Raw genomic sequence first — 115343 nt, forward strand, 5'->3', positions numbered from 1 at the left:
CTGATGAAGGAGGACGGTACCCCCCTGCGCCTGAAGGACGTGGAGGGAGCCGCGCAGGAAATCATGGAGCAGACCTTTTCCCGGGAGGATATGATCGTGAGCGCGCTTTTGTCGGCGGCTCCGGAGTTTGTGGTGCTGCATACCCGACAGCGCGAGGAGACGATCATTCGAACGGTGCGCAAAATTTTCGAGGGCCGGATCGTTCTCTGCGAGGGCTGTCCCCTCTGCCGCTCGGAGAAGGTGGGTCGCGAAACCCTTGACTGACGGGAAACAAACCGGTTATAATACATAACAAATTTTTCGGGAAATGCGATGAAGAGGACACGGACCGACCCACACGGTTGCCAGAGAGAGGGGTCATCGGCTGAAAGCCCCTTAACCCCCTGTGGATCGGTTCACCCCCTCGAAGCTGCGGCGGGGAACGCCCGTCAGGGTAAGTATCCGCCGCCGGGAACGCGCCGTTACCGCGAAGAGGATCCCGTCCGCCCCTGAGCCGGCGGGGTCGAAGAAGGGTGGAACCACGACGTCTGCGCTCGTCCCTTGGGTGCGGGCGTTTTTATTTTACAACAAATGGCAGGGGTGAGGAACATGGGCGTGGCGGTCAAGCTTCCGGACGGATCCGTCCGGGAATACGATCAGCCCGTATCGGTGGCGGAGGTGGCGGCCTCCATCAGCCGCGGGCTCTTGAAAAAGGCGATAGCGGGAAAAGTGAACGGCAAGGTGGTCGACCTGTCGGCGACGGTGCCGGATCAGGCGGAGGTCAGGGTGCTGACCCTGGACGATCCGGAAGGGCTGGAGGTGTACCGGCACAGCACGGCGCACCTGATGGCCCAGGCCCTCAAACGGCTCTATCCCGGCGTGAAGCTGGGGATCGGTCCGGTCATCGAGGACGGTTTTTATTACGACATCGACTGTCCGGAAAAGATCACTCCGGAGGATTTTCCGAAGATCGAAGCGGAAATGCAGAAGATCGTGAAAGAGGATTTTCCCATCCGCCGGAAGGTGGTCTCCCGGGAGGAAGCGATCCGGATCTACGAGGAGGTGGGGGATCCCCTCAAGTTGGAGCTCATCCGGGATCTGCCGGAGGATGAAGTGATCACCATCTATGAGCAAGGGGAGTTTTTCGACCTCTGCCGTGGCCCTCACGTCCCCTCGACGGGCCGGTTAAAGGCCTTCAAGCTGCTCAGCGTCGCCGGAGCTTACTGGCGGGGGGACAGCAACAACCAGATGCTGCAGCGGATCTACGGCACCGCCTGGCCGAAGCAGTCGCAACTGGAGGAGCACCTGAAGCGGCTGGAGGAAGCGAAGGAGAGGGACCACCGGAAACTGGGCAAGGAGTTGAAAATTTTCACCCTGACTCCCGAAGTGGGGCAGGGGCTTCCGCTCTGGCTGCCGAAAGGGGCGACCATCCGCCGCGTGATCGAACGATACATCGTCGATCTGGAGGAGAGTCTGGGGTACCAGCACGTCTACACGCCCCATCTGGCCAACGTGGAGCTGTACAAGATTTCCGGCCACTGGGATCACTATCACGAGGACATGTATCCGCCCATGAAGATGGACAACGAGGAACTGGTGCTCCGACCGATGAACTGTCCCCACCACATGATGATCTACAAGAGCGAATTGCGCAGCTACCGCAATTTGCCCGTCCGCATCGCCGAACTGGGCACCATGCACCGGTACGAGATGTCGGGGGCGCTGGCGGGTTTGCAGAGGGTCCGGTCGATGACGCTGAACGACGCTCACATCTTCTGCCGTCCCGACCAGATCAAATCGGAATTCACCCGGGTGGTCCAACTGATCCAGCGGGTGTATGAGGACTTCGGCATCCGGGATTTCTGGTACCGCCTCTCCTACCGCGATCCCGAGGACAAGGAGAAATACGTCCAGAATGACGAGATGTGGGAGTTGGCCCAGCGGATGCTGAAGGAGACGATGGAGGATCTGGATCTGGAATATGTGGAAGCGGAGGGAGAAGCCGCCTTCTACGGCCCCAAACTGGACGTGCAGGTGCGCACCGCCCTCGGCAAGGACGAGACCCTGTCCACCGTCCAGCTGGACTTTCATCTTCCGAACCGGTTTGATCTGGAGTACATCGGCGAAGACGGCAAGCCTCACCGGCCGGTGGTGATCCACCGGGGAGTGGTGAGCACGATGGAGCGGTTTGTCGCCTTCCTGTTGGAATACTACAAGGGCGCCCTGCCTCTCTGGCTTTCCCCGGTGCAGGCCCGGGTGCTCACGATTACCGATGCGCACGTCGATTACGCCCGCAAGGTCCTGGAGGAGCTGAAGGAGGCGGGCATCCGCGCCGAACTGGACGACCGCAGCGAAAAGATCGGCTACAAGATTCGCGAGGCCCAGCTGCAGAAGATTCCCTACATGCTGGTCGTCGGGGAGAAGGAGCGGGATAGCGGCACCGTCGCCGTCCGGAAGCGCTCCGGAGGGGACCAGGGAGTGAAATCCGTAGGCGAAGTGATCGCCATGATGAAAGCGGAGATCGAAGCGAAAAAGTAAGGAACACCGGCGGTGATGGGGAACTTGGATCGGGCTGCGCCTTCGGGTCGCATGGTACTGCGCAAAACGGAGGAAAGGGATTTGGATGCCGTGCTGAAAATGGAAGCCGATGCCCGCCCGTGGGTGATCGGATGGTCTGAGAAGCAGCATCGGAATGCCATGAGGGATCCCGATGCTGAACACTGGGTGATGGAGGACCCCGACACCGGACAACCCGTGGGGTATGTGATTCTGCAGGGCATCCAAAATCCCCACGGCTCCATCGAACTAACGCGGATCGTGGTGTCCCGGCCGGGACGGGGGTTGGGAAAGGAAGCCCTTCGGTTTTTCATCCGTCGATGCTTTGGCGAGTTGGGGGCCCACCGCCTGTGGCTCGATGTGATGGAGCACAATGAAAGGGCCCGCCGCGCATACGAATCGGTGGGTTTCGTCCGGGAGGGGACGCTTCGGGAATGCCTGAAGATCGGGGAAAGATACGTCTCCCTTCACATCATGTCCATCCTGAGACATGAGGCGAAGTTGATTTGAATCGTTCCCGGCGCCTGCGCGGGGCGCCGGGAAAAATACACGTCACCCTTTCTTGACAAGATCAGAGGGGCATGGTACAATTGCGACGGTATCCAAGAAGAAGCGCCCCGCTTCTCACCTGATCGACGCACGGGCTGTTGACAGGTTTCATCGCGGATGATTTCGATGTTGAGTGTGGGCGTGGTGTCCGCACTTTTTTGTTTTCAATTCCCCCACGGAGGTGGCAGGTTATCAGCAGGGAACATCAAGTCAATGAAGCGATTCGTGCTCGCGAGGTTCGCGTGATTGGCCCCGATGGGTCGCAGTTGGGTATCAAGCACATCAAGGAGGCGCTTCGGCTGGCCCAGGAGCACGACCTCGACCTGGTCAATGTCGCTCCTCAGGCGAAGCCCCCGGTGTGCCGGATCATGGATTACGGAAAGTACCGCTATGAACAGAGCAAGCGGGAAAAAGAGGCCCGTAAGCGGCAGAAGATCATCCAGGTGAAAGAAATTCGCTTCAGCCCGTCGATCGAAGAGCACGATCTGCAGACCAAACTGCGCAATGTGAAGCGGTTTTTGCAGAGCGGAGACAAGGTGAAGCTGACCATCCGCTTCCGCGGACGGGAAATCACCCACCAGGCGCTGGGAAGAGCGATTTTGAACCGGATGGCCGAGGAAGTGAAGGACCTCGGCGAGGTGGAGCGCCAGCCCCGCCTGGAAGGGCGGCAGATGATCATGATTTTGACCCCGAAACAGCAGTCTTGAGGAGGAAACACGATGCCGAAGATGAAGACGCGTCGAGCGGCAGCCAAGCGGTTCGACAAGACGGGTACGGGCAAGATCAAGCGCAACCGCGCCTTTAAAAGCCATCTGCTCGAAGGAAAATCGTCGAAGCGGAAGCGCCGACTCCGCAAAGGCGCTTTGATGAGCAAGGGTGACGTCAAGCGGACGCGCCAATTGATCGCCTATAAATAAGGATTGAGTATCGGTCGAGTTGGGAGGGATATCTGGTGGCACGAGTGAAAGGCGGATACGTGACACGGCGGCGGCGCAAAAAGGTGCTGAAGTTGGCTCGTGGCTACTTCGGCTCCAAACATGCGCTGTTCCGCACGGCGAAGCAGCAAGTGATGAAGTCCTGGATGTACGCCTACCGCGACCGGCGTCAGCGCAAGCGCGATTTCCGCAAACTGTGGATCGCCCGCATCAACGCGGCGGCGCGGATGAACGGCCTTTCCTACAGCCGGTTGATGCACGGATTGAAGCAGGCCGGTGTGGAGGTCAACCGGAAAATGCTGGCCGAGTTGGCCGTCAACGATTCGAAGGCCTTCTCCGAACTGGCGGAACTGGCCAAGCAACAAATCAAGGCGTGATGAACGAAGCCGGGAGAGTTCTCTCCCGGCTTTTGTCATGAGGGCGTGCCTTTTCACAGCGGGCCTGCCGGCATTCAGGCCAAGTCCATCAACATGAATTCGGCGCCTTCGCCGGTGGAGACGGTCAGCTCGAACAAACCGGTGATCCGCGCGGAATCCCCTGCCTTCATCGGGTGCTCTCCATCGACGGAAACCGCGCCGTCGATGACGAAGAGATACATTCGCCGCCCCGCTTCCTGGCGGTGATGAATTTGGCGACCTGCCTCCAGTCGGGAGAGATAGACGGTTACGTCCTGGTGGATGTAGAGAGCCCCTTCGGCCGGGCGTCCGGAAACGACGGGCAGGAGACGATTTCGCTTCTGTTCGGAGGGAAATTTTTTCTGTTCCCAGGAAGGGGTCAATCCCCTTCTCTCGGGCAAAAACCAGATTTGCAGAAAGTGGACGGGCTTTTCCTCCGAAGGGTTGTATTCCGAGTGAATGATGCCCGTTCCCGCTGTCATCCGCTGGACCTCTCCGGCATGGAGCAGCCCCCGGTTGCCCAGGCTGTCCCGATGTTCCAGGGTGCCGTCGATCACATAGGTCATGATCTCCATGTCGGCGTGGGGATGTTCGCCGAATCCCCGCCCCGGCTGAACGGTGTCGTCGTTGAAAACCCGCAGGGCGCCGAATCGAATGTTGTTCGGATCATAGTATTCGGCGAAGGAAAAACTGTGGTAGGTGATCAGCCAGCCGTGGTCCGCCTTGTATCGCTTTTCGGAAGGTATGATCCGGATCATGGGCAAATGTTCCCCCCTTTCAACCCAGTATATCACGGGGGGATTGGTGTGACCCGGAGGAGGGACGAAGGAGGTTCCTCCGTCCTGCCAGGGCTCAGCCGGGAACCTGGGAGGGGTGGATCTTTTTTTCGGGCTTTTTGCCCCAATAAGAGGCCAAAAGGGAACCGGAGATATTGTGCCAGACGCTGAAGATGGCGCCGGGCAGGGCGGCGATCGGATTGAAATGGGCGGTGGCCAGGGCGACGGCCAAACCGGAATTCTGCATTCCCACTTCCACCGAGATGGCCCGGCAGCGCGCCTCGTCCTGCCTGAGGAGGCGGGCGGCGAGGTACCCCAGGGCCAGGCCGGCCAGGTTGTGCAGCATCACCGCCAGGAAGATGATCGGGACGGCAAACAGCTGATCGGCGCCGTTTGCGATGATGCCGGCGACGATGATGATGATGGCGAGGACGGAGACAGCCGGCAGGGCGGGTGTCGCCTTCTTCACGGCGACCGGGAAAAAGCGTTTGACCAGTATCCCCAGGACGATGGGGACAATCACCACCTGCACGATGGACAGAAACAGCGACCAGGGTTCAACGGGCAACCACTGGTTGGCCAAGAGCAGCATCAACAGCGGAGTGAAAATGGGAGCCAACAGCGTGGAGACGGTCGTCATGGTGACCGAAAGGGGCACGTCTCCCTTGGACAGGTAAACGATGACGTTGGAGGCGGTTCCGCCGGGGCTGGCTCCCACCAGAATCATTCCCGCGGCCAAATCCGGGGGCAACCGGAAGAGCAAGGCGATCAGAAAGGCCGTTCCGGGCATGATGATGTATTGGGCGGCGATGCCGATCAGAACCGGAACGGGCTGCTTCAGGATGAGGCGGAAATCGCCGGCCGAAAGGGTGGTTCCCATACCGAACATGACGACTCCCAACAGGAGCGGGATCCACGGACTGATCCCGGTGAAGGGGGACGGAAAGAAATAGGCGATGCATGAGACGATCAGCAACCAGAGGATGAAGTAACGGTCGATCAAACGGAGTACGGAGAAGAAGGGCGACAAAACCGGATCCTCCTCTCTTGTCTTCGGGATGGGGTCAGTGATAGACGCGTCAGAACAATATTTCGAATGATTGAACAGATTATAACACACAACTGCGCAGAATCGCACGATTTGAATCCGGATTTATCCGCAACCCTCTATCTTCGCTTCACGATGGCCAGCACCGCCGACAGGGTGAACAAACCGAACAGGCAATAAACAGCAATATATTCCACAGGGATCTGTTGTCCGGGAGATGTCGCCAAGGCAAGCACCAGCGCGCCGACGCCGGTCAGGACGAGCAGGGTGTAGAGGGCTGCCTGCCTCGCATTTTGCCGGATCCGCTCATCGGTTTCCGGGGTGCCGTCTTTTTTGCGGAGGAGGTGTCTTGCGAAAAAATAGAGCAACATGCCCGTCGTTGCGCCGAAGGCGGAAGACCATCGCACCTCTCCCTTCACCGCCATGATGATGGCCATGCCCGCGAACATGCCCAGAATGGTGTACAACCACTCGCGCTTCATCACGTCTTCCTCCTCTTGACCTCCCGGGGCTCTTTAGATGCTCTTTAGATTTTGTCAATCTATCTTCGCTTCACGATGGCCAGCACCGCCGACAGGGTGAACAAACCGAACAGGCAATAAACAGCAATATATTCCACAGGGATCTGTTGTCCGGGAGATGTCGTCAAGGCGAGCACCAGCACGCCGATGCCGATCAGGACGAGAAGGGTGTAGAGGGCTGCCCGCTGCGCATTTTGCCGGATCCGCTCGTCGGTATCGGGGGTTCCGGTTTTTTTTCTGCGCAAATGTTTCAGGAAGAAATAAATCAATACCAGGATTGCCAAGCTGACGAAGGAGATCCATTCGAATCGGTTTGTGATCAACATGCCGATGGCGGTTCCCGCACCAAGCCCCAATAGGGCGTATAACCACTCGCGCCTCATTCTCCGTTCTCCTCCCACAGAAAGACTTCATCCACCCGCTTCCCGAAATAGCGGGCGATCCTGAAGGCCAGTTCCAGACTCGGATGGTATTTGTGCCTTTCGATGGCGATCAGGGTTTGCCGGGTGATCTGCAGATCCCGCGCCATTTGGATCTGGGTCACGTTCTTCTGCTGTCTGAGCTCCCTGACGCGATTCTTGATCACTGGAAATCCCTGCCCGGAAATGGAATGTAAAACATCTTTTACATTATGATATCCCGGGGGAGTAAAACCTGTAAAGGGTACCGTAGCCGTTGAAGACACGGTATCGCATGATGCAATCAGCAGCGGTTTTTGCCCGACCGAATCCCGTCATCAAGCACCGGTGGTTGCTTTAGGCGCAGGGAGTTTGACCGCCGGTTTCCGGAGGAGTGTTCGTCCTGTCGCTGTGTTTCCCGGTATCAGTCCATTCTGGAGATTAAGTCATATAAAAGCCCAACGGTTCATAAGGCTGGGACAACCGGGGGTCTTCAAGTCCACGGTTCCCGCCGAGAATTTTCCCGGTAGTGACAGATGCGAATTTTTGTTATACACTGGTGGGCAATATCTCATGAATTTGCGGAGGGAGGATCGACATGCGCAGCGACCAGATCAAGAAGGGGATCGATCGCGCCCCACATCGCAGCCTCCTCAAGGCGACGGGCCTCAAGGACGAGGACTTTGACAAGCCCTTTATCGGCATCTGCAATTCCTTCGTGGAGATCATACCCGGCCACATCCATCTGCAGGAATTCGGGAAGCTGGTGAAGGAGGCCGTCCGCGAAGCGGGGGGCGTCCCCTTTGAGTTCAACACGATCGGAGTGGATGACGGGATCGCGATGGGCCACATCGGCATGCGCTATTCGCTGCCCAGCCGCGAGCTGATCGCCGACTCCCTGGAGACGGTGGCGCTGGCCCACTGGTTTGACGGTCTGATCTGCATTCCCAATTGCGATAAGATCACGCCGGGGATGATGATGGGGGCGATGCGGGTCAATATCCCGACGATCTTCATCAGCGGCGGTCCGATGGCCGCCGGACGGACGCCGGACGGCCGGACCGTCGATCTGTCCTCGGTGTTCGAAGGGGTGGGGGCCTACCATTCCGGAAAGATCGATGAGCGGGAGCTGAAGATGCTGGAGGACTTCGGCTGCCCCAGCTGCGGCTCCTGCTCGGGGATGTTCACCGCCAACTCCATGAACTGCCTGGCGGAAGCGCTGGGACTGGCCCTCCCCGGAAACGGCAGCATCCTGGCCGGCACGAAGGAACGGGAGGAGCTGGCCCGTCAGGCGGCGCGTCAGATCATGGCCCTGGTGGAGGCGGATCTGAAGCCCAGGGACATCGTCACCCGGGAGGCCCTGGACAACGCCTTCATCCTGGATATGGCGATGGGCGGATCCACCAACACGGTGCTGCACACCATCGCCGTCGCCCACGAGGCGGGGGTGGAATATCCCCTGTCCCGACTGAATGAGCTTTCCGAACGGGTTCCCCACCTGTGCAAAGTGAGCCCCGCCGGCCAGTGGCACATGGAGGATGTGCACCGGGCGGGAGGAATCAGCGCCATTCTGAAGGAGCTGAGCCGCGTCGACGGCCTTCTCCATCTGGATGCGAAAACGGTCACCCTGAAAACCCTGGGGGAAAATATCGCGGACGCGACGATCAAGGACGAAGAGGTGATCCGCCCCCTGGAGCGGGCCCACAGCCGGAGCGGGGGGCTTTCCATCCTGTTCGGAAACTTGGCGCCGGACGGGGCGGTCATCAAGACGGGAGCGGTGGATCCTTCGATCCGGGTGTTCCGGGGGCCCGCCGTGGTCTTCGATTCCCAGGATTCGGCCATCGCCGCCATCGCCCTGGGGAAAATCAAACCGGGAGATGTGGTGGTGATCCGTTACGAAGGGCCCAAAGGGGGGCCGGGCATGCCGGAAATGCTCTCGCCGACCTCCGCCATCGCCGGAATGGGGCTGGACAAAGAGGTGGCGCTGATCACGGACGGCCGCTTCTCCGGGGCGACGCGGGGGATCTGCATCGGCCACGTGTCCCCGGAGGCGGCGGAGGGGGGACCGATCGCCCTCATTCAGCCGGGGGATATGATCGAGATCGATTTGCCGAACCGTCGCATCCACCTGGACGTCCCCGAGGAGGAATTAAAGCGGAGGCGGGCGGCCTGGGTGGAACCGGAACCGAAGGTGAAGGGCGGATATCTCAGGAGGTACACCCGGTTGGTCACCTCCGCCAGCACCGGTGCGGTTTTCCGGGAGGTCTAGGGCCGCGAAGGCGGGGAGATAAAAATTTACGGTTCTAAGAAGGGCTTCCGGCTCATATACAATGAACCAAATCGGTGCGTGAAAGAGACCGCCGCCTCCACACTCGCGCATCGCGGAAAAAAATTTTTCGAAAGACGGTTGACAACGGTGAAATTACCTGATTATAATAACACCTAAATAATCAAACAGGTAATGCAAATCAAATAACGGGGAATGGTTGGAAGGGTGCCTAGGGTTCCGCCCGCTTGCGGGGTCTGCGACCGAGCGGCACCAGCATTCCGGCGGGAGGCCGGGATGTACACCGTGAGGATAAAAGCCTCTGCGGCAGGTTCTGACCTGAAGCTTTACGGGACAGGTTGGCGCTTGCAGGCAGGGGTTTGTTGTTATTTAAAAACTGAATCGATTTAAAGCGATGAAGAGGACAACAAGCGATCCGTCACCGTGTCACAGAGAGTTCCGGATGGGTGAGACCGGAATCGCGGCCGGACCGCTTTCTCCCCTCGGAGCTGGGCGCCGAAAGGCGGCGCGATGCCGCGCGAGTAGGCCGTCTCCGGTTGTCGCCGTTATCCGACGGGGTGCGACTCCTCGCACCCGCAGAGGCCGACTCCCGCGAGGGAGCGGCGAAGTTGGGTGGTACCGCGAACCTTTCGCCCCAATCGAGGCAACATTAGTGGACTCGTGTGGGGGTGGAAGGTTTTCTTTTTTCACTATCACTGAAGGAGGTTCGATCAAGGTGCCTCACCCGGCGATCGCGACGGAGGATCGACAGGAGAAAGGGACGGAACAGAGGGAGCTGACCGGATCGGAGATCCTGCTCCGCTGCCTCATCAGGGAAGGGGTGGACACTATTTTCGGGTATCCCGGCGGAGCGGTGTTGCCGATCTACGATTCCCTGTATCACGAAGAAATCCGCCATGTATTGGCCCGTCATGAGCAGGGGGCGATCCACATGGCCGAGGGATATGCCCGGGTCACGGGGAAACCCGGTGTCGTGATCGCCACCTCCGGGCCGGGAGCGACCAACCTGGTGACCGGAATCGCCAATGCGCAGATGGATTCCATTCCCCTCGTCTGCATCACGGGCAATGTTCCGCAAAACCTGATCGGCACCGATGCGTTTCAGGAGGCGGACATCACCGGGATCACCATGCCGATCACGAAGCACAACTATTTCGTGACCGATGTGAGGGATCTGGCCCGGGTGGTGAGGGAGGCCTTCGTCATCGCGTCCACGGGCCGCCCGGGGCCGGTGCTGATCGACATTCCCAAGGACGTGTCCAACGCGAAGACTTCCCTGGAGTTTCCCGACAAGGTTTTCATCCGGGGATATCAGCCGACCACCGATCCCCATCCCCTCCAGGTTCAGAAGCTGCACGCGGCCATTTCCGAAGCGGAGAGGCCGGTCATCCTCGCCGGGGGCGGCGTGGTCACGTCGGGGGCCGATCAGGAGCTGAAAGCCTTCGCCGAGCAGGCGCAGATCCCCGTGGCCACGACCCTGATGGGCATCGGCGGTTTTTCCGGCCAGCATCCGCTTTGGATGGGCATGCCGGGGATGCACGGGACGTATGCCGCCAACCACGCCCTGCTGGAATGCGATCTGTTGATCGGCATCGGCGCCCGTTTCGATGATCGGGTGACCATGGGTCGCCTCGACAAGTTCGCGAAGGGGGCGAAGATTGCCCACATCGACATCGATCCGGCGGAGATCGGCAAAAACGTGGACGCCTATATCCCCATCGTCGGCGATGTGAAAAAGGTGCTCCAGGCGGCATTGGATGGTCTCCCCCGGAGCCGTTCCGCGGATTGGCTCAGAAGGATCGAAGAGTGGAAACGGCAATATCCCGTCACCTTCCGCCCGTCGGAGAAAACCTTGAAACCCCAGTGGGTGATCCGCCATCTTTACGAAACCACCGGCGGCGATGCCATCGTCACCACGGATGTAGGTCAGCACCAGATGTGGGTGGCCCAATATTTCCGCTTCGCAAGGCCCCGTTCCTTCATCACCTCCGGCGGCCTCGGAACGATGGGATTCGGCTTTCCGGCGGCTTTGGGGGCGCAGATCGCGAATCCCGACCGGGTGGTGATCTGCGTGACCGGGGACGGGGGATTTCAAATGACCGCCCAGGAACTGGCGATCGCCGCCCTGGAAAATATTCCTGTCAAGGTGGCCGTCATCAACAACCGGTGCCTCGGCATGGTGCGGCAGTGGCAGGAGGTGTTCTACCAGGAGCGGTACAGCGAAGTCGATCTCTCCGGCAGCCCCGACTTCGTCAAGCTGGCTGAGGCCTACGGGGTGAAGGGGCTCCGGGCGCGGACGGAGGAAGAGGCGAAACGGGCGTGGCAGGAGGCACTCGCCCATCCCGGACCCGTCGTAGTCGATTTTGAGATCGATCCCGCGGAAAACGTCTATCCGATGGTGGCGCCGGGATCGGGACTGGATGAGATGATCATGGGGGATGAAGAGGCATGAGGCACATTCTGTCCGTACTGGTCAACGATCAACCGCGCGTTCTCGCCCGGGTGGCCAATCTCCTCGGACGCCGCAATTTCAACATCGAGAGCATCAGCGTCGGAGAGTCCGAGGAGCCCGGCTTGTCCCGGATGGTGATCGTCACCCACGGGGATGAGCGGACGATGGAGCAGGTGTCCAAACAATTGCACAAGCTGGTCGACGTGATCAAGGTGCAGGACCTGAGCTCCCACCCGGTGGTGGCCCGGGAACTGATGCTGGTGAAGGTAGGTGCGAATCCCTCGACGCGGACAGAGATCGCGGGCATTGTTGAACCCTTCCGGGCGTCGGTGGTGGACGTGGGGAGCAACACCATCATGGTGCAGGTCACCGGAGACCGGGAGAAGCTGGACGCCCTGCTGGATCTGCTTCGCCCCTACGGGATCAAGGAGATCGCCCGGACCGGGGTGACGGCCCTGCCCCGGGGGCCGATCAAAGTCCCCTCGTGATCGGGGACTTTCAAGGGGAAGCTTCCGCCCTTCGCGGCGGCTCTGATACAACACACCACATTTTATCTGGAGGGATTTGGGATGGCGAAAATGTATTACGAGAAGGATGCCGATCTGAAAGCGCTGGAGGGAAAAACGGTTGCCGTGATCGGATACGGGAGCCAGGGACACGCCCAGGCGTTGAACCTGAGGGACAGCGGAGTCGACGTGGTGGTCGGCCTTCGCCCGGGAAAATCCTGGGAGCAGGCGGAAAGGGACGGCTTCGCGGTTTACCCGGTCGATGAAGCGGTGAAGCGGGCCGATGTGGTGCAGATTCTCCTCCCGGACGAAGTGCAGACCAAGGTGTACAAAGAGCAGATCGCGCCCCATCTGAAACCCGGTTCCGCCCTGTTTTTCTCCCACGGCTTTAACATCCATTTCGGTCAGATCGTCCCCGACCAATCCGTCGACGTGGTGCTGATCGCCCCCAAGGGGCCGGGCCATCTGGTGCGGCGGGTTTATACCGAAGGCTTCGGCGTCCCGGCGCTGATCGCCGTCCATCAGGACGCCACCGGAGAGGCGATGCGGATCGGATTGGCCTACGCCAAGGGAATCGGAGCCACCCGGGCAGGGGTCATCGAGACGACCTTCAAGGAAGAGACGGAGACGGACCTGTTCGGTGAACAGGCGGTGCTGTGCGGCGGTGTGACCCAATTGATCAAGGCGGGCTTCGAAACCCTCACCGAAGCGGGTTACCAGCCGGAGATCGCCTATTTCGAATGTCTCCACGAATTGAAGCTGATCGTCGATCTGATGTATGAGGGCGGTCTGTCCGGCATGCGCTACTCCGTCAGCGACACCGCGGAATATGGCGATTACGTGAGCGGCAAACGGGTGATCGACGAAGGAGTCCGGGAGCGGATGAAACAGTTGCTCAAGGAGGTCCAGGACGGTTCCTTCGCCAAGCGCTGGATCGGGGAAAACGAGCGGGGACGTCAGGAATTCAACCGGATGAGGGAAGAGGAGAAGAACCATCCCATCGAGCAGGTGGGTTCCAAGTTGCGCGAGATGATGGTTTGGGTCGATGGGAAGAAAAAAGAAACCGTCAAATCATAACCTGGGAGGGTGTCGCCCCATGCGGACCGTAGAGATCTTTGATACCACGCTTCGGGACGGAGAGCAGTCGCCGGGAGTCAATCTGAGCACGTCGGAAAAGGTGGAGATCGCTCTCCAGCTGGAGAAGCTGGGGGTGAATTCCATCGAAGCCGGCTTTGCCGCCTCTTCGCCGGGAGATTTCCAATCGGTCCGGGCGGTGGCGAAGGAAGTGAAGCAGGCGACGGTGGTCAGCTTGTCCCGGTCCGTGGAAAAGGACATCGATGCGGCCTGGGAGGCGCTGAAGGAAGCGGAATCCCCGTGCGTCCACGTCTTTTTGGCCACTTCTCCGATCCATCGAAAACACAAGCTCCGCATGAGCAAGGAAGAGGTCCTGGAGAATCTCGATCAGGCCATCCGGTACGCCAAGCGGTTTTTCCCCAAGGTGGAGTTTTCCGCCGAGGACGCGGGGCGGACGGAGATCGATTACCTCTGCCAGGTGGCGGAGCGGGCCATCAAGGCCGGGGCGGATGTGCTGAACTTCCCTGACACGGTGGGTTATCTTACTCCGGAGGAGTACGCCGACATCTTCATCCAACTGCGCCGGCGGGTTCCCGGCATTGAAAAGGTCCACCTCAGCGCCCACTGTCACAACGATCTCGGCATGGCCGTGGCCAACACCCTCGCCGCCATCCAGGCGGGGGTGGATCAGGTGGAGGGAACGATCAACGGGATCGGCGAAAGGGCCGGAAACGCCGCCATTGAAGAAGTGGCCATGGCGCTGAAGACCCGGGAGTCCTACTATCAGGCCGCCACCACCCTCAACCATCGGGAGATCGCCCGTACCAGCCGCCTGGTGAGCAAGCTGACCGGGATGTTCGTCCCCGGGAACAAGGCGATCGTCGGGGCAAACGCCTTCGCCCACGAATCGGGAATTCACCAGGACGGCATCCTCAAGCATCAGTCCACCTACGAGATCATCCGGCCGGAGACGGTCGGCTTTGAGAAAAGCCGGCTGGTGCTGGGTAAACATTCGGGACGACACGCCTTCCGGGATCATCTGAGCGCTTTGGGTTACCGTCTCACCGACGAGCAGGTCAACCAGCTGTTCGCCCGCTTCAAGGAGATGGCGGACCGCAAGAAGGAGATCACGGATCAGGACCTGATCGCCCTCGTGGAGGAGAAGTGGGGGGAACCGAAGGCGGAAGCGTATGCGCTGGAGTGGGTGCAGCTCTCCTACGGAAATCAGTCGGTTCCCACCGCATCGATCCGGCTGCGTCATGCGGAGACGGGGGAGCTCCTGGAAGAGGCGGCCTGCGGCAACGGTTCCCTTGACGCAATTTTCAAGGCGATCGATCGCATCACCGAAGAAGAGGTGGAATTGGTCGATTGCAAGATCGTGTCCGTCACGCGCGGCAAGGATGCCCTCGGGGAGGTGTATGTGCAGCTCAATCAGAACGGGCTCACCGTTCAGGGGCGGGGAGTGAGCACGGATATCCTCGAGGCGGGCGCGCGGGCCTATATCGACGGAATCAACCGGCTGATCCAGCGTCGTGGAGAGAAGCCTTCCGCAGAGAAGGAGAAGATGGGAGTTTCGTTGGGATAGGAGAGAGGGAAACCGAGAACGTGTTCGGCGGGAGGAACAGACGGAGGAGAGCGTGTGGCCGGGGAAAGGCCCGGCACGCGCTTCCTCCTCATCCCACAAGAGATCAAAAGGAGAGGAAACCATGGCGAAGAAAATTGCCGTTCTCCCGGGGGACGGGATCGGGCCGGAAATCGTGGATGAAGGTGTCAAAGTCCTCCGGGCGGTGGCGGAGAGCTTCGGTTATCGCTTTGCGTTCCGGTTTGGAATGGTGGGGGGCGGGGCGATCGACCGGGTGGGAACCCCCCTCCCGCAGGAAACCTTGGATTTATGCCGCGATTCGGATGCGGTGCTCCTGGGGGCGGTGGGCGGCCCCCGGTGGGACGACAATCCGCCCGAGTTGCGCCCGGAGAAGGCGCTGCTGAGTCTTCGGAAGGAGCTGGGGCTGTTCGCCAACCTGCGTCCTGCCATGTTGTTTGAGGGCATGGAGCAAAGTTCGACCCTCCGTCCGGAGGTGCTCAAGGGCGTGGATCTGATCGTCGTCCGGGAGCTGACCGGCGGCATCTATTTCGGGGAAAAGAGCCGGGAACGGCTGGAGGAGGGCGAGCGGGCGACGGACACCCTGGTTTATCACGAGTGGGAGATCGAGCGGATCGTCCGGCGCGCCTTTGACATCGCCCGCGGACGGCGGAAGCGGGTCACCTCCGTCGACAAGGCCAACGTTTTGGAGAGTTCCCGCCTGTGGCGTTCCGTCGTCAACCGGGTGGCTGAAGATTACCCCGACGTCGAGCTGGAACACATGCTCGTGGACAATTGCGCGATGCAGGTGGTCCGAAAACCCTCCCACTTTGACGTCATCGTCACCGAGAACATGTTCGGGGACATTCTGAGCGATGAAACGGCCATTTTGACCGGATCGATCGGGATGCTTCCCTCCGCCAGCCTCGGCGACGGTTCCTTCGGCCTGTACGAGCCGGTTCACGGTTCCGCCCCGGATATCGCCGGTCAAGGCGTGGCCAATCCCGTTGCCACCATCCTGTCTGTGGCGATGATGCTTCGTCACTCCTTCGGATACGAAGAGGCCGCGCGGGCCGTCGAACAAGCGGTCCGCTCCGTTCTTGCCGCCGGTTACCGGACGGCGGATTTGGCTCCATCGGGCGATTTGGCCATCGGCACCGAGGAATTCGGTGACCGGGTGGCGGAGGCGGTCCGGCGTCACGTACCGTCTTCCTCGACGACGGTGCCGCTGGAGATTGTGTTGTAATTTCCCGACTAGTCAACCCCTTGCCTTCGGGGCCCTGCTGAAAAAGGGCCCTCTTTTTTATGGAGGGGGGTCCCTATATATAATGAAGAAATTCATCCGGAAACCCAATCCGTCCGCGTCGTGTCCATGATCGCCGTCACACCGGACGCGGCAAATTTTCACGGTTTTGTGACCGCGATGCAGTTGGAGGATCCGCCATGATATACTATGTTTGATAGAAATCCATCCCACAAGGTGAAACAATCCATGGAAAAGACCAATCATCAGACGGGAAACGCCAGGCAGCGAAACTACACCCCCTGGGTCGTCACCCTGTCGATTGCCATCAACCTGATCGTGGCCGTTCTGTTTTTCATGCCGAAGGCGGATCGCTTCGATCACTGGGACCTCACCTTTCTGCCCATGTTGAACGCGATTTTCAACAGCTTTACCACGGTTTTTCTGCTGGTGGCTTTGTACTTCATCCGCCGGAAAAACGTGAAGATGCACCGCCGGTTCATCCTGGCCGCCTTCACCACGACGGCGCTGTTTTTGGTCACATACCTGATCTACCATTCCCTGGCGGAATCGACGTCTTACGGCGGCGAAGGAGTGCTGAAGGCCGTCTATTATTTCATTTTGATCACCCACATCGTCCTGGCGGCGGTGATTGTTCCCCTGGCCCTCTTCACCCTCGCCTGGGGGCTCAATATGCAGTTGGAGAAACACCGAAAAATCGCACGCTGGACGATGCCCCTGTGGCTATACGTCAGCATCACCGGCGTCCTGGTGTATCTGATGATCTCTCCCTATTACTGACGCAAAAAGAAACCTTCCTGGCTCCGTCGGGGGAGCGCCTGACGAGGCGCTCCCCTTTGTCCGGAGAGGAAGCGCCGGTGAAGTTTCATCCTCGGCTCCAGCAAAGCCTTTCGCCCAGCGGGAAATCTTTTCCGATCTCCCGAAAAAACCTGATGTTCTTGCATCGGGACAAATCTCCAATTGTTATTGCATTAAATTTTCTAATTAAATATAATGTTTTGATAGAACCATATTTTTCTGCCGGACAAAAAGGCGTAAAGGGGCTATACCTTTCGAGGATTATCGGGAAAGGGGAGTCGAACGGGTGAATCGGAACCTGTGGGGACAGTGCCTGTCCGAATTTGTCGGTACGTTTATCCTGATCTTCATCGGGTGCGGTGCGGTGGCCGGTTGGGTGCTGAACGAACTGTCCCTGGATCTGTGGGGGATTTCCTTCATCTGGGGACTGGCCGTCGCCATGGCGATCTACATTACCGGACCGGTGTCGGGGACGCACATCAATCCGGCGGTGACCGTCACCATGGCGGTTTTTCGCGGTTTTCCATGGAAAAACGTGATTCCCTACATCGTCGCCCAGATGGCGGGAGCCTTCGCGGGCGCGGCCGTCGTCTACTTCTTTTACCGGCATGCTTTCGCTCAGTTTGAAGCCGGTCAAAACATTGTCCGGGGTTCGGCGGACAGTTTGGTTACCGCAAAGGTATTTTCCACCTATCCGGCTCCTTACCTGTCCAATTGGGAGGCCTTCTTCGTCGAATTTGCCATCACGGCCCTCCTGCTGATGGTGATCCTGGCCGTGGTCGATGAACGGCACCCGCTGTTGTCGGCGCTGAAAAACCTCGGACCCCTGGTGATCGGGCTGACCATCGCGATGATCGGAGGATCCTTCGGCAGCCTGACGGGATTCGCCCTCAACCCCGCGCGGGATTTCGGGCCCAAACTGTTCGCGGCGTTGGCGGGTTGGGACAGCATTGCCCTGCCCGGCCCGGGAGCTTATTTCTGGGTGCCTTTGATCGCTCCCGTCCTCGGGGGCTTGTTCGGCGCGCTGGTGTATGACGGCGTCATCCGCCCGTTCCTTCAGCGAGAGGAGGAAGTGCCGGCCCAGGCGGATCAACAACAGCGTCCGCTGGACGCGTCCCGGTGAACGGCTGAAGTCGACGGAAGGGAAGGCGGCGCGGGAGGAAGAAATCCTTTGTAGCGGGATAAGGGGGGTTGATCGTGAAGGACCAGATGTACATGTTGGCCATCGACCAGGGGACCACCAGCTCCCGGGCCATTCTGTTCGATCGGCAGGGAGAGGTTCGGGGAGTTGCGCAAAAGGAGTTTCGCCAGCTCTATCCGAAACCGGGCTGGGTGGAACACGATGCGGAGGAGATTTGGGAAGTCACCCGGTGGGTGGTGGACCATCTGTTTGAATCCACCGGCGTTCGCCGGGATCAGGTGGCGGGCATCGGGATCACCAATCAGCGGGAGACGACGGTGGTTTGGGACAAGAACACCGGCAGCCCCGTTCACCACGCCATCGTGTGGCAGAGCCGACAAACCGCCGACATCTGCGAGGATCTGAAGCGACGGGGGCTGGAAAAAACCATCCGTGACAAGACCGGTTTGGTGGTGGACGCGTACTTTTCCGGAACCAAGGTGAAATGGATCCTGGATCACGTGGAAGGGGCCAGGGAAAAGGCGAAGCGGGGGGAATTGCTCTTCGGAACCATCGACACCTGGCTCCTCTGGAAGCTGACCGGAGGCAAGGTTCATGCCACCGATTTCAGCAACGCTTCCCGCACTCTGTTATTTAACATCCACACCCTGGATTGGGATGACGAACTGTTGGAAATGATGGATGTTCCCCGGGCCATGTTGCCGGAGGTGCGCCCGTCGAGTGAAGTGTACGGATATACGGACGAATCCGCCTTCGGCGGGGCGAGGGTGCCCGTCGCCGGGATGGCGGGGGACCAGCAGGCGGCCCTGTTCGGCCAAGCCTGCTTCACGCCGGGGATGGCGAAGAATACCTACGGCACCGGGTGTTTCCTGCTGATGCATACCGGCGACCGGGCGGTTCATTCCAACCACGGCCTTTTGACCACCGTCGCCTGGGGAATTGAGGGACGGGTGGAATACGCCCTGGAAGGCAGCATCTTCGTGGCGGGGGCGGCGATCCAGTGGCTGCGGGACGGGCTGGAAATCCTGAAAACGGCCAGGGAGTCGGAGGATCGCGCGCGCCGGCTGAATTCCAATGACGGGGTTTATCTCGTCCCCGCTTTCGTGGGGCTCGGAGCCCCCTATTGGGACATGGAGGCCCGCGGGGCGATCTTCGGCTTGACCCGCGGCACCACCCGGGATCATCTGGCCCGGGCCGCCCTGGAATCCCTGGCCTATCAGACGCGGGATGTGGTGGCGGCCATGGAGCAGGATGCCGGCATCCGCCTGCAGCAGTTGAACGTGGACGGAGGCGCCTCCCTGAATAATTTTCTGATGCAGTTCCAGTCCGACATTTTGAACGTGACGGTGAAACGTCCGGTGGTGAGCGAAACCACCGCCCTGGGGGCGGCCTATCTCGCCGGATTGGCCGTCGGTTATTGGAACGACCGGAAAACGATCCAGGATAACTGGGCAGTGGATGCGGAATACCGTCCCCAAATGGCGGAAGAGGAGCGGGAAGCCCTCTATCGAGGATGGCGGGATGCCGTGAGCCGGACCCTCTCCCGCAGAGAGGTGAAGGTTTGAATCCTTCATCCGGAAAAGAAGAAGCGGGTTCCGATAGAACCCGGAGGAAAAGTTGGGAAGCATGCCCCTTAAAGACGCATTGCGGCTTTAAGGGGTTTTTTCATCTCCGAAGGGGACGCGCGACGGAGGATTTTGTCTCGGGAAATTAAATGGGGCCCCTGTGAATTTCGGAACAGCACGAACCGACGGGTTCGATCCTGGCAATCGGAACGATCGGACTTGTCTGTTTCCGGTACAAGATTCCGAATGGTCGATTGATGATCTCATTTTCCTGTGAGATGATTGAATAGGGGCCCGGTTTGAACGGACCGGCTTCTTTTCTTCATGATTATTTGCACGTCGAATGAATCGGGAATTCATGCGGGGGTGATACATCCGGTGGAACTGCGCTACAATCCCCTTTTGGACGATTGGACGATGGTGGCCTCCAATCGAAAGAACCGGCCCAACCTTCCGAAGACGGATTGTCCTTTTTGTCCGGGTTCGGGCAAGGTTCCGGATGACTACGACGTTTATGCGTACGACAACGATTTTCCGGCGCTGATGCCGGATCCGCCGGATCCCGATCCGGTGGGTTCCTCCCTCTACCGGACCCGCAAGGCGGTGGGCAAATGCGAAGTGATCCTCTATTCACCCAGTCACACGGCCACCCTTCCGGAGCTTTCCGTGGATCACATCGAGAAGCTGGTCGATTTGTGGACGGAACGTTTCGTCGAATTGGGCAAGGATCCGAGGCATCAATACGTGCTCATCTTTGAAAACCGGGGGAGGGAATGCGGGGTGACGATGTTCCATCCCCACGGTCAAATCTACGCCTATTCTCACATGCCCCTGAAGATTCGCACCGAGCTGGAGAATTGCCGCAAACATTACGAGCGGAAAGGATCCTGCCTGATCTGCGACATGAACCGGGAGGAAAGGGCCTTCGGGGGGAGGGTGATCGCCGAAAACGACCATTTTGTCGCCTATCTTCCCTTTTTCACCGATTATCCCTACGGTGTGTTCATCGTCAGCAACAGACACAAAACCGCCCTCAGCGACTTTGACCGGGCGGAGAGGCGCAGCCTGGCGGATATGTTGCAAAAGGTGACCGGGGCGATGGACAACCTGTTTCACAAGCTGTTTCCCTACATGATGGTCCTGCACCAGCGGCCCGTCAACGGGGAGGATGTGGAGGACTACTATCATTTTCACATCGAGTTTTATCCTCCCCTTCGAGAGGCGGACAAAATCAAATATTACGCTTCTTCGGAGATGGGGGCCTGGGCGGCGTGCAATCCCCATTCCGTCGAGGAGTGCGCGGAGCAGTTGCGCGAAGCTTATCACCGCTTTATGCGGGAAGGGAGGCGGGTGTTCCGATGAAAAGCGTCGAGGGGCTGGAACGGGAATTTGTCCGCCTTTACGGCGCCGAGCCCGAACGGGTGTTTTTCGCCCCGGGGAGGGTGAATCTCATCGGGGAACACACCGACTACAACGGCGGGCACGTGTTTCCCGCCGCCCTCACCTTCGGAACCCTTGTGGCGGTTCGAACCCGGAAGGACGGCCGTTTCCGCCTGGCCTCTCTCCAATTTGCGAACCGGGTGGAGGTAGGGGAAGGGGACGTGGTTTATCGAAAGGAGGACGGATGGGCCAATTTCCCCAAAGGGGTGCTGCACCAGTTTCTTGAACGGGGAGTTCAGCTTCCCGGTTGCGACATGCTGTTCGACGGGGATGTCCCCCTGGGAGCGGGCCTCTCCTCTTCCGCCTCCATCGAGCTGGCTGCGGCGACGGCCGTTTCCGCCGTGAGCGGCCTCTCCTGGCCGATGACCCGTCTGGTTCGGCTGGCCCAGCAGGCGGAAAACGAATTTGTCGGAGTCAAGTGCGGGATCATGGACCAGTTCGCCTCCGGCATGGGGAAGGAGGACCACGCCATTCTTCTTCATTGCGACACGCTCAAGTACCGACATGTCCCCCTCCGCTGGGGGGATTATCGCCTTGTCATCGTTCACACCAACAAGTCTCGGGGGTTGGCCGGATCGAAATACAACGAGCGCCGGCAGGAGTGTGAAGCCGGACTGCGGGAACTGAGGCGGGAGTTTCCCGGTTTGACGTCCCTGGGAGATGTGCGTCCGGAAGAATGGGAACGGGTGCAGGGCCGGGTCTCGTCCGAGCGGTTGCGGCGGCGGATCCGGCACGTGGTGACGGAAAACAACCGGGTGCTCCGCTCCGCGGAAGCCCTCGAGTCGGGGGATCTGCTGGCTTTTGGTCGGTTGATGAGGGAGTCCCATCTCTCCCTCCAGAGGGATTACGAGGTGACCGGCCCGGAGCTGGACGCCCTTTTTGAAGAGGCAAACCGGGTGGAGGGATGCATCGGGGCGCGGATGACAGGAGCCGGGTTTGGCGGCTGCACGGTGAACCTGGTGCACCGGGATGCGCTGGAGAATTTCCGGTCACGCGTGGAGGAAGGATATCGCCGGCGAACCGGATTGACGCCTCTCTTCTATCATCCGGGAATCGGCGACGGAGCGAGAGAGATTCACAGGGGGGGAGAGTCATGGCGGTCCTCGTGACCGGCGGGGCGGGATATATCGGCAGCCATACGGTGTTGGAACTGATGGAGCAGGGAGAAGAGGTGGTGGTCCTGGACAACCTCCGAACCGGGCACGCGGGTGCGGTACGGGCCCCCGCCTTTTACCGGGGGGAGATCGGGGATGAAGCCTTGCTGGACCGGGTTTTTCGGGAACGGGAGATCGAAGCGGTAATCCATTTTGCCGCCTGCTCCCTGGTGGGGGAGAGCGGCAAAAATCCTCTTCTCTACTATGAGAACAACGTGGGTGGAACCCTTCGCCTGTTAAAAAAGATGGTTGAACACGGTGTGAAGCATCTCGTCTTTTCCTCGACGGCGGCGGTGTACGGCGAGCCGGAGAGGACTCCCATTTCGGAGACGGATCCGACCCATCCCACCAATCCTTACGGGGAGACCAAACTGGCCATCGAGAGGATGCTGAAGTGGTGCGATCGCGCCTACGGAGTGAAGGCCGTTTCCCTTCGCTATTTCAACGCCGCCGGCGCCCATCCCTCGGGAGAACTGGGCGAGGATCACGATCCGGAGACCCACCTGATTCCCATCGTGTTGCAAACGGCGTTGGGAAAGCGGGAATGCGTCCATGTGTACGGGAATGATTATCCCACAAAGGACGGGACCTGCATCCGGGATTTCATTCATGTGATGGATCTGGCCCGGGCCCACTGGTTATCCCTCGAGAAGTTGCGCCGGGACGGAGAGGGTGGGGTTTACAATCTGGGCAACGGGTCGGGATTTTCCGTCCGCGAAGTGATCGGGATGGCCCGTGAGGTGACCGGCCGCCCCATTCCTGAGAAATGGGCCCCCCGACGTCCGGGGGATCCGGCGATTCTGGTGGCTTCCGCCGAGAAGGCACGGCGGGAGCTGGGCTGGGAGCCCCGATATTCCCGGCTGGAGGAGATTCTGGAGACGGCCTGGAATTGGCACCGCCGCCACCCCGATGGATTCCGGACGGAGTCGGCGAATGTATAAAGTCCCGTGGAAAAAGCGCCCCTGCCTCAGCAGGGGCGCTTTCCGGGAACTAAGACAGCATGATGATTGCGGTTTTCAGGAATTCTCCTCTTCTTCGGCGGGTTTCACTTCTTTCACGTCCAGGACGCGGAAGCCCTTCTTCTCCAGCTCTTTCCGGATGTTTTCGGTGTGGGGCGTCGGCTCGATTTTCAGCAGGATCCGCCGACCCACCGCATCTCCGGCGTCGAAGGTGACGACGGTGATGATGTTGACGTCGAAGGGCTTGACGCATTCCATGATCTGCTCCATTTCGTGGGGGACGTCGATCAGGACGCCCAGGAGAAAGCGGACACCGGGAATTCCGTGACCGTAGGTGGTGGTCAGGACGGCTTCGATGTCGCTGATCTTGACGATTCCCAAAAAGGTGAAGCCGTCTTCGTCCACAACGGGCACAAAGGGATGATAGACGATGACGGGAAAGGTGTCCTCAAAATCGCTGTCGACGGAAATCGGGTCGATCAGGTAGAGGGCATCGGAGACCTTGTAGTCCTTGAGGGTTTCCAGGTTCTGCACGCCTTCTTCCAACAACGCCTTGAAGATATAGCGGTACCCGGTGATGCCGAGGAACAGGCCCTTGTCGTCCACCACCGGTACGGAGTCCAGGCCGTTTTTCTGAAGAATGTCAAGGGTTTCCTGCAGGCTGATGTCGGGGGTGACGGTCACGATCTCTTCCCGGGGCGTCAAGCAGTTGCGGATGAACATGACAGTTCCTCCCTTGTTGTCGCGATCAATCAAACTTTTTCAGGACGATAATCTATTCTCTCCGTCCTGAGGAAAATCCTTCAGCATTCCTTTGTAGTGAAGGGGATGGGGTGCCCCAAGAGGAGTCTCCTTTAAAAATTCCTCCTCCGATCCGTGATGAGAAATTCACCGTCCAGGAGTTTTACCTTTATGCTATTCCACCCTTTTTTGAAAGGATCGGTACAGCCTCCACACGATGCCGAGGTGAATCATCAATCCGAGGGCAAACCAGGTTGGTGTTTCCTTCGCAAAGAGCACTTTAGAGGGCCAGAAGGTGGGAAAAACCAGAATCAAGACGTCCCAGGGCCGTGGAAGAAATTGAACCGCGAGGGGAGTGAACACCAGGATCCCCGCTCCTTTGGTCAAAGCCAAACCTTCCACTTTGTTGGCGGCGAATGCCGCCAGCAGCAAAGCCAACATCGCCGCTTCCATCGTCCACAGCAGCGAGGCGGCCAGGCCTTTTGCTTCATCGACAGGACTCGGGCTGGCGAAGTGCACGATACAAATCGAATAGATAAAAGACAACAGAACCGGGGTGAACATCCGTGTCAACAAATAGCCCGATTTCATGAGAGGTGTTACGGCAAACAACGGGATCAATCCTTCGTCCCGCTCCTCCAGCATCAAAAAACCGGCAACCATTCCCGTGACGAAGGGAACCAGTTGAAGGACCACGGCCTGGATCAGTCCGTAATAGGGTGTAAGGTCAAAGGCGAACATCCTTTCAAGCCACCCTGCGGCAACAGGGGTTCCAAGACGAAAGAGAACCGCCAATAGCAAGGGACCGGCCGCAGCCAAAAACAGCAATGGATCGCGAAGGATATTTTTCAGGTCAGCATGAAGCAGGAAGAAGATCCTTTTCATCCGTCTTCCTTCTTTCCCGCTATCTTTTTATGAACGGACCGTTTTGCCCAGAGGTAAGCCAGCACCGACCATCCCGTCAGAATGCCCAGCTGAACAAGTCCTTCATCAAATTCCAACGGGCGGAAGGGAGTTTCGATCAGACGCAGTGATGCACCGGTGGGAAACAGGAAATCGAGCGGCATGTCGTGAATATTCAAATGCTCCAGAACGGGAGGCAAAAAGATCATGGCTGCCGGGCTCGATACCAGAAAATATCCGCCCATTGTCCGACAGCGGATCGCCACGCCGAGACCGAAGAGAGTGAAAAAGACGGAAGTCCACCATATTCCAAGAAGAAACCATGCGGACAACCGGAGGAGCCCAAAGACAGCCGTATAGATCGCCAGGACGGTCATCACGGAAAGAAAGGGAAGAGAGAACGCCTTGGCCAAGAGGTAGTCCCTCAGCCGGAGGGGGGTTACCATCAAACTTTCAATGATGCCTTGTTCTTTTTCCAGCAGGATGATGCCACCGATGAAGAAATATCCCAGAAAGCTCGGGTCGGAGAGAATCACCATTGTCGCCATCGTCGGTTTCGACGAATCCGGCAGAAAGGAAAGCAAAACCACATAAAAGAGGGTGACAAACAGGTAAGCCAGGTAAAAACCGTGTCGGTATTGAAAACGAACATCCTGTTTCAGAGCAAGCCACACCCTTTTCATGACGGAACGCTCCCGGTTATCTCCAGGAAGATCTGCTCGAGGGACACATCCCGTGTATGGATGGCTTCGATTTCCCTTTCCCTCAGCAATCGCAGAAAGGCGGCGTTTGCACCGATTCCGTTCAAATCGAAATCAATCGCCCTCAATTTCTCTCCCTCCCGATATTCCACCCGGATCTTTCTCCTTCCCTTGATCCGTTTCAGCCGATTCGGGGAGTCAATGAGCCGGATCCGACCGTTTACGATAAATGCGACCCGATCGCAGAGTTCTTCGGCTACGTGCATGTTGTGCGTGGTGATGAGGATGGTCGTCCCCTCCGCCTTTTTCTCCCGGATCCACTCCTTCACGATACGGGTGTTTACCGGATCCAGTCCGGAGGTGGGTTCATCCAGAAACAGCAGCAGCGGACGGTTGAGCAGGGCGCGGCACAGGTTCAGCCGGGTTTTCATCCCCTTGGAAAAGCGGGAGATCCTCGTATGGCTGTGGGATTCAAGACCCACTTTGGTTAAGAGGTTTCTCGGATCTTCCGTTTCTACCGTATAGAGGGAGGAGAAAAAGGAGAGGTTTTCCAACGCCGTAAACCGGCTGTAGAAATTGGGGAATTCAAAGGCGACTCCGATCCGCTCGTAAAAGTCCGGACCCGCTTCCTTCGCCTCCACTCCGTTTACCCTCGCCGTGCCGGCATAATCGGGAAGAAGGCCGATCAAGATCCTCTGAAGGGTGCTTTTTCCGGCTCCAGAGGGGCCGAGGAAGCCGAAGATTTCCCCTTTTTTTATGTGGAAACTGACTCCGCGGAGGGCGGCTTCCCGACTTCCCGGATATCGGTAATGCAAGTCGTGCACTTCAATCATGCTTGTCTTCCCCCGCATTCATCAATCCTTTGGCCACGAATCGAATCATGAGATGCATGGTCTTTTCGTAGAGTTCTTCACCGATCAGTTTTTTCTGGAGCGACAGGAGAATCAGGGAACGAATGACACTGATGATCAATTCAGGCTCCAGATCGGGCATTCCCCCTTGTTTCTGCCACCGACGGATCAGGGGCAAAAACACCTCCACATCCGCTCCGCGGTGTTTTTCCAGCCGCTCGGGAGGAAGCTTCCGCACCAATTGTTCCCGCACTTCTTCGTCAAACATTTGACTGAAGATCGGATGGGTTTCGATGATTGACAAGGATTTCTCCAGAAACCGCCGGAGACCGGTCTCGGTCATCGCTCCCTCGGTATCCGCGAACAAGTTTCTCCTCACGTCTTCTTCTTCATGCTCCAGTATTTCGAAGAAAAGCGCTTCTTTGGACGGGAAAAAATGATAGAACGTGCCCTGGGCGATTCCCACGGCTTTCGTCAGGTCCCGAATGTTCGTCTTCTTCAAACCGAAAACGGAAAACATCTCCTTTCCCGTTTTCAGCAGTTGCTTTCGGATCCGTTCCTTCTCGCGATCGGAAAATCGGCCGCCCATCATTTCCTCCTTTGATCCTATGAACGAATTTGTTTTTTGTTCATAAACAGTGTATCCCGCGCCGACACGGCTGTCAAGTTTGACCGAATTCTTGATCCGGTGAAGAGCCCCTTTTTCACGTTCATTGCGCCCGAAGTGATTTAGAAAAGGGCGGGGAGAAGGCCCCGCCCCGGTTCGGGAGGAATCGGCATGCAAGGGTATCGCGCACTAGTCGATGAGAAGCCAAAGGGCGACGATGAACACGGCAACCTGGAATAAAATCTCCAGCCAGTCCTGTCTGGCCGCTTGAAACATGCGAATCACCCGGTACGCGCAGCGGACGAGGATAAGGATCAGAGCGATCTGAACCAGGAGAATCGGCATGATTTTCACCTCCCATTGAAAGGGATATTCCGGAGGAGGTTATCTCATCACCGGCGGGAGCCGACGGGAAATTCGGAAAATCGTTTGGGCGGGCTCTGCGGGGGGTATAAGTTCTCGAACCATCCAGTATCGGTGATCGGGAGGCGATTACATATGGCTGTCCAACACATTGCAGATGCGGCGGTGCTGGCCAACGGCGTCCATATGCCGTGGCTGGGGCTTGGCGTATACAAGGCGAAGGAAGGGGAAGAGGTGGAACAGGCGGTGAAGGCGGCGCTTCGGATCGGTTACCGGAGCATCGATACGGCCGCCTTCTACGGCAATGAGGAAGGAGTCGGTCGGGCGGTCCGGGAATCCGGCATTCCTCGCGAAGAAATCTTCGTCACGACCAAGGTCTGGAATTCCGATCAGGGATACGAGTCGACGTTGGCCGCCTTTGAGGCCAGTCTCCGCCGGCTGGGGATGGAGTATGTGGATTTGTATCTGATCCACTGGCCGGTCAAGGGGAAATACAAGGAGACTTGGCGGGCGCTGGAGGCCCTTTACATGGAGGGGAAGGTGAGGGCGATCGGGGTGAGCAACTTCCAGGTCCATCATCTGGAAGACCTGATGGCCGATGCCGAAATCAAGCCGATGGTGAACCAGGTGGAGTTTCATCCGTTCCTGACCCAGGAGAGGCTGCGGGATTTCTGCCGGAAGGAGGGCATTCAGCTGGAGGCCTGGAGTCCGCTGATGCGGGGGGAGGTGATGAACGTGCCGGAGATCGTTGAATTATCGGAGAAATACGGGAAGACGCCGGCCCAGATCGTGCTGCGCTGGGATCTCCAGCACGGCGTCGTCACCATTCCCAAGTCGGTCCGGGAAGCCAGGATTCGGGAAAACGCCGACCTGTTCGACTTCGAGTTGTCGGCGGAGGACATGGCGAAGCTGGACGCTTTGAACCGGAACCACCGCTTCGGCCCGGATCCGGACAATTTCAATTTCTGAAACGGCACCGCCCGCAAACGCAAAAACGGCCGCCGGTCCCATCGGACCGGTGGCCGCTTCCGACAGACTTTATAAACTTGAAGCCGGGAGGCGATTTTCGTCTCGGCTCCACTTTGGTTTCGAGCCGCTCGACGAAATTCGCCTCCCTCTTGATATTCTGCCAAAATCCCGAGGCCATCCGGTTGGACCGGGTGGCCTCCGTGTTAGGAGATCCGATTATTTCAGGGGAGACAACAGATCGATTCCCCAAACCGGCGGCAGGTAGAAATAGATGGCGACAAAAATCACCGCGATGGAGATCAGGTTCAGCCAGAAACCGGCCCGCGCCATGTCCTCGATCCGAATATATCCGGAGCCGAACACGACCGCGTTGGGCGGCGTTGCCACCGGCAGCATATAGGCGCAGGAGGCGGCCACCCCGGCGGCGATCATCAATCCGTAGGGGTGAACGCTGAGGGCCGCGGCGAAGGAGGCCATGATCGGATACATCATCGTGGCGGTGGCGGTATTGGAAGTGATCTCCGTCAGGAAAATGACCAGGGTGATCGTCAGCACCAAGGTGAGGGCAAAGCCGACGCCCTCCAACAGGGTGAGCTGTTTCCCGATCCACTGATCCAATCCCGTGCTGGTAAAGCCTTCCGCGATCGCCAGGCCGCCGCCGAAGAGCAGGAGAATGCCCCAGGGCAGGTTTTTCGCGGTCTCCCAGTTGAGGATCCGTTCTCCCGGCTTGTTGGTGGAGGGGATGACAAAGAGAACGAGGGCAGCCCCGATGGCGATGAGGGTGTCGTTGATCCCGGGAATCACCTTTTCCAGCGGGACACGGAAAATCCAAGCGACCGCCGCCAAAAAAAACACGATTCCGACCCATCTTTCTTCCCCGGTGAGGGGGCCGAGCGCCTGTTTCTCCGCCTGGATCACTTCGCGTCCTCCGGGAATGTTCTTCAGATTCATCGGAAAGGCCACTTTCACCAGATAAAACCAAGTCAGTGCCAGCAGGAGGACGACCATCGGCACGGCAAACAGCATCCACTGGGCAAAGGAGATTTCAACGCCGAACATTTTCCGGACGGTTGCCGCCAAAATGGCGTTGGGAGGAGTTCCGATCAGGGTGCCGATGCCTCCGATGGATGCCGAGTAGGCGATCCCCAGCATCAGGGATTTCCCGAAATTGAACTTACCCGGCGAGGTGTCCACGGAGGGATCTTCCTTCAGCGACTCCGCGATCTGATAGATGATGGCCAGTCCGATCGGCATCATCATCATCGCTGTAGCGGAGTTGGAGATCCACATGGAAAGAAATCCGGTGGCCACCATCGTCCCCAGAATGATCCGTTCCGTGCTGGTTCCGACCAGGGAGATGATGTTCAGCGCGATCCGCTTGTGCAGATTCCACCGCTCCATGGCCAGCGCGAGCATGAAGCCGCCCATGAAGAGAAAGATCGTGGGGTCGCCGTAGGCAGCCGTCGTGTCTCCGGATGCCAAGGCTCCGGTCAAGGGGAACAACACGATCGGCAGGAGGGAGGTCGCCGGGATCGGAATCGCTTCCGTGATCCACCAGGTGGCGATCCACAGCGTCGAGGCCAATACGGCTTGCGCCTCGTAGGACATGCCCTGGGGCGAAAGAATAAACAAGGTCACGATGAACAGCAACGGTCCGAGAATCAGTCCCACCTGCTGACGGCGGGTGTAGAACGGAGGGGAACCGTTTGAGCGGGATGCTTCCCCTTCGCCACCTTCCTTTTTCTCGTTCCGGGCATCCATTCCGACGGAGAAGCGGAGCAGGTCAATGGCCTGATGGTGCCATTTCCACAGGTGAGACCAAGTCGTTCTTACCATTCCGTACATGTTCTTAACCTCCGTGTAATCGTTTACATATTTCGATAATACCCTGAATCAGGGTATTTTCGTCAAGAAGAAAAATATGTTTTTTAAAAAGAGTTGGGAATATAAAATTATAAACGTGATTCGCATCACATTCCCGTAAGATTGTCAAATTTCCACCAAAAGATTGAATCGGATATCGGGGGATGTTTCCCGGAATGGGAGACGAAAGAAGGCGATTGCCCGCTGGGGGCAACCGCCTTCTTGCAAGGTCGGGTTTTACTTGGCGACGGGGGTGGGTTTCACTTTGCTGTTGGAGAAGGGCTGTTTCAACTTCTCCGCCAGTTCGCTTGTCCACAGCTCTTCGATTCGGCGCATTTCTTCCTCCGACAAGGGAGTCTTGTCCGGCGCCTGGGCGAATTCCCGGAGGTTTTCTTCGCTGGTGATGTTGGGAAGCACCGATTTGATCGCCGGGGTGGCCAGGTTGAAGAGGATGGCCGCCTGCCCGATGGTCCGGTCGGTTCCCTCGTACAGGAAGCGAAGCTTGCGGACCGCTTCGATCCCCGCCTGCATCCATTTGATCGGACGATGGTTCCGGTGGTCCGTCTTATCGAAATGTTTGTCCGGATCGTAGGTTCCGTCCAACAGGCCGGAAGCGTGGGGGACGCGGGCGACCAGGGAGACGTCCTTCTCCTCGGCGGCACGGATCAGATCCCGGGCCGGATCCTGCTCCAGCAGGTTGTTGATGATCTGGACCATGTCCATCTTCCGGTCGATGGCCGCAAGGCCCTCATCGCGCCAGCCGATATCCGGACCGAGGGCGACGCCGTAGGTGCGGATTTTCCCTTCTTCCTTCAGCCGTTCCAGGGTTTCCAGGACGACGTCGCTCTGGATGACTTCCATCCGGGCGTTGTGCATCTGGTAAAGGTCGATGGTGTCCGTCTTCAGGCGTCTGAGGCTTTCTTCACACGCCTTCCGGATGAAATCCGGATCCCAGTACTGGGGCAGTTCGGAGTGGCCGCCGTGACGGTCGCCCCGCTTGGCATAGATGTCGTAGCCGAATTTGGTGGCGATGACCACCTTGTCCCGAAGGCCTTCCAGCGCATCGGCCAGCAGGGTTTCCCCTTTCCCTTGACCGTACACATCACCGGTGTCGAAGAAGGTGATCCCGTACTCTTCGTAGGCGGTGCGCAGCAGGCGTTTACCCAATGCGTCGTCCCGGACGCCCCACCAGGGGGTGGCGACGGACCAAACTCCGAAGCCCACTTCGGAGATGGGGATGTCAATTCCGGGAATGTTTCGGTATTTCATGGGTTGAATCCTCCCTCTCTATGTCGGCGGGCGAAGCTGGTCCCGCCCGGCTTGACCCGTTTTCTACATATTTTATCACGGGTAGGGACAGAAAACCGAATCAGGCCTTGACAGTTTTGTGGAGAAGGTTCCGTCCATTCCGTTCGGCGGCGATGTTTCATTCATCCGCCGGATGGTTGGAGGTAAGTTTAAGCCGCACCGGTTGACAGGGGCGGTTGCGGCGTCGAAGGAGTCGACGGTCCGGAGGGTCATGGAAACTTTTTTACCGACGAGGTTCACCTTGACTCCCGGCCGGCCGCGGAATCGGTCGCCCGCTCCACGGCCTGCAGCAGGTCCTTCGCGGCTTGCCGCGGGTCCGGTTTTCCGGCGATGGCCGAGACGACGGCAACGCCGTCGGCGCCGGCTTGAATCACTTCGGGGACCCCCGGGACATCGATTCCGCCGATACCCACGATGGGCACCGGGGACGAGAGGCGCTTCCGCATCTCCGCGATGGCGCGGGTGCCGATCGGCTTGCCCGCATCGGGCTTGGTGGCGGTGGCGTAAATCGGCCCCACTCCCAAATAGTCGGCACCATCCCGAAGGGCCTGTTCCGCCTCCTCCACCGTTTCCGCAGAAACTCCCAGCAGGCGGTGAGGACCGATCAACCGGCGGGCCTCCCACACCGGCAGGTCGTCCTGCCCGACGTGGAGGCCGTCCGCATCCAATAGCAGGGCCAGATCGGCGCGGTCGTTGACGATGAAGGGAATGTTTCGCTCCCGGCAGAGGTGGCGCAGTCGCTCGCCCAGGGAGACGGTTTCGCGAAGGGTGAGGCCGGAATTCTTTTCCCGGAATTGAAACAGGGTGATCCCTCCGTCGATGGCCAGATCCAAGACCCGAACCGGATCGCGGCCGCGGCAGTCCTGGCTTCCCATGACCAGGTAGAGGGAATAGCGGAGAGCCTCCTTCATCCCTTCTCCTCCTCCCGGCGGTGGGCCCAATGATTGACGGGTCCGTGACCTCCGCCCAATTCCAAGGGGTGGCGGATGGCGGCGGTGATGTATTCCTTCGCCGTCCGCACCGCTTCGGGAAGCGGTCGGCCCTTGGCCAGTTCTGCGGTCAGAGCGGCGGAGAAGGTGCAGCCCGTGCCGTGGGTGTGTCGGGTTTTGATGCGCGGAGCGGTGAGATATTCAAAGGTTTCCCCGTCAAAGAACAGATCGACGGCCTTTTCGCCGCGGAGGTGCCCCCCCTTGATGACGACGGAGCGGGCTCCCATCTCCACAATCCGGCGGGCGGCTTCCTTGCGCTTTTCTTCGGTGTCGGGGGTGATGCCCGTCAACACTTCGGTTTCGGGTAGGTTGGGGGTCACCACCTCCGCGAGCGGAATCAGCAACCGCTTGAGGGCATGGCGGGCTTCTTCCTTCAATAGGGCAGCTCCGCTCTTGGAAATCATCACCGGATCGATTACCAGATGATGAATGCGGTGTTCCTTCACCTTGGCGGCGATGATTTCCAGGATGGGGATGCTGGAGATCATCCCGGTCTTGGCCGCATCCACACCGATGTCCGTCACCACCGCGTCGATCTGTTTGGCGACGGCCTCCGGCGGCAGTTCGTAAATTCCGGTGACTTCCTTCGTGTTTTGAGCGGTGATGGCCGTCAGGGCGCTCATGCCGAACACGTCCAACTCCTGAAACGTTTTCAGATCGGCCTGAATCCCTGCGCCTCCACCGCTGTCGGACCCTGCGATGGTCAGCGCCCTGGCAATTTTCACGGGAGACCCTCCTTTTGCGCGGGATTATCCCTTGTCCTCTTCCTTCCCAATCTTATCGGTTGGTTTTCAAAAGCGTCAAGGGAGGGAAAAATGGGCCCGCACGGGGTCAGCTGTCCATGACCGCCCATGAATTCCTTTCATAAAGTGTAAGGAACGATTATCGGTGAGAGGAGAGGTATCGGTGAGTCAATTGCGCACCAGCTTTTTTGGACAATTCGGCTGGAAATGGGTTGTGGCCGTGATCATCCTTTTGATCGTGCTGGGCATCTTCTGGTGGTTCGGCGCTTGGGGATGGTGGGGTGGATACGGTTTCGGGTTCGACGGGTTTGACTATTTCTATTGAACCTCCGTCCGCGGCGGGGGTGTTTTTTTGATGAAAAGGCCGATGCCGGCGAAGAAGGAGGTGCCCCCTTGAAGGAGCATCCCGTTTTTTGGCCGTTTGACCGGTTTTGGACCGAGGTGGAACAGCTGATCCGGAGAAGCAGGATGCCGTTGCAGGGGCCGATGATCGGTGTCCGGGTGACGGAAACCGATCGGGAAGTGATCGCGGTGGTGGAAATTCCCGGTTTGTACAGGCGTCATGATTTGGATGTTCGCGTGGCGGAAAACCGGTTGATGGTCCGCGGGGGGACAGGATCCGAAACGAGGAAGGGCGGAGAAAGCCGTCCCTCCTTGCTCCAGCGGTCGGAGACGTACTTCTTCGTGGCTCATCCCCTTCCGGCACCCGTCGATGCTTCCCGGATGAAGACGGAGTTGAAGGAAAACACGTTGATCGTTCGCATTCCGAAGCGGAAAAACGCATATTGAGGAAACCCGTGCTGTTCTGAAGACCAATCCGGCCGGTTTCCCCGGGGCTGTTGACCTAAGGGGGTCACGGCCTTTTTTTGTGGAAGGGGACGATCGATGCGGAGGCATAACCTGTGCCGGGGACGAATCGACCGGGAGCAGTAGCGGCGTTCCGGTGCAGCGGGTTTGGGACGCAATCCCGGCAGGCGGACGTTCGATGCCGGACTCATCCGCGTTGAACGGATCTTTCCTCCTGCTTCCGGAAGGGGCGGCTGAATGGGATCCGTTCGTCCCGGGGTTATCACAATATTGCAAATTCGTTTATGATGATAAGTAGATCGAGCAAGGGGGGGAGCGCTGATGGCAGTGGTAAAGATCCAGATTCGGGACAAGGGGCCCTATCTGATTACTGGTGATGTGGAGCTTCTGGATGCGGAGGGAAACCGGTTCGAACATAAAAAATCCTTCGCCCTGTGCCGATGCGGGTTGTCCCAAAGGAAACCCTTCTGCGACGGATCGCACAAGGGAAACTTCGATGACTGCACCCGGGCGAAGGAAACGTGATGAGCCTCCGTATTTGAACGGCCGGCTTCCGGGATTGTGAAAGGGCGCAGGGCGGATCCGGCCGCGCCTGACGAGTGCGACCGGCCACAGCGCCGGGTTGGTTCGGGGGAGCTTCCAGCTCCCTCTTCTTTTCGGAAAATCTCCGCCGGGGAGCGCATCAAGACGGTGATACGGGGGGAACCGCCTTTTCCCGGGGAAGATTTTCATGGAGGGTGGAGATCATCTCCTTGCGGGAAGAAGAATCGCTGTTTTCCCAGATGATCTCAAACAGCACGCCGAGACCGGGGAGCAATTTTTCTTCCTGTTGCTTGAGGGTGTCGTTCACCATGTCGGTCAATTCCTGCTCCGACATGTTTTGGATGTTGTGAATGACGGCACCGCGCACATCGATGTTCATCAGGCGTCCCTCCTTTCGCTTACTATTTTGTCCCCTCCCGTGTTCCTTATCCGTTTGTCCCTCCCTCGGCCTGTGATATAATGAATCCGATTGATACAGGGAGGAACGGTGGAATATGAGACAGTTTGCCGTGATCGGTCTGGGGCGCTTCGGGGGCAGCCTCGCCAAGACCCTGATCGAAATGGGAAACGAGGTGTTGGCCGTCGATCGGGATCCCGAACGGGTGCAGGCCTTCGCCTCGCTGGTGACCCATGCGGTGGAGGCGGACTCGACCGATGAAAGGGCCTTGAAGGCCCTGGGCATCCGCAACTTCGACGTGGTGGTCGTTTCCATCGGCGATGACATCCAGTCCAGCATTTTGACCACCCTGATCCTGAAGGATATGGGCGTCAACAAGATCGTGGTGAAGGCCCGAAACGACCTTCACGGCAAGGTGCTGTACAAAATCGGAGCCGACAAGGTGATTTACCCGGAGCGGGACATGGGCGTCCGCGTCGCCCATTCCCTGATCTCCCCCAACATCCTGGATTTTATCGAGCTGTCCGCAGACTACAGCATCGTGGAAATCAGCGCGGGGGAGAAGTTCAGCGGAAAGTCCCTCAAGGACCTGAATTTTCGCGCCCGCTTCGGCTGCAACGTGATCGCGATCAGGAGCGGGGAACGGATGAATGTATCCCCGGCGGCCCATGACGTGATCCGTTCGGGAGACATCCTGATCGTGTTGGGACACAACCGGGATCTGAAAAAGCTGGAAGAAGAGGCATGAGGTCGTGGATATCCGTTACATCAGCTCAAACCAAAACGAACAATACAAGCGCTGGCGAAAGCTTCACCGCCGGAAGGGCAGGGAACAGTACGGATCCCTTCTGGTGGAGGGTCCCCATCTGGTGGCCGAGGCGATGGATGCCGGATGGAAGGTGCGCTCCTGCCTGGTGGAGGAGGGGAAAGAGCGGCTGCTCTCGGAAATCCCCGGGATTCGGGAGGGGGCCTTCCCGGTGTATCGCCTTCCTGTGTCCCTGTTTCAAAGCCTGATGGACACGGAGACCCCCCAAGGCATTGCGGTGGAGTTGGAGCTTCCCCGGGTTGAAGATGAAGAAGCGCTTCCGATCGGGGAGACGCTGATACTCCTGGATGCGGTGCAGGATCCGGGCAACCTGGGAACCATCCTGCGAACGGCGGAGGCTTCCGGCGCGACAGCCGTCATTTTGGGTAGGGGAACGGCTGACCCCTACAACAGCAAAACCGTCCGGGCGGCGATGGGATCTCTTTTCCGCCTGCCGGTTCGAAAGGTGGATCTCTCAAGCGCCATTTTGGAACTCCGTCGGCGGGGAGTTGCCGTGATCGGCACTCATCCGCGGGCGGAGACGGTCCATTTTCGTTACGAGTATCCGCCCCGGACGGCCTTTTTGCTGGGTAACGAAGGGCGGGGGGTGGATCCCGCCCTCGAACAGCTCGTCGACGGGGTGGTTCGCATTCCGATGCCCGGCGGCGTCGAATCCCTCAATGTATCGGTGACTGCGGCGGTGTTGCTCTACGAGCGGCTGCGGCAAAAGTGGGGGAATGCCTAGCCGAGCCGGGTTGCCGCTTCCGAAAAATTCCGCTATACTAGATATCAAATTTTACGGTCAAGGCGATGAAGGAGAAGAGTAGGCCGCACGCCCCCACAGGGAGGAGATGTCGCGACTGAGAGCATTTCCGGGGAAACGGCGGTTCGAAGTTCGCTCCGGAGCTGTCTCCTGAAAGGATTTCCGAGTAGGGAGCACCGGGTTCGCCCGTTAACGCGATCAGAGGGGGACGGCGCCGCATGCCTGCGGCTGTCGTTCAAAAAGGGTGGTACCGCGATCTCTCGTCCCTTTGGGCGGGAGATTTTTTATATCGAGGGAAGGGAGTGTCTGGGAATGATTTCGCGCTTGAACGCGTTGCGCGAGGAAGCGCAGAGGTCGATTGCCGCGGCGGAAGGTTCCGATCAACTGAAGGAGCTGCGCGTCAAATATTTGGGCAAAAAGGGAGAGATCACCGCGATTCTCCGGGGAATGAAGGATGTTCCCCCGCAGGATCGTCCGAAGGTGGGCGGCTTGGCCAACGAAATCCGCGGGGAGCTGGAGCGCCTGATCGCGGAGAAGGAAGAGGAGCTGGCCGAGCGTGCACTGGAGGAGCGGCTCAAGCGAGAGGCGCTGGACGTGACGCTGCCCGGCGATCCCCGGCCCTTGGGATCCGTTCATCCCCTGTCGGCGGTGATTGAACAGATCGAGGACATCTTCATCGGAATGGGCTTTGAAGTGGCGGAGGGGCCGGAGGTGGAATGGGACGAGATCAACTTTGAAGCGCTGAATATCGCCAAGGATCATCCGGCTCGGGATATGCAGGATTCCTTCTACATCACCCCTCATATTCTGCTTCGGACCCATACCTCCGGTGTTCAGGTGCGGACCCTGCGCTCCCGGGAAGGTCAGGTCCCGGTCCGGGTGATCGGTCCCGGAAAGGTGTACCGCAGGGATGAGGATGACGCCACCCATTCCCACCAGTTCATGCAAATCGAAGGGCTGGTGGTGGACAGCGGGGTGTCGATGAGCGAATTGAACGGGGTGCTCCTGGCCTTCGCCCGCAAGATGTTCGGGGAGAATCAACAGATTCGCCTCAGACCCAGTTATTTTCCCTTCACCGAACCCAGTGCCGAGGTGGACATCTCCTGCATCATCTGCGGCGGCCGGGGTTGCCGGACCTGCAAGGGAACCGGATGGATCGAAATCTTGGGTTCCGGAATGGTTCACCCCCGGGTGTTGGAGATGGCCGGTTACGATTCGGAAAAGTACACCGGTTTCGCCTTCGGGATGGGTGTGGAACGGATTGCCATGCTGAAGTACGGCGTGGATGACATCCGTCACTTTTACACCAACGATCTTCGGTTCCTGCGTCAGTACCAATCGGTTTGAGGGGGATGGATCATGCGCGTGTCCTATGAGTGGTTGAAGGAGATGGTGGATCTCTCGGGAATTGATGCCGACGAGCTGGCGGAGAGCTTGACCCGGACCGGCGTGGCCGTGGATGCGGTGGAGGATCGGAACCCGGGAGTCCAGCGGGTGGTGGTCGGTCGTGTGAAATCGGTGGAGCCCCATCCCGGAGCGGAGCGGTTGCGCGTGTGCCGGGTGGATGTGGGACAGGAGGATCTCCTCCAAATCGTGTGCGGCGCCCCCAACGTGGCGGAGGGGCAGTTGGTTCCCGTGGCTCTGGAAGGTGCGGAACTGCCGGGGGATGTCCGCATCAAACGGGCGAAGCTCCGCGGCGTGGAATCCCAGGGAATGATCTGTTCGGCGGGGGAACTGGGGCTTCCGGAAAAGTTGCTTCCCAAGGAGCTGACGGAAGGGATCCTCGTCCTGACCGAGGAAGCGAAGGTGGGGCAGGATATCCGTTCCCTGCTGGGGATGGACGACAAGGTGTTGGAACTGGACCTGACGCCGAACCGTTCCGACTGTTTAAGCATGATCGGCATGGCATATGAAGCCGGAGCGGTGTTCGACCGGTCCCTTCGCCTGCCGGAGCCGAAGGAACTGCCCGTGACCGGTGCAGAGCTGCCCGTGAGCGTTGCCGTCGAATCGGAGGCGGACTGTCCCGTCTATGCCGCCCAAGTCGTCGACGGTCTCCGCTTGGGACCGTCTCCCCAGTGGATGCAAAACCGGTTGATCGCGGCGGGGGTTCGCCCCATCAACAATATCGTCGACGTCACCAACTACGTCATGTTGGAATACGGTCAACCCCTGCACGCCTTTGATTACGACCAGGTTTCGGGGGGAAGGATCCTCGTCCGCAGGGCCCGGCAGGGCGAGCGGCTCGAAACGCTGGACGGGGTGACCCGGGAGTGCGATCAGGATACCATTCTGATCACCGACGGGGACAAACCCCTGGGTCTTGCCGGTGTCATGGGCGGGGCCAACTCGGAGGTGAAGGATGGAACCACCCGGGTTTTGATCGAATCGGCCTGCTTTGATCCGGTGTTGATCCGCCGAACTTCGCGCCGGCTGGGACTCCGTTCCGAGGCCAGCAATCGCTTCGAAAAGGGAGTGGACCGAAGCCGGATCGTTCCGGCGCTGAAGCGGGCCGTTCAGCTGCTGGTGGAAGTGGCCGGGGGACGCGTGGCCTCCCCCATCGTCCTGGAAAAAAGCGGAGACGTGGATGAGAAGATCATCCCGGTGCGTCACGGGCGGATTGTCTCCCTTATGGGTGCGGATATCGGCGAAGAGGACGTCATGGACATATTCCGCCGGCTCCGTTTTCCCGTGAAAAAGGAGGAAAACGTCTACCACGTGCAGGTGCCATCGCGGCGCAATGATCTGAACATCGAGGTGGACATCATCGAAGAGGTGGCGCGCCTCTACGGATACAACCGGATTCCGGCGGTTTTCCTCCAGGGTTCCCAGGGCCGCGGAGGCCTGACCCGCGAGCAGCGGCTGCGCCGAACCATCCGCCACACCCTTCGTTACCTGGGAATGAACGAGGCGGTCACTTACAGCCTGACCTCGCCGCAATGGGAAAAGGGATTGTCCCTGCATCCCGATGCCCGTCCGATTCCGCTCAGCATGCCCATCAGTGACGAACGAAGCGTGCTCCGGACCAGTTTGTTGCCCCATTTGCTCCAGTCCGCCGCCTACAATGTGCATCGCCGTCAGGAGCATGTGGCTCTTTTTGAGATCGGTCGAACCTATCTGGCGGAAAAGCAGCCCCTGACCGACCTTCCCGAAGAGCGTTGGGAATTGGCCGGGCTGTGGACGGGTCCGATGGGACCGGTTCACTGGCGGGAACAAACCGCATCCGATTTTTATCGGGTGAAGGGAATTTTGGAATCCCTCTTTGCGCGTCTGGGAATTGAGGGCGTGGAGTTCCTCCCCGACCGGCCGGAGGGATTCCACCCGGGTCGGACGGCGGAGATTCGGATCGGCGGGCGGTTTGCGGGGATTTTGGGACAGATCCACCCCCGCCTCTCGGATGAGTTGGATCTCAAGGAAACCTTTGCCTTCCAGCTGGATATGGAAGTATTGCTGGACGCGGCAAAAACGGATCTCCTGTTCCGACCGATCCCGCGCTATCCGGCATCCACCCGCGATCTGGCGATCGTGGTGGATGCGGGGGTACCCGCCGCCGAAGTGGAGAAGGTGATCCGCAGAGCCGCCGGTGAACATTTGGAATCGGTCACCCTGTTTGACGTGTATACCGGTGAGCAAGTGGGTAATGAAAAGAAGAGCCTCGCCTATTCCCTCGTTTACCGGGCGGAGGATCGAACGCTGACCGACGAGGAAGTGGCGAAGTTCCATCAGGCCGTCGTCGACGAACTGGAGAGAGTCTTCGGGGCCCGGCTGCGCACTTAAGACAATCAGCTGGATGTGCAGGAAGTACCCCTTCACAGGGCGAAAGAAACATGATACACACCTTCACGCTGTGGAGGAGGCGTTCCGATGACAAAAAACAAATTGAGCGTTGAAATCTACGGCCAGCAATACCAGATTGTCGGAAAGGCGAGTCCCGGCTATATGCGGGAAGTGGCCGCCCATGTGGACGACAAGATGCGGCAGATTGCCAAGAGCAACCCCCGGCTCGATACGACGCGTCTTGCGGTTTTGTCCGCGGTTAACATTGCCGATGCGTATCTCAAGTTGAAAAGGGAGTATGATGAGATCATCCATTTGATCGAGGATGACCAGCCCTAGGAGTGAAGGGGATGAACGGCTTGGATTGGTTCCTCCTCCTGCTGCTTGCCGGAGGGGTGATCCGAGGCTATCAAAAGGGGTTGATCCTTCAAGCGTTTTCCTTGGTGGGGTCGATATTCGCCCTCCTGGCGGCGTATCGGCTTTCCGGAGATTTTTCCCAGGTCCTGATGGAGCGCTTTCCTCTTCCGGAGGAGGTGGGGGGAGGATGGATCGGACTCCTTCCGATTGAAGGGATCCTGTACAGGATGCTTGCCTTCATCCTCCTTTTTGCGGGGGTCAAAATCCTTATCTCGATCATCGCCCGGCTTTTGACCGGGCTGTTCGACATCCCCGTCCTCTCACAGATCAATCGCCTCGGAGGCGTTCTCCTCAACCTGGTTCAAGTGTTTCTGATCCTGTTCATCGGCGTTCACGTGATGAACTTTCTTCCCTGGGAAACGGGGCGCGAAGCGATTCAGGAATCCTTCGTCTGCCAAGGCGTGTTGAAACTGACTCCCGATCTGAGCGAACAGATCGGGGACTGGCTCAAGAAAGAAACGGGATAGATCCTCTCTCCGATGGAAGGGGTGCCCGCGAAACGGCGGCATCCCTTTTTCTTTTGAATTGGGTCGTGGCAATCTCGGCATAATAACGGATGAATTCCAGCGTTGAGAGAGGGTTGAGCCTATGAGGAGACGAATGTGGCTGCTCTGTTGCACCCTGATGGTGTTGGCAGGGGCGATTCTGGGCGGCGTCTCCCTGGATGCGGACCGTTTGGCGGATGCCAAGGCGGAAGCTTCCTTCGGAAAGGGAACACTCAAGAAGGGAGCCCGCGGAGGGGACGTTTACGAGCTTCAGGGTCGTCTGAAATATTTGGGGTTTTATACCGGAAAGATCGACGGAAACTTCGGGGAGCGCACCTATCGCGCCGTTCGCCTGTTTCAATATGAATTCGGGATGAAAGTGGACGGAGTGGTGGGGCCGAAGACCAAGCGGAAGCTGTGGGAGGCGTCCAAGGATTGGACGCCCGGTGCGGACAACCGCATTTATAGGGTAGGGGATCGCGGCGGTTATGTCTGGGAGCTGCAGCGGCGTCTCCGATTCCTTGGATTTTATACCGGGAAAGTGGACGGGGTATTCCTGTGGCGTACGTACCGCGCCGTTCGCCTGTTCCAATATGAATTCGGGATGAAAGTGGACGGAGTGGTGGGCCCGAAGACCAAGCGCATGCTGTGGAAAGCGACCCGCAATTGGCGCCCCGGGAAGGAGGCCACGCCGCAGGCCCGGAAAGCTCCGGCGGCAAAACCGGTCCGCTCGGCGCCGGGTGTATCCAAGCAGGATTTCGACCTGTTGGCCCGGGCCATCTATTCCGAGGCGCGGGGAGAGCCGTACGTCGGACAGGTGGCGGTGGGCGCGGTGATTCTCAACCGCATCGACAGCGAAAAATTCCCCGACACCTTGTCGGGTGTGATTTTCCAACCGCAAGCCTTTGAAGCCGTCGCCGACGGTCAGATCTGGCTGGAACCCGACGAGACGGCCAAAAAGGCGGCGATGGATGCCCTGAACGGTTGGGATCCCTCCGGAGGAGCGCTGTACTACTTCAACCCCGACCGCGCCATTTCCAAATGGATCTGGTCCCGCCCGCAGATCAAACGAATCGGGAAGCACATCTTCTGTAAGTGACAGGGATATGCTTAAAAACCCGCCGGGATTTCGGCGGGTTTTTCACATGGTTGGATCGGCGAAGGGAGAAGAAGCCGCTCCACCTCTTTGCCCAAAAAAAATCTCCCGTTTCCGGGAGATGGTGAAATCGATTTGCTTCATTGTTTTTCGGGGCGACTGGTGATGCGCGCCTTGGTGGGAACCAGCAGGTCGATCAGCCCGATGACCAGCGCACCGAGGAGCGCGCCGAGAACGGTGACCCGCAGCCCCGGCACGAAGAATTGGGTGAGGTAAATGACTACGGCGCTGACGACGAATCCGACGATGCCGCGGCCGTATGGGGATATTTCCCTTCCCATGATCGATTCGATGATCCAGCCCAGGATGGCGATGACAACAGCCGCCAACAGGGCGCTCCAGAACCCGGAGATTTGAAACCCGGGAACGATGGCGCTGGTGATCATCAGGACGATGGCCGCCACCACAAAGCGGATAATATGTCGAAGAACGGTCATGTTCATCCCTCCTTTGGGTTTAGTGTGCCTGTTCCGAGGAGGGTTTATAACGGAGAAGCCGCATGGGATCGCAGGTAGGCGTTCAACCGAAAAATGACAAAAAAAGTCACGAGCGGACCGGCGAAAGGACACTTGCGGGAGAGGCGGTCCCGGGAAAGGAGCAGATCTTAGGGTTCACTTGCCAATCGCCGGAAGAGCCATTACACTAAAAGAGTCGCCGGATTGCGGGAATATTGCTCGCGGCTTTGTCGGGCGTTTACGGATACACTTTGAAAGTGCGGCTGGTGAAGGGGGGAGAGGAATAGGTGCCGAAAAAGGATGATCACCACTATTTTCGCATATTGGAATACGACGCGATAATCCGAACGGTGTCCGATCATGCCGCTTCCACGCCCGGAAAAGAGAGGATTGCTTCTCTTCGCCCCAGTTATGACCTGGAAGAGGTGCGGCGCCGGTTGGCCGCCACCCTGGAAGGGTTGGAACTGTTGCGGTGGAAGGGGAGCGTCTCACTTTCGGGGGTTCGCGACATCCGTCCTTCCCTGCGCCGTGCCCGCATCGGAGGCATCCTGGAGGGAGGGGAACTGATCGAAATTGCGGATACCCTTGCCGCCGGGAGAAAGATTTGCGGCCAGATCGCGGATATCGACGCGGATAAGGCTCCCCTGCCCCACCTGCGCTCCCTCGCGGCCCGGTTTGAGGGACTGAAGTCCCTCGAAGAAGAGATTCGGAAATGCGTGGACGACCAAGGTGTGGTGAAGGATCGGGCAAGTTCCGCCCTCGCCCGCGTCCGCCGGACGATCGAACGGGTTCAGGAGCAGGTGCGCAATGTTTCGGAGCAGATCCTCCGAAATCCCCATTATCAAAAGATGATCCAGGAGCCGATCATCACGGTGCGAAATGATCGGTATGTGATTCCGGTGAAGCAGGAATACCGTGGCGCCTTCGGCGGGATCATCCACGATCAATCGGCATCGGGGGCCACCTTGTTCATCGAACCGGAGGCGGTGGTTCAACTGAACAACCGGCTCCGGGAACTTCAGTTGGAAGAGGAGCGGGAAGTGGAGAGAATACTCAAGGAACTTTCCGCCCAGGTGGGAGCCGTCGTCGACGCCCTTGCCGCCAACGTCGAAGTGCTGGCCGAGATGGATCTGATCTTGGCCAAGGCCCGATTCGGCCGGTCGATCCGCGGAGCGGTGCCCACCATCGACCGGGATGTTCCCATCCGTCTGAAAAAGGCGCGCCACCCGCTGATTTCCTCGGACGAGGTGGTGCCGATCGACGTGGAGCTGGGAGAGCCGCATCGGGTGATGGTGATCACCGGTCCCAACACCGGGGGGAAAACGGTCTCCCTGAAGACCGTCGGCCTTCTGGCCTTGATGGCCCATGCCGGGTTGCCGATCCCTGCGGAGGAAGGGAGCGGATTCCCCCTTTTGAGCGGGGTGTTCGCCGACATCGGCGACGAGCAGAGCATTGAGCAGAGCTTGAGCACCTTTTCCAGCCATTTGAACCACATTATTCAGATCCTGGGGAAGGTGGACGGAAGGAGTTTGGTTTTGCTGGACGAGTTGGGAGCGGGAACGGATCCCGCTGAAGGGGCTGCCCTGGCCGTCGGCATTTTGGACCATCTCCTGGAACGCGGATGTCTGGTGGTTGCCACTACCCATTACAGCGAATTGAAGGTGTTTGCCCACGCCCGCCCCGGGGTGATCAATGCCAGCGTGGAGTTTGACGTGGAAACCTTGCGACCCACCTATCGCCTGCTGATCGGGATCCCCGGAAAGAGCAACGCTTTCGCTATCGCAGACCGGCTGGGATTGCCCCGGGAGATCATCGACCGGGCAAAGGCGCAACTCTCCTCCGAAGAAAACCGTCTGGAGGAGATGATCGCCGCCCTGAGCGCCGACCGGAGGGCGGCGGAGGAGGAGAGAAGGCAGGCGGAGCGGCTGAGGAGAGAAGCCGATTCCCTCCACGCGGAGCTGAAGAAAAAGATGGGGGCCTGGGAAGAGACCAAGGGGCGCCTTCTTGAGTCGGCCCGCCGCGAAGCGCGGTCGGTGGTTGCACGGGCCGAGCGGGAAGCGGAAGAAATCCTTCGGCAACTGCGCGAGTGGGCGCGCAGGCGCCCGGATCAGCTGAAGGAACACCAGTTGATCGAAGCGAAAAAGCGGTTGGAGGATGCGGTTCCCGAGATGAAACTGCCCGCCCGGCCATCGGAGGACACCGGCGATCCGAACCGGCCGCTGAAACCCGGGGACCATGTGCTGGTCCGGACGCTGAATCAGAAGGGGGAAATTCTGGAGGATCTCGGAGGGGAAGAATTCCAGGTGCAGGTCGGCAGCCTGAAAATGAAGGTTCTCCGGAAAGATTTGGCGTGGATCGGGTCCGGAAAACCGGTACAGGGCGATTCCCGAAAAAAAACCACCTCCGTTCGGCGCACTTCGGAAGCGGTCCGGCCGGAACTGGATCTGCGGGGAAAAATGGTGGAGGAAGCCGTTTTCGCGATCGACCGGTATCTGGATCAGGCGATTTTGGCCGGATACCGGGAAGTGTATCTGATCCACGGCAAAGGGACCGGTGCCCTCCGGTCGGGGGTTCAGCAGTTTTTGCGGAACCATCCGAACGTCAAGAATTACCGGCTGGGCGGCCACGGGGAAGGCGGTTCCGGTGTCACCGTGGTCGAGCTTCGGTAAACTGCAGTGCCTCGAGGTGGACTGGAAATGAATCATTTGCCCAAGATTCTCGGATCGATTGCCCTGATGTTTTTTCTGATCGGCCTCGTCTGGTTTTTCCTGAATGCGATGTAAGGCGTGTCGAAAAAAACGTTCGGGCGGAGCTGTTTTTTCCGTGAAGTTTTTGTCCTGGGGACGAAACGGGATAAACGGCTCCGTTTTATTTTTTTCACCGCTATTTTTGGAATAGACAAACTTAATACAATAATAAAATAATTATATGTATACTTGCAACCGTGAGGTAATACCTCTTACCCTGCGCATCCGTATGTATCTTTCATGAGAGAAGGGATGTAACGTGCGCGGAATCCATCGGACATGGATCGGGATTCTCACGGCCGGATTATTGGCGTTGACCGCCTGCGCTTCTCCGTTAGCGGGAGGAGGGGAAAGTTATCCCAACCGGTCCATCACTTACATGATTCCCTTCGACCCCGGTGGGCAATCGGACATTGAGGCCCGGAGGCAGCAGCCGATTTTGGAAAAAGAGTTGGGGCAAAAAATCGTTGTCACCTACAAACCGGGAGCCGGCGGAGCGGTCGGATGGGCGGAGCTGGTCCGCCAAAAACCGGACGGTTACTACATCGCAGGAATCAATATTCCTCACATCATTCTCCAGCCACTCGCCAACAAGGATACGGGGTATCGAACGGAGCAGATCGAGCCGATCATGATCTTCCAGTCCACCCCGATCGGTCTGGCGGTCCGAAAAGAGAGTGGAATCCATTCCTTAGAGGACTTTATTGAGAAGGCGAAAAAGAATCCAGGAAAAATCACCGTTGCCGGATCGGGTTCCTTTTCGGGACATCATCTCGCTTTTGAACAACTGCAGAAACTCGCCGGGATCCAAATGAAATACGTTCCCTTCACCGGCGGGGCTTCTCAGATGCAGGGATTTCTCGGGGGAAATACCGAAGCCATTCTGGCCAACTCCAATGATCTGGTCGGTTACAAGGATCAAATCCAAATCCTGGCCATCGGTTCGAAACAGCGCTTCGAAGCTCTGCCCGATGTTCCCACCTTCAAGGAGTTGGGATACGACATGACTGCCAGCATCGATCGCGGTGTGGCCGTTCCGCCGGGTACTCCCCAAGCGGTCAAGGAGAAGTTGGAAAAAGCCTTCAAGATAATCGTCGACGACCCGAAAATAAGGAAACAGATGATCAAGGAAGGTTTTGAGCCGAAAGCGATGGGAATCGAAGAGAGCCAAGCATATATCAAAAAGAAGAGCGACGAGTTAAAACCATTTATGGATTGATGAAATAAGAAAACGAGCGGCGCGGAAGGGATTCCGCCCCGATGGAAGGTGATGGATTTTGCTCGCTGAAATCGCATCTTCTCTGTTTGATCCGGTTAATCTGTTGTTCATGGTTCTCGGGGTAGCGGGCGGAATCATCGTTGGTGCCCTTCCGGGTTTGACGGCCACAATGGCTCTAGCCCTGATGCTTCCGTTCACCTTTTCCATGAATCCGGAAGCGGCGCTGATCATGCTCGGGGGCATCTATATCGGGGCTATTTACGGCGGGTCCATTTCCGCCATCCTGATCAACACACCAGGTACCCCTTCGTCGATCGCCACCACCTTTGACGGTTATCCCTTGACCTGCAAGGGAAAGGCCGAACACGCGCTGGTTACGGCGGCCTTCAGTTCGGGGGTGGGGGGCGTGTTAGGTGGATTCGCCTTGCTCTTTCTTTCGCCCCTCCTGGCGGATTTCGCGCTCAAATTTGGTCCGCCGGAGTATTTCTGGGTCGCCATTTTTGGACTCACGATCATCGCAACGCTTTCCACTGGTTCCATGTTGAAAGGATTTATCGGCGGGGCATTCGGACTGTTGCTCAGCACGATTGGGATCGCCCCGATAGGAGGGGAATCCCGGTTCACCTTCGGTTTTGCCCCTCTACAGGGGGGACTCGACTTGACCGTGGTCCTGATCGGATTGTTCTGCATTCCCGAAGTGATCGCGATGGTCGAAAAAAGCGGATCCGCCGGTCACAAGCCTTTCTATCGCAGGGTCAAGGGGGTTGCCCGCAGCGTGATCGCCCAGCTGGTCAAAAAACCGTTGCTGTACCTTCGCTCGTCGGTGATCGGAATCATCACGGGGATCATACCGGGTGCCGGCGGCAATGTCGCCAGTCTGCTCTCCTACGACATGACGGTTCGATTTTCTAAAGAGAAGCGCTCCTTTGGCAAAGGAAACCTGGAAGGCGTCGCCGCCTCGGAATCGGGCAATAATGCGGAGGTCGGCGGTTCTTTGGTGCCCCTCCTTTCCTTAGGGATTCCCGGAGCGCCTCCCGCGGCTGTTCTCCTGGGTGCACTGATGATCCAGGGAATCACGCCGGGGCCCGATCTATACACCAATTACCCGGAATTGGTTTACACCTTTATCTGGGCGTTCATCTTGGCCAATGTGCTGATGTTTGTGTTGGCCTTTTTCGGCTCGCGGTACGTGGCCCACATCATCAATTTGCCTTCTTACTATCTGGCGCCCCTCATCGTTTTTCTCGCGGTGGTCGGCTCGTACGCCATTCGCAACAGCCTGCTTGACGTATTCATGATGGTCGGATTTGGGATCCTCGGGTATCTGGCCAAACGGGTGGGATTTGATCCGGGACCCATCGTGCTGGGACTGATTCTGGGACCGATCGCCGAAACCGGGCTATCCCAAACGATGTTGATGGGCCAAGCCCAGGGGAACATTTGGAGCCTGTTTTTCACCCGGCCGATCTCCCTCGTGTTGATTCTGCTGTGTGCTGCATCCCTCTTGTGGCCGATTGTCAGCCGGTTCGCAGGATTTACGAAAAAAGAAGGGAGTGGCAGTGACGTTGTTAAGGGTCGGTAAGGAACCGTTCCTTGCCCTTCTCGTGTTGGCGCTGGGCTTGTTGGCCTTGTGGGAGACGAGGGAGTTGAACGAAATGAGCGCCGTGTTTCCGCAAACCGTGGGAGGGATTCTCACCGGGCTGGGCCTCTTCTATCTGCTGTACAGTTTGTTTCGCCCCGTTTCAAGAAAGGGAGGGACGGCTGTCGACCGAAGACGCGTCCTTCTCATGACTACGGCGATGGTGGGTTATGTGTTGCTCATCGGGGTGATCGGTTTTCTGCCTGCTACGTTGGTTTTTACCGGATTTTCTGCATGGGTTTTGCAAGGGCGGGAGAGCGCATCGCTCAGCCGGGCCATGCTGTTTGCGGTCGTGGTCAGCGTCGGATTCTTTCTCCTCTTCCGCTATGTCTTTTTGGTCCCGTTTCCTACGGGGATCTTTGGGAATTGATTGGGGTTTTTCCGAATAATTGTTTATTGTGGTAATACCACATACCTATCTAAAGATCCAATGGGGGGATAGAGATGCCGGGAGACCGGAGCAGCGGGTTGACGGAATTGAAACCGGAGCGGCGTTCCTCTGCTACACACAAGTTTCTGATTCACAAACGGGGAGACCACGTCGGCGTGGCTACGTCGGATATCGAAGCGGGTGAAGAGGTGATAGGCGTTTACATGGATGACGACACCACCATCCTTGTGAAGGCCCGCGATTTCATTCCCCTTGGGCATAAAATCGCCATCGTGGCCCGCGATCCCGGCGATCCGGTGTTGGAATACGGTATTCGCATCGGTATTGCGTCCGAAGGATGGAAGGTCGGCGATTATGTGCACACCCACAATTTGAAGAGTGCGAGGTGGTAAGGGTGGAAAACTGTTTGACGGGGTACCGGCGGGAGGACGGTCGGGCCGGGATTCGCAATCATGTGGTGATCCTTCCGGTGGACGACATTTCCAATGCCGCCTGTGAAGCGGTGGCCAGGCAAGTGGTCGGAACCCTGGCTTTGCCCCACGCATACGGGCGCCTGCAGTACGGGGAGGATCTGGATCTCCACTTCCGGACGATTATCGGAACGGGGAGGAATCCCAACGTGGCCGCCGCGGTGGTGATCGGGATCGAAGAAAATTGGACACGAAAGGTGGCCGAAGGAATCGCGGAAACCGGTAAACCGGTCGCGTCCTTCTCCATCGAGGGTTATGGGGATCTGGAGACGATCCGCCGGGCTTCCTGGAAGGCCAAGGAATTCATGCAATGGGCTTCCGAGCTGAAACGAGAACCGGTGGAATGGAGAGACTTGACGGTGTCAATCAAGTGCGGGGAGTCAGACACCACCACCGGGTTGGCTTCCTGTCCCACGGTGGGGCGGGTGGTTGATTTTTTGGTAGATCAGGGGGCGACCGTATTTTTCGGCGAAACATCGGAGCTGACGGGCGGGGAGCATCTGATCGCCGACCGGATGGCGACGCCGGAACTGCGGGAACGGTTTTTGCAGGTTTATCACAAATATGTCTCCTTCATCGAATCCCAGGGTGTCGACTTGTTGGGCTCGCAACCGACCCAGGGAAATATTGCCGGTGGTCTGTCCACCATTGAGGAAAAAGCGTTGGGCAACATTGAAAAGACCGGAACCAAGCCGGTGATCGGCGTGTTGAAACCGGCCGAGGAGCCGACGAACGGCCCGGGTCTTTACTTCATGGATACCTCTTCCGCGGCGGCGGAATGTATTACGCTGATGGCGGCCGGAGGAGCGGTTCTCCATTTGTTCCCCACCGGTCAGGGTAACATTGTGGGACACCCGGTCGAGCCGGTGATCAAAATTTCCGCCAATCCCAAAACGGTGAGGTCGATGCGGGAGCATATCGATTTGGATGTGAGCGGATTGCTTTCGCGGGAAATCACCCTTCAGGAAGCGGGGGATCGCCTGTTGGACTTGATGGTCCGGACGTGTAACGGAAGGATGACGGCTGCTGAGGTGTTGGGCCATCGCGAATTTGTCATGACCCGGCTTTATCCCAGCGCATAAGTTTTCGCAAACACTTGGTTGGGTGTCTCAGGATCCAACCTTCTTTTTTTGAGGAGGACGGAAAATGTTCCAGCCGATTTCGGATAATAAAGCGTTAAGTGAAAAGATCATCTCGCAGATCACAGATGCGGTTGCCCGGGGAGACCTGAAGCCTGGCGACCGTTTGCCGACGGAGCGGGACTTGGCCTCCCAATTTCATGTGAGTCGTACGGTGATCCGCGATGCGGTAAAAACCTTGTCGGGAAGGGGGATCTTGAATGTTAGACACGGGGTGGGCATTTTTGTCGCCCACCCGAGTGAATCAGAACTGGATGTGGCCAGTCGGATCCTTCAGCAGGCCGCGCTGCAGGATTTGTTCGACATCCGGAAGCTGCTGGAATCCGAGGGGGCGGCGTGGGCGGCTCAAAGGAGACAACCGCACCATTTGGAACGGCTGCAAAGTATCGTGGCAGATGCCCGACGGCACACCGATCGACCGGAGGCGCTCAGCCAACGGGACGCCCAGTTTCACATGGCGATTGCCGAGGCTTCCCGAAACCTGGTATTGGTGAAGGTAATGATTGCCCTCTTGGACCTGTTGGAAAAAAGCCGGCGGGACAGCCTCCGGATTCCCGGTCGGGCGGTCGCTTCCCTGGACCAACACGAGGAAATCGCAGACGCCATCGAAAAACAGGATCCCGAACGGGCTAAACGGGCGATGTTGGAACATTTGGATGCCGTCGAACAGTCGATTCGCCGTCTCTACCAAAAGCCTTAGAAAGGGGGTGGGGAATTTGCAAATCATTGTTTCGGAAGTGATCTGGCCGGAGGGGCTGAAGCGGCTGAGGGAATACGCCGATGTGTTTTACGATCCCCATTTGTGGCGGCGAAAAAAGGAGTTGGCTGAACGTCTCCAGCGTGCAGATGCCCTGGTTGTGCGCAACCAGACCCGGGTGGACGTGGCGTTATTGGATGAGGCAAAACACCTTAAGGTCATCGGTCGCCTGGGTGTGGGAGTTGATAACATCGATCTCCGGGCCGCCCGCAGCCGGGGGATTGCCGTCGTTTACGGAAGAAACGCCAATGCCACATCGGTGGCAGAGTACGTAATGGCGGCCATTCTCCACTGTTCGCGCCGACTGTTTGCAGCGGACCGGGATGTCCGGGCGGGCGGCTGGGATCGGAGCCGGTTCGGCGGAAACGAAATCTTCGGCAAGGTGTTGGGGCTGGTCGGACTGGGCGAGATAGCCCATCGGGTGGCCAAACGGGCGATGGCCTTCGGCATGCGTGTCATCGGCTACGACCCCTACGTTACCCCCTTTGACTTTCCGGTTGCGGAAACGGGGGTGAAGCGGGTCGACTTTTCCGAGCTGTTGCAATCCGCTGATTTCGTCAGTCTACACGTTCCTCTAAACGATGAAACCCGCCATCTCTTTTCTTGGTCCGAATTTCGGCAGATGAAGCCCACCGCCTGGATCATCAACTCTTCCCGGGGTGGGGTGATCCATGAGGGTGATTTGGCTGCTGCCCTGGAACATGGAATGATTGGAGGAGCGGTGTTGGACGTATTGGAAAAAGAACCTGTCTCCCCTGAACATCCGCTCCTCGGTCACGATCGCGTGGTGTTTACTCCGCACATCGCAGGATTGACGCAAGAGGCACAAGTCCGCACGTCCCATCTGGTGGCGGAAGAAGTGATTCGGGTTCTTTCCGGTCAACCTTCCCTTTATTCCATTTGACCTCAAAATCTATTAAAAGGTTCAGAGGAGTGTCCGCATGCGTGAAAACCGATACCGGTCCGAGGATTTGGAACGTTTTGCGAGGGCGGTGTTGGTCTCCTTGAGAGTGCCCGAACGGGATGCGGAGCTGGTGAGCGATTCCCTGATCCGGTCCAATCTGGCGGGCATCGACAGCCACGGGATCAGCAGGCTGACGATTTACGCGAAGCGCGTCCGCGAGGGGCGGATTGCCGCCAAACCGGAAATCCGCATCACGCGGTCGGGGGCTGTTCTCCGGGTGGACGGGGGCAACGGCCTGGGGCAGGTGGTGGCCATGAGGGCGCTGGAGGCGGCGATTCCCGTGGCAGAGCAGTCGGGGCTTGCCGGGATCGCGATCCGCAGAAGCAATCATTATGGTGCCGCTTCCTATTTTTGTGAATGGGCCTGTCGAAAAAACCGGGCGTTGATGGCACTGACCAATTCGCCGCCGGGCATTCCCCCGCACGGAGGCAAAAAGGCGTTTTTGGGAACCAATCCCATCGCCTTCGGGTTTCCTACGCGGCAGGGTCCTCCCCTGATCGTCGATATGTCCTCCAGCGTCGTCGCCCGGGGCAAAATCATCCTTGCCGCCCGTGAGGGGAAGGCGATCCCGCCCGGATGGGCCATCGACCGGGAGGGACGGGAAACCACCGATCCGGTGGAGGCGCTTCAGGGTGCGGTGCTTCCCTTCGGAGGGGTGAAAGGGTACGCCCTCGCCGCGGCGGTGGAGGTGCTTTCCGGGGTGTTGAGCGGCGCCGCCTTCGGGCCCCATGTGCGAAACCTTTACGAGGAGGGGCATGCAGCCGCCGATGTGGGACACTTTTTTATCCTGATGGATCTTTCCCGGTGGATGCCCATCGATGTGTACTTTCGACGGATCGAGCAATTTTTGCGGGAGCTGAAGTCGGTTCCCCGGGCCGAAGGGGCGGAGGAGATCCTGTATCCCGGTGAGGGACGGGAGCGAAGAATCCGCAGGAGGTTAAAGGAAGGGATTCCCCTTTCAAGGGAAGTGGTGTCGGATTTGGAAGAGCTGGGCCGAAGCTGCGACGTCTCCTTTCCCGCCCCGATCGGCGGGGAGGCGGAAGGGAATCAAGGATGAGGCAGGGACGGGAATGGCAGCCTTCCATGCCGGAAAATCGGGTCGGTTTTTTCGAAGGGCATCTTGAGTTCTGCGATTCCCCTTTTTCTGATAATCTGGTAACATAGGGCCATGAAGCCGATGAAAATGTAATGACATTTCCCCTTTTGCGGGAAGGAGGATTCCATTTGGACGTACAGAGCTTTCTGCGGGAGGAGAACGAGGCGATCGCCCGTTTGTCCGAACGGGTGGCCCACGCCGTGTGGATGGTGAACACCACCGGGGAGAAGAAGTGGCAGGAGGCGGAAGTGGAGGCGGAGAGGGAGTACCGGCGGCACTTTGCCGACCGGAAGCGGTTTGAGCGGATTGCCGAGCTGAGGGAGAAAGTCCCGGAGGGCTCCCTGGAGCGGCGGCAACTGGATCGCCTGTATCAGGAAGCGCTGGAAAACCAGGTTCCCGAGGAATTGCTGGATGAAATGGTCCGCCTTTCATCGGAGCTGAGCAATATCTTCAACACCTTTCGCGGAACCGTCGACGGGCGGAAGGTGACGGAAAACGAGGTGCGAAACGTCTTGGCGACGAGCACCGATTCCGAAGAGCGGGAAAAGGTGTGGCGGGCGAGCAAGCAGATCGGGCGGGAATTGGAGAAGGGATTGATCCGGCTGGTCAAACTCCGAAACGAGGCGGCGCGCCGCTTGGGGTTTGAGGATCACCATCAAATGATGTTCCAGCTCAGCGAGTTGGATCGGGACGAAGTGTTCTCCCTGTTTGGACGACTTAAAACATTGACCGACGAGCCCTTCCGCCGGATCAAGGGGGAAATCGATGCGGAGCTGGGGGAAAAATTCGGGTTGGAGCCTCAAGAGCTGAGGCCGTGGCATTATTCGGATCCCTTTTTTCAGGAAGCCCCGCCGGTACCCGGCCTGGATATGGACGTTCATTACCGGGGGAAAAACATCGAGAAACTGACCGCCGACACCTATTCCGCCCTCGGGCTGGAGATCCGGGACATGCTCGCCAAAAGCGACCTGTACGAGCGGGAAGGGAAAAACCAGCACGCCTTCTGTCTGGATATGAATCGCCGGGGAGATGTCCGGGTTCTGTGCAACATCCGGGACAATGAATACTGGATGTCCACCATGCTGCACGAGTTCGGTCACGCCGTATACGATAAGTACGCGGATCGGAATCTGCCCTTCATCCTGCGCACTCCCGCTCATATCTTCACGACCGAGGCCGTCGCGATGTTTTTCGGTCGCCTGACGCGGAACCGGGAGTGGTTGGAGCGCTTTCCCCGGGTGGACCGAGCGGAGCTCTCCCGGATCATGCCCCAGGTGGAGAAGATGCTCCAGCGGCAGATGCTGATCGTCGCCCGCTGGATCATCACCTTCGTCACCTTTGAGAGGGAGCTTTACCGCGATCCCGATCAGGACCTGAACCGCCTGTGGTGGAAGCTGGTCCGGGAGATTCAGTATGTGAATCCGCCGGAGGAAACGGATGAACCCCATTGGGCCTCCAAGATCCACTTCACCATCGCACCGGTGTATTACCAAAATTACCTGCTGGGGGAACTGACGGCCTCCCAGTTTGACGCCGCCCTTCGCCGAAACGGGGCGACCTCGCTTTTCACCGAGGAGACCGGCCGCTTTTTCCTGGAAAAGGTGTTTCAGCCCGGAGACCGGAGCGGCTGGAGAGTCCTGATCGAGGAGGCGACGGGGGAAGGGCTCAACCCGGAACACTTCGTGAATCAGTTTGTCCGTTAACCGGTGAGAAGCCCGGACGAAAACCTGCACATCCGAAACGAAAAAGGCGACCGGTATCGGTTCGCCTTTTTCGCGGGACATCCTCCTCAGGGGGCCGCCGGATCCCGTCTGGCTCGGAAGTTGATCCGTATCTCTCTGTTTTCTTTCCCGGCGTCCCCCGGCGGAGGATGTTCTTCTCCTTCTTCCGGCTCTTCCAAGAAGTAATGGTACATATACAGCCATTCCGGTTGAATCAGTCCCAGGGTCAGAGGGCCGTAGGGCACAAGGCGAGTCCGTTCCCCGATCCTGCTCACCGCGCTCATCCCCCTGTCGCTCTGTTAATGTAAGTATATGGGCGCCGGCGGATGGTCATGCGGAGAACGGGAACCGGAAGCGCAGAAAGGGGTGGAGAGATGAGAGAGCGTTTGTGGACCAAGGATTTCATCCTGATTTGCGCGGTCAATTTTTTTATGTTTGCCGGTTTTTTCATGTTGCTGCCCACCCTTCCGATTTTCGTGGTGGATGAGCTGGGGGAATCGGAGAGTCAGGCGGGGCTGGTCGTCGGCGTGTTTACGGTGGCGGCGGTTCTGACCCGGCCCGCCTCCGGCATCTGGTTGGATCGGTGGGGAAGGCGGCACATCATGATCCTGTCGCTGGCCTTGTTCGCCGTGGCCTCGTCGTCTTACCTGGCGGCCTTCAGCATGGTTTTCCTCCTTCTTTTGCGGCTGTTTCACGGCGCCGTCTTCGGGATGTCCACCACTGCCGCGGCGACGGCGGCGGCGGATCAGGTTCCGTCATCCCGTCGGGGCGAAGGCCTGGGGATCTTCGGCATCTCCTCGATGTTGGCCATGATTCTCAGTCCGGCCCTCGGCATGGCGCTGTTGCAACACGGGTCTTATTCGCTGGTCTTTCTGGTCGGAGCGGGGCTGGCGACACTGGCTTTGCTGTTCGCTCTCCCGATCCGGCACCCCGAAGCCCAGGCGCGTTCCGGGGAGGAGGGGCGCGGCCTCAAGCGATGGATTGAGATGCGGGCGGTTCCGTATTCCGTTTCCCTGGTGGGGCCGGCGATCGTTTTCGGCGGTGTCGTCTCCTTCATCTCCCTTTACGCCATCGAGCTGGGGAATCCCGGGATGGCCGGAGGTTATTTTGTCGTTTACGCCCTGGCCCTGGTCCTGTCCCGGATGGTGTCGGGAAAAATCTATGACCGCAAGGGACCCGATAGCGCGGTCATTCCCGGCTTTCTGCTTTATTTGGCGGGTATGGTCGCCCTCGGCCTCGCCGATGGGCCGGTGCTGTTTTATGCGGGGGCGGGATTGATCGGTTTCGGCTACGGTGCGATTCAGCCCTCCGTTCAGGCTTTGGTCATCGCGGGGGTGCCTGCGGAGCGACGGGGAGCGGCCACCGCCACCTATTTGACCGCCATGGACGCGGGAATCGGACTCGGCTCCTTCGTGCTGGGGCTGTTTGTCGGATGGTGGGGCTACCGGAGCATGTTCCTGATCGGCGGCCTGTTCGTGTTGGCATCGATGTTTGTTTACCGGTGGGCAAGGACGCTCTCCCGGGAAAGGGAGGGGGAGAGGAAGACCGCGTAAAGGATCTTCTCTCCCGGGGGATCAATCCCACCGCAGCCACTTGGGAAAGTGATTTTTCAACATTCCTCCGGAGATTTTCCCCCAGCCGAGGGGAAAGCGGTCGACGGTCACAAGAACCCATCCCTTCTCCCCGGAATGGGGCAGCGTCTCCCCGCGGAGGTAGCGGTGGAGTTCGGGGCTGTCCTCGGCGAAGGAGACGGCACGCTTGACGCGGTCCGGCGTCAGGGTCATCGACCAGGAGTGGGAGGGGACAAACCGCCCCTTTTTCACCTGCCCCAGATAGCATCCCGGGCGTTCCACCTTGAGCCCCTTCAGAGTGGGGAGAGGACCCGGCAGAAGGTACAGGTGCTCTCCGTACAGGGTGAAGGGGCCGTCGGGGGGGCCTTCCGCCAGCGTTTCCCGGGCAAACTGCTTCAATTTGTTTTTGGCGTCGGCGGAGACGGGCGGAAAGGCGCCCGGACGCGGGGCCGTCCCTTCCGGACCGCCGGTCTTTTCCATGACGGCGACGAAATGTCCCTCGCCCCGGAGGTGATGGGGCCAAAGCCGGGCGGAACGGGCGAGCTGCGACGGACCGTCAACCCAGTCGGGACGCCCCTCCCGGTAATGTTCCGCCTGGGGGACGGGCTTCAGTTCGAATTCCGGATGTTGTTCCAAGAAGCGGAGGATCACTTCCTCGTTTTCCACCGGATTGAAGGTGCAGGTGGAATAGGTGAGCCGCCCGCCGGGGCGGAGCATTGCGGCGGCCGCTTCCAGAATCTCCAGCTGCACGTCGGCGCAGCGTCGAGTGGCCCGCGGACTCCACCGTCCGCACACGTCGGGATCCTTGCGGAACATGCCTTCGCCGGAGCAGGGGGCGTCCACCAGGATCCGGTCGAAGAAGCCGACAAAGCGTCGGCTCAGCCTCCGCGGCGACTCGGTCAGGACCACCGCGTGGCTCACGCCCAAGCGGTCCAGGTTTTCCACCAGCACCTTGACCCGCCGGGGATCGATCTCGTTGGCGACCAGAAGGCCCTGGCCCCTCATGCGGGCGGCGATTTGGGTTGTTTTCCCGCCGGGAGCGGCACAAAGGTCCAACACCCGTTCTCCCGGTCGGGGATCCAGGGCCACCACCGGGGCCATGGCGCTGGGTTCCTGGATGTAATACAGCCCGGCGGCATGGTAGACGTGTTTCCCCGGACGATCCTCTTCCGGCTCGAAATAAAAGCCTTCCCCGCACCAGGGGATCGGTTCCAAGCGGAAGGGAACCCGCTGAAGAAATTCCTCCACCCCGATTTTGAGGGTGTTCACCCGGAGGCCTTTGGATGGCGGTTCTTCATAGGTGGCGAGGAAGGCGGGATATTCTTCCTTCAGGAGTGCGTTCATTTGTTCCAGGTATTCGTTGGGGAGCTGTGCCACAGGTCATCCTCCCGTCTGGTGTCTGAGGTTGCACCTGTTATTGTAGCAAACGGGAGGAAGGAAAAAAATGATGGGGCCGATGATAAAGCCCGAAGCCGGGGGTGCGGCGATTGCTGTCGCCCTTTTCCGATGAAAGGGAGCCCCCGAGGACTGGTTTGACCGAGGATCTGTGAATTCGAGGTAATGGGAGGGATAGGATGGAGAATTCAAAGGTGCGCCGTTGGGGAGCTGAAGCCATTGCCGCCGTGCAGTGGCTGATCTTTTTGGTGGCCAACACGGTGGCGCTGCCGGTGGTGATCGCCGAGATTTTTCAATTCACACCTTCGGAAACCGCCGCCCTGATGCAGCGGACGTTTTTGGTGGTGGCGATCGGATCGCTGCTGCAGGGATGGCTGGGACACCGGCTGCCGCTCATGGACGGACCTGCGGGCATTTGGATGGGGGTGTTCGCCATCCTGGGGAGTCAGGCTCTCGCGCAGGGCAGCGATGCCCGGGAGGTATTGCAGTCGTTGGAGGGGGCGATGCTGGTCACCGGGGGATGTTTTTTGATCCTCTCCATGACGGGAGTGTTGGGAAGAATGCTTTCCCTTTTCACTCCCCTGGTGACGGGGACTTATCTGCTTCTGCTCGTCTCTCAGCTGAGCGGGATCTTTTTTCAGGGAATGTTGACCGGTGCAAACGGCGATTTTGATCCGCTTTCCGCTTTGATCGCCCTGGGGGTGTTTTTTCTCGTCCTTCTCCTGTCCGCCGTCGGGAGAGGATGGTGGAAAAGTTATGCGATGCTGATCGGGATGCTCGCCGGATGGATTCTTTTTTTCGCTCTCGGGCGGGCCTCCGGGACGGAGATCTCGACCGGTTCGCCGGTTCCGTCCGTGTTTGAATGGGGGCTTCCGCGCGTCGGAATGGAGTCGGCGGTTACCGGAATCCTCGTCGCTTTCGTCCTGCTGTCCAACATGGTGGCCAGTCTGGCAGCCGTCGGCGAGGCGGTCCGCGGCCGCAGCCATGTGAATATCCGGGAGTTGAACCGGGGAAGTTGGGTGAGCGGGATCAACCACGGCTTGTCCGCCCTGTTCTCCACGGGCGGGATGGTTCCCCTTTCCGTGTCGGCGGGTTTTATCCGGCTGACCGGAGTAAGGGGAAGGAGCCCCTTCTTGTTCGCCTGTCTGCTCATGATCGGGGTTTCCCTGGTTCCGACCTTGACGGAGGCGCTTGCCTCCATTCCGGGTCCCGTCGTCTACGCCGCCCTCTTGGCCTCCTTCGTCCAAATGGCGGGCACCGCGTTGCGGACGGTGATGGAACACCCCCTGGACGAGCGGCGAACGACGATTTTTGGAATCAGCCTGGTGTTGGGGGTCGGGACGATGTTTCTCCCCACTCCGTTTTTTGATGCGTTCCCTCCGGCGGTAAGATATGTGCTCGAAAACGGACTCCTCGTCGGAACGTTGGCCGTATTTTTCCTCGAGCAGCTCTGGCGGGAAAGGAAGCGTTTGTCATCGGATCCGGGTGGAAATAATGGGGATCAGCATCGGGAAAAACGCTTGAAGGAAGGGATCCCCTCTGAACAAGCCGGAGAAGGAAAAGCTGAAGGAGATTACCGTTGACCGTTCCCTCCGAAAAAATATCGAGATTTTGAACCGGGTGCTCGGCGTGGGGAAAAGCTTCGATGTGATCTGTCGCGAACTCACCTATGGAGGGAAAGATTTCGCCCTGTATTTTGTGAACGGTTTTGCCAAGGACGACATCCTGAACCGGGTGATGGATCACTTATCCAAGCTGGAACGGAAGGATCTCGTCCCCGGGACGATCAACCGGCTGATCCGCACCCATGTGCCCTATCTCGAAGTGGAATCCACAAAGAAGATCGACGAAGTGGTGACGGCGGTCCTGTCCGGTCCGCTGGCCCTGTTGGTCGACGGGGAAGAAGAGGCCATCCTGATCGATGCCCGAACGTATCCCGCCCGCAATCCGGAAGAACCGGATGTGGAGCGGGTGGTTCGGGGATCCCGGGACGGTTTTGTGGAGACGCTCGTCTTCAATACCGCCCTGACCCGCCGCAGGCTCCGGGATCCTTCCCTTCGCATGGAGTACTTGCAAGTAGGTACCCGCTCAAAAACCGACATCTGCATCGCTTATCTTGAGGATGTGGCGGACCCCGAGTTGGTGGAGACGGTCCGGAACTCCCTGAGCCGGATTCAGGTGGACGGATTGACGATGGCGGAGAAGAGCCTGGAGGAGTTTCTGTTCCGGCGCTTCTGGAATCCCTATCCGATGGTCCGTTTCACGGAACGGCCCGACGTGGCGGCGGTCCATCTGTTGGAGGGACATGTGCTGATCTATGTGGACAGCTCCCCCAGCGTGATGATCACTCCCACCACCTTTTTTCACCACCTGCAGCATGCGGAGGAATATCGGCAGAAACCGGGGGTGGGGGCTTTTCTCCGATGGGTTCGGTTTCTCGGGATAGGGGCCTCCCTCTTTTTGATCCCCCTGTGGTATCTGTTTGTCCTGGAACCGGAGCTCCTCCCCGCGGATCTGCGCTTTCTCGGACCGGAGAAGATCGGGGATGTTCCCCTCTTTCTGCAGATCCTGACGGCGGAGCTGGGGGTGGAGATCCTGCGGATGGCGTCGATCCACACGCCGTCCCCCCTGGCCACGGCACTGGGTTTGATCGCCGCCGTTCTGCTCGGTGAAATGGCGGTAAAGGTGGGGCTGTTCAACGTGGAGGTGATTTTGTACGTGGCCCTTGCTTCCATCGGCACCTTTGCCACCCCCAGCTATGAGCTGGGCCTGGCCAACAAGATTTCCCGGCTGGTTTTTCTCGTCGGGGTCGCCCTGGGAAAATTGCCGGGGCTGATCCTCACCGTAGGAATCTGGTTCCTCCTGCTTGCGACGACCCGATGCCTCAACACCCCCTACATGTGGCCGCTGGTCCCCTTTAACGGAAAAGCGTTGTGGGATGTGATGGTCCGTTCGCCCATGCCGATCAAATCGAAACGTCCGCGGGTGCTGTCTCCGTCGGATCCGGATCGCCGGGAAGGATAGGAGGATGGGAAGGTTCTTAAGATGCGCGAAAGGGCGGGGAGCGCCTCCCCCCATCCGGGGATTTCCAAGAAAGTGATTCAAATCGGATGAAAAGTTCGTTAAAATGGTGTGGAAACCATCCAAATAAAGCCACGACTAAGTATCCCCGTTATTGAATGACTATTCATTCAGTCAGGAGGGTTTCCAATGACAGAAAAGAAGATCTGGCATCAGCATTATCCGGAGGAAGTCCCCGCAACCCTGGAGTACCCCAAAGCGTATCTGACGGATTTTCTTTTGGAGTCCGCTCGGGAGTTTCCCAAGCGGGACGCCGTTCACTTCATGGGAAAGCGAATCACGTATCAGGAGCTCCTGGAGGATGTATACCGTTTCGCTCACGCCCTGGCGGATCTGGGGGTGCGCAAGGGGGACCGGGTTTCGATCATGCTCCCCAACACGCCCCAGGCGGTCATCGCCTATTATGGAGCCCTGTTTGCCGGGGCGGTCGTCGTCCAAACCAACCCCATGTACATGGAGCGGGAATTGAAACACCAGCTGTCGGATTCCGGCGCGGAAACGATCATCTGCGTGGATCTGGTTTTCGACAAGGTGAAGAAGGTGATGGAGGAGACCCCGCTGAAGCGCGTCATCGTCACCAGCATCAAGGATTATCTCCCCTTTCCGAAGAACCTCCTGTATCCGCTCAAAATGATCAAGGAAGGTCAGCATGTGGACATTTCTTACGGAGGAAACATCCACCGCTTCTCCGATCTCATCCGGAAAGCACCCGCGAATCCGGTGACGATGCCCGTCGAATCCCCCGATGAACTGGCCCTCCTCCAGTATACTGGCGGAACCACGGGGCTTGCGAAGGGAGCGATGCTGACCCATCGCAATCTGGTGGCCAATACCGTCCAGTGCGCCGCGTGGATGTACCGGGGGAGGCGCGGAAAAGAAAAAACCTTGGGAATTCTGCCCTTTTTCCATGTTTACGGGATGACCGTGGTGATGAATTATTCCGTGTACATGGCGGCGACGATGATCCTCCTGCCGAAATTTGATGCCGGACAAGTCCTCAAGACGATTGCCGAGGAGAAGCCGACCCTCTTTCCCGGCGCCCCTACGATGTATGTGGCCCTGATCAATCATCCCGATATCGAAAAGTACGATCTTTCCTCGGTTGAAGCTTGCCTCAGCGGATCCGCGCCCCTTCCCGTCGAAGTGCAGGAGCGGTTTGAAAAATTGACAGGAGGACGCCTGGTCGAAGGGTATGGATTGACGGAGGCTTCCCCCGTCACCCACGCAAATCCCGTTTGGGGCCGCCGAAAAACCGGCAGGATCGGTCTGCCGTGGCCGGACACCGATTGCCGGATTGTCAATCCGGAGACCGGCGAAGAGGTGAAGCAGGGAGAGGTCGGTGAGCTCCAGGTTCGCGGTCCCCAGGTGATGAAGGGGTACTGGAACCGGCCGGAGGAGACGGAGAAGGTGCTCAAGGACGGATGGCTGAGCACCGGAGACATGGCTTTCATGGATGAGGAAGGATATTTCGCCATCATGGACCGCAAAAAGGACGTGATCATCGCCGGCGGATTCAACATCTATCCGCGGGAGGTGGAAGAGGTGCTGTTTGAACACCCGGCGGTTCAGGAAGCGGCCGTCGTCGGTGTTCCGGATCCCTATCGGGGGGAAACCGTGAAGGCGTTTATCGTTCTCAGGGAGGGCGAGAAAATAACGGAGGAGGAACTGGATGCCTACTGCCGGGAGCGGCTGGCGGCTTACAAGGTTCCCCGCCGCTACGAGTTCCGCTCCGAATTGCCCAAGACGACGGTGGGCAAGGTCCTCCGACGGGTATTGGTTGAAGAAGAAAAGCAGGGGTGATGCGGCAGCCGCTCGGAGGATCGCCGGGTCGCACGGCGGTTTCCCACGGGTCGGTGCCGATTTCCACGTTTTTCCCTGCGTTTTGTTCAATTCCTTTGTTCCCGGCCGGATCCGTCGTGGTATAATGTTTTTCGGTTGCGCTTTCATCCGCGATTTTGACGAAAAAAGTTGACATGGGTAAGTTTGCGTAATAAACTAGAAATTGAATGAATGGTCATTCATTAAGGAATGAGGGAATGGCATGGCCAAACGGACCGGGGAGAAATATGAGGCGATCATTGACGCTGCCATCCGCGTCATCGCCGAAAACGGTTACCACAACGCCCAGGTGTCCAAAATCGCCCGGGAGGCGAAGGTGGCCGACGGGACGATCTACCTCTATTTCGAAAACAAGGATGATATGCTGATCTCCCTTTTCAATGAAAAAATGGGAGCCTTCATCGAGACCGTCCGGGAAGCTACCGCCCGTGTCGACTCCGCGCCGGATCAGCTCCGGGAACTGATGCGTCTCCATTTTGCGCACCTGGAAAAAAATCCGAAGATGGCGATCGTCACGCAGATCGAATTGCGCCAATCCAATCGGAAGGTGCGCAGGGGGATCGCGGAAACCCTGAAAAAGTACATGGATGTCATCGATGACATCATCCGCTCCGGGATCGATCAAGGGATCTTTCGCCCGGATGTCGATGTACGGGTTGCCCGCCGGATGATCTTCGGCACCTTGGATGAAACCGTTACATCCTGGATCATGAACGATTGCAAGTACAGCCTGATGGATCAGGTGGAACCCATCCATCGCCTGTTCCTATACGGAATGGGCAAGGATGCTCCGCAGCAGAGGGAGGCTCATTCTGAGAAGGAGGGTAACGCATGAACATTTTGGTCTGTCTGAAGCAAACCTTCGACACCGAGGAGCGCATCGTTCTCGAGGATGGCCAAATCAGCGAAGACGGGGTGGAATTTGTCATCAACCCCTACGATGAGTATGCCGTGGAGGAAGCCATCAAGCTGAAGGAAGAGCACGGAGGGGAAGTCACGGTCATCACCGTGGGGCCGGAGCGGGCGGAACAAGCGCTGCGCACGGCCATGGCCATGGGGGCCGACAAGGGAATCATCGTGGATTCCGAGGATCTGGAAGATGCCGATGAATACACCATCGCCAAGATTTTGGCCGAGGTGATCAAGGAACAGGAGTACGATCTCATCCTGTGCGGATACATGGCGGTGGATGACGGCTCGGCGCAGGTGGGACCCCGCCTGGCGGAATTGCTTGGGATTCCCCACATTTCCACCATCACCAAATTGACCATCGACGGCGAAAACGTGGAAGTGGAGAAGGACGTCGAGGGGGACGTGGAAGTCATTCAATCCAAATTGCCCATCCTCTTGACGGCGCAGCAGGGGCTGAATGAGCCGCGCTATCCTTCCCTCCCGGGGATCATGAAGGCGAAGAAAAAGCCCTTGGAGCGCTTGGATCTGGACGATCTCGACCTGGATGAGGATGACATCGAATCCAAGACGGAAACGCTGGAAGTCTTCCTGCCGCCGAAGAAGGAAGCGGGGAAAATCCTGGAGGGCGAGCTGTCTGATCAGGTGAAGGAACTGGTCCAGTTGCTCCGGAACGAGGCAAAGGTGATCTGATCCCGATAAGAGCCGTTTCAACGCTTGTGGCACGGTTCGGAACCGGTTTGAAAAGACCATGTAGACTGCAAGGGGGAAACGTCCATGAGCAGAAACGTTTTGGTACTGGCCGAAGTGCGGGACGGGGGGTTGAGGAACGTCTCCCTGGAATGCCTGGCAGCCGCGCGGCGGGTCACTGACGGGGGAACCATCACGGCCGCCGTATTCGGCAGCAAAGCGAAGGAATTTGCGGAAACGTTGGCTCATCACGGCGCGGACAACGTAGTCGTCGCCACTGATGAGAAACTGGATCAATATACAACGGATGCCTATTTCCAGGCCTTCAAACAAGTGATCGACAAGGTGCAGCCCGACGTCATCCTCACCGGGCATACGGCCATCGGTCGGGATGTGAGCCCGCGGATTGCCGCCCGGATGGGATGGGGGCTCATTTCCGACTGTACCGACGTGCAATCGGCGGATGACCGGATTATTTTCACCCGACCCATTTACGCGGGGAAAGCCTTTGTGAAAAAGGCGGTGAAGGAAGGGACCGTCTTTGCGACGATCCGTCCCAACAACATTCCGGCGGAGGAGGCGGACACCTCCCGTTCCGCCCAGGTGGAGGAGCTGGATATCGCGATTTCCGCCGATTCCCTGCGCACGATTGTGAAGGAAGTGGTCCGCAAGACGGCCGGCGGTGTGGATCTGTCGGAGGCGCGGATCATCGTTTCCGGTGGGCGCGGAGTGAAAAGCGCGGACGGATTTAAAGTCCTTCAGGAGCTGGCCGACGTCCTTGGAGCCGCCGTGGGGGCTTCCCGGGGAGCCTGTGACGCCGGATATTGCGATTATTCCCTGCAGATCGGCCAAACCGGGAAGGTCGTCACGCCGGACCTCTACATCGCCTGCGGGATCTCCGGCGCCATTCAGCACTTGGCCGGGATGTCCAACTCCAAGGTGATCGTTGCCATCAACAAGGATCCGGAGGCGAACATCTTCAACGTGGCCGATTACGGCATCGTGGGGGACCTGTTTGAAGTGGTGCCGATGTTGACGGAGGAATTCAAGAAAGTGCTGGCCGAATCCAACTGATTTGGGTACGCGGGGCGGCGGGCAAGCGGTCTGCCGCCCTTTTTTTTCGGGCGAATTTGGCGTCCTATCTCCCTTTCCACGGCGGATCCCGTCTTGCGCATTTCCGGTAAAAAGCGGCGAAAGGCGTCGCCTTTGGTGTGTTCTCTCGTTTTTTCGCCATCCGAAATACCTTGGATCCTTTGCCGCAGCGTGGTATACTATGTTCGTCGGATCGGAACTTGGTGAATTGAGGAGGTTACCAACAATGGCCATCGTCGAAGTGACGGACCAGAACTTTTCCGACGAAGTGAAATCGGGGACCGTGCTGGTTGATTTCTGGGCACCGTGGTGCGGTCCGTGCAAAATGATCGCTCCCGTTTTGGAGGAGCTGGACAGCGAGATTGGGGATCAATTGAAGATCGCCAAGTTGAATGTCGATAACAACCCGGAAACGGCGGGCCGTTTCGGGGTGATGAGCATTCCGACCCTGATGGTGTTTAAGGACGGCGAAATGGTCTCCAAGATGGTCGGCTTCCAGCCCAAGGAACAGTTGCGGGAGTGGCTCGACTCCTATCTGTGATCTGTGCGCGGGGGTTTGATGCAAAAAGGCTGTTGACCGGAGAAAGGTCAACAGCCTTTTTATCATTTCCAGATCGTTTTCGTGCCCCCGATTTCTCCGCCGTTGTCGCTCTCCTCCGGAAAAAGGCGCGGGCGGAGCCGATTTCGGTAACGGAGGAAAACCACCAGGAGCGACAACACCTGCATGAGAGGGTTCAGCACGTACTGAAGCAGATTGAAGAACAATTCAAGGCCTAAGCTTGTCTCCGTGGGATCGGTTCCCGAGGGATCAAAGGTCGAAATTCCGATGATCGCTCCCAAAATGAAAAAGAGCACGCCGTAGGCGAAATAGATGAGAAAGACGATCAGACCGGAAAGGAATACCTGGCCGAAGGACCGCGCGAAAAGTCGGGCGGAGAGGGCGATGGATTCCCATATTCCGGTATTTTCCGTCACCAGGATGACCGGAGCGTGCAAAAAGACGAGAGCCAGCACGATGAACAACGCCACCGAGAGGAGGGCAAGAAGCAAGCCCATCAAAACCGATGGGGCTCCGCCTTCGGCGATTCCGTATGCGAAGAGGAAGACCCCGGCGGCCAACAAAATGATCGCGGGAAGGTAGAAGAGACCGGTCAGAAGGAGCTGTCCCGCCATCTTCAGCATATAGCGAAACCCTTGGGTAAAATAGGTTTCGATTGAGGAGCGCCCTTCAAAGACCGCATTGCGCATCATCGTGTTCATCCCGGCATTGGTAAATCCCGAGTAAAGGAGCATGATCCCGATGAAAAGCACGATGGTGATCAGCAGCGGAATGACTATCCCCGGAGAAAACAGCTTTTCCAGGATGGCGGCCGGATCCGGGGGTAATGAGTCCAGGGACGCTCCCAATTCGTTCAGCACATCTTTCGCGCTCACGAACAGGATGATCGCCCCGAGAAAAATGATGATAACCGCCGCAATCCCGGTGATCACCCCTGCGGCCAGGGAACCGACGAAAAAGCTGACCCACAGTATCAGTCCATGCCGACGCAACAGTTCAAAATAGTTATCCATGCCTTATACCCTCCATGGCTATTGATTGATCACGATTCGCCCGGAGCGTATCCGGGAGTTGCTCCACCGGAAAACCCTTCCCGGTTCAAGTTGTCGGGAAAGAGATCACTGCGAAGTCGGGTTTTGTAGCGGTGGACGATGGACAGCAGGGATGCGGTAAAGGCGAAGAAAATGGTGCACAGGAGGATCAATACGCCGAACACGGCAAAAATCGCCGCAATGATGTCATTTCCTCCCGTCAGAGCAGTCAACAGAGCGAAGAGGATGACAAGGATCAACCCGACCGAAAAGTAGGTGCCCAGAAGGATTCCCAGGGCGATGAGACCAGACAGCAGGGTTTGGCCCGGTTTTTTGAGGGTCAGGCGAAACGCGAGGCGGATTGAATCCCAAACCGCCGTCCGTTCCACGATCAGTATGAGGGGGGCGTGCAGCGATATCCACAGATACCCGATGAGCAGGACGAAGAGCAGGACGAAGAACAGCAAGCCAAACATCCCCAAAGCGGTATCCGAAGCTTCCCCGCCTCCGGCGAGCAAGCCGCCGAACAGTGTCATGACCAGGATCGGTCCCATGAACAAAATGGCCAAAAGGACTTGCTGCGCAAAGATTCTCCATAAATGCTTAAATCCCGTCGTAAAAAAGAAGCTGATGGATGTTTCACCGCGGAATACCGCGGAGGATGCGGCCCCATAGGCGCCGGCGATCCAAAAACTGTTCGGCAACTGGACGGCGGGGACGAAGAGAAGGAGCAGCACCACTCCGAGGACGATCCCTCCGGGTTCGGAGGCGAAGCTTTCAGCGACCTGATTCGAATCGGCTTCGAGAACGGATGGAACCGACGAAAACATTGTGATCAAGAGAACGGCAAGGATAGCGTACAAAAGCAGCGCCGCATATAAGAGTGCCGTGTGCAGCAGATTTCCGAGAAGCATGGCGAGGGACAGTTTGACACCGTGACGCTTCAGTGTATCGTAGTAGGACTCCGTCAAACGAATTGCCTCCTTTCAAAAAAAATACCGCATCTCTTGTTGGATGAATACGAAGTCCGCCGCATGAGATAGAAAAAAGACGGTCGTTTTCACGCCGTCATGACCACATAGTATCGAATTTCGGAAAAAAAGTAAATCCGTCTGATCATTTCATCTGAAAATCACTTTCTGTTTGAGCTGAAACGAATGCGTGGCCTAGACAATTCCACCACGCAGAATGATTGCCTCATGCATCAGGAACATGCGCCCCTGCAATCTCCCCTTCCCGATTCGGGGATACGGGAAAGAGAAAACTGCGGAGACGGGTCTTGTACCGGTGGACGATGACCAGCAGAGCGGCGGAGAAGGCATAGAAAATAGCGAAGAGGAAGAACAAGACTCCCAAAATGGACAAAATCACCGCGACAGCCCCGTTTCCTCCCGTCAGGGCAACGGAAATCGCGGGGAGGACAACCATGACAAAGACGGCCAGCAAGAGGGTGCCCAGGATGATGGCCAGGGCGATGAGACCGGACAGCAGGGTTTGGCCCGGTTTTTTGATGATCAGACCAAACGCGAGGCGGATCGAATCCCATACCCCCGTTCTTTCCACGATCAGGAGAAGAGGGGCATACATGAACACCCACAAATATCCAACCATGATGAGGAACATCAATAAGGCGGCAATGGGGGAGGGCTCCTCCGTTTCGGCGAGCAGTCCAAAGGGAAGGGTCACAAGAAGGAGCGGAACCATGAAGAAGAGTCCAAGAAGGACTTGCTGACCGAACATTTTCCACAGGTTCCTAAGCCCCTCCGAAAAAAAGGATCCGATGGACGACTCGTCGCGGAAAACGCCGGCAGATGCAGCCCCGTAGGCTCCGGCGATGAAAAAGCTTTCCGCCAGCGTGATGGCGAGAAACAAGAGAAGGAGAAGGACGACCGCAAAGGCGATACCCCCGGGTTCTGAAAAGAGGCTTTCTGCGATCTGATCCGCGTCGGATCCGGCTGCCGTACCGATGAGAATGACAGGGATCATCAGCAAAAAAGCGATCAGGTAAGTGACTGTCATGTAAAACAGGTAACCGAGCAGTAAGGCGAAGGACAGCTTGACTCCATGGCGCTTCAGTGTGCCGAAATAAGACTCCGTCAAATCCGTTTCCTCCTTAATGCCGTTTCGCTTTTGTCGGGTACATCAATTCCCCTGAGAAAGAAAAAGACGGTCGCCTTGACGCCGTCATGCGTACATGATATGGGATTTCGGAGAAATAGTAAATCCTCCTTTTTGTCGATTTTTGATCCGGGGCGGTCACGGGCTGCGGGGGTCCTTATGATACAATAATTAGATGATTGGAAGGGAGGAACGGGTCCCGTGAAGGATCGGGTTAAGGAGAAAGTGGCCCTGCTTCCGGATCAGCCGGGTTGTTATTTGATGAAAAACGAAAAAGGGGAAGTTTTATACGTCGGGAAGGCCAAAAGCCTCCGCAACCGGGTGCGCTCGTACTTTACCGGCAGCCATGATGGAAAAACCCAGCTCCTGGTGTCGCAGATCGCCGACGTGGAGGTGATCGTCACCGGAACGCCGACGGAAGCGTTGATTCTGGAGTGCAACCTGATCAAGAAGCACCGTCCCCGCTATAATGTCCTGCTGAAGGACGACAAGTCCTACCCTTATATCCGGTTGACCCGGGAGAAGCATCCGCGTCTGGAGGTGACCCGAAAGAAGAAAAAGGACGGGTCGCGTTATTTCGGCCCCTATCCCAATGCCGGTGCGGCTCAGCAGACGAAGAAACTCCTCGACAAGTTGTATCCCTTGCGGAAGTGCAAAACCATGCCCAAACGGGCCTGCCTCTATTACCATCTGGGACAATGCCTGGCTCCCTGCGAGTTTGACGTGGATCCGAGCCAGGAAGAGGAGATCGCCCGGGAAATTGCCCGCTTTTTGAGCGGAGGGTACCGGGATGTGGAGCGGGACTTGCGAAGAAAAATGGAGAAGGCCGCGGAGAGGCTGGATTTTGAACGGGCCAAGGAGCTGCGCGACCTGATTCAGCATATCAACGCGGTGATGACCAAGCAAAACATCATTTTCAACGATGACGTCGACCGGGATGTATTCGGCTACGCGGTGGACAAGGGATGGATGTGCGTCCAGGTCTTTTTCGTCCGCCAGGGGAAGTTGATCGAGCGGGAAGTTTCGGTCTTTCCCCATTACCATGATCCGGAGGAGGATTTTCACTCCTTCGTCACACAGTTTTATCACGAAACGCCCGCCCTGCCGAAGGAGATCTATCTGCCGCTCGGAACCGACACCGAGTGGCTGGGTCAGTGGTTGAAGGGCGTCCGCGTGCACGTGCCTCAGCGGGGACTGAAGAAAAAGCTGGTCGACATGGCGACGGAAAACGCCCGGATCGCTCTGGAGGAACGGTTCCGTTTGATGGAACGGGACGAGGAGCGGACGGTCCAGGCAGCCCGGCGACTGGGTGAAGCCTTGGGAATCGGAGCGGCCCGGCGAATCGAGGCCTTCGACAATTCCAACATTCAGGGGACCGATCCCGTGTCGGCGATGGTGGTTTTTCTGGACGGGCGGCCGGCGAAAAATGAGTACCGGAAATACAAAATCCGCACCGTCACCAAACCGGACGATGTGGAGACGATGCGGGAGGTGATTCGCCGCCGCTATACCCGGGTGTTGCGGGAGGATCTTCCGTTGCCGGATCTGATTCTGGTGGACGGGGGGAAGGCGCAGATGGGGGCGGCGTTGGATGTGTTGGAGAACGAGTTGGGATTGTTTATCCCCGTCGGCGGACTCGTCAAGGATGAACGGCATCAGACCGCCCGTCTGCTGGCGGGAGATCCTCCCCGGGAGGTGTGCCTCGATCGCGGGAGCCAGGAGTTTTACCTGATCCAGCGCATTCAGGAGGAGGTTCACCGCTTCGCCGTCACCTTCCACCGACAGGTGCGAGGGAAGACGATGATCCGTTCCCGATTGGACGACATCCCCGGTGTGGGAGAAAAGCGGAAGCGTCAGCTGTTCCGTCACTTCGGCTCCATTGAGGCGATGAAAAACGCCACCGTCGAGGAGTACCGCAAGGCGGGAATCGGGGACAAACTGGCCCGAAAAATCATCGAGGCCCTGCGTTCCGACGAACCGGTGGCTTCCTCATCGCCTTCGGGGGGAGAGGAGGGTTGATGGAGAGAGGATTGCTGATCCTGGCCGGCGGGCAATCCAGGCGAATGGGGAGGGACAAGGCGCTGATGCCCGTCCGGGGGCGACCCGTCATCGAGCGGGTGCTTCATCGGCTGCGGGACTGGGGCGATCCGCTGGTGGTAACCAACCGGCCGGACGCATATCGCCATCTGGGGGTTCCTTTGGTGAGCGACCGCTTTCCGGGAAAAGGACCCCTGGCGGGAATCCATGCGGGGCTCGCCCGCTCCCGCCACCGGGTCAATCTGGTGGTTGCCTGCGACATGCCCTTCGTTTCCCGGTCTGTGGCCGACCTGCTCTTCGCGCGCCTCGAAGGCCACGACGTGATCGTCCCCCGGTTTGAAGGGCGCCTGCATTCCTTGTTCGCCCTGTACACCAGGGATTGCCTTGAGCCTCTGGAAGCCTCCCTGACGGCGGGGAAGCTGGACGTCGTTCGGTTTCTCACACGGATTCAGACCCGGTTTTTGGACGGGGAAGCCATCGCGGCGGTGGCGGATCCCCGACTCGCCCTGTTTAACATGAACGAACCGGCGGATTACCGCCGGGCGTGCGGGATGAAAGACGACGAGTAGAGCGCCCGGCGTAGAGTGTGCCGTTCTTCGCCCTCCGCACTGCGGCAAAAAGCCCCCAGACCTTTTGGGTGCTGAGGGCTGATCTTCGTCATTTGGTTTGCTGTTCCTGGGAGGGCTTTTCCGATTTGTCGCGGCTTTCACCGGAACCGTTGAAGGACTCCTTGAATTCGCGCAATGTTCGACCCACGGCCCGCCCCAATTCCGGCAGTTTGCTGGGGCCGAACAGAAGCAATGCCACCACCAGGATGAGAATCAGGCCGGGTACTCCGATGTTGCTGATCATCCAGTTCACACTCCGATGGGGTCTGCGACCCGTTAGGATTTGCATTCCCATTATACTATGTATTTGGACCGACCGCAAAGACAGACCCGGCGGAAAAACGGGTCGGACTGCAGTTTTCCCATTTTTGACACATGATTTTTTCGCTGTTTCAAAAGAAGGGCATTGTCAGGGATTCCGAGCTGTGATAAGATTACAAGAAATATTTGAACCAATACAACACCATACTCCTCACTGCGTGTGAAATAGGGGCGCGGAACTCCATCAGTACCCGGCGCGAGGCAGCGGCCGCCGTTGACCGGCGGGGAAAGGGGAGTCCGCCGAAGGCCTTCTTTCCGGCCGCGGAGGGATGGCCTGGGGCCGTCGCCGAACAGGGACGGCACTGTCACGAAAGCTTCGGCGGCTTTCGTGGAGCACTATCTCACAGGGGGTAAGTGAGGCTGGATTGAGCCGTATCGGCGACAGCTTCGTTTCCTGCTGTGGCCTTTTTTCATTTTTCGGGGAGTTATGAGGAAGCGGGGGGAGCTGACCAACATGGGTGTAGTGGTCCAGAAATTCGGGGGTACGTCGGTGGGAAGCGTGGAACGGATCCGGCGGGTGGCGGAGAGGGTGGCGGCCGTTCACGCCCAGGGAAAGCCATGCGTCGTCACCGTCTCTGCCATGGGGAAGACGACGGACCAGCTGATCGAATTGGCCCGCCAGGTGAGTCCCCGTCCTCCGGCCAGGGAGATGGATATGCTCCTCACCACCGGGGAACAGGTATCCATCGCCCTGCTGGCGATGGCTCTGTCGGAACTGGGGGTTCCGGCCCGGTCCCTGACCGGATGGCAGGCGGGGATCACCACGGATGGGATCCACGGAAAAGCGCGAATCCAAGAAATTGACACCCGGGTGATCCGGGAGTGTCTCGACCGCGGTGAGGTCGTAATCGTGGCGGGCTTCCAGGGGAAGACGGCAACGGGAGAGATCACCACGTTGGGCCGGGGCGGTTCCGACACCACCGCCGTGGCGCTGGCGGCGGCACTGGCGGCGGAGGTCTGCGAGATCTATACCGATGTGACCGGCGTCTTTACGGCGGATCCGCGGGTGGTGCCCCGGGCGGGAAAAATGGACGAGATCTCTTTTGAGGAGATGCTGGAGCTGGCCCATCTGGGCGCGGCGGTTCTCCACCCCCGGTCGGTGGAGTGCGCCATGAAGCACCGGGTGCCGCTGGTGGTCCGGTCCAGCTTTGTGGATGAGCCGGGAACCTGGGTGAAGGAGGCAAAGGACATGGAAACGGAGCGCAATGTGAGGGGCATCGCCCACGATATGCACGTTGCCCGGATGAAGGTGCTGGGGTTGGAAAACCGGATCGAAACCTTGTCCCGCCTGTTCGGCATCCTGGCTGATGCCCACATCAATGTGGACATGATCGTCCAGAGTGAACACGATGCGGAACGGGTGGACGTGGCCTTCAGCGTTCACGAGGATGAGGGGGAAGTGGCCAAGGGAGTGATCGAGGCACACCGGGAGGAGCTGGGCTATCTCAAGGTGCTGTATGAGACCGGACTGGCCAAGGTGTCTGCGGTGGGGGCCGGAATGGTGTCCCGCCCCGGTGTGGCGGCGAAGATGTTCGCGGCGCTCACCGATGCGGGAATCCGCATCAAAATGGTCTCCACCTCGGAAATCAAAATCTCCTGCGTCATTCCCCGTGACCGAGCCGTCGAAGCCGTTCGCGAGCTGCATGCCGCCTTCGGACTCGATGTGACGGCCGACGAGATGGCGGGTGCCGTCACGAAAGGGGTTGGATGAGTTCCTCATCCGCCTGTTTTATAATAGGAAAATATGGAAAATATATCCTTCTTCCGAAGATTTTTTTTGAATGTCGCCCCCTACCAAGGAGGAATTTTTCAATCTGTAGAGAATAAACAAGAATTAGGTGCAACTATGATCCATTCGAAAATGGGTGTAATTTCCGCTTGTACAAAAGGCCTATTATATTAAAGAATGGATCATAGGACATATTATGTACCGATACAGAAATGCAACTACATGGTCAAGGGGGTTGACTGATGAAGAAGGGCAAATGGACAGGCAGGATTTCAGCAATCCTGATTGCCTTCTCCCTGGTCTTCACCGCGGCCTGCGGCGGCGGCGGATCCGACCAGGGGAAAGGCAGTGAGGAGCTCGCCGAAGAACAGGTGCTCAATGTGGGCCGCATCAAGAGCGAGCCGCCCAGCCTGGATCCGGCAACCGCTACGGACCAAATGTCCAGTACGATACTTAACCAGTTGATGGAAGGCCTCACCCGGATAGATGCCGAGGGAAATCCGCATCCCGCCGTGGCTGAGAAGTGGGAGGTCAGCGAAGACGGGAAGGAAATCACCTTCCACCTGCGTAAGGATGCCAAGTGGTCCAACGGCGATCCGGTGACCGCCCACGATTTCGAGTACGCCTGGAAGCGGGTGCTCGATCCGAAGATGAAGCCGCCGGCTGACTACGCGTACCAGCTCTACTACCTGAAAAACGGGGAGAAGTACAACCAAGGGAAAGCGAAGGCCGAGGATGTCGGCGTCAAGGCGGTGGACGACCACACCCTGAAGGTGGAACTGGAGCAGCCGGCGCCCTATTTCGTGGCCCTCACCAGCTTCTACACCCTGTTCCCGGTCAACAAGAAAGTGGCTGAGGAAAACGACAAATGGGCCACCGAGGCCGACACCTACGTGGGCAACGGTCCCTTCAAGCTGAAGACCTGGGAGCACGATGCCAAGATCGAACTGGTGAAGAACGAGCATTACTGGGGCGCCAAGGATGTGAAGCTGACCCAGCTCAACTTCCCGTTCATCGGGGAAGCGCAGACGGGGTATCAGCAATTCAAGTCCCGCAAGCTGGATGAAGGGGATTCCATCATCATCCCGCCGGATTTGACGAAAAAAGGGCTGGAGAGCGGCGAGATCAAGTCGCAAAAACAACCGGCGGTCTACTTCTACATGTTCAACGTGGAGAAGAAGCCCTTTAACAACAAGAAGATCCGCAGAGCCTTCGCCTTGGCCATCGACCGTAAGTCGATCGTCGAAAACGTGACTCAGGGCGGACAGGTGCCGGCCACCGGCTTCGTTCCGTGGGGGATCCCGGACTTCGTCGCCGAGAAGGACTGGGTAGAGACCCGCGATGACTATCTGCCGGAAAAGGCCCAGCCGGAAGAAGCCAAGAAGCTGCTCGAGGAAGGCATGAAGGAAGAAGGGTTTGACAAACTTCCCGCGGTGACCATCGATTACAACACCGATGAAGGTCACAAGAAGATCGCCGAAGCGATTCAGCAAATGTGGAAGAAGAACCTCGGGGTGGACGTGAAACTGCGCAACTCCGAATGGCAGGTGTATCTGGACAAGACCAAGGCCGGCGACTTCCAGGTGGGACGCCTTGGTTGGTTGCCCGACTACATCGACCCGATGACCTTCATGGACATGTGGGTGACGGGTGGAGGCAACAACGATACCCGCTTCAGCCATAAGGAGTACGACGCCTTGATCAAGAAAGCCAAATCCACGGCCGATCAAAAGGTCCGCATGGAAGCGATGCACAAGGCGGAAGACATCCTGATGGACGAAATGCCGATCGCACCGATCTATTTCTATACGGATCTCTACATGGAGCAGGATTACGTGAAGGGTGTTGTGCGGAATCCGGACAAGAGTGTCTACTTCCGAGATGCCTATATTCTTGAGCATTAATGGAAGTTCCGGGCATGGGTGAAAGTCACCCCTTCATGGGGTGACTTTCCCTTGTCCGCTTTTTCTGCAGAGGAGGTGTTGCCGGTGCTTCGATATATTGGAAAACGTTTTCTTTACATGCTGCTCTCCCTCTGGGTGATCGCCACCCTGACTTTCGTCATGATGCATCTGGCTCCCGGCGGTCCCTTTGCCTCGGAGAAGAAGTTGCCGCCCCAGATCATCGCCAACCTGGAAGCGCATTATAATCTGGACAAGCCGCTTCCTGTGCAATATGCCCTCTATATGAAAAATTTGATCATGTTCGATCTGGGCCCCTCGATCAAATCGGAGGCCCGGGACGTGAACGGCATTCTGGCCGACGGATTCCCCGTCTCCGCCCAGCTTGGCCTTGAGGCGATGGCTGTCGCCGTGCTGGCGGGACTGATCATGGGAATTATCGCCTCTCTTCGCCACAACCGGCTGCCGGATTATACCGTCATGTTCCTGGCGGTGGTCGGGCTGGCCGTCCCCAGTTTCGTCCTTGCCCCACTCTTCCAGAAGTATTTTGGTCTCGAATGGGAACTGTTGCCGATTGCAGGCTGGGGTTCCTTTGAGGATTCCATTCTGCCGGCCATTGCACTGGCCTTTACCCCCCTGGCACTGATGACCCGATTGATGCGCTCCAGCATGCTGGAGGTGCTGGGACAGGATTACATCCGCACCGCCCGCGCGAAGGGGCTGTCCCCGTCAAGGGTGATCACCCGGCACGCGATCCGCAATGCCATTTTGCCGGCGATCACCATCGTCGGTCCCCTGGCGGTGGATATCATCACCGGCAGTTTCGTGATCGAGAAGATCTTCTCCATTCCGGGCATCGGAAAATATTTTGTGGACAGCATTTTTAACCGGGATTATTCGGTGATCATGGGCGTGACCGTCTTCTACTCCGCGCTGCTTCTCCTGGTCAATTTGCTGGTGGACATCGCCTACACGTGGGTGGATCCGCGAATCAAGATCGGCGGAAGGGGGGCGAACTGATATGTCTTTGCCTGCAGAAGCTTTTGAGCCGGCGCCGCGCCGCGAGGCGGAGGCGGAGGCCATTGCGCGGCCCAGCCTTACCTACTGGCAGGATGCCTGGTTGCGTCTGAAGAAGAACTGGATGGCGATGGCGGGTCTTATCATCCTCGTACTTCTCGCCGTGATGGCCATTTTCGGACCCTATATGGTGGAATACACCTATTACGAACAAAACCTGGAAACGGGAAAAAACCTGGAACCCTCCGGTGAGCACTGGTTCGGGACCGATGATCTGGGGCGGGATATGTTCGTCCGCACCTGGTACGGCGCCCGCGTGTCGCTGCTGATCGGATTGGCGGCGGGATTGATCGACTTGATCGTCGGTGTGCTCTACGGCGGCATTTCCGGCTACAAGGGCGGGCGGACCGACGAGATCATGATGCGGATCGTCGACGTCCTGTGGGGCCTTCCGTACCTGTTGATCGTGATTCTCCTGCTGGTCGTGATGGAGCCCGGCGTCCTGACGATCATCATCGCCTTGTCGGTTACCGGCTGGTTGCGCATGGCCCGTCTGGTGCGGGGGCAGGTCCTGCAGCTGAAGGAGCAGGAGTACGTGCTCGCCGCCCGAACCCTGGGGGCGAGCGGCCGGTGGATCTTGTCCAAGCATCTGCTCCCCAACTCTCTGGGACCGATCATTGTTCTTTTGACCTACACCGTCCCCAACGCCATTTTCGCCGAGGCGTTCCTGAGTTTCCTCGGGCTGGGGGTGCAGGCGCCCTTCGCCAGCTGGGGGACGATGATCGACGATGCGACGGCGGTGATTTTGTCGGGTGAGTGGTGGCGTCTCTTCTTCCCCGCCTTTTTCCTCAGCCTGACGCTGTTGGCCTTCAATATGCTCGGCGATGGCCTGAGGGATGCCCTGGATCCGAGAATGCGCAAGTAAAGGAGGGAGAACATGGCTCTTTTGGAAGTGGATAATCTGCATGTGTCGTTTCAGACTTACGGAGGAGAAGTACACGCGGTCCGCGGAGTCAGCTTCTCCCTCGAAAAGGGGGAGACCCTGGCCATCGTCGGCGAGTCGGGGAGCGGAAAAAGCGTCACCGCCCAGTCGATCATGCGGCTGATTCCGACGCCGCCGGGCATCATTAAGGAGGGGGAGATCCGCTTTGACGGAAAGAATCTCCTGTCCCTGTCCGAAAAGGAGATGTTCGGCATCCGGGGCTCGGAGATCGGCATGATCTTCCAGGATCCGATGACCTCCCTCAACCCGACGATGACCGTGGGCAAGCAGATCATGGAAGGATTGATCTGGCACCAGGGGATCGAGAAGCAGGCGGCCCGGGAGCGGGCGATCGAAATGCTTCGCCTGGTGGGAATTCCCACTCCTGAAAAGCGGGTGGATCAGTATCCCCACGAGTTCAGCGGCGGGATGCGGCAGCGGGCGATGATCGCCATGGCCATGGCGTGCAATCCGAAAATCCTCATCGCCGACGAACCCACCACCGCCCTGGACGTGACCATCCAGGCGCAGATCATGGAACTGATGAAGGAGCTGCAGGAAAAAACGGGAACGGCGATCATCCTGATCACCCACGATCTGGGAGTGGTGGCCGAAACCGCTCACAAGGTGGCCGTCATGTACGGCGGGAAAGTGGTGGAGTACGGAACGGTGGAGGAGATTTTCTACCGTCCCCGCCATCCCTACACCTGGGGACTGCTCAACTCCATGCCCCGGCTGGATATGAAACGGGACGGGGAATTGCAGTCGATCCCGGGTTCCCCGCCGGACCTGTTCAAGCCGCCGCAGGGATGCCCCTTCGCCGACCGTTGCCCTCATACGATGAACATCTGCCACAGCACGATGCCGGAGAAGACCGATGTCTCTCCCAGCCACGGGGTATATTGCTGGCTGGAGCATCCCCAGGCGCCACGCGTGGATCGAAATCTTCGGGTGAACATCTCGGCGAAGTGAGTTTCCCCGCGAATGCTCTTCTGCGCAAGATGCTCTGCCACGGGACGGAAAAGGGGAGGGCCTTTGGCCGCCCCTTTCGGACCCGATGGCACGGCCTTGACACACCCCTTTAAATTGTCGTATGATAACAGAAAATTCAATAGGCGTCTTCTTATCCAGAGTGGCGGAGGGACTGGCCCTATGAAGCCCGGCAACCACCCCGCTCCCGTCCAGGGAACGGCCGGATTGAGCTTGATCCGGACGAGGGGAAAGGTGCCAATTCCTGCAGGACCCTCGGGTCCTGAGAGATGAGAAGAGGCGGAACGGAATTCTACCCATTAGCGGTCCCGCGCCCTCTTCTGATCGAAGAGGGCGCTTGCTTTTCCGGAAGGGGGAGGATGGATGTGGCGACAACCGTCAACTGCCCGCAAAAGCTGACGGTTTCGATCGGTCCGATGGATTTGGAGTGCGGCCGGCGCCTTAAGCAGGTGGAAATCGCCGTGGAGACCGCCGGGACCTTAAACGAATCCCGGGACAACGTGATCCTTGTTTGTCATGCGCTTACAGGCGATGCCCACACGGTGGGGGATGAGGATCACCCCGGATGGTGGTACGGGCTGATCGGACCGGGCGGGTATATCGATACCAACCGCTATTTTGTGATCACGACCAATGTTCTGGGCGGATGCGCCGGAAGCACCGGTCCTTCGTCGATCGATCCGGAGACGGGGCGTCCCTACGGGTCTTCTTTTCCCGTGGTGACGATTCGGGATATGGTCCGCGCCCAGCGGCGCTGCCTGGAGAAAATGGGCATCTCCAAAATTGCGGCGGTGATCGGCGGTTCGATGGGCGGGATGCAGGTGCTGGAATGGGGCATCATGTACCCTGAAACGGTGGAGCGGATGATCCCGATCGCCACTTCCGCCGCCTTCTCTCCGATGGGGATCGCCTTCAACGACATCGGTCGCCAGGCGATCTTGGCGGATCCCGAATGGAAGGGCGGAAATTATTATCCCGGGCCCGGGCCCCGAAAGGGTTTGGCCATTGCCCGGATGATGGGGATGGTCACCTACCGGACCGAAACCCTTTTTGAGGAGCGGTTCAGCCGTCGGATCCAGGACGACGGCCCCATTACCCGGATGGATTCGATGTTTCAGGTGGAAAGCTACCTGCGATATCACGGGGAGAAGCTGGTCCGCCGCTTCGACGCGAACAGCTATTTGTATCTCCTCAAGGCGATGGATCTGCACGACATCGGGCGGGGACGAGGAGGGGTGGAGCGGGCGCTGTCCCGGATCCAGTCCGATGTGTTGGTGATCGGCATCCGGGAAGACATTCTGTTTCCGATCCGGGAGCAGCGAAAGATTCACTTCCTGCTTCAACGGCTGGGGAAGCGGTCTTTGCTGGAAGAAATTCATTCCCATTACGGTCATGACGCCTTTTTGGTCGAATTTGACCAGGTGGGCCCGCCGATTCGGCGTTTCCTGGGAGAAGGGGGCTGAGGGGTCTCCTTGACGCTCCCACGCAGTGGGAGTACAATAGGAATGTATTTATTCACTCTGTGAAACCCCTTTCCAAAAAGCGGTTTTCATTTTGACGATGATTTTTATGAATGTGCTGCCGTCTGTGCAGCTTTTTTGGAAAGTAGGGTAACATAGGAGAAGCACTCAGGTTTATGGGGGGCCTGGCAATGAATCACTCCAGTTTCTTCAACCGTCGGCTGCACTCGCTGTTGGGTGTCATACCGGTGGGATTTTTTTTGCTCGAGCATCTATTGACGAACTATTATGCCACCCGGGGAGCTGACGCTTTCCGCGAGCAGGTGGAATGGCTGTGGGACATTCCCTTCCTGCTCTTTTTGGAGATCTTCTTCATTTTCCTTCCCCTTTTGTATCACGGGGTGTACGGGCTGTATGTCGCCTTCCAGGCGAAGAACAATGTGACCAACTACGGTTACTTCCGGAACCTGATGTTCATGCTGCAACGGGTGACCGGAGTGATCACCTTCATCTTCGTCGGTTGGCACGTCTGGGAGACCCGGATTTACGTCGCTTTGAACGACTTGGCCGCGAACGAAGTGGGCATGCGGATGAACGAGATTTTGTCCAACAATTTCACCTTCGCTCTGTATGTGATCGGAGTCGTCGCCGCGGTTTTCCACTTCAGCAACGGCATGTGGTCCTTCCTGGTCAGCTGGGGGATCACCGTGGGACCCCGCGCCCAAGCCGTTTCCACCTGGGTGTGGGCCGTCGTGTTCGTCGTCGTGTCGTACATCGGCATTCGGGCCCTGTTTGCCTTTGTTGACCCAGAATTCATGGCCCAGTCGGCACAGTTTTAAAAGGGGGCACTGCCAATGAACGAGAAGGTCATCGTCGTCGGCGGAGGCTTGGCCGGTCTGATGTCCACCATCAAACTGGCGGAAGCGGGCGCCGACGTTCAACTGTTCTCCATCGTTCCCGTAAAGCGTTCCCATTCCGTCTGTGCGCAGGGCGGAATCAACGGTGCGGTCAACACCAAGGGGGAGGGAGACTCGCCCTGGGAACACTTTGACGACACCGTTTACGGAGGGGACTTCCTGGCCAACCAACCGCCCGTCAAGGCGATGTGTGAAGCGGCGCCGGGCATCATCTATCTGATGGACCGGATGGGAGTTCCCTTCAACCGGACGCCGGAAGGGCTTATTGACTTCCGCCGGTTCGGCGGCACCAAGCACCATCGGACCGCCTATGCCGGCGCGACGACGGGTCAGCAGCTGCTGTACGCGCTGGATGAACAGGTGCGGCGCTATGAAGTGGCCGGACGCGTCACCAAGTTTGAGCATTGGGAGTTTTTGTCCGCCGTTTTGGACGATGAAGGCCGCTGCCGGGGGATCGTCGCCCAGGATCTGCGGGGCGGGGAAATCCGCGCCTTCCCGGCGGATGCGGTGATTCTGGCCACCGGCGGACCGGGGATCATCTTCGGCAAATCGACCAACTCGATGATCAACACCGGAACCGCGGCCAGTGCCGTTTATCAGCAGGGAGCGATTTACGCCAACGGGGAGTTTATTCAGGTTCACCCGACGGCCATTCCTGGGGATGACAAGCTCCGGCTGATGTCGGAGTCGGCCCGCGGGGAAGGGGGCCGGGTCTGGACCTACAAGGACGGCAAACCCTGGTATTTCCTGGAGGAATGGTATCCCGCCTACGGGAACCTGGTTCCGAGGGATATCGCCACCCGGGCCATCTTCAAGGTGTGCGTCGACATGAAGCTGGGGATCAACGGGGAGAACATGGTCTATTTGGACCTCTCCCACAAGGATCCCAAGGAGTTGGACATCAAGCTGGGCGGGATCATCGAGATCTACGAGAAGTTCATGGGCGAAGATCCGCGGAAGGTTCCGATGAAGATCTTCCCGGCGGTCCATTACTCGATGGGCGGTCTTTGGGTGGACTACAACCACATGACCAACATTCCCGGCCTGTTCGCCGCGGGAGAATGCGATTATCAGTACCACGGAGCCAACCGCCTCGGGGCCAACTCCCTCCTCTCCTGCATCTTCGGGGGGATGGTGGCCGGTCCCAATGCGATCAAGTACGTCCGCGGGCTGGAAAAGTCGGCGGAGGATCTGCCGTCCACCCTGTTTGAGCAATACCGCAAAAAGGAAGAGGAAAAATACGAACAAATCCTCAAGATGGACGGTAATGAAAACGCCTATCAGCTGCACAAGGAACTGGGCGAATGGATGACCGACAATGTGACGGTGGTCCGTTACAACGACCGGCTGTTGAAGACGGACGAGAAGATTCAGGAATTGATGGAGCGGTACAAGCGGATCAGCATGATCGACACCAGCCGGTGGAGCAACCAGGCCGCCTCGTTTACCCGTCAGCTGTGGAACATGTTGCAGCTGGCCCGGGTGATCACCCTGGGGGCTTATCATCGAAATGAAAGCCGCGGTGCCCATTACAAACCGGAATATCCGGAGCGGAACGACGAAGAATGGCTGAAGACCACCAAGGCGACATACACCCCCGACGGTCCGGAGTTTGACTATGAGCCTGTGGACGTTTCCCTGATCAAACCGCGCCCGCGCCGGTACGACGTGGCGAAAGAGGAGGCGGCGAAACAATGAGCGAACAGACGGTGCATCTCATCATCACCCGCCAGGCTGGGCCGAATGAACAGCCGTACACGGAGGAGTTCAAGCTGCCGTACCGGAAGAACATGAACATCATTTCGGCGCTGATGGAGATTCAACGGAATCCGGTCAACGCCAAAGGGGAAAAAACCACTCCGGTGGTCTGGGAATCCAACTGCCTGGAAGAGGTGTGCGGCGCCTGCTCGATGGTGATCAACGGGAAACCGCGTCAGGCGTGCACCGCCTTGATCGATCACCTGGAACAGCCCATCCGGCTGGAACCGATGCGGACCTTCCCCGTTGTCCGGGATCTGATCGTGGACCGCAGCCGGATGTTTGATGCGCTGAAGCGGGTCAAAGCCTGGATTCCCATCGACGGCACCTATGATCTGGGGCCGGGGCCGCGCATGCCGGAGACGGAGCGCCAGATGCGCTACGAGTTGTCCAAGTGCATGACCTGCGGTGTCTGCCTGGAAGCGTGCCCCAATGTGAATTCCCGTTCCAATTTCATGGGGCCCTTCGTGATCAGCCAAGTCCGGCTGTTCAACTCTCACCCGACCGGGGCCATGAACAAGGACGAGCGGCTGGAAGCCCTCCTGGGCGAGGGTGGATTGCAGGAATGCGGGAACTCGCAGAACTGCGTGCAGTCCTGTCCGAAGGGAATTCCGCTGACCACATCGATCGCCGCGATGAACCGGGAGGCCACCAGATTTCTCTTCCGCAAATGGCTTTCCAACTGATCTGTTTCACTCCCCCCCGAATGGGGGGTTTTTTATTCCAACGCAGCCAAAGGGAGGCGGTTTTTTTCCCGCCATTCTCACGATGCTTACGGACTTCAGGTCTGTTAATGGGAGGTGATTTTTCGTCTCGGCTCCATGCAACAGGAGATCGGCGAAAAATCGCTCCCTCCTGAAATTGTGCCAACAGCAAGGGGAGGCGGGTTTTTTCCCGCCTCCCCTTTGGCCGATTTCAGGACATCAGGCGCTGTCCGAGGAGAAGATTTCCTTCAGGGCATCCAGCAGGCTGGCGAGCCAGTCCAGCAGAGTTTCCAGGAAACCTTTCGTCTGTTCGGAGTTGAGGATTTCATCCAGGTTGTCCCGAAGCTTTTTGACCTGATCGCTCAGGGCACCCCAGTCAATATTCAGCTCCGACAGCCGTTGAAGCAATTGGGTGAGCTGATCGATGTCCTTCTCGCTCAGATTGATGTTGTATTCATTGGAAACGTTGATGATGAGATCGCGGAACTCCGCCGGCGTATCGGGTTTTTCTTCCGCCACCTTCTGTTTGAGATCCATCATGAACTGGGCCGCCTTGTCCGGATCTCCGATTTTCTCCCCCAGCTGAGAGGTCCGGACCATTTCTTCGTTGGCCACTTCTTTTTGTTCATCGCTGATCTTGGTATCGGCGGCCTCCTCAAAGGCCTTCAAAATCCCCGTCAGTCCCGCGGTTCCCGACACCTTCGTCGGGGCGGTGACGTACACCTCCGCATCCTTCACCCCGGCGGTGATCAGGGCGTTGGCGTACATCGTTTCGGTGATGTGTGTGATGTTATTGGTTTTTACCGTGATCCCGGCACCCTTTTCGGCCAGGGTGATTTTGGACGATGAGAGGGCACGGGTGCCGATGGTGGCTTTGCTCACATATTTCCCCAGATAGCGGTGTTCCTCTTCGTTGGTGACTTCGATGATTTGGACGTTTTGGTCCACATTCATTTCCTTCAGAATCGCGTCCCGTTGCTGGGGAGTCAAATCGGCGCCGAGGGTGACGACCGTCTCGCCGACGACGGCATCGGCGAATGCCATGGCAGGAAGAAGGGAGAATATCAGTGCGACAACAAGCGCTCCAACTCCCGCTTTTCGCAAACGTTTCCAGTTCATTGTGAAAACCCCCCTTTTCAATAATATAGACGAGGATTGGAGGTATGAGGTTTCAAAAAACGACGGTTTTCCGGCAAAAAGTTTTCTGCAGGCGGCGTTTTAGGGAAATCCGCCGTATTTTTATTTTTGTTGGGTATTTGCATGCCGTATTCCTTGCCGCAGAGAGGAAAAGGAGGCGGCGGTCCTCAACAGAGATGAAACGCCGTAGCCGGAGGGGGCATATGCCGCGCCCCCATCCGGCGGCGTTCTTCAGCAAGCTTTCCGGATGAGGTCATCCAACCGGTTCTTAAGCGAACACCGGATCCTTGAACTTTGCCAGCTTCTCCAGCGAACTTTTTTCCACTTCCTCGTGGAGGCTGTTTCCGTGGGCGTCCATCGTGACGATGGCCGCGAAGTTTTTCACACGCAGGTGCCACATGGCTTCGGGAATGCCGAACTCCAGGAAGTGGACCCCTTCCACATCCTCGATGCAGTCGGCGTAGTATTGGGCCGCACCGCCGATGGCGTTCAGGTAAACGGCGCCGTGCTCCTTCAAGGCGGCCAGGGTCTTGGCGCCCATGCCGCCCTTGCCGATCACCGCCCGAATCCCGAATTTGCGGATGATATCCCCTTGATAGGGCTCCTCCCGGATGCTGGTGGTGGGTCCGGCCGCCTTGACTTCCCATTTGCCTTCCGCGTTTTTCAGCATCACCGGGCCGCAGTGGTAGATCACGCCCCCCGACAGATCCACCGGAGCCTCGTGGTCGATCAGATACTTGTGGAGGGCGTCGCGGCCGGTGTGGATCAGTCCGTTCAGAATGACCACGTCGCCGACGCGGAGCTGCCGGATCTGCTCTTCGGTGATGGGAGGTGTGAGGTGCCATTCCCGGGATTTTTTCATCATGGGGGCGGCGGCCGGGGTCACCTTTTCCTTCGGGGCATCCTTCGGTTCGTCCTTGTACAACCATTTTTCGATTTGACCGGTTTTCGGATCGATGATCACGCCCTGCCGGCGGAAAGCCCAGCAGTTGTAGGCCACCGAGACGAAAAAGCTGGCGGGAATGCGGTTGATCGCCCCGATCTTGCACCCCAGGAGTGTGACGTCTCCGCCGAAGCCCATGGTACCGATGCTCAATTGGTTGGCGGCTTCCATGATGTAGGATTCCAGCTTGGCCAGGTCGGGATTGGGGTTGACGTCGTCCACGCGGCGGAACAACTGCTGTTTGGCCAACTGGTAGCCCGTCGTCCGGTCGCCGCCGATCCCCACTCCGATAAAGCCCGCACTGCAGCCCTGTCCCTGGGCCTGGTAGACGCTGTGCAGAATGCATTTCCGGATGCCGTCCAGATCGCGCCCGGCGCGTCCCAGTCCTTCCAGTTCGCAGGGGAGGCTGTACTGGATGTTCTTGTTTTCACAGCCGCCTCCCTTGAGGATGAGGCGGACTTCAATTTCATCTTTTTCCCATTGTTCATAATGAATGACGGGTGTACCCGGTCCCAGGTTGTCGCCGGTGTTTTTACCGGTCAGGGAATCGACCGAGTTGGGGCGAAGGATTCCCCGGCGGGTGGCTTCCGCCACCGCCTCCCGAATGGCGCGGCTCATTTCGATTTGGTTGGCGCCGACGGGAACCCGGATCTCAAAGGTGGGCAACCCCGTATCCTGACAGATGGGAGAAACGTTTTCCTCCGCCATGCGGATGTTGTCCGAAATGGTGGACAGGGCGAGGGCGGCGCGGGTACCTGCATCCTCCCGTTCCTTTGCGGCGCGGATTGCCGCCCGCACATCCGGCGGAAGATTGGTGGATGTTTCGGTAATGAGTTCCAATATCGAATCTTTGAATGCGCGCATTTCAAACCCCTTCTCTGTTGGAATTCCTTAGTTGCGGAAACCTGCCTTCGGCGATGCCCGATCCGACTTTCAAAAGCGGTCGGCGCTGTCGCCGGTTCCCGGCTCGGATTCCGATGGGATGTTCCATTTATCCTCATTATAGTATAAGATCCGTGTCGCTTCAGCCGCCCGGAAAGGGCAGTCAAAAACCCCCCTGAAAAGGGGGGGGAGCTGCCGACTGTTCCTCTGCTGCCGGATCGGTTTTTCGTGAACGCCGTTTTTCCCCGTGCCGTCCCTCGGCATCGCACCTTCAGGCGTTGATGCCGGCGGGAAAAGGGTTGCTTTGCGCCGTTTTGACGAATCGTTCTTCCGGTTCCACCAAACCGCAAACGCCGCATTGGACCCGAAGGGGCTCGCCGGTGTAGGGAATCTGAAGCGGGTCGTCCATTCCGATCGTTTCCGTGATTTCGCCGGTGTGGGGATCTTTTTTCACCGGGTGCACCACCTGCTCGATCAGGTTGAACCGGGTCCGGTTGGTTCCGCAGGAAGGACAGAGATAGGGTTTGGACATGGAATCACCTCCGGAAGTCGAGTGGATGAAGGTCGGCCCTCCGCTTTTGGAGGGAAATTCTTTTTTTAAAATACCCTTCATGAGTCCGTTCATACGGTTCGCCATTCCGGAGGCCTTCATCCTCCATCAGGGAGTTGACTCCGATAACGGGCTCTCAGCTTCTCGAACTGTTCGCGGATCCGTTGCTTGCTCCACCCTTGGTCAAGGTGGAGGAGCAGATGGTCGAGGAGAAGGGGATAAAAAGACAGGCCCATCATCTCCTGGGTGAAGGCGTGGGCGGCGATTTCCCGGGTTTTTTTCAGGGGATGTTTCAGCGAAAACGGGCCGAGGCGCGTCGTGGGAACCTTGGGCAAACGGAGATCCGTCCGTCCAAGGCGGCTCACTTCCAGATGATGAAACCATTCGTGGATCAGATGAAGGGCGATGAGATCCTCCTTCCGCACCGGGTGTCCCGATGTGCGAAAGAAACGGCTCAGTTGCTCGACGGAGGATCGGTACACCGTGATCGTCGGCGGACGGGTGCGGTATTGGGCCCGGACCCACCCGATCTCACGCGGAACACTTCCATCCTGAAACCGGATGCGGACGCCGCTTCGGATCATCCGATTCAACAGCGCTTCCAAATCTCCCTCGTAATTGAAATCCCGGGCGGCTTCCCTTCCGATGGAGAGGGACCGGTTCAGATAGGTTCCGATCTCCCGTTTGTCCAGATGGGGGTATACCTCGTCTTGTTCCAGTTCGGACAGAGCGAGAACTTGGGCGGGCAGGACGGGCCACGCGGTTTTGAGGACGATGGATGACAGTTTGGCACTGGCGGGTTGATGTTTGACTGACATGAATGAGGTGACTTCGCCTCCTTTCGCGAGGGATTCCTGATACCTTGTTATGAGGATGACGGCTTGCCTCATTCCGGGCGGACAAACCGGAATTTTTGCGGTGCGTCGCGCATTTAATACGGACGTTTTTGCCATGTTAATCCGGGAGAGGAGTGGTCCGATGTTTTTTCACGGAATCCCCTTCATCTATCTCGTCCGGCAGTATCCGGTGCTCAACCCCGCTTCCTCTTTCCGGAACAAGTCTCCTGCCAAGAGGGCGGATGCCCGGGGACTGATCCGATCCATCGGTTTCGAACCGGTTCATCTCCTGCGTTCCTCCCCGACTTATCCGATTCGGAAGTGTCTGGAAGAATGCTTCCGCTACGGGGATATCGTTTTTGCCTTTGAATCGATTCCCTATCCCCGCATCCAGCTGAGCGAACACGAATGGGGAATTCCCACCCTCGATCTGCGCCGGGCCGCTTGGATCTGCATCGACGGAGAGAAGCACCGCCATTGGTTCCGGTTCCGTTTTCCGCACCTGCCTGTGGTGTTTCGGCGGTGATGCCGGCAGAACCATAGAGGTCGGACATCGATTTCTGGTATGATCGAATTGCACCGCTGCGGGAGTTTCACCGGAGTCCGGGGCAGCTCCGGCAGGGTTGCTCCGAGGATGTCTGAGACGTTCAAAGAGAGGGAGGAGAAACGGATGTTGCGGGCGGTGATCTTTGACTTTGACGGGCTGATCCTGGACACGGAGTCCCCGGAATACCGGACGTTTGTGGAGATGTACCGCGAGCACGGCGCGGAGCTTCCACTCCAAAAGTGGGCACGGGTGGTCGGCAGTTCGGACAGCGATTTCGATCCCTATGCCTATCTGGAGAAGTGCACCGGCAAAAAACTGGACCGGGCAACCCTGGAGAGGAGGCGGAGACAACGCCACCTCGACCTGATCAAAACGGAGGAAGCCATGCCCGGGGTGCGAGAGGTCCTGATGCAGGCCCGTTCCCTCGGATGGAAAATCGGTTTGGCCTCCAGCTCCACGCGGCAGTGGGTGGAGAATCATCTGAACAGGTTGGGCATCCGGAGATACTTTCAGTGTATCCGCACCAAGGAGGACGTGGAGCGGACCAAACCGGATCCTGCTCTGTACCGCCAAGCGGTCCGCTGTCTCGGGGTGGACCCGTCGGAGGCCGTGGCACTGGAGGATTCCCCCAATGGTGCCCTGGCCGCCAAGCGGGCGGGTTTGAGATGCATTGTGGTTCCCAATTCCGTGACCCGGCGATTAGATTTTGGAAAAGTCGATTTGCGTCTCAATTCCCTGAAACAATTGGACTTGGAGGCATTGGCCGAAAGGTGGGATCGCGCGGGGTAAAGGAAGGGATCATCCCCGCCTGCGGAGGACATTCCCTTGGGCGCGGGGGTGACGAAAATGCCCCCATAAAACCCACATGAAGCTTCGGTCGGGCGGTTGCAAAACCGCGTAAAAGGGGCGTTCCCTGTCACCCGGAGGAGGAATCGTGAATACGATGGAAAATGTCTGAGGGTTCCCGAACATCCGATGCCGAAACCGCCTAAATTGCCCTCTCTCCTTCACCCCTGTAGACAATGGGTCATAAGATATGTTGACTGATTCCCTGACCCTCGTGTTCTAAGAGCTCGGGCAAGGAGGGTGGCACATTTGACCTACCAGAAAGGGAAGCCGTTGTTGACGCCCAGGGAGAGGGAAGTGTTTGAGCTGCTCGTTCAGGACAAGACAACCAAGGAAATCGCTCAACAACTGTTCATCAGCGAAAAGACCGTACGCAATCACATTTCCAACGTCATGCAGAAATTAAACGTAAAGGGTCGATCGCAAGCAGTTGTTGAACTGGTGCGCCTTGGGGAGCTGAAGATTTGATTCCTTACATCACCAGAGAAAACCCTACTTTCATGGTAGGGTTCCTTGAGCAGGGGAAGAGAGGCCGTGACAAGGAGTTCATGGCGAAAGCGACAAAAAGATCACTTCTAAGAACATGCCGGTGGGGCATGTTTTTTCTTTTGGGCGTCATGATCCCATCCAACCCCGTCTTCGGGAAATCCGGATATTATCTTCATTCATCGAATGACTCCAGCGAGAATGATTTCGATCTGTTGTCGGGGACATCACGGACTGGTGCGATCGGCCATTTGGAAGGGAAAGATGTGGTTCTCGACGGGCTGACGGTATCCGCACTGAACGCGTGGAACAAGGGTTATGAATGAGTTATGGCAAAGGCCGGCCAGCCGGCAAGGATCAACTGGATTTATGCTACTCGTTTGGAGATATACGTATTGTACATAACCGTAGTCGGGCTGCCAGTCTGGACAAGCCTAAAGACGAAACCACCGGATGAACAGAAGGAGAAATGTTTTTATCGGTTTAGTTGCTGAGTTAACATCAAACGCATGGAGCAGAAAGGTTTGGGGTGGGTTTCGACAAAAAACCGGCTGTATATCGTTATGCATCGCCGGATTTGGATTTCCGGTGCAATTTGGCCACATTTATCGATAGCATATACTTGTACGTGCAACCTCCCCTTCAGATATCAAAAGAGAGCTTTCCAATGTGGAGGTGTACCCGGGCCGGAAATGCAGCTGTAAAGGGCGCATTCGCCTCGGTAGGCTAATTGTTCTTTTTGAATCATCCCAATATTATTGACCATTACGCAGGGAATTGATATATTGAAAACAGGGATTGTACGATCAAGTTTGATATATAACAATTTACATACTTGTTCGTACAAAAGTGGTGCGCGTTTCATTTCCTGTACCCTTTTGTGAATTCATTGACCCGGTGAGAGGACTTTTGCAGGAGATGAATATGGGGAAAGGGGTCGGCTTGATGGTTAGGGATGACCGTCCGATTTTACAGGTGAAAGAAATTCACAAAGTGTTTCCCGGGACAAAAGCGCTGTCCAATGTTTCCCTGGAGTTTCACGCGGGTGAAGTGCATGCCGTGGTGGGGGAAAACGGGGCCGGGAAGTCGACTTTGATGAACATATTGTCGGGGGTTTTTCCGCCGACGGAAGGGCAGATCATTCTGGAGGGAGAGGAGGTGCAATTTCAAAGCCCTCGGCAGGCTCAAGAAAAGGGGATCGCCATCGTTCACCAGGAATTGAGTTTGTGTCCGCATTTGACGGTCAGCGAAAATATGTTCATCGGAAGGTTGCCGAAATCCAAATTGGGATTCGTCGATCGAAACAAACTCAGGGAAGATGCGATAAAGATGCTAGAACCCTTTAAGGCGGACATCGATCCTGATGATCTTGTCGGGAACTTGAGCATTTCAGAGCAACAGGTTGTGGAAATAGCTAAGGCGCTGACAATGGATTGCAAGGTTCTCATTTTGGATGAACCAACTTCCGCCATCACGGAATCTGAGGCGAACAATTTGTTCGAAGTGATTAGGGAATTAAAGGGAAATGGCATTTGCATTATTTATATTAGTCATAGAATTAAGGAGATTTTTTCGATTTCGGATCGGATTTCAGTTTTGCGGGACGGCCATTACATCGGGACCTATCGTACAGAGGGGATGACTCCTGATCGAGTGGTTCAGCTCATGGTGGGACGGGAGTTGAAAAACATTTACCCTCCGAAATCGACGAGAGGGAAGAAAGAGATCTTGCGGGTGGAAAATTTGAGCCGTGAAGGCGTGTTTCATCAGATCCGATTCACTTTGTATGAAAAAGAGGTGTTGGGCATTTTCGGGCTGGTGGGAGCCGGAAGAACAGAAATGTCGAGAGCCTTGTGCGGAATTGACCCCAAGGATTCCGGACAAGTTTGGTTGAACGGAAAGCCGGTCGCCATTGATTCCGTAAGCCAGGCCATACAACAGGGAATTGTCTATTTGACCGAAGACCGGAAACACCAAGGCTTGTTTCTCGACCTGTCAGTCAAACGAAACATCGTGTCTTCCAATTTGCAAGCCGTATCCTCGGGACTTTTTATCGATCCGGTGAAGGAGAAAAAAATGGCGGAGCATTTTTCTGAAAAGTTGAACGTCAAAACCCCCAGCCTTGATCAAAGCATCGGCAGCCTCAGCGGCGGCAATCAACAAAAAACGATGATTGCCAAGTGGTTGTCAACCCATCCAAAAGTCCTCCTGTTGGATGAACCGACCCGAGGAATCGATGTGGGGGCAAAATCGGAAATATACAAGATGCTTCGACAATTGGCCGATGATGGAAAAGGGATCATCGTGATTTCGTCCGAACTGCCCGAAGTGATCGGGATATGTGATCGAGTGTTGGTGATGCACCAAGGAAGAATCGTTGGTGAAGTGTCCGGGGAGCGAATCAACGAGGAAGAAATTATCCGTTTGGCCTCGGGCATCGTTGCATGAGGGAGGGAGAGATGAAAATGAGAATGTTGCCGGAGACAGACTATAAGGAACGCAAACGGTTTAAATTATTCAACTTGAATCTCTTTCAATTCAGAGAAGCAAGTCTCTTATCCATTATTGTCGTCTTATTTATCCTGCTTTCGCTTACCACCCCCGGATTCTTGACGTCCGAGAATTTGAAAACCACCCTCATCGGGCTGACTCTCGACGGCATTATCGCTGTCGGTATGACCCTGGTGCTTGTCGCGGCGGGTGTCGATTTATCGGTAGGATCCATTTTGGCTTTAAGCGGTGTGTTGGCAGGTTATCTGGCTTATAACGGAATGAATGTTTGGACAGCTTCTCTGGTTGCGATGGCGGTTTCCCTTCTTGCGGGTTTTTTAAATGGTTTCTTTATCAGCCGGATCGGATTAAATCCTTTGATTATGACTCTGGGGATGATGAGTGTTGCCAGAGGGGTTGCATACGTGATTACGGAAGGCGCGCCTGTCTCCATCACAGGGCTGGATCCCGGCTTTTTGTTCCTCGGTCAGGGAGAAATATTGGGAATCCCGATGCTGGTCGTCATTTTGATTGTGGTAGCGGTTATCGGTGATGTTCTCCTTAGAAAGTCGGTTTATCTCAGACAAGTTTACTATGTAGGAAGCAATGAGAAAGCCGCCAGATTGTCGGGGATTGATGTGAAAAAAGTTAAAATGATGATTTACATCGTATGTGCCCTGCTGGCGGGGATTGCCGGATTGCTTTCCTTGTCGAGATTCTCGGTGGCGACCCCCACGGCGGGAATGGGTGCCGAACTTCGCGCGATTTCGGCCTGTGTGATTGGCGGAGCCAGCCTGACAGGCGGAGTTGGGACGATTACGGGAGCCCTTCTGGGCGTCGTTCTCGTGGGTCTGGTGAACAATGCTTTGGTTTTGCTCGATGTATCCGTTTATTGGCAATCGTTGGTTACCGGATTGGTGTTGATCGTGGCCGTTACTTTGGATGTTGTCAACAATCGCAGAAAACAGAAAAAACAAACTATTTGATTTTGGTATCTACGAAGGGGTGATGATCGCGATGAAAAGGTGGGCGTATGGAATTTTGATACTGGCGCTGTCCCTGTCCGCTTTGGTCGGGTGCACCACGGAAAAAGACGCATCCAGTCAGGAAACTTCCGCGCCATATCAAGGTTCGAGGGATGAAAAATACGTGATGGTGACCTTCCTTTCCGGAATTGAATATTGGAAGGGAGCTTTCAGGGGAATGGAAGAGGCGGCGAAAAATCTGGGTGTTCAAGCTGAATATAAAGGCGCCGACCAATACGATATCAATCAGCAAATAACCGTCCTTGAACAAGTTATTGCGCAAAAACCGGACGGGATTCTTGTGACGGCCATCAACCCCGATGCACTTGTAGCACCCATTAACAAAGCGATTGAAGCGGGTATCCCCGTGGTGACCTTCGATGCCGATGCTCCGAAAAGCAAACGTTACGCTTTTCTGGGGACAAGCAATTATGATGCGGGGGTTACCGCGGCTCGTGAATTGGCCCGTTTATCCGGAAAAAAAGGTGAAGTGGGTGTGGTCACCGTACCCGGGCAATTAAACCACGAAGAGCGAAAGAGAGGGTTTGTGGAAACCATTCAAAAAGAGTTTCCCGATATGAAAGTCGTTTCAATTCAAGACGGCAAAAGCGATCAAGTTCAAGCGGCACAAGTGACCTCTGCAATGATCCAGAAAAATCCCGACCTGGTTGGAATTTTTGCGACGGAAGCAAGTACAGGGGTAGGGGTGGGCACGTCGGTAAAAGAAGCCAATAAAGTTGGGAAGATTCACATTATCAGCTTCGATACGGATAAAGGGACTCTGGATATGGTGAAATCAGGGATTATCGATGCCACTCTGGCACAAGGAACATGGAACATGGGCTATTGGGGCATGCATTATCTCTATAATTTAAGGCATGACTTGGTTCATCCGGTGAGCGATTGGAAAACGGCAAAAGTGGGTCCTTTGCCTCCTTATGTGGACACAGGTGTAAGCGTGGTAACCAAGGCAAACGTTGATTTCTACTATCCGGGTAAATAGACCGTCTTTCTCCTGTTTTCCGATCAGGGGCGAAGAATGTCACCCATTCAGGCAAGAGATCGAACATGAGGGGGAGGGTTCATATTGGATTTGAAACCTTATGAATTCTGGTTTGTTACGGGAAGTCAACACTTATATGGAGCGGATACGCTGAAAAAAGTAGAGGAACATTCTCTGTTAATGACAAAAGAGTTGAATCATGATGTAACCATCCCCTACAAGGTGGCATTTAAAGCGGTTTTAACGACTCCGGAAGCGATTCGCAGGCTGTGTATCGAAGCCAATGCGGATGATGCTTGTGCAGGTGTCATTACCTGGATGCATACATTTTCTCCTGCAAAAATGTGGATTGCGGGTCTTTCCGAACTGCGCAAGCCCCTTCTGCATTTGCATACCCAATTAAACCGCGATATTCCCTGGGACCGAATTGATATGGATTTCATGAATCTGAACCAATCGGCTCACGGCGACCGCGAATACGGATTTATCGGCACCCGGATGGGAATCGCACGCAAAGTTGTTGCAGGTTTCTGGAAAGACATTGAGGTGCGCAACAGGATTGGGAGTTGGATGCACACCGCTGTCGCCTTTACGGAGGGACGCAATCTCAAAGTGGCGAGGTTTGGCGACAACATGCGGGAGGTGGCTGTAACCGAGGGAGACAAGGTAGAAGCACAAATTCAATTTGGTTGGTCAGTCAACGGATACGGTGTGGGCGATCTCGTGCAACGGGTCAACGAAATTTCAGAGGCGGATGTAAATCAGCTTGTGGAAGAATATATCGAAGTATATGAAATCGATTCGGAAGTTCGCGGAAATGTTGCCGCCTGGGAATCCGTACGGGAACAGGCCCGCATGGAACTCGGCATTAGAGCCTTTTTGAAGGAAGGGAACTTTACTGCCTTTACCACCACTTTTGAGGATTTGCATGGCCTGAAACAGCTTCCGGGACTGGCGGTTCAACGCCTGATGGCCGAAGGCTACGGATTCGGTGCTGAAGGAGATTGGAAAACCGCAGCCTTGGTTCGCACGATGAAAATCATGGCGAACGGTGAAGGAACCTCTTTTATGGAAGACTATACTTATCATCTGGAACCCGGTAATGAACAAATTCTCGGGTCTCACATGCTGGAAGTGTGCCCGACCATTTCCGCCGCCCGTCCAAGAGTGGAAGTTCATCCCCTATCCATCGGCGGAAAAGATGATCCAGCACGTTTAGTCTTTGATGGCAAGTCTGGTCCTGCAGTTAACGCAGCACTGATCGATTTGGGCAATCGTTTCCGACTGGTTGTGAACGAAGTGGTTGCAGTGAAACCTGAAAAAAGAATGCCCCGGCTGCCGGTGGCCAGGGTTCTATGGAAACCGAGGCCCTCTTTGCGCGAATCGGCCGAGGCATGGATTCTTGCCGGGGGAGCCCATCATACCTGCTTTTCCTATGTGGTGACTGCGGAACAACTGGTGGATTGGGCAGAGATGGCGGGAATTGAATGCGTGGTGATCGACGAGGATACCTCGCCCGCGAAATTGCGCAACGAACTCAGGTGGAATGAAATCGTCTGGAATCTCAGCAAGTAATTGTCGTATATTTAGTTGTGCAGACAAGCGGCTGCACCTCCATGTCATCTGTCGGGCATATGGTCGAACACGTCATCACTTGACGAGCCGGAGTTTGTGTTATCCTGATGATAAAATTTACAAATAATACCCTTTGTATGGATCACGGGGCTCTTTGGACTCCGCGCGCGGTATCCTTTGCCAACATTGCGCACAAGGGGTCCGTTTTTTTGCTTATTCCCCCAACGGGAGTCTTGGCGTTTCCGGGGGACGTTTGTAATGTATAATTAGGTTGAACGCACAAGTGAATGGCGGGGTGGGGAAGGTTTATGACATCTGAACACAAGAAATACAAGCAAGTAAAAGAGGCGATCAAAGCTGCCATTTTGGAAGGCAAAATTGCCCCTCATCAAAAGATTAGTTCGGAAAACGAATTGGTACGGGAATTTCAAGTCAGCAGGCATACGGTTAGACAAGCGATCGGCGAATTGGTGAGCGAAGGGTGGCTGTACAGGCAACAGGGAAGGGGTACGTTTTGCGCAGATCGGGAAAAGCAAAGCGCATCCCGCGACAATAAGACCATCGCGATCATTACCACATATATCTCGGATTATATTTTCCCTTCCATCATCAGGGGAGCCGAATCGTATTTGAGCAGCAAAGGGTATTCGGTGCTGTTGGCCAGTACGAACAATCAAATTGAACAAGAAGCCCGGTGCCTGCAAAATATATTGTCAAAGCAGATCGAGGGAATGATTGTTGAGCCGACAAAAAGCGCCATTTCCAATCCGAATCTAAGCTATTACCTAAATATGGAGCTCAATCGAATTCCTTATGTAATGATCAATGCCTGCTATCCGGAGTTGTCGCCGTTAAGCATCACAGTAAATGATGAAATGGGGGGTTATATAGCCACAGAGCATTTGATTCAATTAGGGCATCGCCGGATAGTAGGGATTTTCAAACGGGACGACTTGCAAGGTGTGCAGCGGATGAAAGGATTTATTCGGGCTCACAGGGCATTCCAAGTCCCCATCCGGCCTGGCATGATCATTTCCTTCGATACAGAGGAGAAGTTTAGCAAGCCCAAAAAAGTCATCCGCCAAATGTTGTCGTCAAATAGTGAAAGGCCGACCGCCATTTTTTGTTATAACGACGAGATTGCGGTTCAACTTTTTGATGTCATTCGCGATTTGAATTTGAAGGTTCCGGAAGACATCTCTATCGTTGGCTTTGATGACTCCCATCTGGCAGAAGCGACTGAAATCAAACTGACAACCGTCAAGCATCCCAAAATCACCATGGGGGAAGTTGCGGCGAAACTGATTCTCGAAATGATCGAGTCGAAGAAGTCGATGTCTGATATGGAATCGATTGTGTACACGCCGGAATTGGTGGTCAGAAAATCGACGGCCTCCGTCAAGCATTGATTTTTGCAATCGGGGGATTTGATGTGGATTTTCACGATCCCCCGAAAGCGTCCGATAAAAACTTAATATTCTGCAAATTGGATAAAAAACACTTTTCAGACTTGATCTCCCGTCAGGGGTGGTATATATTATAATCAGAAAAGTTGTACGTACATGTTTTTTTCGAAAAGAAATTTTTCTTATTCGTACAACATGGATCAACAAGGAGAAGTTGGCGCGCTGTTTCTCTGTTTCCGTTTGATTCCTCGCTTATTTTCCTTATTTTCAATTTCGTTCGAAAGTTGGTGACAGCATGGGCCGCAACTATTCCATCGGTGTTGATTTCGGCACGGAATCGGCGCGGGCTGTGTTGGTTGATTTGGAAAGCGGGGAAGTGGTGGCTTCCCATGTGAAGAATTATCCCCATGGGGTCATCGATGAGGAACTTCCCGGCTTGGGTGTCAAATTGGATAAGGATTGGGCGTTGCAGAATCCGAGCGATTATGTCGAAGCGTTTGTGATCGCAGTCAAAGAGATGCTGAAGAAAGCGGAGGGGGTATCCCCGGACGAAATTGTCGGGATTGGCATCGATTTTACTTCATGTACCATGCTGCCGGTAAAAAGGGATGGCACACCCTTATGCAATCTTCCTTCATTCCGAAAACATCCGCACAGTTGGGTGAAGCTTTGGAAGCATCACGCTGCTCAAAAGGAAGCGGACCGATTAAATGAAGTGGCCGGCCGGATGGAGGATTCCTTTTTGCCCCGTTACGGCGGAAAAATATCATCGGAATGGTTGATCCCGAAGATCTGGCAAATTCTGAATGAGGCTCCCGAGATCTATGATGAGGCGGATCGTTTCATCGAAGCCGCCGATTGGATCGTCTGGCAATTGACGGGCCGGGAGACCCGAAATACATGTACGGCCGGGTACAAGGCATTATGGCATAAACAGAAGGGTTTTCCCGACAGGTCTTTCTTCCGAAGCCTGGATCCCCGGTTGGAAAACCTCGTAGACGAGAAGCTTTCCCGTGACCTGCTGCCGATTGGCAGCAAGGCGGGAGAGCTGACCAGGGAAATGGCGGAAAAAACCGGTCTTCGGCCGGGTATCGCCGTAGCCGCGGCCAATGTGGATGCGCATGTTTCGGCTCCGGCCGCCGGTGTCGTACGCCCCGGCACGATGTTAATGATTATGGGCACTTCCACTTGCAATATCCTGCTCGGTGATGAGGAAAAATGGGTGCCGGGGATGTGTGGCGTTGTGGAGGACGGGGTTATCCCGGGTTATTACGGTTATGAAGCGGGGCAGTCGGCGGTCGGGGATATATTCGCGTGGTTTGTGAAAAACGGGGTCCCGCCGGCTTATCACCGGGAGGCCCAGGAAAAGGGTTTGTCTCTTCACGAGTTGTTGGAGCAGAAAGCGGAGCGAATGGAAGCGGGTGAAAGCGGTCTCTTGGCCCTCGATTGGTTAAACGGGAACCGCTCTGTCCTCGTGGATGCGGATTTGACGGGTCTCATACTGGGGCTTTCGTTGGATACAAAGCCGGAGGAGATTTACCGGGCGTGGATCGAGGCGACGGCTTTCGGTCAACGGATGATTATGGACACCTTCATTGAAAACGGAATCCCCGTCGACCGGTTGGTGGCCTGCGGCGGTCTGCCTTACAAGAATCAGATGCTTATGCAAATTTACGCCGACGTTTTGAATCGGGAGGTTTCGGTGGCCGCCCATTTGCACACGCCTGCGGTGGGTTCGGCGATGTTCGGGGCCGTTGCGGGGGGCGCATTCAGAAGTATCGTCGAAGCGTCGGAGAAACTCGCCAAGCTCAAGCCCGAAAGGTTTCAGCCGAATCAAAAGAACGTGCAGATTTACGAACGGCTGTATCAAGAATACCGACGTCTCCATGATCTGTTCGGAAGGGGCGGAAATGACGTGATGAAGTTGTTGAAACAACTGAAGCGGGGGAGAGGTGTTCCTGTATCGCTGTGATCTAATACAGATGATATTTCACTTGCTAAGGGGGGCAGTCCATTGTTCGAAGAGTTGAAACGAAGGGTATGGGAGGCCAATTTGCAGCTTCCGAAACATGCATTGGTTACGTTTACGTGGGGAAATGTAAGCGAAATCGATAGAGATCGCGGGATTGTCGCCATCAAGCCGAGCGGTGTGCCGTATGAAGAACTGAAGATCGATGACATTGTTCTCGTCGACTTGGAGGGCAATGTCTTGGAAGGGAACTTAAAACCGTCCTCCGATACCCCGACCCATTTGGTTTTGTACAGAGCTTTTCCGTCCATCGGCGGGATTGTTCATACCCATTCACCTTGGGCGACCAGCTGGGCTCAGGCGGGCCTGCCGATACCGGCGTTGGGAACGACTCATGCCGATTACTATTACGGGGAAATTCCCTGCACGAGAAAAATGACGGAGTCTGAAATTCGGGGTGAGTACGAACGGGAGACCGGAAACGTCATCGTCGAGACATTCCAGGAAAGGGATCCAACGCGCGTCCTCGGCGTCCTTGTCAATCAGCACGGGCCTTTTTGTTGGGGAAAAGACGCATCGGAAGCCGTTTATCATGCGGTCGTCCTCGAAGAGGTGGCGAAGATGGCTTATCATACGGTTGCCCTCAACCCGGAAATCGACGCGATCAGCCAACCCTTGCTTGACCGGCATTTTTTCCGGAAGCACGGTTCAAGCGCATACTACGGCCAGACTCCAAGGACTCGGACTTCCTAGGTTTCTTCTCGGTACTTCATCCATGGTGAGAACACAAGTGGCTCGGCGTTTCCGTTGATGTTTTGCGGGTGATCGTGCAGGGTGATTTATGCAAGCGCGATTCCCAAGTTTTGTGCAAGGGGGAACCGCCCGGTGAGGAAAAGATTGGGGTTTCTCTTGATCATCGTGCTCTCATGGACCATGTTATCTGCGGGCTGCTCCAGGGCCGCCGATACCTCTTCCGATGGAAAAACCATTTTGACCCTCTGGACGTTTGCCAGTCAGCACGTCGAGTTTTATGAAAAAATGGCGGAGGAGTGGAACAATCGACACCCGGACAAGCGGATTGAACTCAGGATTGAAATGTATCCCTTCAACGAAATGCATAATAAATTGTTGCTGTCTCTTTATTCCAAGGTAGGAGCTCCTGATATTGCGGATATAGAAATCGGAAAATTTGCAAACTATCTAAAGGGAGAGCCGCAGCTTGTACCGCTGAATGATATCGTGGAGCCGGTGAAAGATCGGCTTGTACAATCGCGAATCGACATTTACAGCAGAGATGGGACGGTTTACGGCATCGACTTTCACGTGGGTGCCACCGTCATATTTTACAATAAGGAAATTCTGGATCAGGCGGGAGTGGATCCGGACCAAATCAATACGTGGGAGGATTTTGTCGCCGCAGGAAAGCAAGTGAAAGAAAAAACCGGCAAACCGATGACGACGGTGGATGTGACCGAGTTCTTCGCTTTTTGGCCCCTCATTATCCAACAAGGATCCGATTATCTCGATCAAAGCGGCAAAGTGATCCTGGATAACGAAATCAATATCAAGACGCTGACATTTCTGTATGACCTGATCTACAATCATAAAATTGCGATTCCTGCACCGGGCGGGGGACATCACGCGGAAGAATATTATGGTTTTATGAATCAAGGGGGAGCCGCTTCCGTGATCATGCCCATGTGGTACATGGGTCGTTTCACGGATTTTATGCCTGATCTGAAAGGAAAAATGATCATTCGTCCGCTGCCCGCCTGGGAAGAGGGAGGACTGCGGTCAGCAGGCATGGGAGGGACGGGGACCGTTGTGACGAACCAATCCGAGCATCCCGAATTGGCGAAGGAGTTTCTCAGCTTCGCCAAACTGTCGAAGGAAGGAAATATAAAAGTTTGGGAAATCCTCGGTTTCGATCCGATAAGGTGGGATGTGTGGGATGAGCCTGAAATGAAAGCCCCCAACAAATATACGGAATACTTCGGCAAGGGGATTTTTGACACGTTGTTGGAAGTCAAAGATGAAATCAACTCGCCCAACATCGGAGAAAAAACGCCGCTAGTGAACGGGGTCGTGGGAAGCAGCGTACTCTACCATGCGATCAAAACGAGGGAAAAAACGCCTTCCGAAGCGTTGAGAGAAGCGGCGGTACGGCTGAAGCAGTGATCTGGATCGTCGGGTTCCGTTTGTTCCGCATCCTTGTTCGGGAGGTATGGAGATGAAACGTGTTCCCGTTTCTACGTCCTCTTGGTTTCCCGTAAAGATCAAAACAAGAAGACAGAGAAGAAATGTTCTTTTCTCCCAAAAATACGCGCCTTATATCATGGTCGCCCCGTTTGTTCTCTCTTTTCTTCTGTTTTTTCTCTATCCGATCATCAACACCGTGATTATGAGCTTTCAGGAAATTTATCCCGGGCAGAGAAACTTTGTCGGTCTGGAAAACTACTATAAATTGCTCAATCCGCAATTTTATACTGCAGTGTTTAATACCGCCGTCTACACCCTGTGGACGCTGATCATTTTGATCCCCGTTCCTCTTGTTTTGGCTGTCATCCTCCATTCAAAGTTGACCCCGTTCAGCAGCGTGTTCAGGTCGGCCTTGTTCATTCCGGCACTTACCTCCGTGATTGTGGCCGGGGTCGTCTTTCGGTTGATATTCGGCGAATCGGAATCTTCGTTGGCCAATGCGTTGTTGGTTAAATTGGGTTTTTCACCCCAGCAGTGGATGATGCAATGGGATACCGGGATGTTTCTCATGGTCTTGCTCGCATCCTGGCGATGGATGGGAGTCAATGTTCTGTATTTCTTGGCCGGTCTGCAGAACATCCCCAAAGAATTGTACGAAGCCGCCGAAATGGACGGGGCGGGACCGCTCATGAAGTTTTTCCGCATCACGTTGCCTCTGTTAAAACCGGTCACGGTCTACGTTCTCACCATTAGCATTTACGGCGGATTCCGGATGTTCGAAGAGAGTTTCGTCTATTGGCAGAACCATTCGCCGGGGGATATCGGCTTGACGATTACCGGTTATCTGTATATGCAGGGATTCGAGAATTTCGACTTGGGCTTCGGAGCGGCGATTGGTTTGGTCCTGCTGCTGATCGTACTCACGCTCAATTTTGTCCAACTTAAATTTTTCGGCGTGTTTCGCAAGGAGGACGGATGATGAATATGCTCAGTGCTACGGCGGAAAGACGAGTGGTGCTCAGGGTTTTTATAGCGATTTTTTTGGTGGGTCTCAGCTTTGTTGTGCTTTTCCCGTTTGTGGCCTTGTTGCTGGCGTCCTTTAAATCAGCGAGTGAATTGATGCGTTTCGGATTGAATCTCCGGCTGGATTTTGATGTGTTGAGCCTGAAAAACTATCTGTATCTCTTCTCGGAACAAGGGAAGATATATTGGACTTGGTACAAAAACAGTTTGCTGATCACTCTTTTGTTCACGGCGATCTCCCTATTTCTCTCCTCTCTGGTTGGTTATGCCCTGGCGGTATATAACTTCAAAGGGAAGAACACGGTTCTCTTTTTGGTGCTGTTCCTGATGATGATTCCGCTGGAAATCCTGATGCTGCCGCTGTTTGAGGAGATGATCGCGTTCCGGCTCGTCGATACTTATTGGGGTGTCATCGTCCCTTTTGCTGTTTCTCCCTTTGCGGTTTTCTTCTTCCGACAATACGCCGTAAGTTTGCCGAGGGATTTGCTGGATGCGGCGCGGATTGACGGTTGCTCGGAATTCGGAATCTATCTGCGAATCATGAGTCCCTTGATGATTCCGGCTTTTGGTGCCATGGGAATTTTGCAGGCATTGCATAGTTGGAATAATTTCCTGTGGCCGCTGGTCGTCCTGCGCACGGACGAAATGTTTACGCTTCCCATCGGTCTCGCCGGTTTGTTGACCCCTTACGGAAACAACTACGATGTTTTGATTTCCGGTGCCGTTCTAACGGTGATTCCCATCATCATTTTGTTCTTCTTTTTCCAACGGTATTTTATCTCCGGGCTCACCATCGGGGCGGTCAAGGAGTAAGGGAGTGCATTGGAGACGGTGTGGAGCATGGTCGGCCGATCTTAGCCGGATTCTGCGATCTGATCTGATGTGCAGTATCGGAGGAATGGGGGAAAACCATGACAGACCGGTTGAAAGCAAAAATGGTGCTTGACAGGGACTTCAAAATCTCGGACGTTGACCCGAGGATCTATGGTTCGTTTATCGAACACCTCGGCAGAGCCGTGTATGGAGGGATTTATGAACCGGACCATCCCCTTGCCGATGAGCGCGGTTTTCGGACGGATGTGATGGAGCTGGTCAAGCGGTTGAACGTGCCGATTATTCGCTATCCGGGGGGGAATTTTGTATCGGGGTATAACTGGGAAGACGGTGTGGGGCCTGTTGATAAGAGGCCGCGCCGGCTGGAGTTGGCTTGGAAAAGCATCGAGACGAACCAGGTGGGAACCAACGAATTTGTCGAATGGTCCAAGTTGGTGAACAGCGAAGTGATGATGGCCGTCAATTTGGGAACCCGCGGAATCGATGCCGCCAGAAATTTGGTGGAATATTGCAATCACCCGGGCGGAACATACTGGAGTGACCTGCGCATTTCCCACGGATATAGGAAGCCGCATGATATCAAAATATGGTGTTTGGGGAACGAGATGGACGGCCCGTGGCAGATCGGGCACAAAACCGCGGAAGAATATGGACGCCTGGCGGTGGAAACGGCCAGAGCGATGAAAATGGTCGATCCGGAGATTGAGCTGGTTTCTTGCGGCAGTTCCGGTTCCTCGATGCCCACTTTCCCCGAGTGGGAAGCGATCACGCTGGAACACACGTATGATGAGGTGGACTACATCTCACTGCATTCATACTATGGAAACCGAAACAATGATACGCCCAGCTTTTTGGCGAAATCGCTGGATATGGATCAATTTATCCGCACTGTGGTTGCTACCTGCGATTATGTCAAAGCGAAAAAGCGGAGCAAGAAGACATTATACCTCAGTTTTGACGAATGGAATGTTTGGTACCACTCCAATGAAGAGGATAAAAAAATCGAACCGTGGTCGGTGGCTCCACCTTTGTTGGAGGATGTCTACAACTTTGAAGATGCTTTGCTGGTCGGATGCATGTTGATTACGCTCTTAAAACACGCGGATCGCGTGAAAATCGCTTGTCTGGCGCAATTGGTCAATGTGATTGCACCCATTATGACGGAAAACGGCGGGAGGGCTTGGAAACAAACCATCTATTATCCGTTTTTGCATGCTTCCACTTATGGAAGAGGAACTGCACTCAATCCGGTCGTATCCTCTCCCAAATACGATTGCGCCGAATTTACGGATGTTCCCTATCTGGAATCGGTTGCCGTATACAATGAAGAACGCGAAGAATTGACGATTTTTGCGGTGAACCGTCACCTGACCGAACCGCTTCTGCTGGAATGCGATGCCAGAAGTTTTGAGAATTACCGGGTCATTGAACATATCATACTGGAACATGAGGATTTAAAAGCGGTCAACACGGCGGAGGAAGAGCGGGTCAAGCCCCATCATAACGGCAACGCCGAAATGAAGGAAGGAATGGTGACGGCGAGTCTGCCCAAGGCGTCCTGGAACGTGATTCGATTGAAGAACAAGAAGCCTTGATATGTGGTTCGAAATACTAATTGGAGAACAGGGCCCCCTCGAAGATCTTCGGCAACCCGGAAAGCGACCGCCTGCGGGACTTTTTGAGGCGCTTCAACATGATGCTCAATGGAAAGAAAGGAACATCAGGATGATGACGGGCGCTGAATTGCGTTTGCGGTGAATCAAACCGAAGGGGCTTCTCCCTTGTAATCACCGGGAGAAGCAGCGGACAAATGGATCATTTGCGAAACCCTGCTGGGAGGCAGGGCTTCTTTTTTGAGAGGGAAGGTTATGAGTTCCGGCATTGCATACGGGCGGTGTGACCACATGGTGTCTGATGGCAGTGGAAAGAAGGGGCCGACCGGCATGTCTTCAAAACACCGGAGATCCAACGGGTTTCTTGGCCGTGTCCTTTGATTGTATTTCGCGCAGATGGCGTTCGTCGGATGCAGCGGATTTCGGAGAGCTGACCATCGCGAGATGACGACGACAAATGCGTGAGCGGATTTCCGACAAGTCATGGATAAAAAAAGGGTTGACTGATGGCTCGTTATCCTATATGGTTATATACACAACTATATAACCATATAGGATAACCGAACAGAGGAGCGAGGAGGTGATTCCTTGAGACGCGGTTTTGATGAGACGAAGCCGATTTATCTGCAGGTCAAGGAACGGATAGAAGATCAGATCATCAGCGGCCAGCTGGAGGAAGGGGACCGGATTCCTTCCACGACGCAGCTCGTCCAATTCTACAAGATCAATCACCTGACGGTTTCCAAGGCCATTCACCTGTTGGTGGAAGAGGGGATCCTATACAAAAAAAGAGGTGTTGGGATGTTTATGGCAGAGGGCGCCAAAGAAAAGTTGCTCCGCCGGCGCAGGGACCAGTTTGTGGATCGCTACCTCCTGCCGATGATTCGGGAAGCGGAGCGGTTGGGGATGACGGAAGAGGATGTGATCCATTTGATCAGGTCGCAAAAGGAGAGGGATCAAGGGTGAATTTTGACATCGAAATGAATCAAGTGACGGTGAGATACGGGAATGTCGAGGCGTTGAAGAACATTTCCCTGAAGCTTCCCTACGGAAAATTGTACGGATTGCTCGGCAGAAACGGTGCGGGGAAAACGACCCTCCTGTCCTTGCTGGGTTCCTTTCTGGAACCGACCGTCGGTACGGTCCGAATTGGCGGGATGGAGGTTTTCGATAACGAGAAAGTCATGCCGTGGGTGACATTTGTCTATGATTCGAGCAACAGAGATGAACATGAAACGGTGAAGGGGATGTTGGAAGCGGCGGAACGGTACCGCCCCACCTTCGACCGCGAGTACGCGAACTATCTGGTGAAACGCTTTCAGCTCCCGCTCGACCAATTGATGAAACAGCTTTCCAAGGGGCAGCAGGCCGCGGTCCGGGTCACGGTCGGTTTGGCAAACCGCAGCCCCATCACCATTTTGGATGAGGCGTATCTGGGCATGGACGCGCCTACCCGGGAAACCTTCTACAAGGAACTGCTGGAGGATCACTCTCGAAATCCGCGCACGGTGATTCTGTCGACCCATCATGTATCCGAGGTTGAACATCTGTTTGAAGAGGTGATCATCCTTCATCAGGGCAGCATCCTCCTGCAGGAAACGATGGATCAGGTATTGGAATGCGGGGTGTCCGTCACTGGAGATGCGCGGGCTGTGGATGGGTTTATTGCCGGGATGCAGGTGCTCCATACGGAGCGGCTGGGCGGAACGAAGCGGGCGATGGTGTATGGGAAGCTTTCGGAGGATCAGCTTCTGGAAGCGGGACGGCGGGGGATTGAAATCGGCTCCGTTTCGCTTCAGCATCTGTTTATTCATTTGACGGAGGAGGGGAACGCGGATGGAGTCCGCAAAGGCTTATCGTAAAGTGGCCTTCGACATGTCGTACGTGCAGTTTGGTTGGTCCCTTTGGTTTTTCGGGATCGTATTGATCATATACATCGCCTTTTCGTTCCTTTTTGGCATAGACGTTCAAGGGAACAGTGATCTGGGGCAATTGTTTTTCAAATTCGCGGGAGGGGTGGAGATCAGAGAAACGGATTTGGGACGCGGTTTTATCGGTTTCCTCCTTTTGCCGGCAAAAATCTTCATGATCATATGCGGATATAGTTCCGTTTCGCATTTCCTGAATTATTTTGTAAGGCACGGTGTGACGAGAAAAGCGTATTTTTACGGCGCGACCATCGCTTCCGCGGTGTTGTCGCTGGGGATTGCGCTGATGGCGGGTGTCATCGTCTGGATCGAACAGACGGTATTTTCGCGGGTCTACTTTCTTACACCCTGGATCGTCGTCGTCCTGACGTTTGCATTGAACATTTTCGCCTATTATGCCTTCGGCTGGCTGATTGGTGCCGGATTTTACCGATACGGTATCGGGGGCGTCCTGTTTATTCTGTTGGCCCTGGCATGGATGTTGGCCACCGAGGCGATGTTGGTGCTGTGGGAGGCGGAATTGCTGAAGGGGACGAATGTCGTTCCGGAAGTTCTCATCCTGTTTCTGGCCACCCTGCTGCTGTTCGGTGTACTCCTGTGGATCATTCGAATGAGCATTGGAAGGGTTCGGGTCCGATTGTAACGATTTGGCAGGATTTCATCCCCTCGTAAAGCATGCAGAAGGGATGAAAGGGAACACGCCCGAGGCATGATTACAGGTTGTTGACCCTGATCTAGGGACACCGTTCCTGAAGAGGAGGGAAATCGCGCCGTCCATGCCGGGGGCGTGTTTTTTTTTTGGTAAAAGGGGCAAGGGATCTGTGGAAGGCGACTTCCCTGGGTTCGACAATCGGTTTGATGCGGTGTATGACTTTTCGCGGGAATTCTCATACAAAATGTAAGACAAAATATTTTAAATTAATTGATACCATGAAATTGAAAAGCATGGTGCGGAGGGATAAAATGAGCGCGATTTTGAAGCACCGTCTTTCCAATTTCGTGGGAGGAGAGTGGATTTCTGCGAAAGCCCGGGAGGTGCTGCCGGTTCCCAACCCGGCGACGGAGGAGATTCTCGCCGAGGTGCCGCTTTCCACGGAATCCGATGTGGACACGGCGGTAGAAGCCGCCCGGAAGGCCTTTGCGAAGTGGGAAGAGATGCCGGTGACGGAGCGGGTGCGGATTTTGTTCCGGTTCCGGGAGCGGTTGGTGGAGCAGATCGACAGCCTGGCCAGGACGGTGACGGAGGAAAACGGCAAAACCCTGAGCGAATCCAAAGCCGAAATCTGGCGGGGGATCGAGGTGGTGGAATTCGCCGCCGGCATGCCCTCTCTGATGAAGGGGGAAGTGACGCCCCAGGTGTCGAGGGGGGTGGACATGGAGATGGTGCGATGCCCCGTCGGGGTGGTGGCGGGGATCACGCCCTTCAACTTTCCGGTAATGGTCCCTTTGTGGATGATTCCCCTCGCCCTGGCCGCCGGAAACACCTTCATCCTGAAGCCGTCCGAGCGAACGCCCCTGTCCGCCGTCCGGCTCATGGAATTGGCCGCAGAGGCCGGCGTCCCCGAAGGGGTGCTGAATCTGGTGCACGGAGGGAAGGAGGCCGTCGACGCCCTTCTTCGGCATCCGGGGATCGAAGCCGTTTCCTTCGTGGGTTCGCAGCCGGTGGCGGAGTATGTGTACACGACGGGGGCCGCCTGCGGGAAACGGGTTCAGGCGTTGTCGGGGGCCAAAAACCACCACATTGTCCATTCCGATGCCCATCTGGAAAGCGCAGTCCGGTCGGTTGCCGGTTCGGCCTTCGGATGTGCCGGACAGCGGTGCATGGCCGGCAGCGTGGCGGTCGTGGTTGAACCGATTGCGGACCGATTCGTGGACATGCTGAGGGAAGCGGCGGATGCCGTCCGAGTGGGCAACGGATTGGAGGAGGGAACCGAACAGGGTCCGCTGATCCGGGAGGAGCACCGGGCGCGGGTATTGCAACGGATGGAACAGGGACTGGCCGAAGGTGCGGTGATGGTCCGGGATGGACGGCGCGAGATGAAGGAGCTAGCCAGGGGATATTTTCTCGGACCCACCCTATTGGATCGGGTGCGTCCGGAGATGACGGTGGCGCGGGAGGAGCTGTTCGCCCCGGTTCTGAGCGTGATCCGCGTTCGGGACCTGGATGAGGCGATCCGGGTCGTCAACCGTTCCCGCTATGGAAACGCGGCGGTTCTCTATACGGAGAGCGGCAAGGCGGCCCGCAAGTTCCGGGAGGAGGTCGAAGCGGGGATGCTGGGAATCAACGTGGGGGTCCCCGTGCCCAGCGCCTATTATCCCTTCAGCGGATGGAAGCAGTCCTTTTACGGCGATCTGCACGCCAACGGAAAGGATGCCGTCGAATTTTACACCCGAAAGAAAATGGTGACTTCCCGTTGGTTCGGAGGCGGAGATTGAGGGGATTGAGACACCAAGGATTGCGGGGAAAGGGGAGGAACGATGAAAGATCGTTTTCCACAAACAACCGATGCGCTGCGGGAAGAGGAACGGAAGGCATGGCTCGATAAGGACCGACGGTACGTCTGGCATCACATGCAGCCCTATGCCGCCAGCCGAAATCCGCTGATCATCACTGGAGGCGACGGGGCCTGGGTGACGGATTTGGAAGGAAACCGGTATCTGGACGCGATGTCCGGACTGTGGTGCGTCAACCTGGGATATTCCGAGAAGGAGCTGGCGGAGGCGGCCTACGACCAGCTTCGGCAGATGCCCTATTATCCCCTGACGCAAAGCCATCTTCCGGCCATCGCCCTCAGCGAGAAGTTGAATGAGTGGCTGGGAGGGGATTATCGGATCTTTTTCTCCAACAGCGGATCGGAGGCCAACGAGGTCGCCTTCAAGATCGTGCGCCAGTATCATGCGCAGAACGGGGAACCGACCCGTTGGAAGTTTATTTCCCGCTACCGCGCCTACCACGGAAATTCCATGGGTGCCCTGGCGGCGACAGGGCAGGCGATACGCAAGCAACATTACGAACCCCTCGCTCCCGGATTCGTCCACGTACCGCCCCCTTACTGTTACCGCTGTCCGTTCGGCAAGGCGAGGGATGCCTGTGATCTCGAATGCGCTTCCATCTTCGAACAGGTGATTCAGTGGGAAGGGCCGGAGACGGTGGCGGCGGTGATCATGGAGCCGACGATTACCGGCGGGGGGGTGATCGTTCCGCCGCCGGAATATATGAAAAGGGTACGGGAAATCTGCGATCGCTACGGGGTGCTTCTCATCGTCGACGAGGTGATCTGCGGTTTCGGACGTTCGGGCAAGCCCTTCGGCCACCAAAACTTCAATGTGGAACCGGATCTCGTGACGATGGCCAAAGGCATCACCAGCGCCTATCTCCCTCTGTCGGCGACGGCGGTCCGGGCGGAGCTGTTTGACGCGTTCAAGGACGACCATCCCTATGCCCACCTGCGCCACGTCAACACCTTCGGGGGAAATGCCGCGGCCTGCGCCCTGTCCGTCCGAACGCTGGAACTGATGGAACAGAGGAAGCTGGTCGATCGGGCCCGCGAGCTGGGGGAAAAGCTCGAGAGGCTTCTGGAGCCCCTCCGAAACCATCCCCTGGTTGGTGATTTGCGTTTCTTCGGGTTCATGGCCGGGATCGAGCTGGTGATCGACAAGCAGAGGAAAACGCCCGCTCCGGCGGATGTGGTGGGACGAGTGATCGCCGCCTGCAAGAACCGCGGCGTGCTCATCGGCAAAAACAGCGACACGGTGCCTGAACAGAACAACGTATTGACACTGGCTCCGCCCTTCGTCATCAGCGACGAGGAATTGGAATGGTTGGCCAAAGTGGTGATTGAAGCGGTCCGGGAAGCGAGACGATGACCGGAAAGGAAGGGAGCAAAAAACGATGCCTGTGGGAACCGTACGGTTCCCGCCGGGATTGACTTTAGTTGGGAAGGACCGATTTTCCGAAGACGCCCCCTGCTAGGGGGCGGAAAATCGCGCCCCCGATCTGTTCAGAAGCGCGGTGAGACAATCTCCATCAGCGCCGAAGGGGGTGTACCGCTTCGATTCGCCCATACGGGAAAAGGTACTCAAGCGGTACCCCCCTCGCTGTTGGCGCTATGGTTGTCCAGCCTTTGGGAACTTACGGTTCCCGGAGGTTTTTTCATCAGGCTGGACGGGGAATGAGTTTAAACCTCCCATTGCGGACAGAAACCGGTGTGCGGCCATCGCGATGTCCAGCGCCCTTCGGCGCTCGGGATCATTCCAGTTGTCCCCCAGTAGAGAAGAAATCTGTTCCAATCGATAATACAGGGTCTGGCGATGAATGTACAAAACTTTGGCTGTTCGCTGTTTGGACAGTCCTGTCGCAAAAAAAGTTTCCAGTGTTCGGACCAAATCGGTTCCATTTTTCCGGTCATATTCCAAAAGAGGACCGATTTGATTTTGGATATATGCCGCCAGTACCTCCGTATCTACTTGCAAAAACAGTTGCCAGGCGTGGAGGTCATCGTAAAGGGTCAGTGAAGGTTTGTCCGCAATGTTCTTATCGCGACGCGGGGTGCTGGAGGCAGCGCTGACCTGAAGAGCCAAGGTGGCCTGCTTCCAATAGCGGGGGGCTTGGCTGAGACGTCGAAAGGTTTGACTGATGCCGACGGCGCATCTGTACCGGTGGAGGGCGGGGTTGGCGGCCAGTTGTTTGAATAGATCCAAGAAGGCTTTTTTGACTCGTTGGAGCATGGGTGAGGGAGAGGAGGGACTTTGATCGGCCAAAACCAGCGCCCATTTGTCTTCATGGGGCGCCATCCAGACCTGGAGCCCGTGGGTTTTGAAGGCGCGATGGATCAGATGGGCAACCCTCAACATGATCGCCTCTTCCTGTTCGGTGTCGAAATCGTGGGATTCCGGTTGACGCGCCGTGATCCCCATGGCTGCCAGGGACAAACTCCCTCCATCCGATATGAGCGATGCGACGTCTTCGGGAAGCTCACTCCTTCCCTGACTCAGCCATTTTTCAATCCATTTTTGCATCCCTCGCATGCGCCGCTCCTCGATGGACAACCGGCGCAGCAGTTCCTGGGCGATGGCGGTTGCGGCCCGGTCGAGAATCAGCCGCATATATTCCGAATCGCGCCCGCCGTGAGCCAGGCAGAGGTCGCCCACATGCATGTCCATTGCGAAGATGGGTTGACGCAGTGTTTCTTGATGGTGAAAGGTTGAGGGGGCTGTTTTTTCGGGATAGATCATGTCGCGTCCCCAGTCGTCACAAAGCCGCACGGGGCATCCCGTCTCCTGGTGGAGGAGCTTGAGGATCTGCGAAGTGCACCTGGGTTGGAGGGTCAGTCGCAGAAAACGTTTGGACAGCGTTTCCAGGGCCAGAAGTTGCTGGTGGTGGCGATTGATGATGTGGGATTGAAGATCCTGCGTGATGTCGATAAAGCGAACCTCTTGATCGAAAACGAGGATCGGAAAATCGTGTCGGTCCGCATATTGCAAAATGCATGGAGGAACTTCAGTAAACCGCTGGACGAGTTCGATGCATAGGCCGGAGACTCGGCTTTCCACCAACTGTTGAACAAATCGGAGGATGGAGTCTTCAGAGGCCCCCAGGCCGACCCCGGTCGTTAAAATCAGTTCCTGCCCGTTGACAAAGGCTGAAGGGTTGGGAACTTCCAACACGTGGACCCAGCGAACCGGCCGGGTGAGTCCCCTTTTGCCCGCTGCGACCCGGGCGTTTCGAAAAAGGGGGCGTTTCAAGACCTCCTCCACGGTGAAAGGCTTATGAAGATCCACAGGGTCACCTCCCTAAAGGGGGCTTGCAGAACCCGGTTGTGGGGGGGTGAACAAGCCGAATAAAATATGGTTAGGGAGTTTTCGTTTCTCTGCTTGTCTTGTCGGCAAGGTTCACTAATGGATACCCTTTTCCGTCGAAAAGAATTCCGGGAGGGGTGCTTGCCCGAGGGATGTATGATTAGAGCGAAGAATTTCTGTACAGGTTGTATGACGCGATCTTGCCATTATTTTGTTAATTTTTAAATAGATCACCTGGTCGGATTCGTCCTTTGGATTGCCTTTCACGTTTCCAATGCGTGATGTTTCGGTGAAAGGAACCAGGTAGAAACGGAGGGGAGATCTTGCAACACATTTCCGTGGCAGTCATTCCGGGAGACGGCATCGGACCGGAAGTGATGGAGGAAGGGTTGAAGGTTCTGAAGTCGATCGAGGAGATTCACGGAGGATTGCGGTTCGAGTGGGATACCTTCGATTGGAGCTGCCGGTACTATCTGAAGCACGGCCGGATGATGCCCGAAAACGGGCTCGACGTCCTGAGAGAATACGATGTGATCCTGTTGGGGGCCATCGGTGCGCCGACAGTGCCGGATCACATATCGCTCTGGGAACTGCTGCTTCCGATTCGCCGGACCTTCCAGCAGTACATCAACCTGAGGCCGATCAAGCTTCTCCGCGGATTGGAGAGCCCCCTCCGCCATAAGTCCCATGAACACCTCGATTTTGTCGTGGTGCGCGAAAACACGGAAGGGGAGTATTCCGACATGGGCGGACGGCTTCATCGGGGAACCCCTTACGAAATGGCGGTCCAAAACAATGTGTTTACCCGGTACGGAGTGGAGAGGGTCGTCAAATACGCCTTCAACCTCGCCGAAAAAAGAAGGAAGCGGGTTGCCGCCGCGACCAAGTCCAACGGAATCAATCACACGATGCCCTTCTGGGACGAAATCGTAAGGGAAATCGCCGCCCGGCATCCGGATGTCCGGACGGATATTTACCACATCGACGCCCTTGCCGCCTATTTCGTCACCAGGCCGGAAAGCTTCGACGTGGTGGTGGCGAGCAATCTGTTCGGCGACATCTTGACCGACCTCGGGGCGGCCCTGGTCGGAGGATTGGGGTTGGCTCCCTCGGGAAACATCAATCCGGAGCGCGCCTATCCTTCGATGTTTGAACCGATTCACGGTTCGGCCCCGGATATCGCCGGCAAGGGGATTGCCAATCCAATCGCGCAAATCTGGAGCATCAGCATGATGATGGAGCATCTGCATCAACCGGAGCTGGCCGGGTTGATTCTGGAGGCCATCGAAGAAGTGTTGGCCGAAAGGAAGGTCCTGACGCCGGACCTGGGAGGGAAGGCTTCCACCGCCGAGTTGGGAGGGGAGCTGGTCCGGAAGCTAAAGGCCTTGAGCGAGAAGTTCTGACGGTCGCATTCGGCGGTTTCCCCGCAAAGGAAGTTTGTTTCAGGTGCAGGGAGGCGATCGATCGGTGGAAACGGGTCTTCTGCAGGGGAAAACGGCGTTGGTCACCGGGGCCGCATCCGGGATGGGGAAGGCGACGGCGCGGCTTTTCGCGGAGCAGGGCGCCAATGTGGTTTTTGCCGATGTGAATCGGGAAGCCGCAGAAAGGGCGGCCGCCGGGCTGGACGGAAAGCGGGTGCGGGTGTTCCAGGCCGATGTGTCGGAGGACGAAAGCGTGGAGGCGTTGGTGAAGGGGGCGGTCGATGCCTTCGGTCGGGTGGATGTACTGGTGAATTGCGCCGGGGTTCCCCAGGCTTTTACCCCTGTTGAGGAACTGAGCCCTGATGAGTGGGACAAAATCATGTCCGTCAACGCCAAGTCGATTTTTTTGACCGCGAGGCATGTGGTTCCGATCATGAAGCGGAGGAGATCCGGATCGATCGTAAATATCGCTTCGATTGCCGGCGTGAGAGCCCGTCCCGGATTAAACGCCTATTGCGCCTCCAAGGGGGCGGCCATCCAGTTGACACGGGCCTTGGCACTGGAATTGGCCCCTTATCAGGTCCGGGTCAACGCCATTAATCCGGGACCGTCGGATACGCCCATGCTGGGACGGTTTCTTGCGGACGATGCCGCTCAGGCGGAAGAGCAGAAGAAAAAAATCTTTCTGGACAGCGTTCCGTTGGGACGGCTGGTCCAACCGGAGGACATCGCCCGTGCCGCCCTCTATCTGGCCTCCGACCTGGCGAAAATGGTGACCGGCGAGATCTTGAATGTGGATGGAGGACGGGGAATCTGATGGAACCGCTGATTCGGATGGAGGGGGTTTCCTTTGATTATGAGTTGAGCGACGGGGAGGCCGTCCATGTCCTCCGCGATGTTTCCCTTGAGGTTTACCCGGGCGAATATGTGGCCATCATCGGCCACAACGGTTCGGGGAAATCG

The 115343-nt window shown here is 56.9% G+C and carries 109 protein-coding genes, 1 pseudogene, 2 riboswitches and 2 other annotated features (2 of these 114 cut by a window edge); of the genes and pseudogenes, 82 read left to right on the forward strand and 28 right to left on the reverse strand.

Annotated features, from left to right (window positions below):
• From ytxC to rplT, 6 genes are all read left to right on the forward strand, one after another.
• Nucleotides 1–264: the 3' end of a putative sporulation protein YtxC gene (gene ytxC, locus CLV97_RS01700; RefSeq protein ID WP_146130383.1), read on the forward strand. 699 nt of this gene lie to the left of the window's left edge; 264 of the gene's 963 nt are visible here — the last part of the coding sequence; the start codon falls outside the window, past its left edge; it ends in the stop codon at nt 262–264.
• 324 nt (nt 265–588) lie between these two features.
• Nucleotides 589–2517, forward strand: coding sequence for a threonine--tRNA ligase (thrS, locus tag CLV97_RS01705; protein ID WP_106343802.1), 1929 nt, complete (start codon nt 589–591; stop codon nt 2515–2517).
• Nucleotides 2518–2532: 15 nt separating this feature from the next.
• A complete protein-coding gene (locus tag CLV97_RS01710; protein WP_245891334.1) occupies nt 2533–3045 on the forward strand; it encodes a GNAT family N-acetyltransferase in 513 nt (170 codons plus the stop codon).
• Nucleotides 3046–3133: 88 nt separating this feature from the next.
• Nucleotides 3134–3250, forward strand: a sequence feature (ribosomal protein L20 leader region).
• A 25-nt stretch (nt 3251–3275) separates the two neighbouring features.
• A complete protein-coding gene (gene infC / locus CLV97_RS01715; RefSeq protein ID WP_211295656.1) occupies nt 3276–3791 on the forward strand; it encodes a translation initiation factor IF-3 in 516 nt (171 codons plus the stop codon).
• Between the two features lie 12 nt (nt 3792–3803).
• On the forward strand, nt 3804–4001 hold the full coding sequence (gene rpmI, locus CLV97_RS01720; RefSeq protein ID WP_106343803.1) for a 50S ribosomal protein L35: 198 nt from the start codon (nt 3804–3806) through the stop codon (nt 3999–4001).
• 35 nt (nt 4002–4036) lie between these two features.
• Entirely contained in the window at nt 4037–4396 is a 360-nt protein-coding gene (rplT, locus tag CLV97_RS01725) for a 50S ribosomal protein L20 (protein WP_106343804.1), read from the forward strand.
• A 74-nt stretch (nt 4397–4470) separates the two neighbouring features.
• Here the strand turns inward: rplT and CLV97_RS01730 are convergent, their stop codons facing one another.
• The 5 genes from CLV97_RS01730 to CLV97_RS01750 form a co-directional block, all read right to left on the reverse strand.
• Entirely contained in the window at nt 4471–5172 is a 702-nt protein-coding gene (locus CLV97_RS01730; protein WP_106343805.1) for a pirin family protein, read from the reverse strand.
• 94 nt (nt 5173–5266) lie between these two features.
• Complete coding sequence (locus tag CLV97_RS01735; protein ID WP_106343806.1) at nt 5267–6220, reverse strand: bile acid:sodium symporter family protein; 954 nt, start codon at nt 6218–6220, stop codon at nt 5267–5269.
• A 137-nt stretch (nt 6221–6357) separates the two neighbouring features.
• Nucleotides 6358–6720 (reverse strand): DUF2178 domain-containing protein, encoded by a 363-nt coding sequence (locus CLV97_RS01740; protein ID WP_106343807.1) that lies wholly within the window; start codon nt 6718–6720, stop codon nt 6358–6360.
• 59 nt (nt 6721–6779) lie between these two features.
• A complete protein-coding gene (locus tag CLV97_RS01745; RefSeq protein WP_106343808.1) occupies nt 6780–7142 on the reverse strand; it encodes a DUF2178 domain-containing protein in 363 nt (120 codons plus the stop codon).
• Nucleotides 7139–7345 carry a helix-turn-helix transcriptional regulator gene (locus tag CLV97_RS01750; RefSeq protein WP_245891321.1) on the reverse strand — a complete coding sequence of 69 codons (207 nt, stop codon included), beginning with the start codon at nt 7343–7345 and terminating at the stop codon, nt 7139–7141. Before CLV97_RS01750 ends, CLV97_RS01745 begins: the two co-directional genes overlap by 4 nt.
• A gap of 410 nt (nt 7346–7755) precedes the next feature.
• Here CLV97_RS01750 and ilvD point away from each other — a divergent pair, with 410 nt between their 5' ends.
• From ilvD to galE, 12 genes are all read left to right on the forward strand, one after another.
• The gene (gene ilvD, locus CLV97_RS01755) at nt 7756–9426 is read left to right on the forward strand and encodes a dihydroxy-acid dehydratase (protein ID WP_106343809.1); all 1671 of its coding nucleotides are present in this window, start codon (nt 7756–7758) and stop codon (nt 9424–9426) included.
• Nucleotides 9427–10159: 733 nt separating this feature from the next.
• Nucleotides 10160–11896 carry a biosynthetic-type acetolactate synthase large subunit gene (ilvB, locus tag CLV97_RS01760; protein ID WP_245891322.1) on the forward strand — a complete coding sequence of 579 codons (1737 nt, stop codon included), beginning with the start codon at nt 10160–10162 and terminating at the stop codon, nt 11894–11896.
• Nucleotides 11893–12384 carry an acetolactate synthase small subunit gene (ilvN, locus tag CLV97_RS01765; RefSeq protein ID WP_106343811.1) on the forward strand — a complete coding sequence of 164 codons (492 nt, stop codon included), beginning with the start codon at nt 11893–11895 and terminating at the stop codon, nt 12382–12384. Before ilvB ends, ilvN begins: the two co-directional genes overlap by 4 nt.
• Nucleotides 12385–12465: 81 nt before the next feature.
• The gene (gene ilvC / locus CLV97_RS01770) at nt 12466–13479 is read left to right on the forward strand and encodes a ketol-acid reductoisomerase (protein WP_106343812.1); all 1014 of its coding nucleotides are present in this window, start codon (nt 12466–12468) and stop codon (nt 13477–13479) included.
• A 19-nt stretch (nt 13480–13498) separates the two neighbouring features.
• Complete coding sequence (locus CLV97_RS01775; RefSeq protein ID WP_106343813.1) at nt 13499–15061, forward strand: 2-isopropylmalate synthase; 1563 nt, start codon at nt 13499–13501, stop codon at nt 15059–15061.
• Between the two features lie 121 nt (nt 15062–15182).
• A complete protein-coding gene (gene leuB / locus CLV97_RS01780) occupies nt 15183–16301 on the forward strand; it encodes a 3-isopropylmalate dehydrogenase (protein WP_106343814.1) in 1119 nt (372 codons plus the stop codon).
• A 246-nt stretch (nt 16302–16547) separates the two neighbouring features.
• A complete protein-coding gene (locus tag CLV97_RS01785) occupies nt 16548–17099 on the forward strand; it encodes a DUF420 domain-containing protein (protein WP_106343946.1) in 552 nt (183 codons plus the stop codon).
• 304 nt (nt 17100–17403) lie between these two features.
• Nucleotides 17404–18240 (forward strand): MIP/aquaporin family protein, encoded by an 837-nt coding sequence (locus CLV97_RS01795; RefSeq protein WP_106343816.1) that lies wholly within the window; start codon nt 17404–17406, stop codon nt 18238–18240.
• Between the two features lie 86 nt (nt 18241–18326).
• On the forward strand, nt 18327–19823 hold the full coding sequence (gene glpK, locus CLV97_RS01800; protein ID WP_106343947.1) for a glycerol kinase GlpK: 1497 nt from the start codon (nt 18327–18329) through the stop codon (nt 19821–19823).
• Nucleotides 19824–20201: 378 nt separating this feature from the next.
• A complete protein-coding gene (galT, locus tag CLV97_RS01805) occupies nt 20202–21185 on the forward strand; it encodes a galactose-1-phosphate uridylyltransferase (RefSeq protein WP_245891323.1) in 984 nt (327 codons plus the stop codon).
• Nucleotides 21182–22372, forward strand: coding sequence for a galactokinase (locus CLV97_RS01810; protein WP_106343818.1), 1191 nt, complete (start codon nt 21182–21184; stop codon nt 22370–22372). Before galT ends, CLV97_RS01810 begins: the two co-directional genes overlap by 4 nt.
• Nucleotides 22357–23358 carry a UDP-glucose 4-epimerase GalE gene (gene galE, locus CLV97_RS01815; RefSeq protein ID WP_106343819.1) on the forward strand — a complete coding sequence of 334 codons (1002 nt, stop codon included), beginning with the start codon at nt 22357–22359 and terminating at the stop codon, nt 23356–23358. The genes CLV97_RS01810 and galE overlap by 16 nt, the downstream gene beginning before the upstream one ends.
• Before the next feature lie 75 nt (nt 23359–23433).
• Here the strand turns inward: galE and CLV97_RS01820 are convergent, their stop codons facing one another.
• From CLV97_RS01820 to CLV97_RS18020, 6 genes are all read right to left on the reverse strand, one after another.
• A complete protein-coding gene (locus tag CLV97_RS01820) occupies nt 23434–24099 on the reverse strand; it encodes a CBS domain-containing protein (RefSeq protein ID WP_106343820.1) in 666 nt (221 codons plus the stop codon).
• Between the two features lie 192 nt (nt 24100–24291).
• Nucleotides 24292–25002: a hypothetical protein gene (locus tag CLV97_RS01825; RefSeq protein ID WP_106343821.1), complete on the reverse strand. Its 711-nt coding sequence runs from the start codon at nt 25000–25002 to the stop codon at nt 24292–24294.
• A complete protein-coding gene (locus CLV97_RS01830; protein WP_106343822.1) occupies nt 24999–25703 on the reverse strand; it encodes a fluoroquinolone export ABC transporter permease subunit in 705 nt (234 codons plus the stop codon). Before CLV97_RS01830 ends, CLV97_RS01825 begins: the two co-directional genes overlap by 4 nt.
• Nucleotides 25700–26554, reverse strand: coding sequence for an ABC transporter ATP-binding protein (locus tag CLV97_RS01835; RefSeq protein ID WP_106343823.1), 855 nt, complete (start codon nt 26552–26554; stop codon nt 25700–25702). The genes CLV97_RS01830 and CLV97_RS01835 overlap by 4 nt, the downstream gene beginning before the upstream one ends.
• Nucleotides 26547–27161 carry a TetR/AcrR family transcriptional regulator gene (locus CLV97_RS01840; protein ID WP_106343824.1) on the reverse strand — a complete coding sequence of 205 codons (615 nt, stop codon included), beginning with the start codon at nt 27159–27161 and terminating at the stop codon, nt 26547–26549. The genes CLV97_RS01835 and CLV97_RS01840 overlap by 8 nt, the downstream gene beginning before the upstream one ends.
• Before the next feature lie 207 nt (nt 27162–27368).
• Entirely contained in the window at nt 27369–27524 is a 156-nt protein-coding gene (locus CLV97_RS18020) for a hypothetical protein (RefSeq protein WP_170070330.1), read from the reverse strand.
• Nucleotides 27525–27677: 153 nt separating this feature from the next.
• Between CLV97_RS18020 and CLV97_RS01845 the strand changes: the two genes are divergently transcribed.
• Nucleotides 27678–28511, forward strand: a complete 834-nt coding sequence (locus CLV97_RS01845) for an aldo/keto reductase (protein ID WP_106343825.1) — start codon at nt 27678–27680, stop codon at nt 28509–28511.
• A 216-nt stretch (nt 28512–28727) separates the two neighbouring features.
• Here the strand turns inward: CLV97_RS01845 and CLV97_RS01850 are convergent, their stop codons facing one another.
• The 4 genes from CLV97_RS01850 to thiD form a co-directional block, all read right to left on the reverse strand.
• Nucleotides 28728–30347: an SLC13 family permease gene (locus tag CLV97_RS01850; protein WP_106343948.1), complete on the reverse strand. Its 1620-nt coding sequence runs from the start codon at nt 30345–30347 to the stop codon at nt 28728–28730.
• A 264-nt stretch (nt 30348–30611) separates the two neighbouring features.
• Nucleotides 30612–31643, reverse strand: a complete 1032-nt coding sequence (locus CLV97_RS01855; RefSeq protein ID WP_106343826.1) for an aldo/keto reductase — start codon at nt 31641–31643, stop codon at nt 30612–30614.
• A 275-nt stretch (nt 31644–31918) separates the two neighbouring features.
• Nucleotides 31919–32593 (reverse strand): thiamine phosphate synthase, encoded by a 675-nt coding sequence (gene thiE / locus CLV97_RS01860; protein ID WP_106343827.1) that lies wholly within the window; start codon nt 32591–32593, stop codon nt 31919–31921.
• Nucleotides 32590–33396, reverse strand: coding sequence for a bifunctional hydroxymethylpyrimidine kinase/phosphomethylpyrimidine kinase (gene thiD / locus CLV97_RS01865; RefSeq protein ID WP_106343828.1), 807 nt, complete (start codon nt 33394–33396; stop codon nt 32590–32592). Before thiD ends, thiE begins: the two co-directional genes overlap by 4 nt.
• Nucleotides 33397–33577: 181 nt before the next feature.
• On the opposite strand from thiD, the gene CLV97_RS18025 reads away from it, so the two are divergent.
• From CLV97_RS18025 to CLV97_RS01875, 3 genes are all read left to right on the forward strand, one after another.
• Nucleotides 33578–33739: a hypothetical protein gene (locus tag CLV97_RS18025; RefSeq protein WP_170070331.1), complete on the forward strand. Its 162-nt coding sequence runs from the start codon at nt 33578–33580 to the stop codon at nt 33737–33739.
• 68 nt (nt 33740–33807) lie between these two features.
• Nucleotides 33808–34203, forward strand: coding sequence for an Hsp20/alpha crystallin family protein (locus CLV97_RS01870; protein WP_106343829.1), 396 nt, complete (start codon nt 33808–33810; stop codon nt 34201–34203).
• A gap of 339 nt (nt 34204–34542) precedes the next feature.
• Nucleotides 34543–34746: a CDGSH iron-sulfur domain-containing protein gene (locus CLV97_RS01875; protein WP_106343830.1), complete on the forward strand. Its 204-nt coding sequence runs from the start codon at nt 34543–34545 to the stop codon at nt 34744–34746.
• A 157-nt stretch (nt 34747–34903) separates the two neighbouring features.
• Here the strand turns inward: CLV97_RS01875 and sspI are convergent, their stop codons facing one another.
• Nucleotides 34904–35143, reverse strand: coding sequence for a small acid-soluble spore protein SspI (sspI, locus tag CLV97_RS01880; protein WP_106343831.1), 240 nt, complete (start codon nt 35141–35143; stop codon nt 34904–34906).
• A gap of 115 nt (nt 35144–35258) precedes the next feature.
• On the opposite strand from sspI, the gene CLV97_RS01885 reads away from it, so the two are divergent.
• The 8 genes and pseudogenes from CLV97_RS01885 to sleB all read left to right on the forward strand — a co-directional run bounded on the left by CLV97_RS01885 (nt 35259) and on the right by sleB (nt 42504).
• Nucleotides 35259–35909 carry a potassium channel family protein gene (locus CLV97_RS01885; RefSeq protein ID WP_106343832.1) on the forward strand — a complete coding sequence of 217 codons (651 nt, stop codon included), beginning with the start codon at nt 35259–35261 and terminating at the stop codon, nt 35907–35909.
• 4 nt (nt 35910–35913) lie between these two features.
• Nucleotides 35914–36711 carry a TrmH family RNA methyltransferase gene (locus CLV97_RS01890; RefSeq protein ID WP_106343833.1) on the forward strand — a complete coding sequence of 266 codons (798 nt, stop codon included), beginning with the start codon at nt 35914–35916 and terminating at the stop codon, nt 36709–36711.
• Between the two features lie 56 nt (nt 36712–36767).
• Nucleotides 36768–37000: a binding site (T-box leader), on the forward strand.
• A 41-nt stretch (nt 37001–37041) separates the two neighbouring features.
• Nucleotides 37042–38076, forward strand: coding sequence for a phenylalanine--tRNA ligase subunit alpha (gene pheS, locus CLV97_RS01895; protein WP_106343834.1), 1035 nt, complete (start codon nt 37042–37044; stop codon nt 38074–38076).
• 12 nt (nt 38077–38088) lie between these two features.
• Entirely contained in the window at nt 38089–40503 is a 2415-nt protein-coding gene (pheT, locus tag CLV97_RS01900; protein ID WP_106343835.1) for a phenylalanine--tRNA ligase subunit beta, read from the forward strand.
• An 87-nt stretch (nt 40504–40590) separates the two neighbouring features.
• Complete coding sequence (gene zapA, locus CLV97_RS01905; protein ID WP_106343836.1) at nt 40591–40842, forward strand: cell division protein ZapA; 252 nt, start codon at nt 40591–40593, stop codon at nt 40840–40842.
• Between the two features lie 11 nt (nt 40843–40853).
• On the forward strand, nt 40854–41387 hold the full coding sequence (locus tag CLV97_RS01910; RefSeq protein WP_146130384.1) for a CvpA family protein: 534 nt from the start codon (nt 40854–40856) through the stop codon (nt 41385–41387).
• Between the two features lie 157 nt (nt 41388–41544).
• Nucleotides 41545–41811, forward strand: a pseudogene (locus CLV97_RS18885) (peptidoglycan-binding domain-containing protein); the annotation flags it as partial.
• Entirely contained in the window at nt 41797–42504 is a 708-nt protein-coding gene (gene sleB, locus CLV97_RS01915) for a spore cortex-lytic enzyme (RefSeq protein ID WP_425440536.1), read from the forward strand. The pseudogene CLV97_RS18885 and the gene sleB, both read left to right, overlap by 15 nt.
• A 137-nt stretch (nt 42505–42641) precedes the next feature.
• Here sleB and CLV97_RS01920 read toward each other — a convergent pair whose 3' ends face one another.
• Entirely contained in the window at nt 42642–42998 is a 357-nt protein-coding gene (locus CLV97_RS01920) for a phage holin family protein (protein ID WP_106343838.1), read from the reverse strand.
• Nucleotides 42999–43303: 305 nt separating this feature from the next.
• Between CLV97_RS01920 and CLV97_RS01925 the strand changes: the two genes are divergently transcribed.
• From CLV97_RS01925 to CLV97_RS01970, 10 genes are all read left to right on the forward strand, one after another.
• Nucleotides 43304–45685, forward strand: coding sequence for an endonuclease MutS2 (locus CLV97_RS01925; RefSeq protein ID WP_245891325.1), 2382 nt, complete (start codon nt 43304–43306; stop codon nt 45683–45685).
• Nucleotides 45686–46022: 337 nt separating this feature from the next.
• A complete protein-coding gene (locus tag CLV97_RS01930) occupies nt 46023–46982 on the forward strand; it encodes a Bug family tripartite tricarboxylate transporter substrate binding protein (protein ID WP_245891326.1) in 960 nt (319 codons plus the stop codon).
• Nucleotides 46983–47040: 58 nt separating this feature from the next.
• A complete protein-coding gene (locus CLV97_RS01935; protein WP_245891327.1) occupies nt 47041–48564 on the forward strand; it encodes a tripartite tricarboxylate transporter permease in 1524 nt (507 codons plus the stop codon).
• Nucleotides 48542–48991: a tripartite tricarboxylate transporter TctB family protein gene (locus CLV97_RS01940; RefSeq protein WP_170070332.1), complete on the forward strand. Its 450-nt coding sequence runs from the start codon at nt 48542–48544 to the stop codon at nt 48989–48991. The genes CLV97_RS01935 and CLV97_RS01940 overlap by 23 nt, the downstream gene beginning before the upstream one ends.
• Nucleotides 48992–49065: 74 nt before the next feature.
• Nucleotides 49066–49404 carry a UxaA family hydrolase gene (locus tag CLV97_RS01945; protein ID WP_106343840.1) on the forward strand — a complete coding sequence of 113 codons (339 nt, stop codon included), beginning with the start codon at nt 49066–49068 and terminating at the stop codon, nt 49402–49404.
• Nucleotides 49405–49406: 2 nt separating this feature from the next.
• On the forward strand, nt 49407–50564 hold the full coding sequence (locus tag CLV97_RS01950; protein ID WP_106343841.1) for a UxaA family hydrolase: 1158 nt from the start codon (nt 49407–49409) through the stop codon (nt 50562–50564).
• 64 nt (nt 50565–50628) lie between these two features.
• Nucleotides 50629–51321, forward strand: coding sequence for a FadR/GntR family transcriptional regulator (locus tag CLV97_RS01955; protein ID WP_106343842.1), 693 nt, complete (start codon nt 50629–50631; stop codon nt 51319–51321).
• 7 nt (nt 51322–51328) lie between these two features.
• On the forward strand, nt 51329–52282 hold the full coding sequence (locus CLV97_RS01960; protein ID WP_342749760.1) for a hydroxyacid dehydrogenase: 954 nt from the start codon (nt 51329–51331) through the stop codon (nt 52280–52282).
• 37 nt (nt 52283–52319) lie between these two features.
• On the forward strand, nt 52320–53399 hold the full coding sequence (locus CLV97_RS01965) for an Ldh family oxidoreductase (RefSeq protein WP_106343844.1): 1080 nt from the start codon (nt 52320–52322) through the stop codon (nt 53397–53399).
• 167 nt (nt 53400–53566) lie between these two features.
• Nucleotides 53567–55141 (forward strand): M2 family metallopeptidase, encoded by a 1575-nt coding sequence (locus CLV97_RS01970; protein ID WP_106343845.1) that lies wholly within the window; start codon nt 53567–53569, stop codon nt 55139–55141.
• An 86-nt stretch (nt 55142–55227) separates the two neighbouring features.
• Here CLV97_RS01970 and CLV97_RS01975 read toward each other — a convergent pair whose 3' ends face one another.
• The gene (locus CLV97_RS01975; RefSeq protein WP_106343846.1) at nt 55228–55434 is read right to left on the reverse strand and encodes a hypothetical protein; all 207 of its coding nucleotides are present in this window, start codon (nt 55432–55434) and stop codon (nt 55228–55230) included.
• Nucleotides 55435–55533: 99 nt separating this feature from the next.
• On the opposite strand from CLV97_RS01975, the gene CLV97_RS01980 reads away from it, so the two are divergent.
• On the forward strand, nt 55534–56712 hold the full coding sequence (locus CLV97_RS01980) for an MFS transporter (protein WP_170070333.1): 1179 nt from the start codon (nt 55534–55536) through the stop codon (nt 56710–56712).
• Nucleotides 56713–56733: 21 nt separating this feature from the next.
• Here the strand turns inward: CLV97_RS01980 and CLV97_RS01985 are convergent, their stop codons facing one another.
• Nucleotides 56734–58107, reverse strand: coding sequence for an RsmB/NOP family class I SAM-dependent RNA methyltransferase (locus CLV97_RS01985; protein WP_106343848.1), 1374 nt, complete (start codon nt 58105–58107; stop codon nt 56734–56736).
• 197 nt (nt 58108–58304) lie between these two features.
• Between CLV97_RS01985 and CLV97_RS01990 the strand changes: the two genes are divergently transcribed.
• From CLV97_RS01990 to trxA, 7 genes are all read left to right on the forward strand, one after another.
• Nucleotides 58305–59708 carry a purine/pyrimidine permease gene (locus CLV97_RS01990; protein WP_106343849.1) on the forward strand — a complete coding sequence of 468 codons (1404 nt, stop codon included), beginning with the start codon at nt 58305–58307 and terminating at the stop codon, nt 59706–59708.
• Nucleotides 59665–61149 carry a spore germination protein gene (locus CLV97_RS01995; RefSeq protein WP_106343850.1) on the forward strand — a complete coding sequence of 495 codons (1485 nt, stop codon included), beginning with the start codon at nt 59665–59667 and terminating at the stop codon, nt 61147–61149. The genes CLV97_RS01990 and CLV97_RS01995 overlap by 44 nt, the downstream gene beginning before the upstream one ends.
• Nucleotides 61150–61335: 186 nt before the next feature.
• On the forward strand, nt 61336–63006 hold the full coding sequence (locus tag CLV97_RS02000; RefSeq protein WP_106343851.1) for a long-chain-fatty-acid--CoA ligase: 1671 nt from the start codon (nt 61336–61338) through the stop codon (nt 63004–63006).
• Nucleotides 63007–63247: 241 nt separating this feature from the next.
• A complete protein-coding gene (locus tag CLV97_RS02005) occupies nt 63248–63880 on the forward strand; it encodes a fatty acid metabolism transcriptional regulator FadR (protein WP_106343852.1) in 633 nt (210 codons plus the stop codon).
• Nucleotides 63877–64647 carry an electron transfer flavoprotein subunit beta/FixA family protein gene (locus CLV97_RS02010; protein WP_106343853.1) on the forward strand — a complete coding sequence of 257 codons (771 nt, stop codon included), beginning with the start codon at nt 63877–63879 and terminating at the stop codon, nt 64645–64647. Before CLV97_RS02005 ends, CLV97_RS02010 begins: the two co-directional genes overlap by 4 nt.
• 84 nt (nt 64648–64731) lie before the next feature.
• Nucleotides 64732–65718 carry an electron transfer flavoprotein subunit alpha/FixB family protein gene (locus CLV97_RS02015; RefSeq protein ID WP_106343854.1) on the forward strand — a complete coding sequence of 329 codons (987 nt, stop codon included), beginning with the start codon at nt 64732–64734 and terminating at the stop codon, nt 65716–65718.
• A gap of 244 nt (nt 65719–65962) precedes the next feature.
• The gene (trxA, locus tag CLV97_RS02020) at nt 65963–66277 is read left to right on the forward strand and encodes a thioredoxin (RefSeq protein ID WP_106343855.1); all 315 of its coding nucleotides are present in this window, start codon (nt 65963–65965) and stop codon (nt 66275–66277) included.
• Nucleotides 66278–66339: 62 nt separating this feature from the next.
• On the opposite strand, the gene CLV97_RS02025 is transcribed toward trxA, so the two are convergent.
• From CLV97_RS02025 to CLV97_RS02035, 3 genes are all read right to left on the reverse strand, one after another.
• Complete coding sequence (locus CLV97_RS02025; RefSeq protein WP_106343856.1) at nt 66340–67308, reverse strand: hypothetical protein; 969 nt, start codon at nt 67306–67308, stop codon at nt 66340–66342.
• A 29-nt stretch (nt 67309–67337) separates the two neighbouring features.
• The gene (locus CLV97_RS02030; RefSeq protein ID WP_106343857.1) at nt 67338–68297 is read right to left on the reverse strand and encodes a hypothetical protein; all 960 of its coding nucleotides are present in this window, start codon (nt 68295–68297) and stop codon (nt 67338–67340) included.
• Between the two features lie 226 nt (nt 68298–68523).
• The gene (locus tag CLV97_RS02035; protein ID WP_106343858.1) at nt 68524–69426 is read right to left on the reverse strand and encodes a hypothetical protein; all 903 of its coding nucleotides are present in this window, start codon (nt 69424–69426) and stop codon (nt 68524–68526) included.
• A gap of 219 nt (nt 69427–69645) precedes the next feature.
• Between CLV97_RS02035 and uvrC the strand changes: the two genes are divergently transcribed.
• Nucleotides 69646–71463 (forward strand): excinuclease ABC subunit UvrC, encoded by a 1818-nt coding sequence (gene uvrC, locus CLV97_RS02040; RefSeq protein ID WP_106343859.1) that lies wholly within the window; start codon nt 69646–69648, stop codon nt 71461–71463.
• Nucleotides 71463–72050 (forward strand): molybdenum cofactor guanylyltransferase, encoded by a 588-nt coding sequence (gene mobA / locus CLV97_RS02045; protein WP_106343860.1) that lies wholly within the window; start codon nt 71463–71465, stop codon nt 72048–72050. The genes uvrC and mobA overlap by 1 nt, the downstream gene beginning before the upstream one ends.
• A gap of 88 nt (nt 72051–72138) precedes the next feature.
• On the opposite strand, the gene tatA is transcribed toward mobA, so the two are convergent.
• Complete coding sequence (gene tatA, locus CLV97_RS02050) at nt 72139–72333, reverse strand: twin-arginine translocase TatA/TatE family subunit (protein ID WP_106343861.1); 195 nt, start codon at nt 72331–72333, stop codon at nt 72139–72141.
• A gap of 235 nt (nt 72334–72568) precedes the next feature.
• Nucleotides 72569–72757, forward strand: a riboswitch (Lysine riboswitch).
• A 107-nt stretch (nt 72758–72864) separates the two neighbouring features.
• Here tatA and CLV97_RS02055 point away from each other — a divergent pair.
• The 9 genes from CLV97_RS02055 to sdhB all read left to right on the forward strand — a co-directional run bounded on the left by CLV97_RS02055 (nt 72865) and on the right by sdhB (nt 83850).
• Nucleotides 72865–74121 carry an aspartate kinase gene (locus CLV97_RS02055; protein WP_106343953.1) on the forward strand — a complete coding sequence of 419 codons (1257 nt, stop codon included), beginning with the start codon at nt 72865–72867 and terminating at the stop codon, nt 74119–74121.
• Nucleotides 74122–74381: 260 nt separating this feature from the next.
• Nucleotides 74382–76043: a peptide ABC transporter substrate-binding protein gene (locus tag CLV97_RS02060; RefSeq protein WP_106343862.1), complete on the forward strand. Its 1662-nt coding sequence runs from the start codon at nt 74382–74384 to the stop codon at nt 76041–76043.
• An 84-nt stretch (nt 76044–76127) separates the two neighbouring features.
• Nucleotides 76128–77060 carry an ABC transporter permease gene (locus CLV97_RS02065; RefSeq protein WP_106343863.1) on the forward strand — a complete coding sequence of 311 codons (933 nt, stop codon included), beginning with the start codon at nt 76128–76130 and terminating at the stop codon, nt 77058–77060.
• 1 nt (nt 77061) lies between these two features.
• A complete protein-coding gene (locus CLV97_RS02070; RefSeq protein WP_106343864.1) occupies nt 77062–77982 on the forward strand; it encodes an ABC transporter permease in 921 nt (306 codons plus the stop codon).
• Between the two features lie 12 nt (nt 77983–77994).
• Nucleotides 77995–79011 carry an ABC transporter ATP-binding protein gene (locus CLV97_RS02075; protein WP_106343865.1) on the forward strand — a complete coding sequence of 339 codons (1017 nt, stop codon included), beginning with the start codon at nt 77995–77997 and terminating at the stop codon, nt 79009–79011.
• 148 nt (nt 79012–79159) lie between these two features.
• Nucleotides 79160–79305: riboswitch (SAM riboswitch) on the forward strand.
• Nucleotides 79306–79394: 89 nt separating this feature from the next.
• Nucleotides 79395–80492: a homoserine O-acetyltransferase MetX gene (gene metX, locus CLV97_RS02080; protein WP_425440534.1), complete on the forward strand. Its 1098-nt coding sequence runs from the start codon at nt 79395–79397 to the stop codon at nt 80490–80492.
• Nucleotides 80493–80680: 188 nt separating this feature from the next.
• Nucleotides 80681–81328, forward strand: a complete 648-nt coding sequence (locus CLV97_RS02085) for a succinate dehydrogenase cytochrome b558 subunit (RefSeq protein ID WP_106343867.1) — start codon at nt 80681–80683, stop codon at nt 81326–81328.
• A gap of 15 nt (nt 81329–81343) precedes the next feature.
• On the forward strand, nt 81344–83104 hold the full coding sequence (gene sdhA, locus CLV97_RS02090; protein ID WP_106343868.1) for a succinate dehydrogenase flavoprotein subunit: 1761 nt from the start codon (nt 81344–81346) through the stop codon (nt 83102–83104).
• Nucleotides 83101–83850, forward strand: coding sequence for a succinate dehydrogenase iron-sulfur subunit (gene sdhB, locus CLV97_RS02095; protein WP_106343869.1), 750 nt, complete (start codon nt 83101–83103; stop codon nt 83848–83850). The genes sdhA and sdhB overlap by 4 nt, the downstream gene beginning before the upstream one ends.
• A 237-nt stretch (nt 83851–84087) precedes the next feature.
• Here sdhB and CLV97_RS02100 read toward each other — a convergent pair whose 3' ends face one another.
• From CLV97_RS02100 to CLV97_RS02120, 4 genes are all read right to left on the reverse strand, one after another.
• Nucleotides 84088–84987 carry a DUF1002 domain-containing protein gene (locus tag CLV97_RS02100; protein ID WP_106343870.1) on the reverse strand — a complete coding sequence of 300 codons (900 nt, stop codon included), beginning with the start codon at nt 84985–84987 and terminating at the stop codon, nt 84088–84090.
• A 286-nt stretch (nt 84988–85273) separates the two neighbouring features.
• Nucleotides 85274–86812: a fumarate hydratase gene (locus CLV97_RS02105; RefSeq protein WP_106343871.1), complete on the reverse strand. Its 1539-nt coding sequence runs from the start codon at nt 86810–86812 to the stop codon at nt 85274–85276.
• A gap of 289 nt (nt 86813–87101) precedes the next feature.
• Nucleotides 87102–87362: a DNA alkylation repair protein gene (locus CLV97_RS02115; protein ID WP_106343954.1), complete on the reverse strand. Its 261-nt coding sequence runs from the start codon at nt 87360–87362 to the stop codon at nt 87102–87104.
• Nucleotides 87363–87478: 116 nt separating this feature from the next.
• Nucleotides 87479–88198, reverse strand: a complete 720-nt coding sequence (locus tag CLV97_RS02120) for a hypothetical protein (RefSeq protein ID WP_106343873.1) — start codon at nt 88196–88198, stop codon at nt 87479–87481.
• Nucleotides 88199–88358: 160 nt separating this feature from the next.
• Here CLV97_RS02120 and CLV97_RS02125 point away from each other — a divergent pair, with 160 nt between their 5' ends.
• The 20 genes from CLV97_RS02125 to CLV97_RS02220 all read left to right on the forward strand — a co-directional run bounded on the left by CLV97_RS02125 (nt 88359) and on the right by CLV97_RS02220 (nt 111027).
• Nucleotides 88359–88742 carry a hypothetical protein gene (locus CLV97_RS02125; protein WP_106343874.1) on the forward strand — a complete coding sequence of 128 codons (384 nt, stop codon included), beginning with the start codon at nt 88359–88361 and terminating at the stop codon, nt 88740–88742.
• Nucleotides 88743–88886: 144 nt separating this feature from the next.
• On the forward strand, nt 88887–89552 hold the full coding sequence (locus CLV97_RS02130; protein WP_106343875.1) for an HAD family hydrolase: 666 nt from the start codon (nt 88887–88889) through the stop codon (nt 89550–89552).
• Nucleotides 89553–89858: 306 nt separating this feature from the next.
• A complete protein-coding gene (locus CLV97_RS02135) occupies nt 89859–90077 on the forward strand; it encodes a helix-turn-helix domain-containing protein (protein WP_092036877.1) in 219 nt (72 codons plus the stop codon).
• Nucleotides 90074–90421, forward strand: a complete 348-nt coding sequence (locus CLV97_RS02140; protein ID WP_106343876.1) for a hypothetical protein — start codon at nt 90074–90076, stop codon at nt 90419–90421. The genes CLV97_RS02135 and CLV97_RS02140 overlap by 4 nt, the downstream gene beginning before the upstream one ends.
• A 619-nt stretch (nt 90422–91040) precedes the next feature.
• Nucleotides 91041–92543, forward strand: coding sequence for a sugar ABC transporter ATP-binding protein (locus CLV97_RS02145; RefSeq protein ID WP_106343955.1), 1503 nt, complete (start codon nt 91041–91043; stop codon nt 92541–92543).
• Between the two features lie 11 nt (nt 92544–92554).
• The gene (locus CLV97_RS02150) at nt 92555–93571 is read left to right on the forward strand and encodes an ABC transporter permease (protein WP_245891328.1); all 1017 of its coding nucleotides are present in this window, start codon (nt 92555–92557) and stop codon (nt 93569–93571) included.
• Nucleotides 93531–94613, forward strand: coding sequence for a substrate-binding domain-containing protein (locus tag CLV97_RS02155; protein ID WP_245891329.1), 1083 nt, complete (start codon nt 93531–93533; stop codon nt 94611–94613). The genes CLV97_RS02150 and CLV97_RS02155 overlap by 41 nt, the downstream gene beginning before the upstream one ends.
• A gap of 81 nt (nt 94614–94694) precedes the next feature.
• Nucleotides 94695–96188, forward strand: a complete 1494-nt coding sequence (gene araA, locus CLV97_RS02160) for an L-arabinose isomerase (RefSeq protein ID WP_106343877.1) — start codon at nt 94695–94697, stop codon at nt 96186–96188.
• A gap of 308 nt (nt 96189–96496) precedes the next feature.
• Nucleotides 96497–97597, forward strand: a complete 1101-nt coding sequence (locus CLV97_RS02165) for a GntR family transcriptional regulator (RefSeq protein WP_106343878.1) — start codon at nt 96497–96499, stop codon at nt 97595–97597.
• A gap of 292 nt (nt 97598–97889) precedes the next feature.
• On the forward strand, nt 97890–99566 hold the full coding sequence (locus tag CLV97_RS02170; protein ID WP_106343879.1) for a ribulokinase: 1677 nt from the start codon (nt 97890–97892) through the stop codon (nt 99564–99566).
• Nucleotides 99567–99608: 42 nt separating this feature from the next.
• Nucleotides 99609–100316, forward strand: a complete 708-nt coding sequence (gene araD / locus CLV97_RS02175; protein ID WP_106343880.1) for an L-ribulose-5-phosphate 4-epimerase — start codon at nt 99609–99611, stop codon at nt 100314–100316.
• A 180-nt stretch (nt 100317–100496) separates the two neighbouring features.
• Entirely contained in the window at nt 100497–101741 is a 1245-nt protein-coding gene (locus CLV97_RS02180) for an ABC transporter substrate-binding protein (RefSeq protein ID WP_106343958.1), read from the forward strand.
• A gap of 52 nt (nt 101742–101793) precedes the next feature.
• Nucleotides 101794–102741 (forward strand): carbohydrate ABC transporter permease, encoded by a 948-nt coding sequence (locus CLV97_RS02185; protein ID WP_106343881.1) that lies wholly within the window; start codon nt 101794–101796, stop codon nt 102739–102741.
• Complete coding sequence (locus CLV97_RS02190) at nt 102738–103598, forward strand: carbohydrate ABC transporter permease (protein WP_106343882.1); 861 nt, start codon at nt 102738–102740, stop codon at nt 103596–103598. The genes CLV97_RS02185 and CLV97_RS02190 overlap by 4 nt, the downstream gene beginning before the upstream one ends.
• A 98-nt stretch (nt 103599–103696) precedes the next feature.
• Nucleotides 103697–105214 carry an arabinosylfuranosidase ArfA gene (arfA, locus tag CLV97_RS02195; protein ID WP_106343883.1) on the forward strand — a complete coding sequence of 506 codons (1518 nt, stop codon included), beginning with the start codon at nt 103697–103699 and terminating at the stop codon, nt 105212–105214.
• 606 nt (nt 105215–105820) lie between these two features.
• Entirely contained in the window at nt 105821–106198 is a 378-nt protein-coding gene (locus CLV97_RS02200; RefSeq protein ID WP_106343884.1) for a GntR family transcriptional regulator, read from the forward strand.
• A complete protein-coding gene (locus CLV97_RS02205; protein WP_106343885.1) occupies nt 106195–107094 on the forward strand; it encodes an ATP-binding cassette domain-containing protein in 900 nt (299 codons plus the stop codon). The genes CLV97_RS02200 and CLV97_RS02205 overlap by 4 nt, the downstream gene beginning before the upstream one ends.
• Nucleotides 107069–107803, forward strand: a complete 735-nt coding sequence (locus tag CLV97_RS02210) for a hypothetical protein (protein WP_106343886.1) — start codon at nt 107069–107071, stop codon at nt 107801–107803. Before CLV97_RS02205 ends, CLV97_RS02210 begins: the two co-directional genes overlap by 26 nt.
• A gap of 320 nt (nt 107804–108123) precedes the next feature.
• Nucleotides 108124–109596 carry a CoA-acylating methylmalonate-semialdehyde dehydrogenase gene (locus CLV97_RS02215; protein ID WP_106343887.1) on the forward strand — a complete coding sequence of 491 codons (1473 nt, stop codon included), beginning with the start codon at nt 108124–108126 and terminating at the stop codon, nt 109594–109596.
• A 42-nt stretch (nt 109597–109638) separates the two neighbouring features.
• Nucleotides 109639–111027, forward strand: a complete 1389-nt coding sequence (locus tag CLV97_RS02220) for an aspartate aminotransferase family protein (protein WP_106343888.1) — start codon at nt 109639–109641, stop codon at nt 111025–111027.
• 240 nt (nt 111028–111267) lie between these two features.
• Here the strand turns inward: CLV97_RS02220 and CLV97_RS02225 are convergent, their stop codons facing one another.
• Nucleotides 111268–112941 (reverse strand): PucR family transcriptional regulator, encoded by a 1674-nt coding sequence (locus CLV97_RS02225; RefSeq protein WP_106343889.1) that lies wholly within the window; start codon nt 112939–112941, stop codon nt 111268–111270.
• A 341-nt stretch (nt 112942–113282) separates the two neighbouring features.
• On the opposite strand from CLV97_RS02225, the gene CLV97_RS02230 reads away from it, so the two are divergent.
• The 3 genes from CLV97_RS02230 to CLV97_RS02240 form a co-directional block, all read left to right on the forward strand.
• Nucleotides 113283–114362, forward strand: coding sequence for a tartrate dehydrogenase (locus tag CLV97_RS02230; protein ID WP_106343890.1), 1080 nt, complete (start codon nt 113283–113285; stop codon nt 114360–114362).
• A 64-nt stretch (nt 114363–114426) separates the two neighbouring features.
• Nucleotides 114427–115197: an SDR family oxidoreductase gene (locus CLV97_RS02235; protein ID WP_106343891.1), complete on the forward strand. Its 771-nt coding sequence runs from the start codon at nt 114427–114429 to the stop codon at nt 115195–115197.
• A protein-coding gene (locus CLV97_RS02240) for an energy-coupling factor transporter ATPase (protein WP_106343892.1) crosses the window boundary here: on the forward strand, nt 115197–115343 show its 5' portion. The gene runs 711 nt beyond the window's last position; the window shows 147 of its 858 coding nt (coding positions 1–147); its start codon is at nt 115197–115199; its stop codon lies off the right edge, out of view. The genes CLV97_RS02235 and CLV97_RS02240 overlap by 1 nt, the downstream gene beginning before the upstream one ends.

The sequence above is a fragment of the Planifilum fimeticola genome, assembly GCF_003001905.1.
In the GTDB taxonomy this organism is placed as follows: Bacteria; Bacillota; Bacilli; order Thermoactinomycetales; family DSM-44946; genus Planifilum; species Planifilum fimeticola.

Bases quoted from the DNA above. Each gene is read 5' to 3' on its own strand.
- CLV97_RS02185 (WP_106343881.1), top strand. From the start codon at position 101,794: ATGAAACGTGTTCCCGTTTCTACGTCCTCTTGGTTTCCCGTAAAGATC.
- CLV97_RS01945 (WP_106343840.1), top strand. From the start codon at position 49,066: ATGCCGGGAGACCGGAGCAGCGGGTTGACGGAATTGAAACCGGAGCGG.
- CLV97_RS02100 (WP_106343870.1), bottom strand. From the start codon at position 84,987: ATGAACTGGAAACGTTTGCGAAAAGCGGGAGTTGGAGCGCTTGTTGTC.
- CLV97_RS02190 (WP_106343882.1), top strand. From the start codon at position 102,738: ATGATGAATATGCTCAGTGCTACGGCGGAAAGACGAGTGGTGCTCAGG.
- CLV97_RS02220 (WP_106343888.1), top strand. From the start codon at position 109,639: ATGAAAGATCGTTTTCCACAAACAACCGATGCGCTGCGGGAAGAGGAA.
- thiE (WP_106343827.1), bottom strand. From the start codon at position 32,593: ATGAAGGAGGCTCTCCGCTATTCCCTCTACCTGGTCATGGGAAGCCAG.
- galE (WP_106343819.1), top strand. From the start codon at position 22,357: ATGGCGGTCCTCGTGACCGGCGGGGCGGGATATATCGGCAGCCATACG.
- CLV97_RS02025 (WP_106343856.1), bottom strand. From the start codon at position 67,308: ATGGATAACTATTTTGAACTGTTGCGTCGGCATGGACTGATACTGTGG.
- CLV97_RS02085 (WP_106343867.1), top strand. From the start codon at position 80,681: ATGAATCACTCCAGTTTCTTCAACCGTCGGCTGCACTCGCTGTTGGGT.
- sdhA (WP_106343868.1), top strand. From the start codon at position 81,344: ATGAACGAGAAGGTCATCGTCGTCGGCGGAGGCTTGGCCGGTCTGATG.
- mobA (WP_106343860.1), top strand. From the start codon at position 71,463: ATGGAGAGAGGATTGCTGATCCTGGCCGGCGGGCAATCCAGGCGAATG.
- CLV97_RS02010 (WP_106343853.1), top strand. From the start codon at position 63,877: ATGAACATTTTGGTCTGTCTGAAGCAAACCTTCGACACCGAGGAGCGC.
- CLV97_RS02120 (WP_106343873.1), bottom strand. From the start codon at position 88,198: ATGTCAGTCAAACATCAACCCGCCAGTGCCAAACTGTCATCCATCGTC.
- CLV97_RS01710 (WP_245891334.1), top strand. From the start codon at position 2,533: ATGGGGAACTTGGATCGGGCTGCGCCTTCGGGTCGCATGGTACTGCGC.
- rpmI (WP_106343803.1), top strand. From the start codon at position 3,804: ATGCCGAAGATGAAGACGCGTCGAGCGGCAGCCAAGCGGTTCGACAAG.
- CLV97_RS01885 (WP_106343832.1), top strand. From the start codon at position 35,259: ATGAGACAGTTTGCCGTGATCGGTCTGGGGCGCTTCGGGGGCAGCCTC.
- CLV97_RS02145 (WP_106343955.1), top strand. From the start codon at position 91,041: ATGGTTAGGGATGACCGTCCGATTTTACAGGTGAAAGAAATTCACAAA.
- trxA (WP_106343855.1), top strand. From the start codon at position 65,963: ATGGCCATCGTCGAAGTGACGGACCAGAACTTTTCCGACGAAGTGAAA.
- pheS (WP_106343834.1), top strand. From the start codon at position 37,042: ATGATTTCGCGCTTGAACGCGTTGCGCGAGGAAGCGCAGAGGTCGATT.
- glpK (WP_106343947.1), top strand. From the start codon at position 18,327: ATGTACATGTTGGCCATCGACCAGGGGACCACCAGCTCCCGGGCCATT.
- CLV97_RS01775 (WP_106343813.1), top strand. From the start codon at position 13,499: ATGCGGACCGTAGAGATCTTTGATACCACGCTTCGGGACGGAGAGCAG.
- CLV97_RS02000 (WP_106343851.1), top strand. From the start codon at position 61,336: ATGACAGAAAAGAAGATCTGGCATCAGCATTATCCGGAGGAAGTCCCC.
- CLV97_RS01840 (WP_106343824.1), bottom strand. From the start codon at position 27,161: ATGGGCGGCCGATTTTCCGATCGCGAGAAGGAACGGATCCGAAAGCAA.
- CLV97_RS01910 (WP_146130384.1), top strand. From the start codon at position 40,854: ATGAACGGCTTGGATTGGTTCCTCCTCCTGCTGCTTGCCGGAGGGGTG.
- CLV97_RS01830 (WP_106343822.1), bottom strand. From the start codon at position 25,703: ATGAAAAGGGTGTGGCTTGCTCTGAAACAGGATGTTCGTTTTCAATAC.
- CLV97_RS02180 (WP_106343958.1), top strand. From the start codon at position 100,497: ATGTTATCTGCGGGCTGCTCCAGGGCCGCCGATACCTCTTCCGATGGA.
- CLV97_RS18020 (WP_170070330.1), bottom strand. From the start codon at position 27,524: ATGCCGATTCTCCTGGTTCAGATCGCTCTGATCCTTATCCTCGTCCGC.
- leuB (WP_106343814.1), top strand. From the start codon at position 15,183: ATGGCGAAGAAAATTGCCGTTCTCCCGGGGGACGGGATCGGGCCGGAA.
- CLV97_RS02105 (WP_106343871.1), bottom strand. From the start codon at position 86,812: ATGCGCGCATTCAAAGATTCGATATTGGAACTCATTACCGAAACATCC.
- CLV97_RS01810 (WP_106343818.1), top strand. From the start codon at position 21,182: ATGAAAAGCGTCGAGGGGCTGGAACGGGAATTTGTCCGCCTTTACGGC.
- CLV97_RS01785 (WP_106343946.1), top strand. From the start codon at position 16,548: ATGGAAAAGACCAATCATCAGACGGGAAACGCCAGGCAGCGAAACTAC.
- CLV97_RS01730 (WP_106343805.1), bottom strand. From the start codon at position 5,172: ATGATCCGGATCATACCTTCCGAAAAGCGATACAAGGCGGACCACGGC.
- CLV97_RS01820 (WP_106343820.1), bottom strand. From the start codon at position 24,099: ATGTTCATCCGCAACTGCTTGACGCCCCGGGAAGAGATCGTGACCGTC.
- sdhB (WP_106343869.1), top strand. From the start codon at position 83,101: ATGAGCGAACAGACGGTGCATCTCATCATCACCCGCCAGGCTGGGCCG.
- ilvC (WP_106343812.1), top strand. From the start codon at position 12,466: ATGGCGAAAATGTATTACGAGAAGGATGCCGATCTGAAAGCGCTGGAG.
- CLV97_RS02170 (WP_106343879.1), top strand. From the start codon at position 97,890: ATGGGCCGCAACTATTCCATCGGTGTTGATTTCGGCACGGAATCGGCG.
- CLV97_RS01825 (WP_106343821.1), bottom strand. From the start codon at position 25,002: ATGAAAAGGATCTTCTTCCTGCTTCATGCTGACCTGAAAAATATCCTT.
- CLV97_RS02115 (WP_106343954.1), bottom strand. From the start codon at position 87,362: ATGTCCAAACCCTATCTCTGTCCTTCCTGCGGAACCAACCGGACCCGG.
- thrS (WP_106343802.1), top strand. From the start codon at position 589: ATGGGCGTGGCGGTCAAGCTTCCGGACGGATCCGTCCGGGAATACGAT.
- CLV97_RS01955 (WP_106343842.1), top strand. From the start codon at position 50,629: ATGTTCCAGCCGATTTCGGATAATAAAGCGTTAAGTGAAAAGATCATC.
- CLV97_RS02075 (WP_106343865.1), top strand. From the start codon at position 77,995: ATGGCTCTTTTGGAAGTGGATAATCTGCATGTGTCGTTTCAGACTTAC.
- ilvD (WP_106343809.1), top strand. From the start codon at position 7,756: ATGCGCAGCGACCAGATCAAGAAGGGGATCGATCGCGCCCCACATCGC.
- arfA (WP_106343883.1), top strand. From the start codon at position 103,697: ATGACAGACCGGTTGAAAGCAAAAATGGTGCTTGACAGGGACTTCAAA.
- CLV97_RS02060 (WP_106343862.1), top strand. From the start codon at position 74,382: ATGAAGAAGGGCAAATGGACAGGCAGGATTTCAGCAATCCTGATTGCC.
- CLV97_RS02215 (WP_106343887.1), top strand. From the start codon at position 108,124: ATGAGCGCGATTTTGAAGCACCGTCTTTCCAATTTCGTGGGAGGAGAG.
- CLV97_RS01875 (WP_106343830.1), top strand. From the start codon at position 34,543: ATGGCAGTGGTAAAGATCCAGATTCGGGACAAGGGGCCCTATCTGATT.
- CLV97_RS02210 (WP_106343886.1), top strand. From the start codon at position 107,069: ATGGAGTCCGCAAAGGCTTATCGTAAAGTGGCCTTCGACATGTCGTAC.
- CLV97_RS01740 (WP_106343807.1), bottom strand. From the start codon at position 6,720: ATGAAGCGCGAGTGGTTGTACACCATTCTGGGCATGTTCGCGGGCATG.
- CLV97_RS01980 (WP_170070333.1), top strand. From the start codon at position 55,534: ATGAGAGAGCGTTTGTGGACCAAGGATTTCATCCTGATTTGCGCGGTC.
- CLV97_RS02125 (WP_106343874.1), top strand. From the start codon at position 88,359: ATGTTTTTTCACGGAATCCCCTTCATCTATCTCGTCCGGCAGTATCCG.
- CLV97_RS01965 (WP_106343844.1), top strand. From the start codon at position 52,320: ATGCGTGAAAACCGATACCGGTCCGAGGATTTGGAACGTTTTGCGAGG.
- CLV97_RS02055 (WP_106343953.1), top strand. From the start codon at position 72,865: ATGGGTGTAGTGGTCCAGAAATTCGGGGGTACGTCGGTGGGAAGCGTG.
- CLV97_RS02015 (WP_106343854.1), top strand. From the start codon at position 64,732: ATGAGCAGAAACGTTTTGGTACTGGCCGAAGTGCGGGACGGGGGGTTG.
- CLV97_RS01745 (WP_106343808.1), bottom strand. From the start codon at position 7,142: ATGAGGCGCGAGTGGTTATACGCCCTATTGGGGCTTGGTGCGGGAACC.
- CLV97_RS02070 (WP_106343864.1), top strand. From the start codon at position 77,062: ATGTCTTTGCCTGCAGAAGCTTTTGAGCCGGCGCCGCGCCGCGAGGCG.
- CLV97_RS02005 (WP_106343852.1), top strand. From the start codon at position 63,248: ATGGCCAAACGGACCGGGGAGAAATATGAGGCGATCATTGACGCTGCC.
- CLV97_RS02165 (WP_106343878.1), top strand. From the start codon at position 96,497: ATGACATCTGAACACAAGAAATACAAGCAAGTAAAAGAGGCGATCAAA.
- CLV97_RS01990 (WP_106343849.1), top strand. From the start codon at position 58,305: ATGGAGAATTCAAAGGTGCGCCGTTGGGGAGCTGAAGCCATTGCCGCC.
- tatA (WP_106343861.1), bottom strand. From the start codon at position 72,333: ATGATCAGCAACATCGGAGTACCCGGCCTGATTCTCATCCTGGTGGTG.
- ilvN (WP_106343811.1), top strand. From the start codon at position 11,893: ATGAGGCACATTCTGTCCGTACTGGTCAACGATCAACCGCGCGTTCTC.
- CLV97_RS01835 (WP_106343823.1), bottom strand. From the start codon at position 26,554: ATGATTGAAGTGCACGACTTGCATTACCGATATCCGGGAAGTCGGGAA.
- sspI (WP_106343831.1), bottom strand. From the start codon at position 35,143: ATGAACATCGATGTGCGCGGTGCCGTCATTCACAACATCCAAAACATG.
- zapA (WP_106343836.1), top strand. From the start codon at position 40,591: ATGACAAAAAACAAATTGAGCGTTGAAATCTACGGCCAGCAATACCAG.
- CLV97_RS01920 (WP_106343838.1), bottom strand. From the start codon at position 42,998: ATGACCGTTCTTCGACATATTATCCGCTTTGTGGTGGCGGCCATCGTC.
- CLV97_RS01850 (WP_106343948.1), bottom strand. From the start codon at position 30,347: ATGGTAAGAACGACTTGGTCTCACCTGTGGAAATGGCACCATCAGGCC.
- CLV97_RS01855 (WP_106343826.1), bottom strand. From the start codon at position 31,643: ATGAAATACCGAAACATTCCCGGAATTGACATCCCCATCTCCGAAGTG.
- pheT (WP_106343835.1), top strand. From the start codon at position 38,089: ATGCGCGTGTCCTATGAGTGGTTGAAGGAGATGGTGGATCTCTCGGGA.
- CLV97_RS02130 (WP_106343875.1), top strand. From the start codon at position 88,887: ATGTTGCGGGCGGTGATCTTTGACTTTGACGGGCTGATCCTGGACACG.
- CLV97_RS02150 (WP_245891328.1), top strand. From the start codon at position 92,555: ATGAAAATGAGAATGTTGCCGGAGACAGACTATAAGGAACGCAAACGG.
- CLV97_RS01845 (WP_106343825.1), top strand. From the start codon at position 27,678: ATGGCTGTCCAACACATTGCAGATGCGGCGGTGCTGGCCAACGGCGTC.